Source organism: Alkalihalobacillus sp. R86527, from assembly GCF_042466185.1.
Classification (GTDB): domain Bacteria; phylum Bacillota; class Bacilli; order Bacillales; family Guptibacillaceae; genus Guptibacillus.
In genome coordinates, this window is record NZ_JAXHBW010000001.1 from 3,507,192 (window position 1) to 3,622,534 (window position 115,343).

At 40.0% G+C, this 115,343-nt stretch carries 120 protein-coding genes, 16 tRNA genes and 3 rRNA genes (2 of these 139 cut by a window edge); 40 read left to right on the forward strand and 99 right to left on the reverse strand.

Annotated features, from left to right (window positions below):
- The 7 genes from yhaM to SJY16_RS18315 all read right to left on the reverse strand — a co-directional run.
- Nucleotides 1–231, reverse strand: partial view of a 3'-5' exoribonuclease YhaM gene (yhaM, locus tag SJY16_RS18285; RefSeq protein ID WP_377891441.1) — the start only. It extends 747 nt beyond the left edge of the window; 231 of the gene's 978 nt are visible here — the first part of the coding sequence; its start codon is at nt 229–231; the stop codon falls past the left edge of the window.
- A gap of 69 nt (nt 232–300) precedes the next feature.
- Nucleotides 301–1,626 carry a sensor histidine kinase gene (locus SJY16_RS18290; RefSeq protein ID WP_377891443.1) on the reverse strand — a complete coding sequence of 442 codons (1,326 nt, stop codon included), beginning with the start codon at nt 1,624–1,626 and terminating at the stop codon, nt 301–303.
- A 44-nt stretch (nt 1,627–1,670) separates the two neighbouring features.
- Nucleotides 1,671–2,336 carry a response regulator transcription factor gene (locus SJY16_RS18295; RefSeq protein WP_377891445.1) on the reverse strand — a complete coding sequence of 222 codons (666 nt, stop codon included), beginning with the start codon at nt 2,334–2,336 and terminating at the stop codon, nt 1,671–1,673.
- A 16-nt stretch (nt 2,337–2,352) separates the two neighbouring features.
- Nucleotides 2,353–5,112 (reverse strand): ATP-binding protein, encoded by a 2,760-nt coding sequence (locus tag SJY16_RS18300; protein WP_377891447.1) that lies wholly within the window; start codon nt 5,110–5,112, stop codon nt 2,353–2,355.
- On the reverse strand, nt 5,112–6,353 hold the full coding sequence (locus SJY16_RS18305) for a metallophosphoesterase family protein (protein ID WP_377891449.1): 1,242 nt from the start codon (nt 6,351–6,353) through the stop codon (nt 5,112–5,114). Before SJY16_RS18305 ends, SJY16_RS18300 begins: the two co-directional genes overlap by 1 nt.
- Before the next feature lie 125 nt (nt 6,354–6,478).
- A complete protein-coding gene (locus SJY16_RS18310) occupies nt 6,479–7,732 on the reverse strand; it encodes an ABC transporter permease (protein ID WP_377891451.1) in 1,254 nt (417 codons plus the stop codon).
- Nucleotides 7,725–8,624 carry an ABC transporter ATP-binding protein gene (locus SJY16_RS18315; RefSeq protein ID WP_377891452.1) on the reverse strand — a complete coding sequence of 300 codons (900 nt, stop codon included), beginning with the start codon at nt 8,622–8,624 and terminating at the stop codon, nt 7,725–7,727. Before SJY16_RS18315 ends, SJY16_RS18310 begins: the two co-directional genes overlap by 8 nt.
- Nucleotides 8,625–8,759: 135 nt before the next feature.
- On the opposite strand from SJY16_RS18315, the gene SJY16_RS18320 reads away from it, so the two are divergent.
- Nucleotides 8,760–8,945 (forward strand): YhzD family protein, encoded by a 186-nt coding sequence (locus SJY16_RS18320; RefSeq protein ID WP_377891453.1) that lies wholly within the window; start codon nt 8,760–8,762, stop codon nt 8,943–8,945.
- 812 nt (nt 8,946–9,757) lie between these two features.
- Here SJY16_RS18320 and SJY16_RS18325 read toward each other — a convergent pair.
- Nucleotides 9,758–11,239 (reverse strand): aldehyde dehydrogenase family protein, encoded by a 1,482-nt coding sequence (locus SJY16_RS18325; RefSeq protein WP_377891454.1) that lies wholly within the window; start codon nt 11,237–11,239, stop codon nt 9,758–9,760.
- A 166-nt stretch (nt 11,240–11,405) separates the two neighbouring features.
- Complete coding sequence (locus SJY16_RS18330) at nt 11,406–12,257, reverse strand: Cof-type HAD-IIB family hydrolase (protein ID WP_377891456.1); 852 nt, start codon at nt 12,255–12,257, stop codon at nt 11,406–11,408.
- A 202-nt stretch (nt 12,258–12,459) separates the two neighbouring features.
- On the opposite strand from SJY16_RS18330, the gene SJY16_RS18335 reads away from it, so the two are divergent.
- Nucleotides 12,460–12,675, forward strand: a complete 216-nt coding sequence (locus SJY16_RS18335) for a hypothetical protein (RefSeq protein WP_377891457.1) — start codon at nt 12,460–12,462, stop codon at nt 12,673–12,675.
- 146 nt (nt 12,676–12,821) lie between these two features.
- Here the strand turns inward: SJY16_RS18335 and SJY16_RS18340 are convergent, their stop codons facing one another.
- Together SJY16_RS18340 and SJY16_RS18345 are read right to left on the reverse strand one after the other, a co-directional pair.
- A complete protein-coding gene (locus SJY16_RS18340; RefSeq protein ID WP_377891459.1) occupies nt 12,822–13,193 on the reverse strand; it encodes a YlbF/YmcA family competence regulator in 372 nt (123 codons plus the stop codon).
- Nucleotides 13,194–13,274: 81 nt separating this feature from the next.
- Nucleotides 13,275–14,417 carry a DUF445 domain-containing protein gene (locus tag SJY16_RS18345; RefSeq protein WP_377891461.1) on the reverse strand — a complete coding sequence of 381 codons (1,143 nt, stop codon included), beginning with the start codon at nt 14,415–14,417 and terminating at the stop codon, nt 13,275–13,277.
- A 128-nt stretch (nt 14,418–14,545) separates the two neighbouring features.
- Between SJY16_RS18345 and SJY16_RS18350 the strand changes: the two genes are divergently transcribed.
- From SJY16_RS18350 to SJY16_RS18395, 10 genes are all read left to right on the forward strand, one after another.
- Nucleotides 14,546–15,898, forward strand: a complete 1,353-nt coding sequence (locus SJY16_RS18350) for a YheC/YheD family endospore coat-associated protein (RefSeq protein WP_377891463.1) — start codon at nt 14,546–14,548, stop codon at nt 15,896–15,898.
- Between the two features lie 12 nt (nt 15,899–15,910).
- A complete protein-coding gene (locus tag SJY16_RS18355; protein ID WP_377891464.1) occupies nt 15,911–16,963 on the forward strand; it encodes a YheC/YheD family endospore coat-associated protein in 1,053 nt (350 codons plus the stop codon).
- On the forward strand, nt 16,960–18,339 hold the full coding sequence (locus SJY16_RS18360) for a YheC/YheD family endospore coat-associated protein (protein ID WP_377891465.1): 1,380 nt from the start codon (nt 16,960–16,962) through the stop codon (nt 18,337–18,339). The genes SJY16_RS18355 and SJY16_RS18360 overlap by 4 nt, the downstream gene beginning before the upstream one ends.
- Nucleotides 18,336–19,502 (forward strand): YheC/YheD family endospore coat-associated protein, encoded by a 1,167-nt coding sequence (locus SJY16_RS18365; protein WP_377891466.1) that lies wholly within the window; start codon nt 18,336–18,338, stop codon nt 19,500–19,502. The genes SJY16_RS18360 and SJY16_RS18365 overlap by 4 nt, the downstream gene beginning before the upstream one ends.
- 49 nt (nt 19,503–19,551) lie before the next feature.
- Complete coding sequence (locus SJY16_RS18370; RefSeq protein ID WP_377891467.1) at nt 19,552–19,764, forward strand: DUF5342 family protein; 213 nt, start codon at nt 19,552–19,554, stop codon at nt 19,762–19,764.
- A gap of 60 nt (nt 19,765–19,824) precedes the next feature.
- Entirely contained in the window at nt 19,825–20,007 is a 183-nt protein-coding gene (locus SJY16_RS18375; RefSeq protein WP_377891468.1) for a hypothetical protein, read from the forward strand.
- Nucleotides 20,008–20,086: 79 nt separating this feature from the next.
- Nucleotides 20,087–20,977, forward strand: a complete 891-nt coding sequence (locus tag SJY16_RS18380) for a PucR family transcriptional regulator (RefSeq protein WP_377891469.1) — start codon at nt 20,087–20,089, stop codon at nt 20,975–20,977.
- 141 nt (nt 20,978–21,118) lie between these two features.
- Nucleotides 21,119–22,216 carry an ABC transporter ATP-binding protein gene (locus tag SJY16_RS18385; RefSeq protein ID WP_377891470.1) on the forward strand — a complete coding sequence of 366 codons (1,098 nt, stop codon included), beginning with the start codon at nt 21,119–21,121 and terminating at the stop codon, nt 22,214–22,216.
- Nucleotides 22,217–22,385: 169 nt separating this feature from the next.
- On the forward strand, nt 22,386–23,174 hold the full coding sequence (locus SJY16_RS18390; protein WP_377891472.1) for a transporter substrate-binding domain-containing protein: 789 nt from the start codon (nt 22,386–22,388) through the stop codon (nt 23,172–23,174).
- Nucleotides 23,167–23,826, forward strand: coding sequence for an amino acid ABC transporter permease (locus SJY16_RS18395; protein ID WP_377891473.1), 660 nt, complete (start codon nt 23,167–23,169; stop codon nt 23,824–23,826). The genes SJY16_RS18390 and SJY16_RS18395 overlap by 8 nt, the downstream gene beginning before the upstream one ends.
- 30 nt (nt 23,827–23,856) lie before the next feature.
- Here SJY16_RS18395 and SJY16_RS18400 read toward each other — a convergent pair whose 3' ends face one another.
- The 9 genes from SJY16_RS18400 to SJY16_RS18445 form a co-directional block, all read right to left on the reverse strand.
- Complete coding sequence (locus tag SJY16_RS18400) at nt 23,857–24,111, reverse strand: hypothetical protein (protein WP_377891474.1); 255 nt, start codon at nt 24,109–24,111, stop codon at nt 23,857–23,859.
- 84 nt (nt 24,112–24,195) lie between these two features.
- Complete coding sequence (locus SJY16_RS18405; protein ID WP_377891475.1) at nt 24,196–24,402, reverse strand: alpha/beta-type small acid-soluble spore protein; 207 nt, start codon at nt 24,400–24,402, stop codon at nt 24,196–24,198.
- Between the two features lie 469 nt (nt 24,403–24,871).
- A complete protein-coding gene (locus SJY16_RS18410; protein WP_377891477.1) occupies nt 24,872–26,224 on the reverse strand; it encodes a TrkH family potassium uptake protein in 1,353 nt (450 codons plus the stop codon).
- A 204-nt stretch (nt 26,225–26,428) separates the two neighbouring features.
- On the reverse strand, nt 26,429–27,022 hold the full coding sequence (locus SJY16_RS18415; protein WP_377891478.1) for a hypothetical protein: 594 nt from the start codon (nt 27,020–27,022) through the stop codon (nt 26,429–26,431).
- Nucleotides 27,023–28,432 (reverse strand): SpoVR family protein, encoded by a 1,410-nt coding sequence (locus tag SJY16_RS18425; RefSeq protein WP_483860835.1) that lies wholly within the window; start codon nt 28,430–28,432, stop codon nt 27,023–27,025. It lies immediately after the preceding gene.
- Between the two features lie 144 nt (nt 28,433–28,576).
- Nucleotides 28,577–28,768: a hypothetical protein gene (locus SJY16_RS18430; protein ID WP_377891479.1), complete on the reverse strand. Its 192-nt coding sequence runs from the start codon at nt 28,766–28,768 to the stop codon at nt 28,577–28,579.
- Nucleotides 28,769–28,858: 90 nt separating this feature from the next.
- Complete coding sequence (locus SJY16_RS18435; protein ID WP_377891481.1) at nt 28,859–29,416, reverse strand: redoxin domain-containing protein; 558 nt, start codon at nt 29,414–29,416, stop codon at nt 28,859–28,861.
- Complete coding sequence (locus tag SJY16_RS18440; protein ID WP_377891483.1) at nt 29,413–30,039, reverse strand: hypothetical protein; 627 nt, start codon at nt 30,037–30,039, stop codon at nt 29,413–29,415. Before SJY16_RS18440 ends, SJY16_RS18435 begins: the two co-directional genes overlap by 4 nt.
- 51 nt (nt 30,040–30,090) lie before the next feature.
- Nucleotides 30,091–30,351 (reverse strand): metal-sensitive transcriptional regulator, encoded by a 261-nt coding sequence (locus SJY16_RS18445; RefSeq protein WP_377891485.1) that lies wholly within the window; start codon nt 30,349–30,351, stop codon nt 30,091–30,093.
- A 156-nt stretch (nt 30,352–30,507) separates the two neighbouring features.
- Between SJY16_RS18445 and SJY16_RS18450 the strand changes: the two genes are divergently transcribed.
- The gene (locus SJY16_RS18450; protein ID WP_377891486.1) at nt 30,508–30,696 is read left to right on the forward strand and encodes a hypothetical protein; all 189 of its coding nucleotides are present in this window, start codon (nt 30,508–30,510) and stop codon (nt 30,694–30,696) included.
- 87 nt (nt 30,697–30,783) lie between these two features.
- On the opposite strand, the gene SJY16_RS18455 is transcribed toward SJY16_RS18450, so the two are convergent.
- The 14 genes from SJY16_RS18455 to SJY16_RS18520 form a co-directional block, all read right to left on the reverse strand.
- A complete protein-coding gene (locus SJY16_RS18455) occupies nt 30,784–32,526 on the reverse strand; it encodes a phospho-sugar mutase (protein ID WP_377891488.1) in 1,743 nt (580 codons plus the stop codon).
- Nucleotides 32,527–32,708: 182 nt separating this feature from the next.
- The gene (locus SJY16_RS18460) at nt 32,709–34,244 is read right to left on the reverse strand and encodes a GNAT family N-acetyltransferase (RefSeq protein ID WP_377891490.1); all 1,536 of its coding nucleotides are present in this window, start codon (nt 34,242–34,244) and stop codon (nt 32,709–32,711) included.
- Between the two features lie 118 nt (nt 34,245–34,362).
- Nucleotides 34,363–34,800, reverse strand: coding sequence for a CBS domain-containing protein (locus tag SJY16_RS18465; RefSeq protein WP_377891492.1), 438 nt, complete (start codon nt 34,798–34,800; stop codon nt 34,363–34,365).
- A gap of 84 nt (nt 34,801–34,884) precedes the next feature.
- The gene (locus SJY16_RS18470) at nt 34,885–35,739 is read right to left on the reverse strand and encodes a ComEC/Rec2 family competence protein (RefSeq protein WP_377891494.1); all 855 of its coding nucleotides are present in this window, start codon (nt 35,737–35,739) and stop codon (nt 34,885–34,887) included.
- Nucleotides 35,740–35,839: 100 nt separating this feature from the next.
- Nucleotides 35,840–37,006: a sporulation protein YhbH gene (yhbH, locus tag SJY16_RS18475; RefSeq protein ID WP_377891495.1), complete on the reverse strand. Its 1,167-nt coding sequence runs from the start codon at nt 37,004–37,006 to the stop codon at nt 35,840–35,842.
- Nucleotides 37,007–37,376: 370 nt separating this feature from the next.
- Complete coding sequence (locus SJY16_RS18480; RefSeq protein WP_377891497.1) at nt 37,377–37,541, reverse strand: hypothetical protein; 165 nt, start codon at nt 37,539–37,541, stop codon at nt 37,377–37,379.
- Nucleotides 37,542–37,600: 59 nt separating this feature from the next.
- On the reverse strand, nt 37,601–38,158 hold the full coding sequence (lepB, locus tag SJY16_RS18485; RefSeq protein WP_377891498.1) for a signal peptidase I: 558 nt from the start codon (nt 38,156–38,158) through the stop codon (nt 37,601–37,603).
- Nucleotides 38,159–38,317: 159 nt separating this feature from the next.
- The gene (locus tag SJY16_RS18490; protein WP_377891500.1) at nt 38,318–40,213 is read right to left on the reverse strand and encodes a PrkA family serine protein kinase; all 1,896 of its coding nucleotides are present in this window, start codon (nt 40,211–40,213) and stop codon (nt 38,318–38,320) included.
- Nucleotides 40,214–40,729: 516 nt separating this feature from the next.
- Entirely contained in the window at nt 40,730–41,035 is a 306-nt protein-coding gene (locus SJY16_RS18495) for an antibiotic biosynthesis monooxygenase family protein (protein WP_224884839.1), read from the reverse strand.
- A 302-nt stretch (nt 41,036–41,337) separates the two neighbouring features.
- The gene (trmL, locus tag SJY16_RS18500) at nt 41,338–41,811 is read right to left on the reverse strand and encodes a tRNA (uridine(34)/cytosine(34)/5-carboxymethylaminomethyluridine(34)-2'-O)-methyltransferase TrmL (protein WP_377891501.1); all 474 of its coding nucleotides are present in this window, start codon (nt 41,809–41,811) and stop codon (nt 41,338–41,340) included.
- A gap of 65 nt (nt 41,812–41,876) precedes the next feature.
- A complete protein-coding gene (locus tag SJY16_RS18505) occupies nt 41,877–42,773 on the reverse strand; it encodes an amidase domain-containing protein (protein WP_377891503.1) in 897 nt (298 codons plus the stop codon).
- A 126-nt stretch (nt 42,774–42,899) separates the two neighbouring features.
- Nucleotides 42,900–43,439 carry a methylated-DNA--[protein]-cysteine S-methyltransferase gene (locus tag SJY16_RS18510; protein ID WP_377891505.1) on the reverse strand — a complete coding sequence of 180 codons (540 nt, stop codon included), beginning with the start codon at nt 43,437–43,439 and terminating at the stop codon, nt 42,900–42,902.
- A gap of 67 nt (nt 43,440–43,506) precedes the next feature.
- A complete protein-coding gene (gene queG, locus SJY16_RS18515; RefSeq protein WP_377891507.1) occupies nt 43,507–44,646 on the reverse strand; it encodes a tRNA epoxyqueuosine(34) reductase QueG in 1,140 nt (379 codons plus the stop codon).
- Nucleotides 44,647–44,682: 36 nt separating this feature from the next.
- A complete protein-coding gene (locus tag SJY16_RS18520; RefSeq protein WP_377891509.1) occupies nt 44,683–46,383 on the reverse strand; it encodes an ABC-ATPase domain-containing protein in 1,701 nt (566 codons plus the stop codon).
- 80 nt (nt 46,384–46,463) lie between these two features.
- Here SJY16_RS18520 and SJY16_RS18525 point away from each other — a divergent pair, with 80 nt between their 5' ends.
- Entirely contained in the window at nt 46,464–47,138 is a 675-nt protein-coding gene (locus tag SJY16_RS18525; protein ID WP_377891511.1) for a B3/B4 domain-containing protein, read from the forward strand.
- Between the two features lie 237 nt (nt 47,139–47,375).
- Nucleotides 47,376–47,597: a protein YvfG gene (gene yvfG / locus SJY16_RS18530; protein ID WP_377891512.1), complete on the forward strand. Its 222-nt coding sequence runs from the start codon at nt 47,376–47,378 to the stop codon at nt 47,595–47,597.
- A gap of 51 nt (nt 47,598–47,648) precedes the next feature.
- On the opposite strand, the gene SJY16_RS18535 is transcribed toward yvfG, so the two are convergent.
- The 21 genes from SJY16_RS18535 to SJY16_RS18635 form a co-directional block, all read right to left on the reverse strand.
- Nucleotides 47,649–48,344, reverse strand: a complete 696-nt coding sequence (locus SJY16_RS18535; protein ID WP_377891514.1) for a DsbA family oxidoreductase — start codon at nt 48,342–48,344, stop codon at nt 47,649–47,651.
- 280 nt (nt 48,345–48,624) lie between these two features.
- Nucleotides 48,625–48,709, reverse strand: a tRNA-Leu gene (locus SJY16_RS18540).
- Between the two features lie 31 nt (nt 48,710–48,740).
- Nucleotides 48,741–48,830, reverse strand: a tRNA-Leu gene (locus SJY16_RS18545).
- Nucleotides 48,831–48,857: 27 nt separating this feature from the next.
- Nucleotides 48,858–48,932 (reverse strand) — tRNA-Cys (locus tag SJY16_RS18550).
- Nucleotides 48,933–48,941: 9 nt separating this feature from the next.
- A tRNA-Gly gene (locus tag SJY16_RS18555) sits at nt 48,942–49,016 on the reverse strand.
- Nucleotides 49,017–49,024: 8 nt separating this feature from the next.
- Nucleotides 49,025–49,099, reverse strand: a tRNA-Gln gene (locus SJY16_RS18560).
- A 4-nt stretch (nt 49,100–49,103) separates the two neighbouring features.
- Nucleotides 49,104–49,179: transfer RNA gene (locus tag SJY16_RS18565), tRNA-His, on the reverse strand.
- Between the two features lie 24 nt (nt 49,180–49,203).
- Nucleotides 49,204–49,277, reverse strand: a tRNA-Trp gene (locus tag SJY16_RS18570).
- Nucleotides 49,278–49,282: 5 nt separating this feature from the next.
- Nucleotides 49,283–49,367: transfer RNA gene (locus tag SJY16_RS18575), tRNA-Tyr, on the reverse strand.
- 71 nt (nt 49,368–49,438) lie between these two features.
- Nucleotides 49,439–49,514 (reverse strand) — tRNA-Thr (locus tag SJY16_RS18580).
- Between the two features lie 4 nt (nt 49,515–49,518).
- Nucleotides 49,519–49,594 (reverse strand) — tRNA-Phe (locus SJY16_RS18585).
- A gap of 187 nt (nt 49,595–49,781) precedes the next feature.
- A tRNA-Met gene (locus tag SJY16_RS18590) sits at nt 49,782–49,858 on the reverse strand.
- Nucleotides 49,859–50,032: 174 nt separating this feature from the next.
- Nucleotides 50,033–50,108 (reverse strand) — tRNA-Asp (locus SJY16_RS18595).
- A gap of 7 nt (nt 50,109–50,115) precedes the next feature.
- A tRNA-Val gene (locus tag SJY16_RS18600) sits at nt 50,116–50,191 on the reverse strand.
- Nucleotides 50,192–50,218: 27 nt separating this feature from the next.
- Nucleotides 50,219–50,293 (reverse strand) — tRNA-Glu (locus SJY16_RS18605).
- Between the two features lie 15 nt (nt 50,294–50,308).
- Nucleotides 50,309–50,400 (reverse strand) — tRNA-Ser (locus tag SJY16_RS18610).
- Nucleotide 50,401: 1 nt separating this feature from the next.
- Nucleotides 50,402–50,476, reverse strand: a tRNA-Asn gene (locus SJY16_RS18615).
- Between the two features lie 10 nt (nt 50,477–50,486).
- Nucleotides 50,487–50,603 (reverse strand): 5S ribosomal RNA (rrf, locus tag SJY16_RS18620).
- 258 nt (nt 50,604–50,861) lie between these two features.
- Nucleotides 50,862–53,790: ribosomal RNA gene (locus tag SJY16_RS18625) — 23S ribosomal RNA — on the reverse strand.
- Between the two features lie 353 nt (nt 53,791–54,143).
- A 16S ribosomal RNA gene (locus tag SJY16_RS18630) occupies nt 54,144–55,694 on the reverse strand.
- The 16S, 23S and 5S rRNA genes sit together here with 16 tRNA genes alongside, the layout of an rRNA operon.
- 271 nt (nt 55,695–55,965) lie before the next feature.
- Entirely contained in the window at nt 55,966–56,832 is an 867-nt protein-coding gene (locus SJY16_RS18635) for a nucleotidyltransferase-like protein (protein ID WP_377891516.1), read from the reverse strand.
- 182 nt (nt 56,833–57,014) lie between these two features.
- Here SJY16_RS18635 and SJY16_RS18640 point away from each other — a divergent pair, with 182 nt between their 5' ends.
- On the forward strand, nt 57,015–57,371 hold the full coding sequence (locus tag SJY16_RS18640) for a YgzB family protein (protein ID WP_224885132.1): 357 nt from the start codon (nt 57,015–57,017) through the stop codon (nt 57,369–57,371).
- Nucleotides 57,372–57,448: 77 nt separating this feature from the next.
- On the opposite strand, the gene perR is transcribed toward SJY16_RS18640, so the two are convergent.
- The 8 genes from perR to SJY16_RS18680 all read right to left on the reverse strand — a co-directional run bounded on the left by perR (nt 57,449) and on the right by SJY16_RS18680 (nt 63,383).
- Nucleotides 57,449–57,883, reverse strand: coding sequence for a peroxide-responsive transcriptional repressor PerR (gene perR / locus SJY16_RS18645; protein ID WP_224885130.1), 435 nt, complete (start codon nt 57,881–57,883; stop codon nt 57,449–57,451).
- Between the two features lie 108 nt (nt 57,884–57,991).
- Nucleotides 57,992–58,546, reverse strand: a complete 555-nt coding sequence (locus tag SJY16_RS18650; RefSeq protein ID WP_377891517.1) for a cob(I)yrinic acid a,c-diamide adenosyltransferase — start codon at nt 58,544–58,546, stop codon at nt 57,992–57,994.
- Between the two features lie 2 nt (nt 58,547–58,548).
- The gene (locus tag SJY16_RS18655) at nt 58,549–59,499 is read right to left on the reverse strand and encodes a D-2-hydroxyacid dehydrogenase (RefSeq protein ID WP_377891519.1); all 951 of its coding nucleotides are present in this window, start codon (nt 59,497–59,499) and stop codon (nt 58,549–58,551) included.
- A 237-nt stretch (nt 59,500–59,736) separates the two neighbouring features.
- Nucleotides 59,737–60,207, reverse strand: coding sequence for a thioredoxin-dependent thiol peroxidase (gene bcp / locus SJY16_RS18660; RefSeq protein WP_377891520.1), 471 nt, complete (start codon nt 60,205–60,207; stop codon nt 59,737–59,739).
- A gap of 54 nt (nt 60,208–60,261) precedes the next feature.
- Nucleotides 60,262–60,696 carry an ion channel gene (locus SJY16_RS18665; protein ID WP_377891521.1) on the reverse strand — a complete coding sequence of 145 codons (435 nt, stop codon included), beginning with the start codon at nt 60,694–60,696 and terminating at the stop codon, nt 60,262–60,264.
- A gap of 96 nt (nt 60,697–60,792) precedes the next feature.
- Nucleotides 60,793–61,578 carry an ABC transporter permease gene (locus SJY16_RS18670; RefSeq protein ID WP_377891523.1) on the reverse strand — a complete coding sequence of 262 codons (786 nt, stop codon included), beginning with the start codon at nt 61,576–61,578 and terminating at the stop codon, nt 60,793–60,795.
- Between the two features lie 4 nt (nt 61,579–61,582).
- Nucleotides 61,583–62,374, reverse strand: coding sequence for an ABC transporter permease (locus SJY16_RS18675; RefSeq protein WP_377891524.1), 792 nt, complete (start codon nt 62,372–62,374; stop codon nt 61,583–61,585).
- Nucleotides 62,367–63,383, reverse strand: coding sequence for an ABC transporter ATP-binding protein (locus tag SJY16_RS18680; protein WP_377891525.1), 1,017 nt, complete (start codon nt 63,381–63,383; stop codon nt 62,367–62,369). The genes SJY16_RS18675 and SJY16_RS18680 overlap by 8 nt, the downstream gene beginning before the upstream one ends.
- Nucleotides 63,384–63,515: 132 nt before the next feature.
- Between SJY16_RS18680 and SJY16_RS18685 the strand changes: the two genes are divergently transcribed.
- Both SJY16_RS18685 and SJY16_RS18690 read left to right on the forward strand, forming a co-directional pair.
- Nucleotides 63,516–64,808, forward strand: coding sequence for a glutamate-1-semialdehyde 2,1-aminomutase (locus SJY16_RS18685; RefSeq protein ID WP_377891526.1), 1,293 nt, complete (start codon nt 63,516–63,518; stop codon nt 64,806–64,808).
- Between the two features lie 194 nt (nt 64,809–65,002).
- A complete protein-coding gene (locus tag SJY16_RS18690; protein WP_377891527.1) occupies nt 65,003–66,085 on the forward strand; it encodes an FUSC family protein in 1,083 nt (360 codons plus the stop codon).
- A 29-nt stretch (nt 66,086–66,114) separates the two neighbouring features.
- Here SJY16_RS18690 and nikC read toward each other — a convergent pair whose 3' ends face one another.
- From nikC to mutY, 12 genes are all read right to left on the reverse strand, one after another.
- Nucleotides 66,115–67,014 (reverse strand): nickel transporter permease, encoded by a 900-nt coding sequence (nikC, locus tag SJY16_RS18695; protein ID WP_377891528.1) that lies wholly within the window; start codon nt 67,012–67,014, stop codon nt 66,115–66,117.
- Nucleotides 67,015–67,026: 12 nt separating this feature from the next.
- Nucleotides 67,027–68,031 (reverse strand): ABC transporter permease, encoded by a 1,005-nt coding sequence (locus SJY16_RS18700; RefSeq protein WP_377891530.1) that lies wholly within the window; start codon nt 68,029–68,031, stop codon nt 67,027–67,029.
- A 122-nt stretch (nt 68,032–68,153) separates the two neighbouring features.
- On the reverse strand, nt 68,154–69,770 hold the full coding sequence (locus SJY16_RS18705) for an ABC transporter substrate-binding protein (protein WP_377891532.1): 1,617 nt from the start codon (nt 69,768–69,770) through the stop codon (nt 68,154–68,156).
- A gap of 27 nt (nt 69,771–69,797) precedes the next feature.
- Complete coding sequence (locus tag SJY16_RS18710) at nt 69,798–70,778, reverse strand: ABC transporter ATP-binding protein (protein WP_377891534.1); 981 nt, start codon at nt 70,776–70,778, stop codon at nt 69,798–69,800.
- A 14-nt stretch (nt 70,779–70,792) separates the two neighbouring features.
- Complete coding sequence (locus tag SJY16_RS18715) at nt 70,793–71,797, reverse strand: ABC transporter ATP-binding protein (RefSeq protein WP_377891535.1); 1,005 nt, start codon at nt 71,795–71,797, stop codon at nt 70,793–70,795.
- A 187-nt stretch (nt 71,798–71,984) separates the two neighbouring features.
- Entirely contained in the window at nt 71,985–73,706 is a 1,722-nt protein-coding gene (locus tag SJY16_RS18720; RefSeq protein ID WP_377891537.1) for an ABC transporter ATP-binding protein, read from the reverse strand.
- A 119-nt stretch (nt 73,707–73,825) separates the two neighbouring features.
- A complete protein-coding gene (ntdP, locus tag SJY16_RS18725; protein WP_377891539.1) occupies nt 73,826–74,353 on the reverse strand; it encodes a nucleoside tri-diphosphate phosphatase in 528 nt (175 codons plus the stop codon).
- Between the two features lie 198 nt (nt 74,354–74,551).
- Complete coding sequence (locus tag SJY16_RS18730) at nt 74,552–74,773, reverse strand: hypothetical protein (protein ID WP_377891541.1); 222 nt, start codon at nt 74,771–74,773, stop codon at nt 74,552–74,554.
- Between the two features lie 97 nt (nt 74,774–74,870).
- Nucleotides 74,871–75,545 (reverse strand): SOS response-associated peptidase, encoded by a 675-nt coding sequence (locus SJY16_RS18735; protein ID WP_377891542.1) that lies wholly within the window; start codon nt 75,543–75,545, stop codon nt 74,871–74,873.
- Nucleotides 75,546–75,671: 126 nt separating this feature from the next.
- Nucleotides 75,672–75,905 (reverse strand): gamma-type small acid-soluble spore protein, encoded by a 234-nt coding sequence (locus tag SJY16_RS18740; protein WP_377891543.1) that lies wholly within the window; start codon nt 75,903–75,905, stop codon nt 75,672–75,674.
- A 297-nt stretch (nt 75,906–76,202) separates the two neighbouring features.
- Nucleotides 76,203–76,964, reverse strand: coding sequence for an SDR family NAD(P)-dependent oxidoreductase (locus SJY16_RS18745; RefSeq protein ID WP_377891544.1), 762 nt, complete (start codon nt 76,962–76,964; stop codon nt 76,203–76,205).
- A gap of 4 nt (nt 76,965–76,968) precedes the next feature.
- Nucleotides 76,969–78,060, reverse strand: a complete 1,092-nt coding sequence (gene mutY, locus SJY16_RS18750) for an A/G-specific adenine glycosylase (RefSeq protein WP_377891545.1) — start codon at nt 78,058–78,060, stop codon at nt 76,969–76,971.
- Between the two features lie 211 nt (nt 78,061–78,271).
- Between mutY and SJY16_RS18755 the strand changes: the two genes are divergently transcribed.
- On the forward strand, nt 78,272–79,252 hold the full coding sequence (locus SJY16_RS18755; RefSeq protein ID WP_377891547.1) for a metal-dependent hydrolase: 981 nt from the start codon (nt 78,272–78,274) through the stop codon (nt 79,250–79,252).
- A 47-nt stretch (nt 79,253–79,299) separates the two neighbouring features.
- Here SJY16_RS18755 and SJY16_RS18760 read toward each other — a convergent pair whose 3' ends face one another.
- Nucleotides 79,300–79,569 carry a YfhJ family protein gene (locus SJY16_RS18760; protein ID WP_224885078.1) on the reverse strand — a complete coding sequence of 90 codons (270 nt, stop codon included), beginning with the start codon at nt 79,567–79,569 and terminating at the stop codon, nt 79,300–79,302.
- Between the two features lie 136 nt (nt 79,570–79,705).
- Here SJY16_RS18760 and sspK point away from each other — a divergent pair, with 136 nt between their 5' ends.
- The gene (sspK, locus tag SJY16_RS18765) at nt 79,706–79,861 is read left to right on the forward strand and encodes a small, acid-soluble spore protein K (RefSeq protein ID WP_377891550.1); all 156 of its coding nucleotides are present in this window, start codon (nt 79,706–79,708) and stop codon (nt 79,859–79,861) included.
- A 28-nt stretch (nt 79,862–79,889) separates the two neighbouring features.
- On the forward strand, nt 79,890–80,048 hold the full coding sequence (locus SJY16_RS18770; protein ID WP_224885074.1) for a YpzG family protein: 159 nt from the start codon (nt 79,890–79,892) through the stop codon (nt 80,046–80,048).
- 21 nt (nt 80,049–80,069) lie between these two features.
- Here the strand turns inward: SJY16_RS18770 and SJY16_RS18775 are convergent, their stop codons facing one another.
- Nucleotides 80,070–80,390 carry a YfhH family protein gene (locus SJY16_RS18775; RefSeq protein ID WP_377891552.1) on the reverse strand — a complete coding sequence of 107 codons (321 nt, stop codon included), beginning with the start codon at nt 80,388–80,390 and terminating at the stop codon, nt 80,070–80,072.
- A gap of 100 nt (nt 80,391–80,490) precedes the next feature.
- On the opposite strand from SJY16_RS18775, the gene SJY16_RS18780 reads away from it, so the two are divergent.
- Nucleotides 80,491–81,162 (forward strand): SDR family NAD(P)-dependent oxidoreductase, encoded by a 672-nt coding sequence (locus SJY16_RS18780; RefSeq protein ID WP_377891553.1) that lies wholly within the window; start codon nt 80,491–80,493, stop codon nt 81,160–81,162.
- On the opposite strand, the gene recX is transcribed toward SJY16_RS18780, so the two are convergent.
- Nucleotides 81,149–81,955, reverse strand: a complete 807-nt coding sequence (gene recX, locus SJY16_RS18785; protein ID WP_377891555.1) for a recombination regulator RecX — start codon at nt 81,953–81,955, stop codon at nt 81,149–81,151. The two genes, SJY16_RS18780 and recX, sit on opposite strands and share 14 nt — an antisense overlap.
- Nucleotides 81,956–82,096: 141 nt before the next feature.
- Here recX and SJY16_RS18790 point away from each other — a divergent pair, with 141 nt between their 5' ends.
- The 5 genes from SJY16_RS18790 (at nt 82,097) to SJY16_RS18810 (ending at nt 85,473) form a co-directional block, all read left to right on the forward strand.
- Complete coding sequence (locus SJY16_RS18790) at nt 82,097–82,999, forward strand: TIGR01777 family oxidoreductase (protein ID WP_377891557.1); 903 nt, start codon at nt 82,097–82,099, stop codon at nt 82,997–82,999.
- 101 nt (nt 83,000–83,100) lie between these two features.
- Nucleotides 83,101–84,225 carry an amidohydrolase gene (locus SJY16_RS18795; RefSeq protein WP_377891559.1) on the forward strand — a complete coding sequence of 375 codons (1,125 nt, stop codon included), beginning with the start codon at nt 83,101–83,103 and terminating at the stop codon, nt 84,223–84,225.
- Nucleotides 84,226–84,441: 216 nt separating this feature from the next.
- Complete coding sequence (locus tag SJY16_RS18800) at nt 84,442–84,996, forward strand: GNAT family N-acetyltransferase (RefSeq protein WP_377891560.1); 555 nt, start codon at nt 84,442–84,444, stop codon at nt 84,994–84,996.
- Nucleotides 84,997–85,089: 93 nt separating this feature from the next.
- Complete coding sequence (locus SJY16_RS18805; RefSeq protein ID WP_377891562.1) at nt 85,090–85,206, forward strand: YfhE family protein; 117 nt, start codon at nt 85,090–85,092, stop codon at nt 85,204–85,206.
- 84 nt (nt 85,207–85,290) lie between these two features.
- Entirely contained in the window at nt 85,291–85,473 is a 183-nt protein-coding gene (locus SJY16_RS18810) for a hypothetical protein (RefSeq protein ID WP_377891564.1), read from the forward strand.
- Between the two features lie 300 nt (nt 85,474–85,773).
- Here the strand turns inward: SJY16_RS18810 and rlmD are convergent, their stop codons facing one another.
- From rlmD to SJY16_RS18835, 5 genes are all read right to left on the reverse strand, one after another.
- Nucleotides 85,774–87,159, reverse strand: a complete 1,386-nt coding sequence (gene rlmD / locus SJY16_RS18815; protein WP_377891566.1) for a 23S rRNA (uracil(1939)-C(5))-methyltransferase RlmD — start codon at nt 87,157–87,159, stop codon at nt 85,774–85,776.
- Between the two features lie 18 nt (nt 87,160–87,177).
- Nucleotides 87,178–88,047, reverse strand: coding sequence for a DNA-3-methyladenine glycosylase family protein (locus SJY16_RS18820; RefSeq protein WP_377891568.1), 870 nt, complete (start codon nt 88,045–88,047; stop codon nt 87,178–87,180).
- A gap of 99 nt (nt 88,048–88,146) precedes the next feature.
- Nucleotides 88,147–88,935, reverse strand: a complete 789-nt coding sequence (gene pdaA / locus SJY16_RS18825; protein ID WP_377891570.1) for a delta-lactam-biosynthetic de-N-acetylase — start codon at nt 88,933–88,935, stop codon at nt 88,147–88,149.
- A 93-nt stretch (nt 88,936–89,028) separates the two neighbouring features.
- Nucleotides 89,029–89,823 carry a YfkD family protein gene (locus tag SJY16_RS18830; RefSeq protein ID WP_377891572.1) on the reverse strand — a complete coding sequence of 265 codons (795 nt, stop codon included), beginning with the start codon at nt 89,821–89,823 and terminating at the stop codon, nt 89,029–89,031.
- A 172-nt stretch (nt 89,824–89,995) separates the two neighbouring features.
- Nucleotides 89,996–91,351: an MATE family efflux transporter gene (locus SJY16_RS18835; RefSeq protein WP_377891574.1), complete on the reverse strand. Its 1,356-nt coding sequence runs from the start codon at nt 91,349–91,351 to the stop codon at nt 89,996–89,998.
- Between the two features lie 172 nt (nt 91,352–91,523).
- Here SJY16_RS18835 and SJY16_RS18840 point away from each other — a divergent pair, with 172 nt between their 5' ends.
- Nucleotides 91,524–91,946, forward strand: coding sequence for a pyridoxamine 5'-phosphate oxidase family protein (locus SJY16_RS18840; RefSeq protein ID WP_377892336.1), 423 nt, complete (start codon nt 91,524–91,526; stop codon nt 91,944–91,946).
- A gap of 27 nt (nt 91,947–91,973) precedes the next feature.
- On the opposite strand, the gene SJY16_RS18845 is transcribed toward SJY16_RS18840, so the two are convergent.
- Complete coding sequence (locus tag SJY16_RS18845) at nt 91,974–92,360, reverse strand: OsmC family protein (protein ID WP_377891576.1); 387 nt, start codon at nt 92,358–92,360, stop codon at nt 91,974–91,976.
- 134 nt (nt 92,361–92,494) lie between these two features.
- Here SJY16_RS18845 and SJY16_RS18850 point away from each other — a divergent pair, with 134 nt between their 5' ends.
- Both SJY16_RS18850 and SJY16_RS18855 read left to right on the forward strand, forming a co-directional pair.
- Nucleotides 92,495–93,667, forward strand: coding sequence for an MFS transporter (locus SJY16_RS18850; RefSeq protein ID WP_377892338.1), 1,173 nt, complete (start codon nt 92,495–92,497; stop codon nt 93,665–93,667).
- A 140-nt stretch (nt 93,668–93,807) separates the two neighbouring features.
- Nucleotides 93,808–94,266, forward strand: a complete 459-nt coding sequence (locus SJY16_RS18855; RefSeq protein WP_377891577.1) for a TlpA disulfide reductase family protein — start codon at nt 93,808–93,810, stop codon at nt 94,264–94,266.
- A 33-nt stretch (nt 94,267–94,299) separates the two neighbouring features.
- On the opposite strand, the gene SJY16_RS18860 is transcribed toward SJY16_RS18855, so the two are convergent.
- Nucleotides 94,300–94,761 (reverse strand): VanZ family protein, encoded by a 462-nt coding sequence (locus tag SJY16_RS18860; RefSeq protein ID WP_377891579.1) that lies wholly within the window; start codon nt 94,759–94,761, stop codon nt 94,300–94,302.
- A gap of 101 nt (nt 94,762–94,862) precedes the next feature.
- Here SJY16_RS18860 and SJY16_RS18865 point away from each other — a divergent pair, with 101 nt between their 5' ends.
- On the forward strand, nt 94,863–96,038 hold the full coding sequence (locus SJY16_RS18865; RefSeq protein WP_377891580.1) for a class I SAM-dependent methyltransferase: 1,176 nt from the start codon (nt 94,863–94,865) through the stop codon (nt 96,036–96,038).
- A 91-nt stretch (nt 96,039–96,129) separates the two neighbouring features.
- Here the strand turns inward: SJY16_RS18865 and SJY16_RS18870 are convergent, their stop codons facing one another.
- A complete protein-coding gene (locus SJY16_RS18870; protein ID WP_377891582.1) occupies nt 96,130–96,927 on the reverse strand; it encodes a VLRF1 family aeRF1-type release factor in 798 nt (265 codons plus the stop codon).
- 300 nt (nt 96,928–97,227) lie between these two features.
- On the opposite strand from SJY16_RS18870, the gene SJY16_RS18875 reads away from it, so the two are divergent.
- The gene (locus SJY16_RS18875) at nt 97,228–99,141 is read left to right on the forward strand and encodes a heavy metal translocating P-type ATPase (protein WP_377891583.1); all 1,914 of its coding nucleotides are present in this window, start codon (nt 97,228–97,230) and stop codon (nt 99,139–99,141) included.
- Between the two features lie 32 nt (nt 99,142–99,173).
- On the opposite strand, the gene SJY16_RS18880 is transcribed toward SJY16_RS18875, so the two are convergent.
- The 6 genes from SJY16_RS18880 to SJY16_RS18905 form a co-directional block, all read right to left on the reverse strand.
- Entirely contained in the window at nt 99,174–100,004 is an 831-nt protein-coding gene (locus tag SJY16_RS18880; RefSeq protein WP_377891585.1) for a YihY/virulence factor BrkB family protein, read from the reverse strand.
- Nucleotides 100,005–100,022: 18 nt separating this feature from the next.
- Nucleotides 100,023–100,424 carry a hypothetical protein gene (locus SJY16_RS18885; RefSeq protein WP_377891586.1) on the reverse strand — a complete coding sequence of 134 codons (402 nt, stop codon included), beginning with the start codon at nt 100,422–100,424 and terminating at the stop codon, nt 100,023–100,025.
- Nucleotides 100,425–100,497: 73 nt separating this feature from the next.
- A complete protein-coding gene (locus tag SJY16_RS18890; RefSeq protein ID WP_377891587.1) occupies nt 100,498–101,370 on the reverse strand; it encodes a fructosamine kinase family protein in 873 nt (290 codons plus the stop codon).
- Entirely contained in the window at nt 101,367–101,837 is a 471-nt protein-coding gene (locus tag SJY16_RS18895) for a low molecular weight protein-tyrosine-phosphatase (protein ID WP_377891589.1), read from the reverse strand. Before SJY16_RS18895 ends, SJY16_RS18890 begins: the two co-directional genes overlap by 4 nt.
- A 2-nt stretch (nt 101,838–101,839) precedes the next feature.
- The gene (locus SJY16_RS18900; protein ID WP_377891591.1) at nt 101,840–102,241 is read right to left on the reverse strand and encodes a secondary thiamine-phosphate synthase enzyme YjbQ; all 402 of its coding nucleotides are present in this window, start codon (nt 102,239–102,241) and stop codon (nt 101,840–101,842) included.
- A 19-nt stretch (nt 102,242–102,260) separates the two neighbouring features.
- On the reverse strand, nt 102,261–103,475 hold the full coding sequence (locus SJY16_RS18905) for an EAL domain-containing protein (RefSeq protein WP_377891593.1): 1,215 nt from the start codon (nt 103,473–103,475) through the stop codon (nt 102,261–102,263).
- A 237-nt stretch (nt 103,476–103,712) separates the two neighbouring features.
- On the opposite strand from SJY16_RS18905, the gene ytvA reads away from it, so the two are divergent.
- Nucleotides 103,713–104,501, forward strand: coding sequence for a YtvA family blue-light photoreceptor (ytvA, locus tag SJY16_RS18910; RefSeq protein ID WP_377891595.1), 789 nt, complete (start codon nt 103,713–103,715; stop codon nt 104,499–104,501).
- A 47-nt stretch (nt 104,502–104,548) separates the two neighbouring features.
- Here ytvA and SJY16_RS18915 read toward each other — a convergent pair whose 3' ends face one another.
- Complete coding sequence (locus SJY16_RS18915; protein WP_377891597.1) at nt 104,549–105,100, reverse strand: flavodoxin family protein; 552 nt, start codon at nt 105,098–105,100, stop codon at nt 104,549–104,551.
- Nucleotides 105,101–105,191: 91 nt separating this feature from the next.
- On the opposite strand from SJY16_RS18915, the gene SJY16_RS18920 reads away from it, so the two are divergent.
- The 3 genes from SJY16_RS18920 to SJY16_RS18930 all read left to right on the forward strand — a co-directional run bounded on the left by SJY16_RS18920 (nt 105,192) and on the right by SJY16_RS18930 (nt 107,112).
- A complete protein-coding gene (locus SJY16_RS18920; RefSeq protein ID WP_377891599.1) occupies nt 105,192–105,914 on the forward strand; it encodes a YwaF family protein in 723 nt (240 codons plus the stop codon).
- 55 nt (nt 105,915–105,969) lie between these two features.
- Nucleotides 105,970–106,242 (forward strand): acylphosphatase, encoded by a 273-nt coding sequence (locus SJY16_RS18925; RefSeq protein WP_377892341.1) that lies wholly within the window; start codon nt 105,970–105,972, stop codon nt 106,240–106,242.
- A 69-nt stretch (nt 106,243–106,311) separates the two neighbouring features.
- Nucleotides 106,312–107,112 (forward strand): STAS domain-containing protein, encoded by an 801-nt coding sequence (locus SJY16_RS18930; protein WP_377891601.1) that lies wholly within the window; start codon nt 106,312–106,314, stop codon nt 107,110–107,112.
- A 37-nt stretch (nt 107,113–107,149) separates the two neighbouring features.
- Here the strand turns inward: SJY16_RS18930 and SJY16_RS18935 are convergent, their stop codons facing one another.
- Nucleotides 107,150–108,454 (reverse strand): lysine N(6)-hydroxylase/L-ornithine N(5)-oxygenase family protein, encoded by a 1,305-nt coding sequence (locus tag SJY16_RS18935; protein WP_377891603.1) that lies wholly within the window; start codon nt 108,452–108,454, stop codon nt 107,150–107,152.
- A gap of 145 nt (nt 108,455–108,599) precedes the next feature.
- Between SJY16_RS18935 and SJY16_RS18940 the strand changes: the two genes are divergently transcribed.
- Nucleotides 108,600–109,355 (forward strand): class I SAM-dependent methyltransferase, encoded by a 756-nt coding sequence (locus SJY16_RS18940; RefSeq protein WP_377891605.1) that lies wholly within the window; start codon nt 108,600–108,602, stop codon nt 109,353–109,355.
- Nucleotides 109,356–109,704: 349 nt separating this feature from the next.
- On the opposite strand, the gene SJY16_RS18945 is transcribed toward SJY16_RS18940, so the two are convergent.
- The 3 genes from SJY16_RS18945 to SJY16_RS18955 are packed head-to-tail and all read right to left on the reverse strand — an operon-like array spanning nt 109,705 to nt 111,867.
- Nucleotides 109,705–110,493 (reverse strand): ABC transporter permease, encoded by a 789-nt coding sequence (locus SJY16_RS18945; RefSeq protein WP_377891607.1) that lies wholly within the window; start codon nt 110,491–110,493, stop codon nt 109,705–109,707.
- Nucleotides 110,494–110,497: 4 nt separating this feature from the next.
- Nucleotides 110,498–111,442, reverse strand: a complete 945-nt coding sequence (locus SJY16_RS18950) for an ABC transporter ATP-binding protein (protein WP_377891609.1) — start codon at nt 111,440–111,442, stop codon at nt 110,498–110,500.
- A 59-nt stretch (nt 111,443–111,501) separates the two neighbouring features.
- Nucleotides 111,502–111,867 carry a DnaJ family domain-containing protein gene (locus SJY16_RS18955; protein WP_377891611.1) on the reverse strand — a complete coding sequence of 122 codons (366 nt, stop codon included), beginning with the start codon at nt 111,865–111,867 and terminating at the stop codon, nt 111,502–111,504.
- Nucleotides 111,868–112,057: 190 nt separating this feature from the next.
- Between SJY16_RS18955 and SJY16_RS18960 the strand changes: the two genes are divergently transcribed.
- Entirely contained in the window at nt 112,058–112,183 is a 126-nt protein-coding gene (locus tag SJY16_RS18960; protein WP_377891612.1) for a DUF2639 domain-containing protein, read from the forward strand.
- A 32-nt stretch (nt 112,184–112,215) separates the two neighbouring features.
- Here the strand turns inward: SJY16_RS18960 and SJY16_RS18965 are convergent, their stop codons facing one another.
- Nucleotides 112,216–112,908: a VCBS repeat-containing protein gene (locus SJY16_RS18965; protein WP_377891614.1), complete on the reverse strand. Its 693-nt coding sequence runs from the start codon at nt 112,906–112,908 to the stop codon at nt 112,216–112,218.
- 123 nt (nt 112,909–113,031) lie between these two features.
- Between SJY16_RS18965 and rarD the strand changes: the two genes are divergently transcribed.
- On the forward strand, nt 113,032–113,979 hold the full coding sequence (gene rarD / locus SJY16_RS18970) for an EamA family transporter RarD (protein ID WP_377891616.1): 948 nt from the start codon (nt 113,032–113,034) through the stop codon (nt 113,977–113,979).
- A 33-nt stretch (nt 113,980–114,012) separates the two neighbouring features.
- Here the strand turns inward: rarD and SJY16_RS18975 are convergent, their stop codons facing one another.
- Complete coding sequence (locus SJY16_RS18975) at nt 114,013–114,717, reverse strand: YqjF family protein (RefSeq protein ID WP_377891618.1); 705 nt, start codon at nt 114,715–114,717, stop codon at nt 114,013–114,015.
- Nucleotides 114,718–114,887: 170 nt separating this feature from the next.
- Between SJY16_RS18975 and SJY16_RS18980 the strand changes: the two genes are divergently transcribed.
- Nucleotides 114,888–115,343, forward strand: the 5' end (the start) of a protein-coding gene (locus tag SJY16_RS18980) for an NADP-dependent oxidoreductase (protein ID WP_377891619.1). The gene runs 576 nt beyond the window's last position; the window shows 456 of its 1,032 coding nt (coding positions 1–456); the start codon lies at nt 114,888–114,890; the stop codon falls past the right edge of the window.

Below are 115,343 nucleotides of genomic sequence, written 5' to 3' on the forward strand. Positions count from 1 at the left end.
ACTATTCACGTCCCCAGTGACTTTAATAATTTGTTGAGCATCAAAGCTCTCTTCATCTTCTGGAGAAGCATCCCATAATTTGGCTTCAATATCTCCTGTTTTATCCTGTAGGATTAGCGTTAAAAATGGCTTACCGTTACTCGCTACTCCTTTTAATGATGATTTGATCAGCAAGTATTGATCGACAGGTTCACCTACTTTAGAGTGACCGATTCCCTTTGCTTCCTTCATCTTTCCACCTCCGAGTCAAAATCTATTTTCTTAGTATAGCATAGGAGCCTATCGATTCGATTCATTTTGTTATGAATTACGATTGGCTTTTCTTGGGATAACGATTGAGAAAGTTACACCGTTTTCCTTGTTCTCAACTTTCGCATACCCCTTATGGCGCTCTGCTACCTTCTTAACGATAGCAAGTCCAATCCCAAATTGGCCTTTGTCACCTTTTTGGAACGGTTCAAATAGTCTTTCCTTCTCACCCGCTTTGAACAAAATCGGTTCTCCGTCATTACTCACGCTAATGTGGACCGACTCTTTATCTTCTATTGCTTCCATCTGTATGTCGCTTTTAGCGTATCGAAGTGCATTCTGGACGAGGTTATCTAATGCAGTAAGCATTTGCTCTTGAACAGCTGATAACATGATGTTATCACCAGCGATCGAAATCGTAACATCATCACGTTGATACATGAATCGATCTCTAATCTCTTCAGCTAAACCTCCGAAACGAAACGTTTCATAGTTTCCTTCAGGTTCATCGATTGAATCTAACTTGATATAGGTGAGCATTGACTTCACTCTATGATCCATTCGGTCTGATTCGTTTAATATAACGTCCATCGTATTTTCCATTGAATCAGGCATGACGCCGTCCTTTATAGATTGGGCATAGCTTTTGATGATCATGATTGGTGTTTTTAACTCATGCGAAGCATGTTGAATGAACGTCTTTTGAGTTTTGTCATACCGCATTAAATTTTGTCTCATCGATTCAAATTGATTCGATAGCTTTTGAAATTCTTCATCACCCTCCCAAACAAAGGGTTCTTTCCAATTCCGGTTTGCGATTTGATCAAACCTCTCTCCTAGAACGGTAAGGGGTCTCCTTAAGTACCTTGCAATCCAAATCGCGGGTAACAAACTAAGAATCATCGCAAACACCAAGATAATGATGAGTCTCCACCACAATCGCTCGATCATCTGATTGCGATACGTATCCCACATATATGAAATAAAGTATGCTTCTTGCCGATTCACTTGAACTTTTGAAATCACATAAAAAAGTGACGCTTGATTGTTATAAGTCAGTTCATATCTAGCTTTAGGTGCCTTTTGGTCGAGAGCATTCTTGCGCATCTCTACGATCACCTCATTAGGAATTGGGTCTCCCTGAAGTGGTCCTCGATAGAGTCTCGTAATTAAGGTATGTCCAACAGAACGAGAAGCGTCCCTCCGTTCGATAAAGTCCTGATCCGTTTCAGGAGGAAGGGGAGCATCTCGATCAGGAAACGTATACCTCTGCTGTTCAGCTTCAATAATCTGATACGTTTCTTCCGTTAATGTTCCTTTGATCGACAAAGGATAAATAACCGCTATAACTACACCTACGAGTAAAACTAGTATCATAAACGAAAGCCATATGCGCTTTGTTAAGTTCAACCGGATGAGATTCATGTGATTAACCGATAACCTAGCCCATAAGAAGTTTCTAAGTTCATGCGAGGCATCTTTTTGCGAACGCGCCTAATAACATCATCCACGGCTCGATCTGAACCATAATAATCATCTCCCCAAACATGCGTGAGGATTTGCTCTCTAGATAACGTTTGATTCACGTGCTCAACTAAGTATAGGATCAAATCCATTTCCTTTGTCGTCAATTCGATCGCTTCGCCTCGATCGGTAACTTTACGAGCGATTGGATCTACCTGATACTCCGAGACTTCATACTTTTTCTGAGACGCTTGTGTATATACTCTATTCAATAGTTTTTTTGCTCTAATAATTAATTCTCTTGGCATAAATGGCTTCGCGATGTAGTCATCACTTCCAAGTTCTAATCCCACAATGCGATCAAGATCCTCGTCCCTTGCTGAAATGAAAATAACTGGAACATCCTTCTCCGCCTTGATTTTCTTGAGCAATTCATATCCATCTATACCCGGAAGCATGATATCAAGAATCCACAAGTGACAAGAATCATGTATATTGTCCAACGCCTCTTCACCACTTAAAAACGTCTTCACTTCAAATCCTTCTTTTTCCATATATGTTCTCAAAATTTGAACAAGGCTTTCTTCATCTTCTACGAGATTAATTTTATAGGTTTCTTCCAAATCCAATCACCTCATTTTAGTTTACCTTACCAGAAAAGGGAGTACGTTCAAGCTTAATGATATTTTCATCGAGCCCTGCTACTGTCGTTTGATGGCAAGTTAGTAACAAGACCTGATGTTCTTTCGAAAACTCTTTAATAAAATTCTTCGCGACTTCAGTGCGCTTTTCATCAAAGTTTACGAATATATCATCCAAAAATACGGGTAACTTTATGGATGTAACAGAGACAAGGGCGAGGCGAATGCAAAGGTATAACTGTTCGACTGTACCTCTACTTAATTGAGAAGGGAGATAGATGCTGCCATCTTGGTGATGAATTTGAAAACTACTTTTCTCTCTAGGAGCATAGATCGCAGTATACCTTCCTTCAGTAATGTTAGAAAAATAACGTTCAGCACTTTGAAGCACAGCTGGGAGACGCTCATCTTGATACTTTACTTTCGCTTTAAGTAAGAGGTCTGACGCCACCTTCAGTACCGCCCACTTTCTCCCAAAAGAGCGTAGTTCATCTTCCTTTTGTTGACTTTGCAATAGAAGATCTTCTAGTGTTCCATCTTCAGTGAGTGCTCGGAGTTGTTCCTGATGGTTAGCGATATCTCGGTATAGCTTTTGCTGTTCTTTCATCAAAATTCCTTCTTCTTTCTCAACTCTAGCCTTCTCCTCCTCGATCTCCGTTAGAGATGAGTGGACAACATCTTCTGCTCCCTCAAGTTGTGAATCAACGATTACTCTCTGTCTCAATAGTTCTCTTGCTTCACTTTGCGCGTTCCCTCTAATCCGAAACTCTTCTTCTGTTTTTACTTCTGCATCGAGGAGTAACTGATCGATTTGGTTCTTAAATGAACGGAGCTTCGCTTGTTCATCTTTTTCCTTACGTTGGAGTGTTGTAAGTCTATCTTTCAATCTTTCGATGTTTTGCATGATTTCTTTTTGTTCATCTGCAAGTGAAATTAGTTGTTGCATAGCCGTTTCAACATCGTAATACGAAACGTCAATCGCTTCACATAAATTCCTAATTCCATCTTCAACTACCCGCATCTCATAGTCAAGTTCCACAAGCTGCCTTTCAATCCCCTTATAATCCTGTTCCAATTGTTTTATCAATACAACTCGATCAAATAATTCGAGCAACCGTTCAGGTGTTACTTCAATATGAAACGAATAAGAAATTCTCCATTTCTCCAGTGACTCTTCCAACTGAAACCTATCTAGTTCCCATTGGTCGACTTTTTCAGCAGCTTTGGTGTACACCCTATTTAATCGATCAATATGTTCTTTCATGTTTTGTGATTGTCTTTTCAATTCCTGTTTTTCTGCAGTTTGCTGTTCTTCAGAACTCGTGTATTTCTCACTAGTCACCCTCATCACTAGTGCACCGATCACTACTATTCCTGCTGCACCTAATGCTAAAAACCAATTTTCAATAACACCGATTCCAAAAAACAGCACGATAGAAATGAAAAGCATAATAATAGAAGATTGAAGTTTCGGTTTCCTAGTCGTAACCTCGTTTGATTGCGGAGAACGTCTCCGATCCTGTAACCGCTGGTATTCATCTTCCTCTCTTTCTAGTTCATCACGTGCAGACCGTAGAGATTCATTTAAATAGTCATACTGCTGGTTTGACCTCTGATAGCGATCAACAAGGTCTTTAAGCTCTTCTTTCGCATTGAAAGAAGTAACCATTTTCTCTAATTGATGATCAGAGAGTTCTACTTCTTTTAACCTTGATTCTAGACTACTGAAAAGCTCCTGCTTCTCTCTCTCTAACCGCTTCTTTTCTTCGTTTTTTGTTCGATAGACAATTACTTGTTCGTTCCAATAATTCACCCTTCTAATAACATTGCGATGATCGTGAAGCTCCTGTTGGTTAATCTCCTTCTGTATATCAGCTTGTTCAATTTGAGCATGATCAATCTCTCCTGTCGAAAGGACCACCCGCTCTTTCCACTTATCTAGTTGAGACAACCCATCCTCCGGAAAAGGAGTAAAGGTAGGAAGAGATTGCAATTGTCTTTGTAGTTTTGTTTTTTCTTTTACGAGAGGGAAAATTGTCTTTTCATAATCTAGTTCACGACGTTTCTGTTGAAAGTTATTTAGTAGCACTTTATTGTCTTCATTCACTTTCTTTAGTGCCTCGACTTTTTCTACAGTGTCGTTGTATGTACGATTTATTTTCTCTAAGTCTCGAATGCTTTTCTTCGTGCCTTCCCATTCCTCAAGTTTCGCATTAATAATTGGCTTTCTCCCACCAGGCTTAAACAACTCACTTTGTCGTTTTTCCAATTCCTTTTCGATTGTTAGAAGAGAAGCGCCACCTGTCATCCCAGCTTCGTAAAGGATGCTGTTCCAGCTATCTTCGGTATGGTCCGTATGATCATATAACGTATTTAAATTACAAAAGAATAATTGCCGAAACGTTTTGCGATCCATTCCCTGCAAGATATGAGATAGATCATCTTCATCTCCAGTTGAACCGTCATTGTAATGCACAAGAACATCTCCAGAAGCTTTACCTCTCGTACGTTCGATAGTTACAAGACTTCCATCAATGTCAAAAAACAAACTTCCTCCAGTACGAGAGTGATTCTTCACAAAATAACTTTCTTCCTTCTTTACAGTAAATCCGAACAATATACTTTCAATAAAAGCGATTAATGTCGACTTACCCGCTTCGTTTTCTCCGTATATCGTTTGAAGCTGATCGGAGAGTGAGGATACTTTATAGTCCTCGAATTTCCCAAATCCATATATATGCCATCCAAGTAGCTTCATTAGGACTTCCCTCCTTTATCATCTAGAAGATAAGAGAGTAACATTTCTTCAGCCTCTTTGATGACAGTACTTGGTTCCTCAAGTGAAACTAGAGCTTTTTTCGCTCGTCGATGCTCAAAGAGTGGAGCTACCCCTTTCTCTACATTCTCCAAAGTGTAAGCATCCGAAACGGTAAGTAAATCTTGCAAAAATCCATCCTGTCCCTTTAGTTCCTCTCTATTCCAAGAAGGTCTTGAACGTAATGAAAGTTTATATGGCCAAACAAATCCGCTTACTTCCTCTTCTTTACCAATTTGAAGAGCTTGTAATAAGTCATCAAGCACATCATCTTGAAGTAATTGATTGTGAAGAGAAGTAATTCCCTGAAATTCAAATTCGACTAAATATCCACCAGTACTATACTTTTCATGATTAAGAAGATCTTCACATGTTCGGAGGAGATCTTGGATCGTTTCAACTTTCGTAATATCAATAGACTCTCTTTGCCAGATGACATCTGCTGTCGAGTGAAAAGAAGTCGTTACTTCTGTTTCGTCCATCGATACGAGATAACACCCTTTATTTCCAATTTCTTTTCTGTGTGCCCCTTGTATGTTACCTGGGTATACGATTGGAGGATCCTCTACTAATACATTTCGAACATGAATATGCCCAAGAGCCCAATAATCAAAGTTTTTATCGATTAAATTAGTTAAAGTAAAAGGTGCATAAGACGCATGATCTGTGTTTCCCTCTACGTTTCCGTGAAGCATTCCAATTTGGAAATTCTCATCGTCGATACGTTCAAAATGGAATGACATATTCTCTGTAACATGCCGATGAGGATAGCTAAACCCATGAATATCAGCAAGCTTTTGATCATCACGATAGAAAGGAACAGATTCTACTTCTGAACCGAAAAAATAGCTGCTTTTTGGCCAATCGATCGTAATCCAATCTCCATCGAGTGCATCGTGGTTGCCATGAGAAAGAAAGCTTTGTATCCCAGCTTTATCAAGACGTTGTAATTCTCGATATAAAAACATTTGCGATTGTAAACTTCTATAACTACTATCAAATAAGTCTCCTGTTATCAAAACAAAGTCGACGCTAGAATCGATTGCTAGGTCGATAATTTTACGAAATGAACGGTATGCACTGTCCTTTACAAAGTTATGTATATCTGGCGGCAAGCTTTGAGCCCCTGAAAAAGGTCTATCTAAGTGAAGGTCCGCACAGTGCAGGAAGGATAATTCTTTCATCACTCATCACTCCTTCTATGACTATCTATCTTTAAGTTTACCACAACAGACAGAGCGCACGTTCGCACTCTCTTTTTCTAGATAAAAAAACCCGTTCAAGTAGAAGTTACTTGAACGGGTTAAAATTATTTATCTTTACTAGATAATTTAAGTGCCTTTCCAATATCTTTAATAGAAGAAGATTTCCCGTACATCAGTACTCCACCTCTATAAACTTTTGCACCAAGTACTGCAAAAAATACCGTCGTTCCTATTAAGAGTACGAGACTAAGAGCAATCTCCCAAAACGGGACAGAAAGCATACCGATTCGTAGGAACATTACGACCGGGGTGAAGAATGGAACGTAAGATGTAACGGTTATGATTGTAGCGGAAGGTGTCGATAGTCCGAACATCGCAATAAAAAACGCAATGATAATTAAGAATTGTACAGGCAGTATGACTTGTTGAACTTCTTCAGCCCTACTCACTAGAGATCCAACCATAGCAAGGATCGTTGCGTAGAGAAGATACCCTAATATGAAAAACAGAACCGCGTAAATTACAAGAGACGGTGATAAGTTACTAAAGTCCAAGAATGACATAAACCCAGTTGTTGTTAAATCATCATCCTTAAACTGAAGGAATACATATCCACACAAGAAAATAACGGCATACTGTGTTAATCCTAACAGAGCTACTCCCAAAATCTTTCCAAACATTTGTTTAACTGGCGAAACACTCGAGATAAGAATTTCCATAACTCTAGAGGATTTTTCAGCAGCAACTTCTACTGCAACCATATTTCCATAAAAGATGACCGAGAAATAGATGACGAAGAGCAAGACATAAACAAACACCCGTGCCTGATCAAGCTCATCTTCCGTTTTTGCCCCTTTTTCAAGTGCAACTTTTTCAAAATTAACAGGTTGGTCAATCTTAAGAAGTTGCTCTTGCGTAACCCCAGCTTCTTCAGCTGCTATTGAACTTTTTATTTGTTGAAGTGCTGATTGTAACACTTGGGGTGTCTTTTGTTCAGCAACGGTTTCAGCCTTATAAACACCTTGAGGTTCTTCTTCAGCTGTATTCTCTAAAATAAGATAACTATCTATTTTTCCATCATCTATATCTTTTTGAGCCTCTTCCTCACTTCCCTCATAAGGCATAATCTCTATATCTGACTCCATCAGATCGAGCTGTTGCTCAAGAAGAGTATAGTACGAGTCTGATCCCATTACACCAACACGATCAGCTTCATCATTATCGAACGAATCGATGATACCTGGAAGGTTTGTAATTAAGAAAATAAATAGAACAGTAATCATCGTTGTAATGATAAATGGTTTCGATTTCAAACGGTTGAAATAAGTTTGAAAAAGGACGATAAACAACTTATTCATAAGAAGCACCTACCTTCTCAATAAAAATGTCATTCAGAGAGGGCTCTTCTAATGCAAAATGTCTAACAAACCCTTTTTTCAACAGCTCATTCAGTACTTCTTGTGAAACTGCTTCACTTTCAATCTGTATGATCGAATGATTCACACCGTTCTTAATCCGAAGTACCCCGGGGATATTCGCCAGAAAAGCGAGATCGAAATCGACATTCACAATTAGATTCTTCTTGCCATATGACTGCTTGATCTCTTTTAAATTACCGTTAACCACTGGCTTACCCTTATGTAAAATACACAAATGCTCACAGAGCTCTTCAACATGCTCCATCCTATGACTAGAGAACAAAATCGTCGTCCCTTTCGCCTTTAAATCGAGAACCGCGTCTTTCAATAGCTCTACATTAACTGGATCTAGTCCACTAAAGGGTTCATCGAGAATAAGCAATTCTGGCTTATGGATTACCGCAGCAATAAACTGTATTTTTTGTTGGTTTCCTTTTGAAAGGTCCTCTACTTTTTTATCAGCATTCTCCGGAACACCAAAACGTTCAAGCCACTTCTTAATCTCAATCTCGATATCTTCTTTCTTCATCCCTCTTAACTTACCAAGGTAAATTAATTGTTCCTTCACCTTCATCTTAGGATAAAGCCCTCTCTCCTCTGGTAAATAACCGATTAGATGACTTTTATTATATGAAATATCGTTATCTTTCCATGTAATCGTCCCATCAGTCTGATCGATCAAACGAAGCAACATACGAAACGTCGTTGTTTTACCCGCTCCGTTCCCACCGAGCAATCCGAACACTTCGTTTTCTGGAATCGATAAATTTAAATGATCGACAGCCGTAAACGCGCCAAACCTTTTCGTAACATTTTCTAATCGAAGCATCATTTTCCCCCTTATCTCAAACTATTGCCCACTCATACTACTATAACGCTTTTGAATATTAAAAGATTCGTCTTTTTTGAAAAAAGTGACAACAATCAATTGAATCGGTAGAATAATAACTAGTAGGAGGGACAAACCATGGAAAAATACATTATCACAGCATTCGAAAAAGACGGAACAACCATCCTAGACGACAGCTTCGAAGCCCAAAACGACAAAGATGCAAAGAAAATCGGCCAAGAAATGCTAAACGAAAAAGGCTTCGAATCCAAACCAGCAAGAGTGGTTTCGTCTACAGGTAAATTAATTGTATTGCAACGCTGAAAAGCGGAAGTAGCCGTTTAGGTCCGACAAGCGCTGGAACCTCTACGAATGAACACGCTCTTTGTGTTCAATCGTAGAGGTGAAGCGACCGAGGACCTGGCTACTGTAGCTGGACAATGAAAAGTGAAGGCGAGCGCTTAGAAACGGAGATATTGGAGCTCTTGAAATAGAACACGTTCTTTGTGTTCTGTTGAAAGAGTGAAATATCGCAGTTTCTGCGAGCCGCAACTGGACACCGAAAAGTGAAGGCGAGCGCTTAGAAACGGAGATATTGGAGCTCTTGAAATAGAACACGTTCTTTGTGTTCTGTTGAAAGAGTGAAATATCGTAGTTTCTGCAAGCCGCAGATGGACACCGAAAAGTGAAGGCGAGCGCTTAGAAACGGAGATATTGGAGCTCTTGAAATAGAACACGTTCTTTGTGTTCTGTTGAAAGAGTGAAATATCGTAGTTTCTGCAAGCCGCAGATGGACACCGAAAAGTGAAGGCGAGCGCTTAGAAACGGAGATATTGGAGCTCTTGAAATAGAACACGTTCTTTGTGTTCTGTTGAAAGAGTGAAATATCGCAGTTTCTGCGAGCCGCAGATGGACACCGAAAAGCGGAGGTGACCGTTTAGGCTCGACAAGCGTTGGAGGCGATTCAAAAGAACACGCTTTTTGTATTCATTTGGATTGGCGAAACGACTCGAAGAGCCTGGTCACCGCAGCTGGACTATGAAAAGCGGTAGTAGCCGTTTAGACCCCAAAAAAAAACAAAACTCCAAAAAAAAACGCTAGTCCAAAATCGGACTAGCGTTTTTTTTATAAGTAAATTATTTAAGGTTAATCCACACACTCTTAACTTCCGTATAGTTATTCAATGCATAGGATCCCATTTCTCTACCAATACCAGATTGCTTATATCCTCCAAATGGAGAAGCTGCATCGAATGCATTGTAACAGTTAACCCAAACTGTACCAGCTTTAAGTCGATTTGCTACATAGTGAGCGGACTTCAAGTTCTCAGTCCATAGCCCAGCTGCAAGTCCATAGTTCGAGTCATTAGCACGATCTACAACTTCGTCTAAGTCCTCAAATGGCATTGCTGCTACAACTGGTCCAAATATTTCTTCTTTAGCGATCGTCATTTTATCATCAACATCTGAGAAGATCGTCGGCTGAACATAGTATCCGTTCTCATAAGGAACTTGGCCGCCTGTTAGAAGCTCTGCTCCTTCATCTTGTCCTTTAGAAATATACTGAAGTACTTTTTGGTGTTGTTCTTTTGAAACAAGTGGTCCCATTTCAGTAGACGGATCAAGACCCGATCCTTGCTTAATCTTCTGACTGTGGCTTACGAGGTCAGCCATTACATTGTCATAAGCTTTCTTCTGAATAAAGAGCCTAGAACCTGCACAACAAACCTGACCCTGGTTGAACATAATACCACTTAGAGCACCAGGAATCGCTTTTGTCATATCTGCGTCTGGAAGGATGATATTTGGAGACTTACCACCGAGTTCAAGAGTAACTCTCTTAAGATCGTTAGAAGCCTGGTTCATAATGTATTTACCAACTTCAGTTGAACCAGTGAAGGCAATCTTATCAACCTCAGGGTGCTTTACAAGTGCGTCCCCTGCTGTTTCACCATAACCAGGAACGATATTAACAACACCTTCTGGGAATCCAGCTTCTTCCATCAGTTCTGCTAAGTAAAGAACTGAAAGTGGAGTTTGTTCAGCAGGCTTTAGAACGACCGTACAGCCTGTTGCAAGAGCAGCACCAAGCTTCCAGGCAGCCATTAGTAACGGGAAGTTCCAAGGAATGATTTGTCCTACAACTCCAAGAGCCTCATGGCGCGTATAGTTAAAGAAAGGACCGTTTACTGGGATAGTTTGTCCCATAATTTTCGTTGCCCATCCAGCATAGTAACGGAAATGCTCGATAGCAAGCGGCACATCGGCATTTTTTGTTTCACGAATCGGCTTACCATTATCTAGCGTATCGATCATCGCTAATTCTTCTTTGTTTTCTTCCATTAGATCAGCAAGTTTGTAAATGATTCTACTTCTCTTTGAAGCTGACATCTTAGACCATGGACCGCTATCAAATGCTTTTCTAGCCGCCATTACCGCTTCATCAATATCTTCTTTTACACCTTCACTTACTGTTGCAAGTACTTCACCTGTTGAGGGATTGAGCGTGTCAAAAGTTCTTCCGGATAAAGAATCCTTAAACTGACCATTGATATAAAGTTGTTTCTTACCTTTCAAGAATTCAGCTACCTTAGGATTCATGTCGAGAATTTTTTCCATTAATAACCCTCCATAATTTCAAAATTATCAAACATATACTAATTAGATATTTTTCCCTGAAAGCCTTTTCATTTCTAGAAAATGTGTCAAAAGTCTCATAAAAAAGCGCTTATCTCCTCGAATGGAAGGAGATAGCGCTAGTTTTTGACAGTAGATGTTGAACGAACTACCTTTTTAGCTGAAGACGCATTTGTTTTCTGAAGACTTCTTTTACCATATACGACACACCTTGCTGATCATTTGATCGTGTCACCCAATCAGCTAGTCTTCTTATTTCATTTGGAGCATTCCCCATAGCAACACCCAGCCCGGCCTGGTAAATCATCTCTCCATCACAATCTGCATCACCTATCACTACCATACTATCCACAGAAATACCGAGATGATCACCAAGAAGTTTAAGGCTCTTCGCTTTGGATACAGATTTCGGAACGATACCAAAGTTACATTTAGTAGAACGAACGATCGATATGTTAGGAATAAGATCTTCCAAAATTCTTTTTGCTTCCTCACGTTCTTCATCGTTAAAGAAATGAGCATCGATCTTTGGTGGTGACAACTCTTTCTTCTCTAAATACTCACTCAACGTTTCAACGAAATTCACAGGATAGAAAAGTGGATCTCCAATTCCGAGCGTCATCTTGGCTGACAGGTAATGATTTTGGTTCACGCGATTTCCAACAGCTAATCTCTCATGGATAATACGAATATGGCAATCAAATTTCTCAAGTATATGAATAATGTCCCGTACATCATCCTTGCTGATTCTTTGTTGATAAATCGGATCTTGTACGTTTTGGGCAATAAATGACCCACTATGTGTAACCAGAATGGAATCATCTAACTTAACTGACTTTGCGATCTTTTTCGCAGATGCGAAATTACGACTAGTGATCAATGTGACATAAACACCTTTTTCTTTCACATACTCAATGGCTTCCTTTGTCTCCTTATCGATCTTATGGTTAGACCGTAACAACGTACCATCAATATCTAGAGCTAAAAGTTTATATACCATGCCGTCCCCCCCTTATCACCTGAAAGTCGTCCCTCTATCATCTATCTTTATGAGAGGTGTAATTTGTCCTATCACACAATTTTCTCTAGGAAAAACTCTTCATAAAAATGCGTTTAAGTTTTTCATAAGGTGGGAACTTCTACTATAAATCCAATTACATTACAAAAACATTACAAACATAAACTTGAAAGGGGTAAGAACCATGACAAAAGGTAAAGAGAGAATTAGGTTTGATTGCGTAGGGACGATTACTCAGCCACACATATACAAATGCTCGACATGTGATCATGAATTTAGAGGTAAGGTTCAAGTTGGGAAACACGAGCTACAATGCCCTGAGTGCGAATTAGAAGAACAAATCATCACACAGCCAACACAATTTCAAGTTGTAGGAGTAATAGAGAACGTAGCTTCATAAACTTTTTGATCATGATAGTTTGCTCATTTACCATACCGAGTGACGTATACAAAAAATCCTCGCTCAAATAAGCAAGCTATTATGAAGCTCCTAAGAACAAAAAAAGAACTCTCGCAAATAATTGCGAGAGTTCTTTTTTTGTTCTTTTATTGTTCAACGTTTTCTTCGTCAGCTTTACCGTATAGATCTTCAAGCGGCTTTGTAACGATTTTGTTGATGTCTTGGATTACTTGGCTCATGCGTTGTTCTTGTTGCATAAGTTGAGAAATGACTTCGTGCTGCTGAACAAGTTCTACTTGTTGCTGAGCAGTTTGAGCTTCCTCTTCAGTAATTTGTTGACCAGTCATTTGCTTCTGTTGAAGCTCCATCTGCATGTTACGGAAGTTATCGAATAACTTCTTCGCAACTTCATCTTGGTTTACCTGATCGTATAGTTCTTTAAGTTTTGTGTAGTCCTCATGCTCGCGCATAGCACTTTCTAGCTCATTAGCTACATCGTAAAGATTTTTTTCAGCCATGATATATACCTCCTTAGATTAAAAGGATTATTTTCGCTCTCATAACCCCGTACTTACCCACTATAACAAAGACAGAACAAATCATCCAATAATCGTAATAATGATTCCTTGAACAACCCCTATTAATCCTCCAAGAACTGCTCCAAGGTACGTGATCATTTTGAACTCTCTCCTTGATATGGATAGAACCATATCTTCAATTCGTCCCACTGAGAAGCCTTCTACCTGGCTTTTCACGATTTCAGCCAGCTGTAGCTGCTCCATCAAAGGCTGTAGTTGGTGACTCAAATAATTTCCAGCCGCATCTACAATTCTAGGAACGAAGTCCTCAACAATTCGATCCTTGAATGGTTCGATCGCTTTGGACAGAGGAAGTTCCATAATCTGGTCGATAGGTAGTTCATTTACAATCGCTTCAGAAAGTTCATTTACTATTACGTCAACATCTACTTTATCTTCAAACGTATGCAATTCACTCTCTTTAATCGTATTCCACTCTTTTTCAAGCATGGTTGTGATGACGCCTTGAATGTCTTTTTGCTTCAACAGCCTTAAAAGTTCTGGCTGAACTTTATCAACAATCCTGGTGTTCGTGAAAAACATGTTGATCATGCTACCTAATGTGCCTCGTTCTGAAAGATAAAGGTCAATCATGACGGATAGCTTTTCTTTCCCTTCAGGAGAAGCAATATAATCACTTACTTTACTCAAGATCAGGTCAGAAAATGGTTCAATACCATTCTCTACTTTCGTAACCAATCTCTCAGGCAGTACTTCTCCAACTTCCTGCCTCTTCAATTCGTTAACCTTTGCATCAAGTTTTTCTCTAATATAAGCTTTTGCTTTCACTTTAGTCACGTTAGATGGTGACTCCATGTGAAGACCTTTTTTAATGAGTTCTTCGATTGTATCTTCTTTCTCAAGATACTTGATAACTTCTTTTTGAGCGTATTCTACCATCGTTAGTTTGAAAACAGGATCATGCATTTTTTTCTGTATACCTTCAGGTGTTAATAAATGTTCAACTACCATCTTCCCGAGCTGAACAGCTAACTCATCACGGCGCTTAGGGATGAGACCTGGTGTAAATGGGACCTTCCATTTTCCAATATAAAGTGCTTTATATGGCCTAAATAACATTTTGATAGCTAATGAATTCGTAAATCCACCTATGATCGCTCCGATAACGATCATAAACAGAATCGTAATAATAATCGATGACATATACAATCAACCTTTCTATCTTACGCTTTCACAAAGAAAACTCCATCTTCATAGTATACGTTATCCGCAATTGCCTATCCAGTTTAAGGAAGGCTATGGACCGAAAAAATATTGAACGAGGGTTTTCAATGAAACATTCACATAAAGTTATCTTACACCCTTTACTCGAAGAAACAGGACAAAACCGACTTCTTATTCCAGAATACCTTGCTTCTAAATGGCGCATTAAGAATACGAACGTGTTATTTAATTGCGGTTCACTACAATATCCTGTTCACCTTGAAAGCTACGAAACAAACACGGATCAAGCGGTTTATTGCTCTGCAGATATTCTATCGAGCCTCTACCTTCCTTCTGATGGCGTGCGTGTCCTCTTAACCTTTTGCAAAGATACGAACATGATTAAGTTAGGACCTATATTCTGCTTAGCTACTAATGCCAGTGGGAATGAGGAACTTCCGTTTTCGGCATACACTGACTTTTGTTTAGAGATCGCAAAATTTTGTGATGAACACCACATCTTTTTCTATGTGAATACCTTAAAAAACTGGGATGAAAACTCAGTAATCGGTATGAGATGGCATACTGATCAATGGATTGAAAGTAAACTTCCCTTACCTGCCATCATCTATAATCGTATTCATTCAAGACGCTTGGAGAACTCTAGTGAAATTAATAGCTTAAAGGAATTATGGCGAAAGCATAACATACCTTATTTTAATGAAGCATTCATAGATAAATGGGACGTTCATGAGATGCTCCTTTTATACGAAGAAATAGCTCCCTACCTCCCAGAATCAGCGCTACTTGATTCAATGGATAGCCTTGTACAGATGATGAATAGGCACGATACCATATACCTCAAACCAATCAATGGTAGTCAAGGAAGGCATATTTATCGCATTAGTAAGAGTCATGATTGTTATTTGCTTGGCTATTCCAGTTTTAGTGGAAACAAAACGTTAACATCTCATACCTTATCAGGTTTATATCCTGCCATTCGAGCAAGGAGTAAACGCGTCCCATACCTCATTCAACAAGGTATTCCTCTTTTTGAAGTGGATGATTGTCCAGTTGATTTTCGGATTCTTTGTTTGAAAGGTCCTGGAGATAAATGGAGGGTTGTTTCATCTGTAGCACGTGTATCTCACTCAAGAGAACAGTTCGTTTCGAATATCGCTCGTGGGGGGTTATTAAAGTCCGTCGATGAAGTTCTAGCACAATTTGATAAGGTTTCGCGTAAACAAACGAAACGAATCCTTCCAGAGTTAGCGCTAGAAATATCGAGAATTATCGATCGTGAAACAGAGGGGATGTATGGAGAGCTCGGGATTGATTTAACGATAGACAAAGAAGGACACCCGTGGATTATAGAGGTTAATACAAAGCCTTCTAAAACCCCTGACAACCCTTCAAATAATAATTGTCGTCCGTCCGTCAAAGCCTTGATTCAGTTCGTTTATTGGTTCACTTCTAACTAAGAGAGGTGAAGAATGGATACTATCGGAATTATGCAAACCTCGTTTCAACATGAGAAGAACTATGTACGTGAACTCGCAAGGGCTGGGGCGACCTTTGGCTTTACAGTATTACGCTTCCAACCAAGGGGAACGTTACAATCAACCATTCATGGACTAAAATACGACAGTTTACATGATTGTTGGAGAAAAACAACTTTTCATATTCCAAGTTTTATCTATGACCGTTGTTTTCATAACGCTCCAACTAAACAAACCCTTACTTTTATTAAAGAACTCAAAAAACAATCGAATACCACTTTTCTTGGTTATGGATTACCGGGAAAATGGGCCGTTTATAACAAATTGAAAAACGATACTGTTCTAGGTCCTCACCTTCCAAGAACGTATCACCTCAACACACATACCGGATTAACGAACATACGCAACTTACTAAAGGATAAAACAGAATTGCTATTAAAACCTCTCAATGGATCTCAAGGTAATGGCCTAGTTCATATTAAGATGCACAATCATGGTTTTCATTTGCAAATCAATCATAAAGGAGACATTCTCCATCATAATTATGATACAACTAGATCTTTTCATAACTTTATTGAGACATTAATCTCACAAAAAAACTACATGGCTCAGGAGATGCTTAATCTTAGAGATAAACACAACAATCCATTTGACCGAAGAGTGGTGATGAAAAAACAAGCTGATTCATGGAAGGAACTTGGTCGGGCCACCCGTGTAGGTATGCCCCATTCATTCGTTTCCAACCTTCATAGTGGCGGTGTGATTAAATCAGGTGATGACATTGGTCTACCTAACGAGGTGTTACGGAAATCAAATGAACAAATCTCTAATCTTTCAGTACGGACAGCGCGATTATTAGAGCTCTATTTCCCACCTAAATTTGAGCTTGGTCTCGACTTTGGTATTGATCAAACAGGACATGTTTGGCTACTAGAAGCAAATTCAAAACCAGGCCACACAATTATTCAGGATAAACAAGAGCTTCATTTCCTTCCTTTCCAATACTGTCGATACCTTCAGTCTCAAAAGAAAGGGGTTAACAAATGATGACAGAACCATGTTTATTAAAGAAAGACCCGACATCCTCTGGTTGCCTTTACGTTCCCCCTTCAACATTTAAATCCTATGTTGACAGGGTATCTTTTCCTAACAAGCTTTGTTTTGGATCGAGAACATCATTTTGTTCTGTTTCTCCACATCCTGATAACAAAGAAGAATATTTGATGTCAGAAGACATGTGGAAAATCCTTGGCATTCCTGAGAAAACAGCTGTTCACCTTTTTGAACACGGAGACTCTCTTCATATCGGTCCACTCATTGGCGTATTCACAGCCGGATTCACAAAAGATAGTATGCGACCTATTGGAGAACGCAGCATGTACTTTGCGAAATTATTGACTGCTGCAAGAAAATGCGGGGCGTTTGCCTTTGTTTTTGGCGCTCATCAGGTTGATTTTAAAGAACAGACCATAAAAGGACTGACGTATAACAAAAAGGGATGGAAACAGATTAAAGTGCCTCTTCCTGACGTCGTTTATGATCGTCTTCCAAATAGAAGCTCTGAATCGTTGGAACAAGTGTCTAAAACAAGGCACCTCCTACAATCTCAATACCTCATTCCTTGGTTCAACCCAAGCTTCTTCGATAAATGGAAGGTTTTTGAAAAATTACAAGAAGATGATGCAATTCGTCACTACTTACCAGGAACGATTCTAAATCCAAAACAAGAAACCCTGTCGAAAATGCTAGAAGAGTATGAACAAATCTACATTAAGCCGGCTAATGGAAGTCTCGGCTTAGGAATCCAACAAATTCTTAAACCTGAAAACGAAAAATATTACTATTGTCGCTTTCGCACTGGTAAAGAGAATAGGCTCAGGAGCTATAGCTCTTTATCTAGATTAATCAAGCAACAATATCCTTCAGGTAAGTTAGATGGATTTATTGTTCAACAAGGAATTGACCTTCACCGAATTAATCAGCGACCTATGGATTACCGCGTTCACACAAACAAGAATAAAGAAGGGAAATGGGAAGTTAGCGCAATCGCCGCAAAAATTGCGGGCGAAGGAAGCTTAACCACCCACACTTCTTCTGAAGGTACAGTGAAAACATTAAATGAACTTGTTACCGATTATGGTTTCAGCAAGGATTATGAAAATTTATTGAGCGAAGCTGCTCTTAAAATTAGTCATTCACTCGATCATAAAATACCTGGCTTCATCGGTGAGTTTGGTTTTGATCTCGGGATTACAAAGAACGGAGAAATCTATTTATTTGAAGCAAACTCAAAGCCTGGCAGGAGTATTTTTGAGCATAAGCGCCTCAAGGCAGAAGAAGTTAAGACACGTGTTTTGCCGATGGAATATGCGATTCATCTTGCTAAATCTGCAATTGAAAAAGCACTGGTCAACCAGCGATGATTCAGCTCTTCTATGACGATGAGAGCAAAAAATGGTCACAAAGAAGTACTTATCAAACATTATATTGGGGGAAAGAGCAACTTTCGCTCCCTCCCCCTTCAACTAGATCATTCAAACCGATTATCAAAGTCAACTCGAGTAAAAATGCCCTCCGTCCTTTAGTCGGCATTCTTGCTGGTGATAATTCGAATTATCATTTCAGTGGTAACACCGCTATCTTTACTTCAATTCAAAACGAAATCACAAAACAGGGTGGATTATCCTTTGTCTTCACTCCAAGTAGTATTCGGAAGGCCTATATTACCGGTTATATCTTTGATGAAATAACGAATAGATGGACAGGTTATCGTTTTCCATATCCAAACATCGTTTATAACCGGATCCCAACTCGCAAGGAAGAAAATTCAAGGTTAGTGAAAAACATTTTGAATTACTTAGATAAAAGGGAAATACCATACTTCAATAAACGCTTTTTGAATAAAGCCGATCTCTATCAACTTCTCACTAGTCATGATGAGCTCAAACCATACTTACCAGACACAGAGCTTCTCACGCCAGAAATTCTTGAACCGTTTCTACAGCAGCACCCCTCAGCATACTGTAAACCGTCAACGGGGAGCAAAGGACACGGTATTTTTAAACTTGAAGCAATTTCAAATGGTTACAAATATAGCGATCATGAAAAGACGCTCTGTTTCGATACGATTGATGAACTTTCTTATTATCTTCAACCAAAACTTAAAGAAGTTTACCTCATTCAAAAAGCTGTAAGATTATGTACTCATGGCAACTATCGATACGACTTCAGGGTCTTGCTTCAAAAACCTTATAATTTTTGGCAAGTAACTGGGATTGGAATAAGAGCAACTGAAAAAAACCTCTTAACGACTCACGTTCCACGAGGTGGACGTATTCTTTCGTTCAATAAACTTGCGGATCATAGTGATGAAATTAAAATTAACCAATTAGCCCTTTCAACTGCCTCACTTATTGAAAAAGAAGGCTTGTTTGTAGAGCTTTCAATGGATATTGGAAAAGATGTGAATGGAGACTTGTGGATTTTTGAAGCGAACGCCAAACCTATGCGTTTTGATGAACCCTTAATCCACCAGGCATCAATAACTTCCCTTATATCTGCTTTTCGAACATTTTCAGCGTATTAACCTGATGTGTTATGATATAAAAAAGCGTTTTCACCCAGGGGGAATATAGATGTTATCGCATTTTCAATATAAACAGATAGGACCTAAAGTACGAAAAACAAAATGGGAAGTTTCTTTTTTCTATCAAGGCGCTTATTACCGCTCACTCTATCTTCATACCGGAGAGTTTGACTGGTTCGAACCATCTCCGAAAGAAGAAGACAAATCACAACTACAATCCCAAATTCATGAACTGATGCTCTTTCATGTTTATGAAAAATAATAATTAACTCCCTACCTTCGCATACTAACTCTATACAACGTTATAGGGAGTTGAAGAATAATGCCCAAAAAGAAGGTAGACGAGTCACAATACGAAGGACGAGACAAGTTTGACATGGATATCGACCGTATGGTGAATGAAGGTATGGCTGGCGGAGCAGTACATCAAAGCTATAGACAAGCTCAGATAGAAGAAGCCATTCCAGTTATGAAACAAGAGCCACCTCATCGATGTGACGGGTAACTGTATAATGGTATAATAATGAGAACCTCTGACATAGACAGAGGTTCTTTCTTTTTAGACGCTCAAAGGGGGTTCAGGAATGATTAACAATTTATCCGAACTATACGGCAAAGATTATACAGTAGCTTCTGAAGAGCCTGAACGATACTATTGGTACGAAACGGCAGATGGAGATCGGTTCGGTATTCGTAAATCCCGCTTGTCACATGATGAACAAGCGCTACTCGATGCCCTCTTCCCTTCTCATTGTCTTAAAGATAGCTTTGAAAATACGGTGCAACAAAAGTGGGCATCGCTTCTCTTTCATGAAAACCTTGAGCTTCCTCCTATAAAAACAAAGCCAGTAAGATACATACATTTTCATCTGAAAGAGGTCCCATCAGACTTCCGTGAATTCCAGGAGGCGATGATCGGTCTATTTTCAACAGACGTTGTTTTCCTTTTTAAGAATGATAAGGAAGGTGTCATGATACAAGAAAATACTGAAGACGAAAACCTTATTGAAGAGCTAGAACAAATGGCAGCTGCTTTAACGGCTGATTTTTTTATCGAGATGTCTCTTTTCGTTGGACAGACCATTCATGATACTGATCCATCGAATTTACTTAACACGTATCAGACTGAGAAAAGATGGTTCGTATCCGGGATAAACTTGATGCCTACTCAATTGGTATTCACACAAACGGCAATTGTACCAGCAATCTTATTTAGTGAAGCTAGTCAGGAAACAATTCACTATTTAAAGACATTGATCGAGCCAGTGAATGATGATGCTGAGTTATTGAAAAGCATACGAGCTTATTTGGAATCGAACTTAAACATTACGCTAGCCTCTAAACAGTTATACATACATAGAAACAGCTTACAATACCGAGTAGATAAATTCATCGAACGAACAGGAATCGATGTGAAATCATTTAAAGGAGCCGTCATGGTATACCTGGCTCTCCTTACTTTTGAACTGCGTTGATCAACGCAGTTTTTTTATATCATTCGTTCATTATGCACAAAACACCTCTCGATTTTTGTGCACGCCTCCAATTTACGACAGCGTTTTCATAACGTAAACTTAGAACTAGTTAAAGGCAGTTAATTATTAGGAGGCATAACAATGGCTGATATTAAGTTGAATCACATTTACAAACGATATGATAACAAATTTGAGGCTGTAAAAGATTTTAACCTAGACATAAAAGATAAAGAGTTCATCGTATTTGTTGGTCCATCAGGCTGTGGTAAATCAACAACATTACGTATGATCGCTGGACTTGAAGATATCTCTGATGGAGACCTCGTAATCGGTGAAAGACGAGTAAATGACGTAGCTCCTAAAGACCGCGATATCGCAATGGTATTCCAGAACTATGCTCTTTATCCTCATATGAACGTCTATGACAATATGGCTTTTGGTTTAAAACTTCGTAAATTTGATAAAAAAGAAATCGAGCGACGCGTAATGGATGCTGCTCGTATCCTCGGTCTTGAGAATTTGCTTGATCGTAAGCCTAAAGCACTCTCGGGTGGTCAGCGTCAGCGCGTTGCTTTAGGACGAGCTATCGTAAGAGATCCTCAAGTATTCTTGATGGATGAGCCTTTATCTAACCTTGATGCAAAGTTGAGAGTACAAATGCGTGCTGAAATCTCAAAACTTCACCAGCGTCTTCAAACGACCACCATCTATGTAACACATGACCAAACCGAAGCGATGACGATGGCAACTCGTATTGTTATTATGAAAGACGGTGTCATCCAACAAGTCGGCTCACCTAAAGAAGTATATGATGCTCCTGATAACGTATTTGTAGGTGGATTCATCGGTTCCCCTGCCATGAACTTCCTTCGTGGGCAATTAGAAGATGGGTACTTCAAGATGAACAATGTTAAAGTTAAAGTACCTGAAGGAAAAATGAAAACACTACGTGACAATGGTTATACCAATCAAGAAATTCTTCTCGGTATCCGCCCAGAAGATATCCATGATGAGCCAGTTTTCATCGAATCTTCTCAGGATACAAAGATTGAAGCTGCAATCGATGTAGCAGAATTAATGGGTGCTGAAACTTACCTTTACTCAAAAGTAGCTGACCAAGATTTCATCGCTCGTGTCGACTCCCGCTCTGACGTTCATAGTGGACAAAACATCGAGCTTGCATTGAATATGAATAAATGCCATTTCTTTGATACAGATACAGAACAGCGTATCTATTAATTTCAAACGATTGAAAACACCCTTTTTAGGGTGTTTTTTCTTTATTATCACCTGCATGAACAGATGGGGATAAGTTAATAATGGTTGATGATTGACTTTAGAGCGAATGCTCACTAAAATTAAACCTGTAATTCATATCAACTTTGTAGGGATTTAAGGAGGAATTAGTTTGAAAAAGAATTGGATGTTAGGTATTGTTCTGGTTTTAACCCTAGGAGTACTTGCAGCATGCGGTACAAATAGTGAGGATAAAGAAACTGCTGAAGACAGCGATTCGAAAGAGACGCTATTAATAGGTACAGAGGCTACTTACCCACCCTTCAGCTACCGTGATGATAGCAATGAAATCACTGGCTATGATGTAGAAGTCGCTCGTGAAGTTGCTCAGCGCATTGGCATGAAAGCAGAATTCAAAGCGATCGAATGGAAAGGACTACTCTCTTCTCTTGAAACGGAACGAATCGATATGGTCGCAAATCAAGTAACGATTACTGACGACCGCAAAGAGAAATTCGCTTTTACTGACCCTTACACAATCTCAGGTGGACAGGTAATCGTTCATAAAGATAACGCTGACATTAAGAGTATCGATGACCTAGAAGGCAAAACGGTAGGTACCACGCAAGGAAGTAACTACCAAAAAGCTGCCAAAGATGCTGGAGCAGAAACTAAGATTTACAAAGGTGCGAATCAAGCATTGACTGACTTAAGCAATCAACGTGGAATCGATGCAGCAATGAATGATCGTCTATTTATCCTTACCGAACTTCCCAAAACCGAGTTCAATGTAAAAGGCGTAGGCGAACCGTTTAATAAGACAGAAATGGCGTTTGCATTACCAAAAGGAAAAGAAGACTTAGTTAAAAAGATTAATGACGCTATGAACGAAATGAAAGAAGATGGAACACTTGAAGAATTATCCGCAAAATATTTTGACGGAGAGAATGTAAGTGAGTGAAATAGGTAAAGTATTGTGGGATGCTTTGCCCTTTCTTTTAGAAGGGGCAAAGAACACGCTACTTTTAAGTTTCTTTTCCATCTTCGGTGCACTTATCGTGGGACTAATTATCGCACTGCTCCGAATTTCAAAAATAAAAGTTGCAATCGGTTTTGCTAAACTCTATGTATCTTTCTTCAGAGGCACACCCTTACTTATCCAATTATTCATCTTGTATTTCGGGCTAGTCTCTGTCGAAATCCAGCTCACAGCCTGGCAAGCAGCTTATACTGGACTCATCTTACACTTTGGTGCTTATATCTCTGAATCATTGCGTGCCGCTATTCTATCTCTATCTAAAGGGCAATGGGAAGCAGCGATGTCGCTTGGGATGAATAAATCATTAATCTATAGAGAAATTATCATTCCACAGGCCTGGAGAAGAGCCATACCACCTGTCTGGAACTCATTGATCGACATCGTAAAGGCTTCTTCCCTTGCTTCTGTTATTACAATTTCAGAGCTTACGTATAACTCTGATCAGATAGCAGCATCAAGTTATGAAGTTTTGCCAATCATGCTAACAGCCGCTTGTATCTATTGGCTCTTTACAACCGTACTCAATATCATACAAGGCATTCTTGAAAAGCGTTTATCGATTCCATCCTCATAAAAGGAGCTGTCCTCATCGACAGCTCCTTTTTCATATCATCCACTCTTCAACTAAGTACACATCAGACGTCATACAAGATGGACATGCTAGAACATGAGGACACTCATGCTCTTTAGCACCTATAGAATAGCCGTCTATCACCTTCACAGACTCAATCGATTCGTACGGACTATAATCATCATAATAATCCGCTTCTCTTCCTTGATCTAAAAGGTTCATGCCACACGCTGAACAAGCCAACTGAATTGATATAAAACTATTACAAAGAGGACACTCGAAAGTCACTTGATCACTCCTCTTACAGATTCCTTATGTAGCAACCAAAAGAAGGGATGGACTCGTCCACCCCTTCACAGCCATGGTATACAATTATTTTTGGTATCCACCAAGTTGTTGTTCAGCCATCTGAACTAGACGCTTAGTGATTTCTCCACCAACTGAACCGTTAGCGCGAGAAGTTGAATCTGGACCAAGTTGCACTCCAAATTCAGAAGCGATTTCATACTTCATCTGGTCGATAGCTTGAGCTACACCAGGTACTACAAGATTGTTTGTGCTTTGTTGTTGTTGAGCCATGTCAATCACCTCCTTTGTACAACTAGTTTGTGAAATCTCGATTTTTATATACCATATTTTTTTGGTAAATGTTTCTAAGAAAAGCGGAGGTGGGCGTTTAGAAACAGAGATATTGGAACTCTTGAACTGGAACACGCTTTTTGTGTTCTAGTGAAAGAGTGAAATATCGCAGTTTCTGCCCACCGCAGCTGGACATCGCGAAAGCGGAAGTGACCGTTTAGGTCCGAAAAGTGCTGGAACCTTTAGGAAAGAACACGCTTTTTGTGTTCATTCCTAAAGGTGAAGCAATCGAGGACCTGGTCACTGCAGCTAGACATTGAAAAGCGGAGGTGGGCGTTTAGAAACAGAGATATTGGAACTCTTGAACTATTGTAGCGTTCTATCACTTGAACACGACTCTTACGTTCTTACAAGTACTATTCATCAAAAAACTCAAACACAAAAAAAGCACGAGGAAGCCCTCGCGCTTTTAACCAATAATAACTCTTTCTGTTGGATAGTGATATCGCTCTCGCAATACCGTACCTCTAAGTAGGAATAGAAATGATAATATACCGATACGCCCAATAAACATTAAGCATATCGTAACGATCTTACCGAACGTACTTAATCCAGGAGTTATCCCCATCGATAGACCTGTAGTCCCGAAGGCAGATGAAACCTCAAATATGATAGCCACAAGTGGATAAGGTTCTGAGAACGAAAGCATCACGATCCCAGTGCTCCAAACCACCACGGCAACTGCAAATACAACAAATGCTTTATGAACATCTTCAGGGTGTAGCTCTCGCCCAAATACTTTGATTGAGCTTCCACCTTTTGCGAAAAAGAAAATAGCAATAAGAACAATTGCAAATGTGGTGGTACGCACACCACCACCCACACTACTCGGTGAAGCACCGATAAACATAAGGGCAGACATTAATAATTGAGTTGGTTCTTGAAACTCGTTTACATCCATTGTAGACAACCCACCACTACGAGTCGTTACAGATTGAAACATCGCATAAAAGAATGATTCATGCCATGACTTGTCAGCAAAAAATGTGGTAGCCTCAAAAGCCCAGATCATAATTGCACCTACAACAACGAGTACGAAGAATGTCATAGTCGTTAGCTTTGTGAACAATGAAAATTTATAACGATACGTGTTTTGACGAGAAAACAAGAAATTCTTGACCTCAATTAAGACAGGAAAACCAATGGCTCCTGTAACGATCAAGAGAATGTGAATGAATTGAACAAAGTAATCTTTTGCAAAGGGTTGTAGAGATTTACCAGTAATATCGAAACCTCCGTTAGTAGTCGCACTAACTGAGGCAAAGAATCCTTGCAAATACGCCTCTTGCCATGTTTCAAAGAAACGAAGATAGTAAGTACCGAGCACAACTGCTCCAACTAATTCAATAATGAAAATCAATGCTAATATTTGTTTCATCAACTGTACTAGCCCCGATAACGTCGATTGGTTTTGATCGGTCATAATAAGCTGCCTCTCTTTCAAACCAATCTTCTTACCCATTACAAGCCATACGAATGTTCCAAGGGTCATAATTCCAATTCCACCGATTTGTAGAACAAATGCAATGATGATGATGCCAGGAACACTAAACGTATCAGCTGTACTGACTACCGTAAGACCGGTTACGCTAACAGCACTAACTGCTGTAAATAGCGCATCAATAAAAGAAAGTTCTTTCCCTGGCTGATGAGCGACGGGCAAACTTATCAATATCGTGGATATAGTCACTGCTAGTAAATAAAACAAAACGATTAATTGTACTGATGTTAATCGAATGCGTCTAAAACGAGATCTTAACAAAGCACCCACAGCCTTTTCATATAATTACATTCCCTATCATAAACCAAATGAATTATCTGTCAACGTCTTACACATTTATCCTCATTATTGAGAATCTTCATTCGTTCTATTCCTTATACCTTTTTGTTCTTTAAGCGCGTCCAAACAAATCTGTTTGACACAACATAAAAAAGGACCGTAATGATACGGCCCTATCCCTTCTTTCTAAAAAGCTCGCTGTTTCCCTCTATTAATTAACGCTTTCATTTCAAACTGATAGACCTTTGCTTCTTTATGGCTGATCGCATCGCCCAATCTTGACTGCAACGCTAACAACCGTTGCATTTCGTCCTTTGTTAAATAAACCGGTAGCGGTCCATTTGTCGTCATTATCCCTTTAACACCTGTATCACCTGTACTATTACTTTCTTCATAGTACTGCAAGTTTTCTGTTTGTAAAAGGGCTGTGCTTTGCTGTTGAATCAAATCGATCTTGCCATCGATGTAGCGCTTCAGAAAAGCACTGCTTCCAAACCCAGTAAGAATAGAAAGGTATAAGACATTTTCTACATTCTTGTACGTCTCGAAGAACATGAGCGTTACTAATAAAGCACCGATACCACCTATTAATGGTTCCTTTAAGGAACCAATACTATAGTAAACGCCCTGATGATCTTCGCTTTTCACTTTACGCCATAATCTAAATTCACCTGACAAGAGAATATTTCCTAAACCTCCTAACACACCCGCAGAGACCACGAACAATACATATGTCCAGAAGTCTGGAAAATGTGCTCCTAAGGAAATATTACCGGTCATCTATAAATACCTACGGTGCATCTTCTTTCCGTCATAAGAAAATACAACTTCTTTTTCTTCTACCCTTGTTTCCATATGAACAGGACGACCCCACACTTGATGAATGTAAGGAAGAACGCGTTCCAAATATTGAAGATCAAGCTCAGTATCTTCAAAAGAGTGCTTCACATACATTTCTCCAGCCCTCATATAATCCCCATCGACGACTGTTAAGTATGGAAACCCACCGTTTACTCTCATCGTCACGAGCTGGTCACGAATCATTTCCCATTCCTTATCAACAATTTTATAATCTCGACCCTTTTTCTGAAATAAGTATAAGTCTTCTCTATAAACGAGATCTTTGGTCAAGTAATTTCTGATAAAAGAAATATCTGCCTCTACTTCTCGAACTTCAAACATCTTCTCTCTTCCACTACCCGGTTTCACGCCTCTTCTTATCATATCCTCAGTCGGATTATCATGAACTTCTTCAATATTTTCAAAAATCTTCAATCCTAAATAATATGGATTTATTCTTGTTCTTGAAGGCTGAACAACATTCGCATTTAGTGAAGCAAATTCAATTGATTCTTCTGTTGTTAAGTCCATCTCTCGTAAAATTCGCTGATGCCAGTAACTCGCCCAACCTTCATTCATAATTTTCGTTTCAAGCTGTGGCCAGAAATATAGCATTTCTTCTCTCATCATTGTCATAATGTCACGTTGCCAATCCTCAAGCTCGTTACTGTATTCTTGAATGAACAATAATAAGTCTTTTTCAGGGTGTGGTGGAAACTGTTTTCTTTGTTTTGGCCGCGGCTCGTCCTTTGTATCGTTTTCATCTAAGGACCATAAATCGTTATATGGTGAATCATCTCTTCGGACTTTTTCTACTTCCTCTTCTTCGTTCAAATTATAAGATAATTTCGGACGCATAATAGACGGGTCGATATGCTCTTGTATCGAAAGCACAGCATCGAGGAAATTCTCCACTTCCTCTTTTCCATACTGATGTTCATAATTAGCGATTCGTTCTGCCGTCGCGGTCATGCTTTCAACCATATCGCGTCGGGTATTGGAAAAGCGAATGTTGTTTTTAAAGAAATCACAGTGTGCAAGAACGTGAGCAATAATCAACTTATTTTGAATAAGAGTATTTGTATCTAACAGAAACGCATAGCAGGGATCTGAATTAATAACTAACTCATAAATTTTGCTTAATCCTAAATCATACTGCAGCTTCATCTTATGAAACTGTTTCCCAAAACTCCAGTGGGAAAATCTTGTTGGCATCCCATATGCCCCGAACGTATAAATAATATCTGCCGGGCAGATTTCATAACGCATTGGATAGAAATCAAGGCCGAACCCCTTGGCTATTTCAGTAATTTCTTCGATAGCATTAAAAATCTCTTTCTCAGCGCTCATTTCCTTCCCTCCTAAAATATTGCTTATTAATATGTATGTGAGGACAAACCAGTTCATGATTAGAGGCAAGGAAATCCAAGACTAAGTGGTCAAAAATCACAAAAAGCTGCTGGATGCTCAGCAGCTTTTCGCTTTTTATAGTATTCAATTATATAACTGCGTGAGGCCACTAGTTACAAGATAGCCAACTAGTAACCCTAAAAGGATCGACGTACCGATATAAGACCACTTTGAATTAAATTCAATCACTGGTCCATGTGCGGGTTCGTAGAACCAACTGTACTGAATCATCCCTAAAATAATGAACAATATCATTCCAAATAGAAAATTCGTCACCTGATCTCCCCCTATTGCTACAATGAAAATCACCATTCAATAAAACGAACACTCCAACGAACGATTTGCCTAAAAATAAGCTGGTACCTTTTATTTCACTGAGGATACCAGCTCTTCCATACTGTCTTTACTCATAGGTCCTACCAATCTTTGCTTAATTATACCATTTTTGTCAATGATATAGGTGGTCGGAATGGTAATTGTTGCAAATTTTTCTGATTGTTCTCCTTCGAGATCTAAAAGAACAGGAAAGGTAAGATGATATTGCTTCACGAACTCTTCAACAGATGCAACGGAATCATTCGAAGTAATATTGACCGCTACAATCTCTACTTGATCAGAATTTTCTTCATAGAAGTCTTGCATATGAGGCATTTCAGCCTTACAAGGAGGACACCATGTAGCCCAGAAGTTCAAAAATACAACTTTACCTCTATAATCAGAAAGCTTCACTTTATCACCAGAAAGGGTTTCTAACGAAAAGTCTGGGGCGAGGTTACCGTTTTGAATGCCTTCCTCAACTTGTGCTGACACCTCTTGGCTAGTATCCTTTTGGGGTTTCGTCACTGGATGATCTATGAAGATTGATACAACAGCATAAATAGCTAAGCAAGCTACTACGACCATACCTGGAATCAAACGCTTCATCTCATTCTCCTCCTATAGACACCATATTGAATCCAAACAATGTAGATTGCTACAAATAAATATAGCCATTGTAGCTTAGACGTTTCCAGCATATATTCTTGTCGCATCATACCGATAATGAATAACAAGATACTGCCCCCCAACAGTACATCGAGGAATCGCCAATTATAGGATTTCCAATACACCATTAAAAGAAGCATCGCTAGTAATAAAAGCAGGATTCCCAATGACCCTTCTTCAGCAAACTGCACGATCTCATAAAAAAATGTTCCGATTACTAGTCCAAAACTAAGTAGAAAGATTTGATTCTTATGATTTTGATAGTTGCTTAGCTTCCAATGGAAATAGATTATAGTAAAAAGAAGAGCGAGAATAAAGCCAGGATGCCCACCTGTAAAATACAACAGTGACAGTGGAGAATTGAAAACGAGCAGCGGACTCAATATGAGGAGACTACCTTTCCAAAATAGGATAAAGGCAACGACTGTTTCAAACGCTAAATCAGCGGCATTGGTTGATAACTTCAGAAACTTACCAACCAAATAAATAGAAAGCAGTGCAATCGCTACGCATATCCCCACCCAAACGAGTTGTTCTGAAAGATTTATTTTTCCTATTTGCACTGAGAATCTAGCTCCTTAGTGTAGTGAAAATATAAGATGCGATTAATATGACTAACGGCTTTTCACTAGAAGATTCACAGCTTCTTTCACGACTTCTTCAGTAGATTCACCTTTATCGAGCTGGGTTCGAATGCACTCCTCAAGGTTAGAACCTACAATAAGACCGATCGTACGATCAATTGCCGTTCTGCTAGCAGATAGTTGGGTTATAACATCTTTACAATCTTTTTCTTCCTCCAACATCCGTAAAACTCCTCGAATTTGCCCTTCAACTCTTTTAAGACGATTTTTCATCTCGTTCGTATATTCCATACTCCGCACCCCTTTCCATTTATTATCATATATTATTAAAGCTTATACTTTTTCATAAAAGATTAAACACTTGCGCCTTCTCTTCATATATTGTAAAATAAATCTTAATTTAAGGATAGGAAAAAGGGTTATTTAATTAAAAGGAGGCAGGACCTTTTGGAGTTATCCGAAGATGATAAACGATTATCTAAGATTTACAGAAGAATTGTTACTTCAAATGAGTACAAAGCAGGTAAAATTCTGGAGAAATTGGATAATGACACGAAAGATAAAGTATTTAAGCTTATTCGAATGAACAAAGCTGAATACGAGGCACAACTAAACAAACAACACCTTCATCAATAATAGAAAACCGGCTATCATAGCCGGTTTTCTTTTGTTTTTCAAGGATCTACATGGGAAAACCAGGACTTAATTAGTCCTGGTTTTATGTTACGCTTCAACGCGTTCTTTAACTTTTGACATTACTGACTCCCTGAGCAGATCAAGCTTCTTCTGACTATCTTCGAGACTTGAACTATTCACTCCGAAATAAAATTTAACTTTTGGTTCAGTTCCTGATGGACGTAAACAGAACCAAGAACCATCCTCAAGCTTGTATTTCAACACATTTGATTGCGGTAGTTCAATTGTTTCGTTATGATTATCCTTCATATAAGTTCTTGTACTCGTTTGATAATCTTCAACAATTGTAACTTTTAATTCTGCAGCTTCTACTGGTGGCTCTTCACGGAATTGAGTGAGGAGTGCTTCAATTTTCTCCGCACCTTCCTTACCTTTCAATGTTAGTGACTCAAGTCCTTCCTGATAGTAACCATACTGTTCAAAAACTTCTAATAATCCTTCATATAGCGTCATACCTTTTGATTTGTAATAAGCCGCTACTTCAGCTGCGACAAGACATGCTTGTACAGCATCTTTATCACGGACAAAGTCTCCGATCAAATAGCCGTAACTTTCTTCATACCCAAACAAGAATGTGTGTTGTCCAGTTGTTTCAAATTCTTTAATTCTCTCACCTATAAATTTAAAGCCTGTAAGAGTGTCATAGGATGTAAGACCGTTATCTTCTGCAATTCTGCGACCAATTTCAGAAGTTACGATTGTCTTAAGAACTGCACCGTTTTCAGGAAGTTCACCTTTTTCCTTCATCTGAGTAATGATGTAATCCAACAGGAGTGCACCGGTTTGATTTCCTGTAAGGACGACATATTGACCTTCTTGATTTTTAACCGCAACCCCAACTCGGTCTGCATCTGGATCCGTAGCAAGTAGAACGTCAGCATCTTCCTTCTCTCCATATTGTATAGCAAGTTCAAATGCAGCATGCTCTTCAGGATTTGGGGATGAAACTGTAGAGAAGTTTGGATCAGGAAGTTCTTGCTCCTCTACTACTGTTACATGCTTAAACCCATAAGCTTTTAGTCCTTCTCGAACAGGATGGTTAGCCGTTCCATGAAGCGGGGTGAATACGATTTTTAATTGATCTCCCATCTCTTCTAAGAGAGGCTTATTAACGCGAAGTGTCTTCAGCTGTTCAATGTATTGTGCGTCAATATCAGAACCAATCATCTTGATGAGCCCCTGGCTTTTCAGTTCTTCTTCTGAAGAAACATTAACTTCTAACTCGTTCTCCACACCGTTTACGTAAGAGATTACTTCTGCAGCTACTTTAGGAGGTAGTTGTCCGCCGTCTTCTCCATACACTTTGTACCCGTTATACTCAGGAGGGTTATGACTTGCTGTAATAACGATTCCTGCATAAGCATTCAATTTCCTTACAGCGAATGAAAGCTCTGGTGTAGGTCTTAGTTCTTCAAACACATACGTTTGAATACCATGACTAGCCAAAGCTTTTGCAGATTCCATAGCAAACTCTGGAGACTTATGACGAGAATCGTAAGCGATTGCTACCCCGTGCTTCTTTGCATCTTCGCCATTGGCTAATATGTATTGTGCGAGACCTTCTGAAGCTTTCCTTACAGTGTAAATATTCATTCTGTTAACACCGGGACCGATTTCTCCACGCATTCCACCTGTACCGAATTCTAGGTTCTTATAAAATGCATCTTCAAGTGATTTCTCATCACCTTCAAGCATTGTAAGGTCGCGTTTTAATTCCTCATCAAGTTCAGTTGCTGATGTCCATCGTTTGTATTCGTTTTTCCAGTTCATTTCTGCCTCCTGTGTTGTGTCTAGCTTGTTTTGCATATATGTGTCTTTCTATGTTTAGAGCAAAATCCCTTCCATGCACAAGAAGAATTCAATGCTCTTAGTGCTAATCTTAATATGAATTCCAACGAATTCCAATAAAAATATGAATGGCACACAAAAAAAAGAAGAAAGCCACGAATGGCCTACTTCTTATAATGGATTTCATATAAATCTTTTCTTCTATCTCGTAATTGACGTACCGTTCCAGATTGTCGTTGCCTTCTTAATATTTCAAGGTCAACATCTCCAACAACAACTGTTTCAATGTTAGGATGGCATTCTCCAACGATTCCATCTCTTGAGAATGCGAAATCAGAAGGTGTAAAGATGCCTGATTGTGCATATTGAACATCCATATTCTCAACCTGCGAAAGGTTTCCAATTGTTCCAGCAATAACGGTATAGATTTGATTTTCTACTGCTCTTGCCTGAGCACAATAACGTACTCTTAAGTAACCTTGACGATCATCTGTACAGAATGGTGTAAAAATGATGTTAGCACCTTTGTCAGTCGCAATACGACCTAGCTCCGGGAATTCAATATCATAACAAATTTGGATCGCTATCTTCCCACAATCCGTATCGAATACTTCGATTCCATCCGAACCATGTATCCCCCACCAGCGTCGTTCGTTTGGCGTAACATGTATTTTATATTGTTTCTCAATCGTTCCATCTCTTCTGAAAAGATATGCAATATTATAGATCTTCTCATCTTCTAATACAAAATGAGAACCACCGATAATATTAACGTTGTACTTAACTGCAAGATCTGTAAATAGCTCGATGTATGGTTCCGTATATTCCGTTAGACGCCTTACAGCCTTACTCGGAATATCTTCATCCATAAATGACATGAGCTGAGTGGTAAAGATCTCAGGAAAAACAGCGAAATCAGATCCAAAATCAGCCGCTACATCTACGTAATACTCAACCTGGTTTGCAAATTCTTCAAAAGAAGTGATCTTCTTCATAGCATATTGAATCGCACAGATCCGTACAGGGAAAGACGACCTGAAATGTCTCCTTGTTTTCGCTTTGTACTCGACGTTATTCCATTCCATCAATGTTGCATACCTTCTAGAAGCTTTATCATCAGGTAAGTAATTTGGGTTGATACGCATCACATTAAACCCATTCATTAATTGAAATGTCAGCACTGGATCATAAATATTTTGGAATTTAACTTCCTCAACGTATTCTGTTGGTTTCATTTGATCAGCATATTTATGATAATTCGGAATGCGTCCGCCAATGATAATACTTTTCACATTTAATTCTCGTGCTAGATCTTTCCTAGCATCATAAAGACGCTTACCGATTTTCATACGTCTATACTCTGGGTGAACCATAACCTCTATCCCATACAAGTTATAACCATCGGGATTATGGTTTGTGATATACCCTTCGTCAGTAATGTCATCCCATGTATGTTGGTCATCGTACTCATCGAAGTTCACCATCAAACTTGAGCACGTTCCAATTATTTTCCCTTCATACTCAACACAGAATTGACCTTCAGGAAAAACATCTAGATGGCTTTCTAAGTGCTCTCGTTTCCATGGGTCCATCCCTGGAAAACATACGTTTTGTAACGCAAGTATTTCGTCGATATCTTGTCGTGTGATCCCTCTTAATTCCATCTTCTTCTCGAATTTGGAAACATCTAATTCAGACATCTTATCTACCTCCACTTAACTGCCTATCTTACTATGTACCCTACTTTGTTATTATTTTATCATAGAGGTAAGTATTTTCAGTATAAGAAGAGACTGACATTTGTCAGCCTCTTTACCTTTACGCTCGAGTTGTACCGTTTTGAGAAATACTGGATAGTGCAGGTCCAGCTTCCTGCTTGTCCGGCGTTTTTGTTACGAAATCTCCAAGCGAAACCATTCCGACTACCTGATTGTTTTCTACTACCGGTAGTCGACGAACTTGATTTTGTGCCATTAATACTGCTGCTTCATCTGCTGTCATGTTTGGAGTTGCCGACACACAGTTGTTAGACATACATTGTCCAACCTGTGAAGTGCTAGCTCTACCGCTAGCAGTTGAACGCGTCGTTATATCTCTATCGGTAATGATTCCACACAGTTGCCCATTCTTCATTACTGGAAGGGCACCGATATTATGCTGACTCATCAATGCTGCTGCTTCCTGAACGGATTGTTCTGGTGTAACAGATACGACATTTCTGGACATGACGCCTTGCAGGTTATTATGCACAAACATTCCTCCCGGCTAGAAATGGTAGAGACTCTAAAGACAAGGTCTTACAAAGAGTAGTGTGAGCTCATTTTGAGTAATTTATTTTTCCTATTTTTGTTTTGCTGCATCTGTATGAAAAACGATTTTATCACCATCACTCTTAGCGATAACTGTGCCAAGCTGATCCGTTCGGAATATTGGGATCTTCATTGTACTTAATGTTTTCAAAACCGATTTGTCTGGATAATGGTACGGATTGTTTTTCCCTACAGAGATAACAGCAGCTTGAGGAGCTACAGCTTGGATAAACAGTTTATTCGAAGCAGAATCAGCGCCATGGTGTCCAATTTTTATGACATCCGAAGCCAAGCTTTTCTTCGCATCTGCAAGAATTTCCTTTTCTGCCTGCTCCCCTGCGTCCCCCATGAGTAAAAACGTATTATTACGATGCTTTAACTGAACGACTGCACTGTAATCATTAAAGTCTTCATATTCTGCATGTCGTAATGGCGATAAAAAGTGAAGCGTAATCTCTTTTCCAAACCTCGCTTTCTTACCGCTTTCAGCGATGGTTACATGAATATCTTTCTTTTTGATAGCTTTCATTAAAGAGCGATAATGACGAGTGGGATATGAAACATCTGGCATAATGATTTTACCTATTTCGAACTCATTTACTACTTGATCCATCCCCCCAATATGATCATGGTGGGGATGCGTCGCAATAAGATAATCCAGCCTTTTAATACCGAGGCTTTTTAAATAGCTTGAAACTTTTTCCCCATCCTTATTATCTCCTGCATCGATAAGCATCGCTTTGTTCTCTTGAAGTACAAGAATACTGTCAGCCTGTCCGACATCAATGAAATGAAGCTCCGCACCATTTACTTCAGCAGTTACAACAATTGAAGGTTGGAATAGGATAAGGATGAAGGAAAGAAATGCTATGGAAGTCCTCTTCATAAGCAATCCTCCATTTTTCATTTGTTATTTTTAGTATGAAGCTTCATTCTTTTTTCATGCTTACAAAACAAAAAAATGGTCCCCTCTAAGAGGGGAACCATTATGAATGGATTTCTTCTTTCTTAAAAAAGCTTTTCATCGCGTGATAGACATCTTTCTTCTCTTTCAATATATAATGCCTGAACATTGGATCATGAATATTCTTATATGCACTCATCAACGTTGAATGGCGGTTATAGGCATTTACTTCTCCATAACCAAACATATTCGATACTTTCATGATCTGATTAACAAGTTTCACACAGCGGGCGTTATCAGAAGTAAGGTTATCTCCGTCTGAGAAATGAAATGGATAAATATTATAGCGAGCTGGTGAGTACTTTTCATCTATTAGTTCTAAAGCTTTACGGTATGCAGATGAACAAATGGTTCCACCGCTTTCACCTTTTGAAAAAAAATCGTCTTCAGAGACGACTTTCGCTTCGGTATGATGAGCAATAAACTCAATTTCAACTGTTTCGTATTTGGATCGTAAAAATCGCGACATCCAGAAGAAAAAGCTTCTCGCCATATATTTTTCCCATTTCCCCATCGATCCACTCGTATCCATCATAGCGAGTACAACTGCTTTTGATTCTCGTTTCACTTCCTCATTCCACGTTTTAAACCGAAGGTCATCTTGATAAATTGGTGCGATTCCAGGTCTTCCTTCAATTGCATTTCGTTTGTATGCAGATAATATTGTTCGTTTCTTATCGATGTTACCCATCAAACCTGTTTTACGAATATCATTAAACTCAACTTTTTTCTTCACGACTTCTGCTGTCTCTTTTTCACGAAGATTCGGCAGCTCTAATTCTTTGAAGAGAATTTCCTGTAACTCCATTAGAGATACTTCGGCTTCATAATAATCGTCACCAGGTTTATCTCCAGCTCCTTCACCGGTACCGGCACCAGGTTTTTTCTCACCTGAGCCATCACGAGCTACAACATCCCCAACTTGACTATCCCCATCACCCTGGCCAACATGCTTCGATTTGTCATAGTTATACCGAATTTTATATTCATCAAGAGAGCGAATTGGAATTTTAATTACATCACGACCGTTAGATAGTATAATGTTCTCCTCACTGATAAGATCTGGTAAATTATTTTTGATAGCATCTTGAACCTTCTCGGAATGTCGCACTTGATCCTGATAGCCTTTTCGGTGGAGGGACCAATTCTCCTGAGAGACAACAAAGTTTTTGGTGTTCCTGTCTTTCATGCCATATTCCCCTCCTTAAAAAAAATAAGATTTCTATCGCATATTTATTCAATGATCGATGATCGCTCATGATGATTGTTCAAAAGCAGAGTACTAATTTTGACTCCCTGAAACTAAAAGGTAGTATACTTTATCCTATGCAAATACAAGCGATAATTGACAATTAATTCTGACAAATCAAGGTCGGAACCGACTATTTGTAAAACTATTGATAGATTGTATATTAAATTCATCCTAAATAACCTTTTATCATCCATTGCCTAAAGAAAAAGCTACTCATGATCCGTTTATCTGTAAGAATCAATTGGAACAAAAAAATAAGACTGGCGAGATGTTCTCGACAGTCTGTCAACTCTTTCATGAAGCTTTTCTACTCTTTCTTACGCTTTTCACTTTGTACAGGATCTGGACGGCGCCCGTTCTCCTTTAATTCCTGATTCGTTTCAAGTTCTTCCATTTCTTTACCGAGCTCTTTCATTTCTTTTTCATCCATTGCCATTGAACTGTTTTCTGGCTTATCTTTTCGTTCTGACACAATGAATTACCTCCTTAAGAAGACTTTACCCATGCTTTAACATTTTGGAACCTGAAAATTCATTTCTTAAAAGTGAAATCAAATTCTTCAATTGGCCAGTAACGAAGGTTCACTTTACCGACTACTTGATCGATTGGGACGAGACCTATATGTCTACTATCGTAGCTATGACGCCTATTGTCACCCATCAAGAACAAATATCCCTCCGGAACCACTGTTTCTTCAGTTTTATCTTCAAGTTTGAAGTTCTCAGTCAAATTGCCGTTAAAGACTTCCCCTTTGAAAGGTGTAAGGTACGGTTCTTTCATCTTCTTTCCATTTATATAAAGTTGGTCATCTTTATACTCAAGTGTATCACCTGGAAGCCCGATCACTCTTTTTATATAGTCTTCAGTCTCGTTAGCATGAAACACTACGAGATCAAATCGATGTGGTTCTGAAACCTCATAGCCTATTTTATTAATAATCAACCGGTTCCCATCTTGGATTGTAGGCATCATGGATTCTCCGTGAACAACATAGTTCGTTATGATAAATTCACGAATAACAATCGCTAGGACAACGGCTATGGAAAATGCTTTTAGCCACTCCCAAAGCGGACTGCGTTCCTTTTTCATGTTAGACCTCTTTTCAATACGTCTTTACGTCTAATCTATCACTCATCCTAAAAAGGCACAAGCACTCGGTTTTCTTCACTATAGGATATACAATCCTTTCATGAATTAGACTCTCTTCATAAAAAAAAGCACACCAGAGAGGCATGCTTCCTTCACTACTTATCGATTCAATAAGCTTCCAACGTATCGCAATAGTTCATTAGCAGAGATGGAATTGTACCCATGCTCATCAATTAAACGAGCGATTACATCATTGATTTTCTTTAATTGATTTTCATTTGGTGTTTTAGAAGAAGTCGTGATTTTGACAACATCTTTAAGATCGGCAAACAATTTCTTCTGAATCGCTTCTCTCAAGCGCTCATGCGAATTGTAATCGAACTTCTTACCTTTCCTTGCGTATGCAGAAATTCGTATCAATATTTCTTCACGGAAAGCTTTCTTCGCATTCTCGGAAATACCAATCTGTTCTTCAATCGAACGCATTAACTTATCATCTGGGCTCATCTCTTCACCAGTAAGAGGATCACGCAGCTTGTTCTTATTACAATATGCTTCAACGTTATCGAGATAATTATCCATTAGCGTCTTCGCGCTCTCTTCATATGAGTACACAAATGCCTTCTGAACTTCTTTCTTTGCAATTTCATCGTATTCTTTTCGTGCAACTGAGATAAAGTTCATATACCGCTCTTTGTCTTCTTTCGAGATGGAAGCATGCTGATCCAGACCGTCCTTTAAAGAGCGAAGGACATCGAGTGCATTGATAGAAGGCACTTCTTTTCGAATAATCGTAGAAGATATTCTATTAATAACATAACGTGGGTCAATTCCGCTCATACCTTCATCAGAATGCTCTTTCTGCATCTCATCCACATCTACTTGGTTAAACCCTTCTACTATTTCACCGTCATATAGACGCATCTTCTTAACAAGATCTACTCCCTGACGTTTGGAATCCTTTAACCTTGTAAGGATAGAGAAAATAGCTGCTACACGAAGTGCATGTGGTGCGATATGAACATCAGCAACATCACTTTCACGAATCATTTTCTCGTAAATACGCTCTTCCTGACTTACCTTTAAGTTATATGGTACAGGCATAACGATAATACGAGAATGAAGGGCTTCGTTCTTTTTATTTGAAATAAACGATCGATACTCGGCTTCGTTTGTATGGGCTACAACTAATTCATCTGCTGAAATTAAAGCAAAACGACCAGCTTTGAAGTTTCCTTCTTGAGTTAACGAAAGCAAATGCCATAAGAACTTCTCATCACACTTCAACATTTCCTGGAACTCCATCATACCTCGGTTAGCTTTGTTTAATTCACCGTCAAAACGATATGCTCTTGGATCAGATTCAGATCCGAATTCAGCGATCGTGGAGAAATCAATGCTACCTGTTAAATCCGCAATATCCTGAGACTTAGGATCCGAAGGGCTGAATGTTCCAATTCCCGTACGTTTGTCTTCATTGAAGAAGATTCTCTCAATCATGACTTCTTCAATTCTTCCACCGTATTCTTCTTCTAAACGCATGAGGTTTAATGGCGATAAACTTCCTTCGATTCTAATTCCATATTCCCTATAAAATTCATCTCGTAAATGATGAGGGATTAAATGTAACGGGTCTTCATGCATCGGACAACCTTTGATTGCGTATACCGCTCCAGAATCTTCATGAGAGTATTTCTCCAAACCACGTTTTAAGATTGTAACGAGTGTTGATTTACCTCCACTAACTGGACCCATCAACAACAAGATTCGTTTTCTAACATCTAAGCGCTTCGCAGCAGGGTGAAAGTATTCTTCAACTAACCTTTCGATTGCTTCTTCTAAACCATATAGTTCTTCAGCGAAGAAGTTGTAGCTTTTCTTGCCGTCTACATCGTGGATACCCGCATCTTTTATCATATTATAAACGCGTGAATGTGCTGACTGCGCTACTTCAGGTCGTTCTCTGATAATTTCTAAGTACTCGCCAAAGGTTCCTTCCCACTTCAGCCGCCTCTCGTCGTCTCGATGCTGCTGGATTTTACGTAAGATATCCATTACGAGCCCCCTCCAAATTTGATTCATCGGATTTAATACATGGTATGCGGGGATGTCCTATAACATTCTGTTTTCTTTCTTACGTAAAAAAGGCACATCAATTCTCCTTACAACACTCTGTTTTCCAAACAAAAAACCGGCATAGCCGGTTTTCAGATTGTCGAGAAAGTCTTCATCCCATTCGGTATGGATATGGTAGTGATTTCTGCTCCAATCAACGTTCATATGTCGTTTTGAAAATAAGACAAAAACAACTTCTACAGAAATAAAGCCAAGAACAACTTCATAATAATCAGTCGGAAAGTTTGCTTGGATTGATTACAACCTAGTAGGAGTGACTACCACTTGACTCCCGTGGAAAACGGGCGTTCGAGACTCAGAGTGGACGTCTTTTTGTCCGCGAGGAGGCTCGGGCGTTCGTCCACAGGAAAGCAAGTGGTATTCAAACTCCTACGGTATAGGGAACACATTCATCAGGTTTCTCTTCAAACAAAAAACCGGCATAGCCGGTTTTCTTTAAGTATGGTAGACAACTGTGAATTCGCTTAGTTCATTTCCTGATGCTGGAGATTTTTCTTTTGATTCGCGCTTTTCTTTATGAGCATTTTTGAAGGAATCAGAATGAATCCAATTTTGGTATGCTTCTTCATTCTCCCATTTTGTAAACACGATTAACTTTCCATTCTCAGAAGACTGTTCAAGAAATAGGAATTCAAGACACCCTTCAACCTTCTTCATGCTTTCGGCACTTTTCCCGAAACGCTCTTTCATTACATCTTTGTGTTCATCAGGTACTTTAAGTTCGTTCATCACAACATACATAAATAAAAGCCTCCTTTTCATCTCCTTCTATCGTATAGGAATGTAGCAATTTTTCCAACTCATACATTCTTCGCTATAGAATTACCCTCAAAACATTCACAACAACTTCTCTATCGTTTATAATCAGAGATAGACTTGGACATAATTTTACCTGAGGAGGATGAAACCATGAGTTTCCTGGGTATTTTAGTAGTAATTATTGCTTTTCTAGCAGCTATCTTTACGGCTGGCTACAATGATCGACCTCAAAAAACCAAAAAAGGTAGTCGATAAAAAAGAACGACCTCTAAGGTCGTTCTTTTTTATTTCATATTAGGATATCCTTGTTGCCTAAGAGCTTCATACACCATGATTGCCGCTGTATTTGAAAGGTTAAGAGCACGCACGTGGTCTGTCATAGGCAAACGTAGACAGCGCTCCTTATTATTTTCAATCAACTCATCTGGCAAACCGTCTGTTTCTCTTCCAAAAACAAAGAACGTATTTTGACTAACATCCGAATAATCGAAGTCAGTATGAGTATTCGTACCATACTTCGTAATATAATAAAATTCTCCACCCTCATTCTGATTAAAGAATACTTCTAGAGAATCGTAATAATGAACGTCAGCATATTTCCAGTAATCTAGACCTGCACGTTTAAGCATCTTATCATCTGTAGAGAACCCTAAAGGACGGATAAGATGAAGACTTACATTCGTAGCAGCACAAGTACGAGCAATATTCCCTGTATTTGCAGGAATCTCCGGCTGAAATAGAACGATATTTAATGACATAATGATTCACCTCCGCTTCAAAACATATCTATTATAGCATGTTTTCCACGGAGAGAAAGAATATGCTAGTCATCTTCAATATGAAAAAATTTATACTGTATATTAGGTGTCCATGCAGTAGAGTCTTCATAATCCCAATATCGCATCCTGCAGTTCGTATTATGCCCATTAACAAGTGGCTGTCCCTTACCATCTTGATCTACGACAATTGTTGTGTGCTGCCAATTTCCGTCGCCTGTAAAATCATAGCTAATCACATCACCAGGAACTAAATCATCTGGTTGATAAACCTCTCTCGCTTTGAGACCATTCTTTGAACCACTTAAATACCACCGTAATGCATGAGCAACTGTCCATGAATAGCTCCAGCTGTTTTTCTTGACCCACCATCCCCTCGTCCGATCAGGATAGCCTCTCATAGGGGCTTTTCCAGCATGTAAGCATTGGGACACATAGTTCGTGCAATCCCCTTCAAATATAGGGTAAGCAGGATTATAATCATCCCACCAGCTCTCGGCGTACTTAACTGCAGATAAACGATCATAATACGAGCCTTTTAGCCGCTCACTTCCCCTACCTGCCCGTGTTGCATTATCACAGTGTACTCCCTCTTGCTCGATTGAACGATCGTGAATTAACTCACCTTCGATTAACTCAGCGAGTCTTTTTTCAAAACGTTCCTCTTGATAAAGCTTTTTCCCATGTTTGATCACATATTGCTGATGAAGGTAATAATCATAAATACGTGTTCTGGCAAGCTTCTTTTTACCAAGAAGCACACCTTTATTGAGCACTCTAACAACAGTGGCATCTCTGGAATCACATTTGTTAATAAACCTTGTCACAGCTTCTTCCTCGGTAGCTGGACGTTTTCCTTTACTTCTAAATGATCGTGATGACCCATTCATTAAGTATGAAGCCTGTTCCTCCCAAAAGGGCTTAAGCTGCTCTTCCCACCCCATCTGCGTTCCCCCCTCTTCGCACTTTATGATAGTGAGTCGGAACACATGCCACTTTGTGCATAGGGAAAGGATCGAATCCAAATAAAAAGCCCGGAAGTTCATATTGAACTCCGAGCTAGTAAATGATTATGATGATATCGCTGGGTGAAGTGCCTTCTGTTGTTCTAAGGACAGCAGATATTCTTTCTTATCCATGCCCCCACCATACCCAACGAGAGCACCATTACTTCCAATCACACGATGACATGGAATAATTATAGGCAGTGGATTCCGGTTATTAGCAGAACCAATCGCACGCACGGCCCTTGGAGCAGAAATATCTACGGCGACGTCTTTATATGAGCGTGTCTCTCCGTACGGAATAGCATTGAGACTTTTCCAAACTTTCTTCTGAAACGGTGTTCCTATCATACAGAGTTGAAGATCAAATAACCTTCTTTTCCCATTGAAATACTCTTCTAATTGAACAATAATCGGGTCAATGATTTCGTAATTCAAAATGAAATCTGGTTTCACATGATTTTTCTTGAACCATGCTTCAGCTGCGGGTAGCACATCTTCAGAAATTCCAAAATCAAGCCTGTAGATTCCTTCAGAACCTGCCAATAATGTCAGTGTTCCAATTGGTGATTGAAACTCCCCATAACTGATCACTTGTTTATCCATGCTATCCCTTCTTTTATTCAACATTTTTCATTATCTTACAAGACATTATATTATTTGACCACCAGCATTAAGACTTATTTTGGAGCATAGACAGCCCTTTTTCAATCTCATTTGCTGCTTCCTGGTCGTTTTCTTTCATTTGCTCATTAATGAGAGCATCATACGCCTTACTTCCACCAATCTTCCCAAGGGCCCAAGCAGACGTCCCTCTAATCACTGGTCTTGGGTCATTTTGCATCAATTCGATCAATGTATCGACAGCAGTTTCATCTTTGTAGTGTGCTAAAGCCAAGATGGCATTGCGTTGAATTGGCTTCTTTCCTCTCCATGAGCCCGCCGCTTTTCCAAACTTTTCTTTAAAATCCCTATTACTCATCGTTAGGAGTGGAATCAACTTCGGTTTAACTACTTCTGGATCCGGCTCAAGCTCAGGGTGGTTATGAAAATCAATTCCTTTATTTTTAGGGCATACGAGCTGACAAGTATCGCAACCATAAAGCCGGTTTCCGAGTTTCGATCGATATTGATCGGGTAGAAAACCTTTCGTTTGTGTTAAGAAAGCAATGCATTTACTAGCATTTAGCTGACCACCTTCAATTAAAGCTCCTGTAGGACAAGCATCAACGCAAATATTGCAATCTCCGCACCCTTCTTCTACCGGTTCATCGGGCTCTAGAAACACATTGGTAATCATCTCTCCGAGGTAAACCCATGAACCGTACTCTTCCGTGATTGTCATCGTGTTCTTACCACTAAAGCCAATCCCCGCTCGCTCTGCTACAGCTCTGTCAGATAATTCTCCTGTATCAACCATCGAACTAGTTTCTGCACTTGGAACTTTCGCTTTGATAAATGATTCAAGAAGGGAGAGTTTTTCTCGTAGAACATGATGATAATCTACGCCCCAGGAAGCTCTGCAAAATAGACCTCTACGTTCTCCTCGCTTACTTCTAGGGCTATCCTTCAACTTTGAAGGATAAGCAATAGCGATTGAGACAATCGTAGTCGCACCACTTAACAGTAACTCAGGCTCTGTCCGTTTCTCAAGGTCAGGTTCTTCAAATCCTGATTGATAACCTAGCTGCTGTTGTTGCTTTAACCGTTCTTTGAGCGATTTGAATGGATCAGCTGCAGCAAAACCAATTTTATCTATTCCAATTGATTTACTGTATGCAACAATCTCTTCCTTTAACTGGGCGTTTGCCATCGTAACCCCCTCCCTTCTAAATTAAATTTATTCTTATTAAATGATTTTCAACGTTCTAAGTCTATTCATCACTGCAGCCAATTCTGTTCTTCGAATGCGAGCAAAATCACCTGGGTGTTGATCGACAAACACTGAGAATGAACCTAATCCTTCCTCATTTATTTGCTTTTCTACAACATCCAATAGCTCAGAAACTGAGGCATCTCCCAGTTTGTTCTTTCTTTCAAAAAAGTGAAGAATTTCTGCTGCTAAACGGGTTTGACTTGGATCGATCAGTTGCTCAACTTGTAGAAGTGAGATATCAGTATTGCCATATAGAATATGGTGGAGTCCTTTTGCAGAAACCTTCGACTTTTTCCCCTTTTGACTATTTAAACTCGATCGATGCGGAAGTCGTCTGTCCACATCACCGAACAGCTCTCCACCTTCTTTACTTCGAGAAGAAGGGGATTGCTCAGATATTCCCTTTGCTTCACTTGTTACATCGTAGGGGAGATAGTTCTCCATCAAAATCACCGAATCGGCCACGTCGAAATAATCTCCGGATCCTCCCATAACAAGCACTGTTGAAATACCATGTTGGTTATATAATTGTTGAACGCGATCGATAAATGGGGTGATCGGTTCTTTATCTTTTGAAACAAGTTGTTGCATCCGTTCATCTCGAATCATAAAGTTTGTAGCACTTGTATCTTCATCGATTAATAACGCATGTGAGCCAGCTTCAACTGCTTCAATTATATTCGCTGCTTGAGATGTACTTCCACTAGCATTTTCTGTAGAAAATGATCGGGTATCTTTCCCAAACGGTAAGTTCTCTATAAACGGGGAGATATTAACTCCCGTAACTTTTCTTCCATCTTCAGAACGGATCTTCATAGCTAGTTCATCCGTTATGACATATTCCCTGCCATCGTCTGCAATATGATCATAAACGCCATGCTCCATCGCATGCAACAGGGTACTTTTCCCATGGTACCCGCCCCCTACAATAAGAGAGATTCCTTTCTCAATCGCCATTCCAGTAATCGGTTCTTCTCTATGGGGAATAGCTATAGATACTTCTTTATTTGATGGAGATTTAAAAGGAACAGCTTTATTCTGTAAGGGGCGATCGCTTATACCGCTTTCTCGTGGCAAGATAGCTCCGTTTGCAATAAAAGCTACATACCCTTTATTTCTCAAATACTCTCTGATGGATTCTTGTTGATCCGCTAAGTGAATGACTTTTATAACTTCTTCTTCTTTTAAAGAGAAGATTGAACCACTAAGAATCTCAGGTAGATAGTGAGCTAACATTTGCTCTGCTTGTCTCCCGAGCACCCGTCTCCCTTGTGCTGGTAACCCTAGTGATAAACATATCGTGATACCTTTATCATTAACTGACACTGCTGTACGCTCTAATACCTTTTGTTTAGGTGCATCTATCATAAATGCGCCGCTTTTACCTGAGCCTTTAATATTACCTTTGTGTCGATAGATGGATTCCGCAACTTTTCTTGCGATAAGATCCTCTAAACGCACCCTTCTTTGATCTCCCTCAAACCAATCGCCTTTCACATTTGTTTTATCACGAGGGATAACCACTCTCATTCTAGAGGGGCTTGCAAAAGGGTCTCCTTGCACATAATCAATCGAAAGAGTATAACTTTGAAAATCATAGCTCCCTCTTATGTCTTTATAGGCTTTATAACTTTTCCCATCTATACGTTGTAAATGCTTGATCAGATTCTTCATATGAGGTGAGCCTCCTTTTGAGCTTCAAATTATCGCATATGGTAAAATGAACGGAAATAAACACGAAGGAGAGATGTACCATGGATACCCTTTTTCTCTCTACATCTATTACCGAAACAATCCCCGACTTTAAAATCGGATATATTACTTACCATGATATCGTGGTTGAAAACTCACCGCAAATGGTGCGAGGCCGATATCAATTTTACCTTGAAACTATGATGATGGATCTAGAAGACACAGAATTAACATCTTTCCCAGCAGTGAAAGAGTGGAGATCAGTCTTCAAAACCCTTGGTGCCGATCCTTCTCGGTATCGCCCTTCATCAGAAGCATTGTTACGAAGGTTAAAGAAAGGATCAGATCTCCCATCTATTCACTCTGCAGCTGATATTAACAATCTACTCTCGTTACAATATAAAATCCCTATTGGAATCTATGACCTTGATCTGCTAGTGGGACCGATTACGGTGGGTATTGGTGACGAATCGATTTCATATCAGGGATTGAATGGCAGAGAAGTAAACTTCAATAACAAACTTGTAGCCTTGGATCAAAAAGGTCCCTTTGGTAGTCCTATCGTAGACTCAATGCGTACTGCAGTAACTGAGAAAACACAAAATGCTATTCAGATATATTATATTCAACCTTCCCTTTCTTCCGAGGAAGCCAAAAAGCTTTTGAAGGCCTCAGGTGAAATGTTTAACCAAGTACACGGGGGCAACTTCGATTACGGATTAACAATGATCAAATAATAGGAGTAAACATAAAAAAACGCAACGCTTCGTTAATAATAACGAAACACTGCGTTGGGTAAATGGTGATAATTCGAGGTTTTTCTACAAACCTCGCTGATGTAGTTAGAATAACACAGAGTTGATTAATAAAACAACAGTAAATTATTAATTTCTTTAGATTTGGTCTACAATATATTAATATAGAATCTACAATGATATGATAATCAATCTAATCTAGTAGGAAGGAGCAAACATATGGAACCTTTTTCAACACCATTTTTTGAAGAGAATTTTAGACAATACATAAAGAAAAATAATGATGTCTTCTCAAAACTAGAAGCGATGAACAGTTATTATCGTTCAGTTGTCTCTTCAATGATCTACGACAATCTTAATAAGAATTCCGAAATCATTCGGAGAATTCGAAATCTCGACGCTGCTTATAAGACGATTAAAGAAGAAAAGACAGAAGAATAATAAGAAGCTCTCTTACACGTTTAGTAAGAGAGCTTTTTTGCTATCATTCAATTAGATATCACAGGAATCAGTCGCACATGAATCTCCATCACTACTGAGTACTTCAAGCCCTTTACTCTCATCCCATGCTTTATTTAGCGCCTGTTGGAACATCTCAGGAGATTGCGCACCAGAAACAGCAAACTTCTCATCAAAGACGTAGAACGGAACTCCTTGAATGCCTAATTGGCTTCCAAGTGACTCATCATAACGAACTTCTTTTGCATACTCTTCAGAATGGAGCATAGCGCTAACTTCAGTGGTGTTAAGCCCTACCTCTTCAGCAAGCTCACAAAGTGTCTCATGATCCGAGATGTCTTTCGTTTCTGTAAAATAAGCATAGAAGAGTCTCTCAGTCATTTGCTCCATTACATTCTGTTTTGCGGCATACTGGAGAAGGCGATGAGCATCGAAAGAATTAGTAGGCTTCATATTCTTGAAATCAAACGTTAACTTTTCATTTTCTGCCTGTTGTCTCATGTTCTCACACATACCCTCGGCTTGTTCAAGACTAACGTTATACTTACTAGCTAACAACTCAGCCTTACTTTTCCCACTAGATTTCTCAGCATTTGGATCAAGCTCAAAATTTCTATAGGTTATTGTAACTTGATCACGATGTGGAAATGTTTGAAGAGCATTCTCTAAGCGTCGTTTCCCAATATAACAAAAAGGACACACAAAATCAGACCATATTTCTACTCTCATTATTATCACTCTTTCATAGTAAACGATTTACTTTCAGTGTATCATCATTTAGTGAACGAGGATAATCTTAAGCTCATTGTAGATTGGTCGATTGATCAGTAGCTGAGGGAAACTATACCAGGTTGAACGGCATACCATCAAATGGATAATCCCATACGCCCTTTCCTCGTTCTTACCATCATTAAAAGGATATCTCATAATAATGTACAAATGATTTTAGACAATAAAAAAAGACTTCTACCCTGTAGAAATCCTGAACGTTCTTGTATAAAGTATGTAATGGTACCGGTGGTCGGGTTCGAACCGACACTCCTCGCGGAACACGATTTTGAGTCGTGCGCGTCTGCCAATTCCGCCACACCGGCATAAAGACAATTTTAAATTTCGGAAAGAAAATGGTGCCGGAGGCCGGGCTCGAACCGGCACGGAGGTACACCCTCCGCAGGATTTTAAGTCCTGTGCGTCTGCCAATTCCGCCACTCCGGCAGGACTTTTAAGTGAAAATATAAAATTTGGAGGCGGCACCCGGATTTGAACCGGGGCGTAAGGGTTTTGCAGACCCGTGCCTTACCACTTGGCTATGCCGCCTTAAAAAAATGGAGCGGAAGACGGGATTCGAACCCGCGACCCCCACCTTGGCAAGGTGGTGTTCTACCACTGAACTACTTCCGCAACAAAAATGGCTGGGCTAGCTGGATTCGAACCAGCGCATGACGGAATCAAAATCCGTTGCCTTACCGCTTGGCTATAGCCCAAGAATGGGGCGGCTGATGGGAATTGAACCCACGAATGCCGGAATCACAATCCGGTGCGTTAACCACTTCGCCACAACCGCCACAAAGAAAATTTTTAAATAAATTGGCAGGGGTAGTAGGAATCGAACCCACACCGGAGGTTTTGGAGACCTCTGTTCTACCTTTAAACTATACCCCTATAAATGGTGGAGGGGGACGGATTCGAACCGCCGAACCCTGAGGGAGCGGATTTACAGTCCGCCGCGTTTAGCCACTTCGCTACCCCTCCAAATAGACAATTATCATTGTAATATATAATATATATAAAAACAATAGAAATTGATACCTTTTTAGGAAAAATGGTGCCGGCCAGAGGACTTGAACCCCCAACCTACTGATTACAAGTCAGTTGCTCTACCAATTGAGCTAGACCGGCGACATGGTGGCTCCGGACGGAATCGAACCGCCGACACGTGGATTTTCAGTCCACTGCTCTACCGACTGAGCTACAGAGCCATTCTTTTAAATTTATTTTAACGGTCGATCTAAGAAAAGAGAATAGGTTGCCCCTAAAGGGACTCCGATTAAATTTTAGCTTAGAAGATAAATCGACGTAGTTAAAATTTTATTTTGGTTGCACCCTAGCGGGTACCCCTTTTGAATTCTATCACGAACTTTATTCGACGTAGTAAGAATTCTTTATTGGTTGCGGGGGCAGGATTTGAACCTGCGACCTTCGGGTTATGAGCCCGACGAGCTACCGAACTGCTCCACCCCGCGACGATAATATAAAATTAATGCTGATCCTGCTTCTATATGCAGTGATCTGTTTCTTTCTCTACAAGGTTATGCTTCGATGCGTATCCGTCGAAACAACTCGAAGTTGATTCATTGAAGTAACGCTCGTTGCTCCACCCCGCGACGATAATAATGATATAAATGTTGAAATAAAAATGGCGGTCCCGACGGGAATCGAACCCGCGATCTCCTGCGTGACAGGCAGGCATGTTAACCGCTACACCACGGGACCTTTGTAATGGTGGAGGATGACGGGCTCGAACCGCCGACCCTCTGCTTGTAAGGCAGATGCTCTCCCAGCTGAGCTAATCCTCCACAGATTGAAAATGTTACTTATTAAAATGGTGACCCGTACGGGATTCGAACCCGTGTTACCGCCGTGAAAGGGCGGTGTCTTAACCGCTTGACCAACGGGCCATTCTATTATGTATCTGGCGGAGAGCGAGGGATTCGAACCCTCGAGACGGCGTTGACCGTCTACACGATTTCCAATCGTGCTCCTTCGGCCACTCGGACAGCTCTCCATGGCTCCACAGGTAGGATTCGAACCTACGACCGATCGGTTAACAGCCGATAGCTCTACCACTGAGCTACTGTGGAATAATGATTAGCCTGGCGACGTCCTACTCTTGCAGGGGGAGATCCCCCAACTACCATCGGCGCTGAAGAGCTTAACTTCCGTGTTCGGCATGGGAACGGGTGTGACCTCTTCGCCTTCATCACCAGACTACTAACAGCTCTCACTTTCGTGGGATTGCTAGCGACAAAATATATATTACAATATATTTCATCATATTTCAAGAGAAAATTCATTCCCTGAAAACTAGATAGCATGCAACAACGTATTCCAATATTTTTTCGCGATGTCTAGTGCCGCAGGCTATATTCTTGCCCATTTCACTCTTTCACTTCAGGCGAAAAACGCCTTCTGTTCAAGAGCTCCAATGGTCTGCGAATATGACCAAGCCTGCTTTACTTTTCGTTTTAGGTTAAGCCCTCGATCGATTAGTATTCGTCAGCTCCACGTGTCGCCACGCTTCCACCCCGAACCTATCAACCTCATCATCTCTGAGGGATCTTACCAGCTTGACGCTGTGGGAAATCTCATCTCGAGGGGGGCTTCATGCTTAGATGCTTTCAGCACTTATCCCTTCCACACGTAGCTACCCAGCTATGCTCCTGGCGGAACAACTGGTACACCAGCGGTGTGTCCATCCCGGTCCTCTCGTACTAAGGACAGCTCCTCTCAAATTTCCTGCGCCCGCGACGGATAGGGACCGAACTGTCTCACGACGTTCTGAACCCAGCTCGCGTACCGCTTTAATGGGCGAACAGCCCAACCCTTGGGACCTACTTCAGCCCCAGGATGCGATGAGCCGACATCGAGGTGCCAAACCTCCCCGTCGATGTGGACTCTTGGGGGAGATAAGCCTGTTATCCCCAGGGTAGCTTTTATCCGTTGAGCGATGGCCCTTCCATGCGGAACCACCGGATCACTAAGCCCGACTTTCGTCCCTGCTCGACTTGTAGGTCTCGCAGTCAAGCTCCCTTGTGCCTTTACACTCTGCGAATGATTTCCAACCATTCTGAGGGAACCTTTGGGCGCCTCCGTTACTCTTTAGGAGGCGACCGCCCCAGTCAAACTGCCCACCTGACACTGTCTCCGCACCGGATCACGGTGCTGGGTTAGAATGTCAGTACAGCCAGGGTAGTATCCCACCGACGCCTCCACCGAACCTAGCGGTCCGGCTTCTATGGCTCCTACCTATCCTGTACAAGCTGTACCAAAATCCAATATCAGGCTACAGTAAAGCTCCATGGGGTCTTTCCGTCCTGTCGCGGGTAACCTGCATCTTCACAGGTACTATAATTTCACCGGGTCTCTCGTTGAGACAGTATCCAAGTCGTTGCACCTTTCGTGCGGGTCGGAACTTACCCGACAAGGAATTTCGCTACCTTAGGACCGTTATAGTTACGGCCGCCGTTTACTGGGGCTTCGATTCAGAGCTTCTCCCGTAAGGGATAACCCCTCCTCTTAACCTTCCAGCACCGGGCAGGTGTCAGCCCCTATACATCGCCTTGCGGCTTGGCAGAGACCTGTGTTTTTGCTAAACAGTCGCTTGGATCTTTTCACTGCGGCTCCCCTGGGCTATTCACCCGAGGAAGCACCCCTTCTCCCGAAGTTACGGGGTCATTTTGCCGAGTTCCTTAACGAGAGTTCTCCCGATCGTCTTAGGATTCTCTCCTCGCCTACCTGTGTCGGTTTGCGGTACGGGCACCTCTTTCCTCACTAGAGGCTTTTCTTGGCAGTGTAGAATCAGGGACTTCGGTACTTAATTCCCTCGCCATCACGACTCAGCCTTCGCGGTGAACGGATTTGCCTATTCACCAGCCTAATCGCTTGGACGCGCATTTCCAGCAGCGCGCTCTCCCTATCTTTCTGCGTCCCCCCGTCGTTCAAACGGAAAGGAGGTGGTACAGGAATATCAACCTGTTATCCATCGCCTACGCCTTTCGGCCTCGGCTTAGGTCCCGACTAACCCTGAGCGGACGAGCCTTCCTCAGGAAACCTTGGGCTTTCGACGGACAAGATTCTCACTTGTCTTTCGCTACTCATACCGGCATTCTCACTTCTAAGCGCTCCACCAGTCCTTTCGGTCTGACTTCGCAGCCCTTAGAACGCTCTCCTACCATTGTCGTAAGACAATCCACAGCTTCGGTGATACGTTTAGCCCCGGTACATTTTCGGCGCAGCGTCACTCGACCAGTGAGCTATTACGCACTCTTTAAATGATGGCTGCTTCTAAGCCAACATCCTGGTTGTCTAAGCAACGCCACATCCTTTTCCACTTAACGTATACTTTGGGACCTTAGCTGGTGGTCTGGGCTGTTTCCCTCTCGACTACGGATCTTATCACTCGCAGTCTGACTCCCGCGGATAAATCGTTGGCATTCGGAGTTTGACTGGATTCGGTAATCCGGTAGGGACCCCTAGTCCAATCAGTGCTCTACCTCCAAGATTCTTGCCGCGAGGCTAGCCCTAAAGCTATTTCGGAGAGAACCAGCTATCTCCGGGTTCGATTGGCATTTCACCGCTACCCACACCTCATCCCCGCATTTTTCAACATGCGTGGGTTCGGGCCTCCATTCAGTGTTACCTGAACTTCACCCTGGACATGGGTAGATCACCCGGTTTCGGGTCTACGACCACGTACTATTTCGCCCTATTCAGACTCGCTTTCGCTGCGGCTCCGCCTTCTCGGCTTAACCTTGCACGGGATCGTAACTCGCCGGTTCATTCTACAAAAGGCACGCTGTCACCCATTAACGGGCTCCAACTAGTTGTAGGCACACGGTTTCAGGTTCTCTTTCACTCCCCTTCCGGGGTGCTTTTCACCTTTCCCTCACGGTACTGGTTCACTATCGGTCACTAGAGAGTATTTAGCCTTGGGAGATGGTCCTCCCGGATTCCGACGGGGTTTCACGTGTCCCGCCGTACTCAGGATCCGTCTCGGAGGGCAGCGGATTTTGACTACAGGATTGTTACCTTCTCTGATGGACCTTTCCAGGTCGCTTCGTCTATCCGTGCCTTTGTAACTCCAATGAGACGTCCTACAACCCCAGAGGGCAAGCCCTCTGGTTTGGGCTGATTCCGTTTCGCTCGCCGCTACTCAGGAAATCGCGATTGCTTTCTCTTCCTCCGGGTACTGAGATGTTTCAGTTCCCCGGGTATGCCTTCTATTCCCTATGTATTCAGAAATAGATACCATCCCATTACGGATGGTGGGTTCCCCCATTCGGAAATCTCCGGATCAAAGCGTACTTACTGCTCCCCGAAGCATATCGGTGTTCGTCCCGTCCTTCATCGGCTTCTAGTGCCAAGGCATCCACCGTGCGCCCTTAGTAGCTTAACCTTATGACTTCGTTATTAGCTTCGAACTTCTTCGTTGGCTTCATTCCTCCGGTGCTCACGTATTCAAATACGCTCCGCTCCTCCGGAATTTCGCCGCCTCGAATTTCTCGCTTCTAACTCGTCATTGATGTTGCACATCGTAAGATGTGACTAACTAAGAAATAACGCAAAAAATAATTCTTTATTGGATGTCGTTGTTTATGCTATCTAGTTTTCAAGGAACAAGGCTACTTCTTGAATCCGCTAATGCTTCATCAAATTAGCCTGTTTTGAAAGAATACAATCATTCTTTCAAAACTAAACGAAACGCTCATGCAAGTTTGGCAACCAATGTTGCCTCGTAATTCTCCATAGAAAGGAGGTGATCCAGCCGCACCTTCCGATACGGCTACCTTGTTACGACTTCACCCCAATCATTTGTCCCACCTTCGGCGGCTGGCTCCAAAAGGTTACCTCACCGACTTCGGGTGTTACAAACTCTCGTGGTGTGACGGGCGGTGTGTACAAGGCCCGGGAACGTATTCACCGCGGCATGCTGATCCGCGATTACTAGCAATTCCGGCTTCATGTAGGCGAGTTGCAGCCTACAATCCGAACTGAGAACGGCTTTATGGGATTCGCTTCACCTCGCGGTGTCGCAGCCCTTTGTACCGTCCATTGTAGCACGTGTGTAGCCCAGGTCATAAGGGGCATGATGATTTGACGTCGTCCCCACCTTCCTCCGGTTTGTCACCGGCAGTCACCTTAGAGTGCCCAACTGAATGCTGGCAACTAAGATCAAGGGTTGCGCTCGTTGCGGGACTTAACCCAACATCTCACGACACGAGCTGACGACAACCATGCACCACCTGTCACTCTGTCCCCCGAAGGGGAACGTCCTATCTCTAGGAGTGGCAGAGGATGTCAAGACCTGGTAAGGTTCTTCGCGTTGCTTCGAATTAAACCACATGCTCCACTGCTTGTGCGGGCCCCCGTCAATTCCTTTGAGTTTCAACCTTGCGGTCGTACTCCCCAGGCGGAGTGCTTAATGTGTTAACTTCAGCACTGAGGGTGGAACCCCCCAACACCTAGCACTCATCGTTTACGGCGTGGACTACCAGGGTATCTAATCCTGTTCGCTCCCCACGCTTTCGCGCCTCAGCGTCAGTTACAGACCAGAGAGCCGCCTTCGCCACTGGTGTTCCTCCACATATCTACGCATTTCACCGCTACACGTGGAATTCCACTCTCCTCTTCTGCACTCAAGTCCCCCAGTTTCCAATGGCCCTCCACGGTTGAGCCGTGGGCTTTCACATCAGACTTAAGAGACCGCCTGCGCGCGCTTTACGCCCAATAATTCCGGACAACGCTTGCCACCTACGTATTACCGCGGCTGCTGGCACGTAGTTAGCCGTGGCTTTCTGGTTAGGTACCGTCAAGGTACCGCCCTATTCGAACGGTACTTGTTCTTCCCTAACAACAGAGCTTTACGACCCGAAAGCCTTCGTCACTCACGCGGCGTTGCTCCGTCAGACTTTCGTCCATTGCGGAAGATTCCCTACTGCTGCCTCCCGTAGGAGTCTGGGCCGTGTCTCAGTCCCAGTGTGGCCGATCACCCTCTCAGGTCGGCTACGCATCGTTGCCTTGGTAAGCCATTACCTTACCAACTAGCTAATGCGCCGCGGGCCCATCCTACAGTGTTAGCTCGAAAGCCAACTTTCAACGTTGCATCATGCGATGCTATGTATTACCCGGTATTAGCTCCGGTTTCCCGGAGTTATCCCAGTCTGTAGGGCAGGTTGCCCACGTGTTACTCACCCGTCCGCCGCTGAGAAATAGGAGCAAGCTCCTATTTCTCCGCTCGACTTGCATGTATTAGGCACGCCGCCAGCGTTCGTCCTGAGCCAGGATCAAACTCTCCGATAGAAAGTCTAATCTAGCTTTAAAACTTGTTGTTTCCGTAGAAACAATTTCTTGCATGGCGTTTCGTTCAGTTTTCAAAGATCGATTTGTTTCTTCCAATGTCGTTTTCAGCGACTTTATTAATGTAACACATTAACTCATCAGAAGTCAACAACGTTTTTTAAAAAGTTTTTGTTTGCCGCGTTGCTCTCTTGCGGCGACAAGTAATAATATAGCACGGGGGAAAAATATGGTCAACCCTTTTTATAATATTTTTCCTCCGCTTTTAAAAACATTATTTTGCTCGATACTGGCGACTGTATATTCCCTCACCTTTTGTTTCAGCAAGTAGAACTTCGATCAATTCTTTCTCAACCATATATTCTAGAAGAGCACCTAAATCTATTCCGTACTCTTTAAGCTGGTCGTCCTCCAAAAGCTCTTGGTACGTCCAAACTCCTTTGCGCTCATTCATCACCTTTCTTATATGAAGAGTAGCGTTAAAGGATTTAGATGAAAGTGAAAAGTCATTAGCAAGTAGAAGCAGTTCAAGGCGTTTATCAAGAGGATCCTCACCTGTTAGAAGTTCTGTATACAATTTAAAGATCTCTGGTTCAATATGCTTCACTTGATTCCAAACTGTGATCTCAGGATGAAAACCATGTTCGATTACAGATAGACGCGCCAAGTGATGCAATGCATGCAAAATGAAATTGTACGCATCCATATATTGCTTTGAAGCAAACAATTCTTTTCCGTCCATATACCTTCTAATAAGTTTTGCAAATTCAACACCAATCTTACGAGTACGTTCCTCCGCGGGGAAATCACGGATACGTTCTTTCAATCCGGATATGTACTCATTTCGATCAAAGATGATTTTTCCATTCACAAGCCATGCAACCAAACGTCGATGACTTCCTGTAAGAAGCCAATCTTGAACTTGTTGCTCAGATACGACATGCATCGCTGCTCTCTTCTCCTCAAACTCATAATGCTTAACAAGCCATGGCTTTTGATTATTGCTTACAATAATCAATAGAACAACATCAAAATTATCAGTCAAAGGATGATGTGGTTTTGTTTTCTCTATTACAATAACTCCAAGAGTTTCAGGGTGACTCGCTCTTTCTTGGTAAATCGGCCTTAAAAGATTTTCCATCTGACTTTCCTCCAGCAGTACTTTTATTCTTGGAACCGTACTTGTCTAAACAATTCAACATTCAATATTATAAATCCTGTTATAAATTAAGCAATGCTAATTTTGAACTTTTTATGGAAGATCTAAAGGAAAGTGCTTACAGATAATGCATATGCTATACTTGGTTGCAGGAGGGACAAGCGATGCAATTAAAGTATACAAACAAAATAAATAGAATTCGTACGTTCGCACTGAGCTTAGTATTTATTGGCATTGGTATTATGTATATAGGTATTTTCTTCAAAACATCTGTTTTCTTAATGACAGCATTCATGATCATCGGATTTCTAGCAACGATCGCAAGTGCAGTCGTATATTTCTGGATTGGTATGTTATCGACGAAAGCTGTACAAGTCACCTGCCCTAATTGTGAGAGAACCACAAAGGTGCTTGGACGAGTAGATGCCTGTATGTATTGCAAACAACCACTTACAATGGACCCTAACTTAGAAGGTGTAGAGTTCGACGAAAAATATAATAGTAAGAAACAAGATAAGTAAAAAAACAAGGAGCTACCGCTAGCTCCTTGTTTTTTCTTACCAACTAAAAAAGCTCGCCAGTTAAGGCGAGCTTTTTGTTAGTGTTTATTCTTTTGACAATCAGGACATGAGCCGTATATTTCCATCCTGTGGTCGCCAACTTGGAAGCCAGTGACTTGTTCAGCTAGCGTTTCAACTTCATCTAATCCTGGATAATGAAAGTCTACAATTTTACCACAATCATCACAGATAATATGGTAGTGATCAGTTGTTACACAATCGAACCTACTTGAAGAATCACCATAAGTTAGCTCTTTCACGAGTCCAATCTCTTTAAAGACTCTCAAGTTATTATAAACTGTTGCTACACTCATATTAGGAAATTTACCTTCAAGCGACTTATATATTTCATCTGCTGTAGGATGGGCCATAGATTGGATCAAATGTTCCAAAATGGCATGACGTTGAGGGGTTATACGCACGCCCGAGCTTTTCATTGCTTCTATTGCTCCATGCAGTTTTTCTTCAGCCATTCGTCATGCACCTCTCTTCCAACAAGCATTCTTACATTGTAATGTTTATAAATAGTGTACATGGTAGACCCATCTATTGTCAATGATCTACTATGCTCACTAGGATGATCATTTCTTTTCTTCATGCAAAACAGATTCTTTCTCACCCATATGATAATTAATATATCGCGCAGCTACGAATAGAAAATCTGAGAGACGGTTTAAGAATGAAAGAACAAGTGGATTGACGTCTTCTACCATAATTGCATTTCGTTCAGCACGTCGAACAATGGTTCTCGCAACATGAAGACCCGCTCCCGCTGGATGTCCTCCTGGTAAGATAAAGTTTTTCAAAGGCTCCAGTTGTTTCTCCCATACGTCTATTTGAGTTTCCATTTCTACAATATGTGAAGCTTCTACCTTCCAACTAACATTTTTCCCATGAGGAGTAGCAAGCTCTGCCCCGATATGAAACAACCATGTTTGGACTTTATGAAAGATTGCTTCCCAGCTCTCTTTCCCTTCGAACCGAGTGTTAGAGACGTAGCTTAGCGCTAGTCCAATCTGAGAGTTCGCTTCATCACAAGTTCCATAAGCTTCCACTCTAATATCATTTTTGGGCACGCGCTTTCCATATATTAACGACGTTTCACCCTTATCACCTGTTTTTGTATAAATTTTCACCTTTAATACCCCCTATCAGGATTAATAACATTTTGAAAATCATTGGTACCGTTTATATACTCGTTGAAATTCCGTTTAAAAATCTCGATAGCTCTAGGCTGGTAATTCGGAGACACCCCAGAGTGATGAGGAGTTACCGTAACATTAGCCATCTTCCAAAAAGGATGTGATTCTTCAAGGGGTTCTTCTTCAAACACATCAAGCACAGCATGGTGGATTTCTTCATTATTTAGTGCATCAATTAAAGCATGCTCGTCTACAGCATCGCCTCTTCCAATATTAATGAACACAGAGCTTTCTTTCATGGCATGGAAGTGAGGACTTGTAAAGAAGTGAAAAGTATCAGCAGTACTCGGGAGTACGCTTACGATATAATCACACTTAGGAAGCATCTCCATCACATTGTCGTTTGAATAAATGGAATCGAAATAATCTACAGCATGTCCTTTACGATTAACCCCGATCGTCGCCATATTGAAGGTCTTTGCGATGCGAGCAATTTCACACCCAATAGCCCCAGTGCCTATAACGCCAACAGTCGCTCCAGTTATTTCATTTAAAGGCATCCTCTTGTGCCACGTTTTAGAAGCTTCATTTACGAAGAGTTCTTTCGTATTGCGTGCTGTGATAAGCATAGCCCAAAGCGTATATTCTGCCATTTGGATGCTATGAATTCCCCTCGCATTTGTAACGACTATGCCTCTCTCTTTAATTTCTTTAAAAGGTAACATCTCCACGCCAGCAGACAAAACCATAATCCATTTTAGTTGCTTTGCCTTTTGGATATGATTCTCAGTAACGTCTTCGCCATATGTAATTAATACTTCAGCTTCATCTAAATGCTCTTCCGCCACACTCATAGATGGATAAAATTGAAACGACACTTCTGGGTATTTTTGTACTAGGTCACTCTTGATGTTGGACTTAAGTTTTGACGTACAGACAATATTCATAGTTTCACCTCAAGAAATCAGTATTATGACTTAAGTATAGCTGATTTATGGAATCCCTTTAAATGAAAACCCTTCTCTCATCTAAACGAAACAATACACGTCACATTCCCCTATAGAAAAAAAGAAAGCTCTTATCTAAAAAAAAGAGCGCTTATTGCGCTCTCACCTGAAGATATGATCTACTAACACACTATGCGTACTTACTAAATCTGTATAGCCTTTCGCCCTTATAACAGCTTAACCAAGGTTTTCTTTTATATAATTCAGTGCTGTTTCCACATGTTCTTTCACTCTAACTTTGCGCCATTCCTTAACAAGCTCGCCTTCTTTATTAATAACAAAAGTAGAGCGAACAATACCCATATATTCTTTACCGAAATTCTTCTTCAATTGCCATACATCATAAGCTTCCGCTACTTTGTGATCTTCATCAGCAAGGAGGAGGAAAGGCAACTCGTATTTATCAATGAATTTCTTATGTTTCTCTACGGGATCTGGGCTAACACCTAATATAACTGTATCTAGCTCTTCAAACCCTTCGATATGATCACGAAAATCACATGCTTCTGTTGTACAACCCGGAGTCATGTCCTTAGGATAAAAATAAAGCACAACATTCTTTCCTTTGTAGTCTGATAGAGAAACCGTTTCTCCAGTACTTGCTTCAAGTTTAAAATCCGGTGCTTTTTGGCCAATTTCAATACTCATCGTTACGCCTCCTTTTATTACTTCTTAGATAAGCGTACCGAAATACAATGAAACTTACAACTCAGAGCCTTCTTTATAATGGACGATCGTTGTCACAAAGAATGCTGCAGGCATCAAATATCCAATCAAAGCTTCGATAATAGCAATCCAGCGTCCAACACCGATCGGAGTAACGTCCCCATAACCTACTGATAAAAGTGTAACGGCACTAAAATAAAGAACTGATTGAATCCTAGTAATACCTTCCATAGGAATCGTTGCAATATCGATACTGCCTTCTCTAAGAACCGGAATATCCAGGATGACGAGACATAAATAAATACAAGCAAAAGCTGTAATCATCGTAAAATAAACAACGAATAAAAGCACAAGCTTGTAAACTGAAAGCAGGCTCCCCGGTATGCGCGTTCTCTTCATTAGAGAGACCATGCTTCTTCCTATTCCGACCATAGAAATGATTATTGATATGATTATGACTCCGATCAGCATCGAACCACCTCAACTTAATGGTATGAAATAGCTCCTAAGATTAGGACAATCTCATTTAATGACACTAAAAAACCAGAGGGTCTCCCCTCTGGTCGATCAGTTACCTGCACCTCGATATTTAGTTACACCGATATTCCACATAAATATTGCAAATGCAAAGAATGCGAATCCGATAACGGGTGTCAGAAAAGCATACCCATACCATTCTTCACGTCCTAAGAAATAAGCTGAAGGATATACACCCACAAACGCAAATGGAAGGATCCAAGTGAGTATGAAACGAATCACCTTATTATAGATATCAACTGGATACCTACCATAGTTTCCAATGTTGTACATCATTGGCATAATACTTGTTCGACTATCTGACCAAAAGCTTATGCTCGCAAGAAGAACAAAAATACCCGCGTATACGAACGCGCCTCCGATGACCATTACTAGAAAAACAAATGGATCATACCAGGAGAGACTTAAATCCAACCTACTCCCTGCATATACCATGACAGCGATCCCCGTAACCATTCCAAACAGTGATTCTAATTCCATTCGCTCCAGAATGATCTGAAACAAACTATGAACAGGTCTAGTAAGGATTCGATCCATTTCTCCTTTTACAATATACCGTTCATTGAAATCCCAAATATTAAAGAAAGCACCAAAGATGGCAAACGGCACAAGGAAAAAGCCATAAATGAAAATAATTTCATCCTTCGACCACCCGCTGAGCATGTTAGTATGACCAAATACCACGAGGATAAAGATTAAATTCACAGCCTGAAACAATAGATCAGACATAATTTCCATCGCCATATCAACACGATACGTTAGCCTCGTTTTCATATACTGTGACACATATAATAAGAAAATAGTTGTGTGCTTCATATGCTTAGCCCCCCTGTACGACCAGTTGTTTTTTTGCGATGATCCAGAGAGCTTGAATAGGAATAATTAAGATAGCTGCCCATACAACTTGGAAAAGAAGAGCTTCGTAAACGGCAGAACCCGTAAACCCTTCTGTAAATATCATACTTGGGATATAGCTAATTGCCTGAAATGGTAGAAAATCCATAACCTGTTGAGCCCAGCCAGGATAAAAGCTTATCGGTAGCAAAAGACCCGAGAATAGATCGATAACCACACGCTTTGCTCGTATAAGACCATCGTTATTAAAGAAGAAGAATGTCAGTACGCCTGTGAGCAAATTAATCTGTGTATTTACGATAAAACTAAGTATAATGGCTACCATGAAGAACAACCACGTTGAAGCAGCTGCGGAAAACTCAATTGGAAATATCAAGCTAACGATAAACATTCCCGGTATGGAAAAGAAACTTAAACGGAAGATACCTTCTCCCAATCCTTGCATCGTTTTCATCATTAAATAATGGTACGGGCGGATAAACTCTACCGCTACCTTACCTTCTTTAATTTCCTGAGCGATTTCTCTATCAATATTGTTGAAATAAAAGGCTCGAGCCATCCAAGCAACCGCAATGTAAGTTGTCATTTGTATGACAGAAAGACCTTCTATTTCTCCTTTGTTTCCATAGATCGCACTCCACAAGAAATAATAAGCCCCAATATTAATACTATAAATCAATATGCCACTATAATAATTTGTTCGATAAGCAAGCATCATTAGGAAACGAATTCGGATCATCTCAATGTACTTACCCATTGATAATTCCCTCTTCATAGATATTCCGGATGATTTCTTCAGTTGAGATTTCATGAATCTTTATATCCGTAATTCGATGAGCTGCAACAACTCTCCCTATTACCTCAGATATAACGTGCTCTTCATTTACTACGTTTGCAATGTACACATTCGGTCGATCACCTGGAGTCCATTCTGCTTCAAGCTCTTTCAATAATGGGTGAAGCTGTTCACCGTTAACATTCTCGCCAAACTGAAATTCGATCTGTTTTCCTTCTCCCCAATTTGAACGAAGCTTCGCAAGCTTACCATCATAGATGATCTGTCCCTCATCAAGCATGACTACTCGATCGCATAGTGCTTCAATATCAGTTAAGTCATGCGTTGTAAGCAAAATCGTCGTTTTGTATTTTTCATTTATTTCTTTAAGGAAATTTCGAATCTTAAGTTTTACGAGGACGTCAAGTCCAATCGTAGGCTCATCAAGAAACAAAAGCTTCGGGTTATGGAGCAACGCAGCCGCAAGTTCGCATCTCATCCGCTGCCCTAGTGACAATTTTCTAACCGGCTTATCTAGTAGGGGGCCGATGTCGAGCGATTCAATCACGTGATTCATATGTTCGTTATATACATCATCAGGCACATTGTAGACTTTCTTCAATAGACGAAATGACTCCTGAACAGCAATATCCCACCATAGTTGAGAGCGCTGTCCAAACACGACACCGATCGAGCGAACGAATTTCTCCCGTTCTTTATGAGGATCCATTCCATTCACACGAACGGTTCCTGATGTGGGAGTCAAAATCCCAGTTAACATCTTGATGCTCGTAGATTTACCAGCACCATTCTCACCGATATATCCGACCATTTCACCTTCATTGACAGTGAAAGAAATATCTTTAACAGCTGAAATCACCTTGTAGTTTCTTGTAAATAAATCTCGAAAAGCTCCTTTAAGTCCAGAGCGACTCGAGTGTGATTTAAAGTCTTTACGTAAAGACTGTACCTCGATGACTTCTTTTCCCATTTGTCTTCCTCCTTTTTACACACACCAATTCAGTTTACAAGAGCCTCTATGAAGATACAATGTATGAGCTTGTTTCTATCTCTCTATATCATGCTACAATGAAACAGGAATTAGTTTTAGAAGGAGGCAATTATGAATATTACAAAATCAGAACAACATCATAAAGAATCACTCGATATCATGTTAGGTGGGGTTAATAGCCCTTCACGATCTTATAAAGGAGTAGGCGGAGGCACGCCAATCTTTATGGAGAAAGCACGGGGGCCATATTTCTGGGATGTTGATGGAAATAAGTACATAGATTATTTAGCAGCATACGGACCAATCATTACTGGCCACGCTCACCCTCATATCACCCAAGCCATTACACATGCAGCTGAGAACGGTGTACTATACGGTACTCCTACCGTACTTGAAAACCGATTTGGGAAGATGCTACAAGATGCCATGCCATCACTTGAACGAGTACGGTTCGTCAATTCTGGTACAGAAGCTGTTATGACAACGATTCGAGTAGCAAGAGCGTATACAGCTCGCAACAAAATAGTGAAATTTGCTGGCTGTTACCATGGTCATTCTGATCTCGTTCTTGTAGCTGCTGGTTCTGGTCCTGCTACTCTAGGTAGCCCAGATTCTGCCGGTGTACCTAAGAGTATCGCAAAAGAAGTAATCACTGTTCCTTTCAATGACATCGAAGCTTATAAAGAGGCAATGGACAAATGGGGAGATGAGGTTGCTGGTGTTCTTGTTGAACCGATCGTAGGTAACTTCGGAATCGTGGAACCAAAAGAAGGTTTCCTTGAAGAAGTTAATAAGATTACTCATGAACACGGCGCTTTAGTGATCTACGATGAAGTGATTACGGCATTCCGCTTCATGTATGGTGGCGCTCAAAACATGATTGGGGTGGAACCTGATATGACAGCTCTAGGTAAAATCATCGGTGGTGGTTTACCGATCGGAGCATACGGTGGTAAGCGAGAAATCATGGAAAGTGTCGCACCGCTTGGACCAGCTTATCAAGCAGGTACGATGGCAGGAAATCCTGCTTCAATCTCTGCTGGGATAGCATGTCTAGAAGTACTTCAAGAAGAAGGCGTATATGATCATCTCGATCAGCTTGGAGCAAGGCTTGAGAATGGAATACACAAGTTGGCAAAAGAGAACGGCATCCCGATTACAATCAACCGTTTAAAAGGTGCCCTAACTGTCTACTTTACAGAAGAAGAAGTTGTAAACTATGAGCATGCAGAAAATACGGACGGGGAGAAATTTTCCACGTTCTTCAAACTTATGCTTAACGAAGGAATCAACCTGGCACCTTCTAAATATGAAGCGTGGTTCCTCACAACAGAACACACCATCCAGGATATTGACGACACGCTTAAAGCCGTTCAAAATGTATTCAAACAAATGGCTGAATAACCCTCTTTACACATGAATAGTTTTAGAAAGACAGAATAAGCGTAAGGTTTATTCTGTCTTTCTTTTAGTAAAAATAGGGCTTGCTATCTTTGTCATTCCATTGTATAACTAGTACATTCTCTAATGTTTAAAAGTGGTAATACAGGATAATCTCTATAATAAATAAAAGCTTTTCATGAAAGGATCTATTAAAAATGAAGTTTGGTGCCCGGATTTTTAAAACAGGGCTTGCGATTACAATCGCTCTTTATATAGCTACTTGGCTTGAACTTGACCCACCCTCCTTTGCGGGAGTTGCAGCGCTATTTGCCATTCAACCGTCTATCTATCGTTCTTATCAATCAATAATCGAACAGTTTCAGGCGAATATTATCGGCGCTGTCCTTGCAGTGATTCTAGTACTGATATTCGGTAATCAGCCTATCGTCATAGGCCTTGGAGCAATCTTTCTCATTGCAATCAACATTAAACTCAAGATCGAAAGCACGATTCCACTTGCGATCGTAACGTTGATCTTGATAATGAATGCACCGCAGGAAGAGTTTATCTCCTTTGCATCCAACCGCTTCCTTGTCATTATGGTTGGGGTAACCAGTTCATTTTTCGTTAACTTAATATTCCTTCCTCCAAAATACGAAACAAAGTTATTCCATAAAATCGTCCGCAACACGGAATACATTTCTCAATGGGTTAGACTCGCCACGAGAAATGACGCTGAACATAAGGTGTTGAAAGAGAATTTAATTAAATTAAAAGAGGATACAGTGAAAAGCGATCAATACTTCTTACTGTTTAAAGAGGAACGAACGTATTTTAAGAAAAGAGATTACGTGAAAGCACGTAAGTTGGTTCTCTTTCGACAAATGATCGCGACAACTGAAAAGTCCCTTGCCATCTTAAAAATACTAGACCAGCTTGATGTAAAAATATTAATCATGCCAGATGAAGTAAGAAAGCTCATTCAAACTCACTTAGATCAGCTAACAAACTACCATGAACGGATACACTTGAAATACATTGGTAAGGTTAGACATCAATCACCAGAAGAAATGTTGAACAGCGTAGATTCTGGAGAGTCATCTTTAACAGAAATGTACGTGGACTTATATGAAAGCGGAGAATGTAATCGGGATTTATGGATGACGATCTTCCCATTAATCGGAATGATCATCGATTATCATGATCACCTCGAACATTTAGATCTCCTCGTAGATAGCTTCCATTCCTATCATCAGGAAGATAATGCAGTCGACATCCAAGAGTTACACGCAAAATAACAAAAAAATCAGCCCAGCGGCTGATTTTTTTATTTCTTCATTTTTGGATCAAGTGCATCCCTTAGCCCATCACCTAACAAGTTGAAACCTAAAACAGTTAGCATGATCGCAAGTCCAGGGAAAAACACGGTCCATGGTGCTTGAATAATATATTGTCTAGAGTCAGCGAGCATTTTCCCCCACTCTGGCTGAGGTGCTTGAGCCCCGAGACCCAAGAAACTAAGCGCCGCTGCTTCTAGAATTGCTGTAGCGATCGCAAGCGTTCCTTGCACAATAATAGGCGCTAAAGAGTTTGGAAGAACATGAGAAAAGATAATTCGCGTATCCCTCATCCCTACAGCTCTTGCCGCCATCACATATTCTTCTTGTTTCACACTCAAAACCCTCGATCGCACCAACCGTCCAAAGTTCGGAATGTTGATAATCGCGATCGCGATTAGCGCATTACGAAGAGATGGTCCAAGCACTGCTACCACAGCGATTGCTAGTAGGATACTAGGGAACGCTAGCATAATATCGAAAATACGTGAAATGATTGTATCTACCAATCGCCCATAATAGCCAGCGATCATTCCGAGTAGACTTCCAATTGCAGCAGAACCTAGTACAGCAAAGAATCCTACCCATAGCGAGATTCTTGCTCCATAAATAATTCTAGATAAGATGTCTCTACCAAAATCATCTGTTCCGAACCAGTGACTAGCTGACGGCGATTGTAATCGCTCGGATAATTTTTGATCATTAATTCCTTCCGGAGCAATAACTCCGGCAAAAATGGCAAGAAGAATGAAGAAGAGAACAATGCCCATGCCGACCATTGCCAGCTTATTTCTCCTGAACCCTTTCCAGGCTTCGCGCCATGGTGAGATTACTTCTTCGTCTGGTTGTTTTGATACATTTGTTTGCTTCTGCGGAGCAATATCAGCCATCTTGAAGCCCCCTTAGTTGTATTTGATTCGAGGATCAATTGCAGCATAGAGCAGATCGACAATTAAGTTAATAAATACGAAAATGACAGCGACGATCAAGATACCTGATTGAATAACAGGATAATCTCTAAAGTTAATCGCATCGTAAATATATCTTCCTATTCCTGGCCAACCAAAGATTGTTTCCGTCAGTATCGCGCCTCCAAGTAGAAGACCCATCTGTAAACCAATAACTGTTAGTACGGGAATAAATGCATTTTTCAATGAATGCTTGTAAACCACCCAGAACATTCTTGTTCCTTTTGCACGTGCAGTACGAACAAAATCAGAACGCATCACTTCAAGCATACTTGAACGCGTCATACGTGCAATGATTGCCATCGGAATTGTTCCAAGTGCAATTCCAGGTAAAACCAAATGTTTTACTACTTCAACGAATTGATCCATACGTCCTTGAATGAGCGTATCGATGAGATACAAATGTGTAATCGCATCTACTGGATTCCTTACATTCTCACGACCTGTAGATGGGAGCCATCCTAATTCAAGAGAAAATGCCCACTGCTCCATAAGTCCAAGCCAAAACACTGGCATCGAAACACCTACTAGAGCAAATACCATTGCCGTATAGTCAAACCAAGAGTTCTGGAACCATGCACTGATAATCCCAGCATTCACTCCTATGAAGATTGCAATGACTATAGCTACAAGTGACAACTCTAGTGTCGCAGCGAGATATGGCCATATTTCACCACTAATATCTGAGCTTGTCCGTAAAGATGTTCCAAGATCACCTGTAAACAAGCCTTTAATGTAATCAACATACTGTATATACCATGGCTGATCGAGCCCTAATCGTTTGGTCAAACTCTTAATCGCTTCCTCTGTTGCCTGTTGACCAAGTATAACTTGAGCTGGGTCACCAGGAATCGCTCTTATCATAAAAAACACGATCAAGGTCATTCCAAATAGAACAGGTATAAGCATTAACAGCCGTCTAATTGTATATGCAAGCATATACTCACCTCTTCTTCCTTATGTACGATTCATGATTGTATGTTCACAACTGATTTTCGTAGTAAAAATTCCACTAATCGAATAGTAAGGGGGAGTGCAACACTCCCCCTGTTTTTCACTTATTAATCTTCAAGAGTAACTTTAGTCAACGTATCAGAGCCAGTAGGATGTGGGGAGAAGCCCTTCACTCGCTCAGAACCACCAAGTGCTGGTTTAGAGTGCACGAGAGGAATCCAAGGAGCATCTTCATGGATGATTTCCTGAGCTTCTTTGTAAAGCTCGTTACGCTTTTCTTCATCAGGTGTAGATTGAGCTTCAATTAAGATGTCGTGTACCTCATCATTTGAATAGTAAGAGTAGTTATTGCTTCCGATATTGTCTTTATCAAGAAGAACATAAAGGAAGTTGTCAGCATCACCATTATCACCAGTCCAACCTAGTAGGAAGCTATCTGCTTCACCATTACGAGCTTTTTCTAGATAAGTTGCCCACTCGTAAGATTTGATTTCAGCATTTACACCAATTTCAGCAAAGCTCTTCTGAATAACTTCAGCTACTTTTTGACCATCTGGCATATAAGGACGAGGTACCGGCATTGCCCATAGCTCCATATCGAATCCATCTTCATATCCAGCTTCTTTTAGAAGTGCTTTCGCTTTCTCAAGATCATACTCATATGGTTCGATGTCATCGTTATACCCGCCGATTACAGACGGCATTGGATTTTTCGCTGGTTCTGCTTGGCCAGCATAGAAAGCATCGATAATTGACTGCTTATCAACTGCATGGTTTAACGCTTGACGTACCTTCTTGTTATTAAGAGGTTCGCGGTTAGACGTTAGTCCAAGGTACCCAACATTCATAGAAGGACGGAAGAATGTTTGAAGGTTAGCATCGTCTTCAACTTGTTGCACATCAGAAGGATTTAACCCATCCATCAAATCGATTTCTCCAGCCATTAATGCATTCAATCTAGCAGAGTTATCAGGAATCGCTCTGAAAATAACACGCTCAAGTTTTGGATAGCCATCCATCCAGTAATCTTCGTTTTTCGTTACTACAATTTTGTCATTACGACTCCACTGATCGAATACGAAAGGACCAGTACCTACAGGGTTTTCACCAAACTTATCGCCATGCTTTTCAATCGCATCAGGACTTGCAATCGCAAATGGAGACATTGCAAGGTTCTTCAAGAAAGGAGCTTGAGGTCTTTTCAGTTTAATTTCAACTGTGTAATCATCTTTTGCAGTTACACTCTCGATTACGTGACCTTCATCACCTTTAAATCCACCAAACATAGATTTATAGTAATAAAATGATTCCTCACTACCATTCATCCAACGTTCGAAGTTAAACACAACAGAGTCAGCATTGAAATCTGTACCATCGTGGAATTTCACGCCTTCACGAAGCATAAATGTATACGTTTTACCGTCTTCAGAAACTTCCCATTTCTCTGCAAGACCTGGATTAATTTCTGTATCCTGCTCACCATAAGTTAGCAACGTGTCAAAAATATTCTTCGTTACTTTGAAAGACTCACCATCAGTAACAGCTGCTGGGTCTAGTGCAACTGAGTCACCCCCACGTCCGAAGATTAGCGTGTTTCCATCAGCAGATCCACCATCGGAGTCTCCCCCTTCATCTCCGTTGCTTTCATTTGAACCGCCACAACCGGCTAGTCCTATTGAAAGCAACATGACAAAAATCAATGATAAAATGTACTTTTTCTTCATCGTTTTCCCCCTAAAACTTAATTTTATTTATACCTGGTCTTCTTCATATAAATGGCACGCAGTATAATGTCCCTGTTCAACTTCCCTAAATTCGGGAACGACTGAACTACACATATCCATTGCTTTCGGACATCGTGTATGGAATGGACATCCTGAAGGCGGTTTCGCTGGGCTTGGAACATCGCCACTTAAAATAACGCGATCCTTTCCATATTCAGGGTCAGGTACTGGCACCGCCGAAAGAAGAGCCTGAGTATACGGATGTTTTGGTTCTAAATAGAGCTTTTCACTATCGGCCATTTCAACAACCCGGCCTAAGTACATAACTCCAACCCTGTCACTGATGTGACGAACAACACCAAGGTCATGGGCTATAAATAAATATGTTAGACCAAGCTCTTTCTGTAAATCTTCAAGTAGATTTAAGACTTGAGCTTGAATAGACACATCAAGAGCCGATACTGGTTCATCCGCGATAATTAGTTTGGGATTAACGGCAAGTGCGCGCGCTATTCCAATACGCTGCCTCTGTCCTCCACTAAATTGATGCGGATACCTTCTCGCATGATAGGGACTAAGCCCTACTATGTCTAACAATTCTTTCACGCGTTTTTTTCGTTCAGATTTATTACCGAGTCCGTGAACAATGAGTGGTTCTTCAATTATCTTCTCAACAGTGTGACGAGGATTAAGTGAAGCGAACGGATCCTGGAAAACCATCTGAATATCTTTTCGTAACTGTCGCATCTTACTCTTATTTAAAGCTAGGATATTCTCCCCATTAAAAAGGACTTCTCCTTCGCTTGGTTCAAGAAGCCTCATGAGCATTCTTCCAGTTGTCGATTTCCCACAACCACTTTCTCCAACAAGTCCAAACGTTTCTCCCTTATGTAGCTTGAACGATACACCGTCAACGGCTTTTACTGTACCTACCTGCTGTTTAAGCACGCCACCTTCTATGGGGAAATGCTTCTTAAGCTGTTTTACTTCGAGCAATGCTTCCTGCAAATTAGGTGCCCCCCTTAGCTTTCTACTCTCTCTAATAAGGCTGCTTTTTCTTTATCTTCATGCAGCCAACATCTTGCCAACTGTCCATCACCTGCATCCAACAATTCCGGTGTTTCCTCGAAACATTTGTCAAAAGCAAACTTACAACGAGGGGCAAAGTGACATCCGGTTTTGATTGAACCTGGTTTTGGTACGTTGCCCGGAATCGAATACAGTCTTTCCTTTCTAGACCGAACGTCAGGGACAGATTCAATGAGACCAATCGTATATGGATGTTTTGGAGATTCAAAAATCTCTTTCGTCGTACCTTGTTCGACGATTTTCCCAGAATACATAACTACGATGCGATCACACATTTCTGCAACCACGCCCAGGTCGTGCGTAATCATGATGATGGATGTATTCGTTTCGTTATTGAGCTTTTTCATCAATTCAAGAATCTGTGCCTGAATGGTTACATCAAGTGCTGTTGTTGGTTCATCAGCAATAAGGACGTCAGGTTCGCAAGCCATCGCCATCGCGATCATAACCCTTTGCCTCATACCACCCGATAGCTGATGGGGATATTCATTCATAAGTTCTTCAGCTCTTGGTAAACCAACTAGCTTCAGAAACTTAATCGCATGAGCCCAAGATTCCTTTTTGTTCCACTTCTTATGTATGCGGATTCCTTCAACGAGCTGATTACCAATTTTAAAAACGGGATTCAGTGATGTCATCGGCTCTTGAAAGATCATGCCAATTTCATTCCCTCGAATTTTCCTCATTTGCTTCTCAGATTTTAATAGGAGATTCTCGCCCTTATAGGAAATCTCACCACCTACTACTTTTCCCGGTGCTGAAATGAGCTGCATGATGGATAAGGAAGTAACGCTTTTTCCTGATCCAGACTCTCCTACAATACCTAGCACTTCGCCTTTGTTTACATGAAAGTCAACAGAATCGACAGCTGGAATTTCACCATCATCGGTAAAAAAGTGAGTTTCTAACCCGCTGACATTTAACACTGGTTGTTCCACTCTCTCACCCCTTTCACCTAATTCAGAATTTTTTAATTAAACTAAAATCTGTTTATAATTATTACATTAATTCGAATACTTGGCAATGAGAGATAAAAAATTTTCTGTCATCTTTTGACGCTTTTACGCAAATATGTGCAATAAAACACAAAAAAGCACCCAATCTGGGTGCTTTTTTGTGTTGAAACTACAAGTTTTGTACTTGGAATAGCTGATGATATGAGCCTTTCCTTTCCATTAACTCACTATGTTTTCCAATTTCTGAGATCTGTCCATTCTCTACAACAACGATACGATCAGCATGCGTAATTGTAGCTAATCGGTGTGCAACGATGAAAGTCGTTCGATCTTTTGCAAGATCTCCTAATGCTTCTTGAATAAGGTGCTCACTTTCCAAGTCAAGTGCTGATGTTGCTTCATCAAGAATAAGGATAGGTGGGTTCTTCAAGAAAACTCTTGCAATTGCTACCCTTTGTTTCTGTCCTCCAGAAAGCTTAACGCCCCGTTCACCAACAGGTGTATCATAGCCTTGAGGAAGAGAATTAATAAATTCATGAGCATTTGCTGCTTTAGCCGCAGCAATCACTTCTTCTTCTGTAGCATCAGGATTACCCATCTTAATGTTCATACGAACGGATTCGCTAAATAAGATGTTGTCCTGGAGTACCATACCGATGTTATTTCTAAGACTTCTGGCATGATAGTCACGAATATCAGTGCCATCGATCTCTATTTTACCGCCAGTCACGTCGTAGAAACGTGGGATTAAGCTTACGAGAGAAGATTTCCCTCCCCCACTCATTCCAACTAGGGCAATCGTTTCACCAGCTTTAACGTGAAGATCGATTCCTTTTAACACCGGAAGATCCTCGTCATTATATTTGAAGAAGACATTACTAAAGTTCACATCGCCTCGAACATTTTCTAACACACGTGCATTTTCACGATCTACGATATCGTATTTCTCATCAACGAACTCAAACACTCGATCCATTGAAGCGATGGACTGGGTAAGTGTTGTAGAAGAGTTGACCAATCTCCTTAGAGGGTTATATAACCGATCCATATAGGTTACAAATGCAACCATCTCACCAATCTTGAGGTCCCCAGAAATAACGAGATACGCTGAAAATGCAATAACAATCAGTGGCGCCACATCTGTTATCGTATTAACAGTTGCAAACGTTTTGGCATTCCATTTCGTATGATCAATTGCACGAGTAAGGAAATTTTTATTTCTTTTATCAAACTGTTCTTGTTCATAATCTTCAAGAGCAAAGCTTCTAATTACCGGCATTCCCTGTACGCGCTCATGAAGGTGACCCTGAACTTCAGCAAGAGCCTGAGACCTGTTTTTCGTTAAGTCGCGTAATCGTTTATAAAAGTATTTAACCGCAAATCCATAGAACGGTAAAAGAATAATTGCTGCAAGCGTTAACCATACGTTCATAAATGACAAAATCACAATAATGATAACGATTGTGATCATATCGAGCCAGACATTCATCAATCCAGTAATCACGAACGTTTTTGTTTGCTCAACGTCATGAATCACTCTGGAAATAATTTCTCCAGCTTTATTGTTTGAATAAAACTTTAAACTGAGCTGCTGAATATGAGCAAAAAGTTTATCTCGAATATCGTACAGGATTTTACTTCCGATCCATTGTGCAAAATACTGCCTAAAATACTCAACGGGTGGTCTTACGACTACAAATAGGAAGAACGCTCCTCCCATTAACCAGAGTAACTGTTCATATTTCTCTCCGCTTGTCATTCCATCGGCGTTAATAATATCATCGATGACATACTTAAGAATTAGCGGAAGTAATAGTGGAATTCCAAATTTAAATATCCCTATACCGATCGTTATCCCAATCTGCTTTCGGTACGGTTTGACAAATCGCATATACCTTTTAATACTACCCAGATGACATCACCCTTTGTTTCATTACCTCTTGCACTGTTGTGCCAACAGGTTCATTTCTATCATGCAAAAACCTGTTGAAAATGATTCAACAGGTTTTCTTACCTATATTGTAAAAATTGTTCATACCATTGATCTACAAACCCTGGTGCGAATGGACCTTTTCTTTGATGAATCCAATTCATCAACTCTTTTACGTTTTCTTTCACGACATGGTCGATCGCATCTGGATAATTCATTTCGTTCTTATGAGCTTCATACTCATCCTCATCCAAAAGTTTATAAGTCATATCGGGATATATTTTTATATCGAGATCGTAATCAATATATTTTAATGCTTCCTCATCGTATGTAAACGGTGTACCGAGGTTGCAATAATAATAAATTCCGTCGGTTCTTAGCATTCCGATAACATTGAACCAGTGATTTGCACTAAAATAACATATGGCTGGCTCACGAGTTCTCCACTGCCTACCATCTGATTCAGTGACGAGAATACGATCGTTTCCCCCAATGATTTCTTTTGATGTCCCTTTAAGTACAATGCTTTCTTCCCATGTTCTGTGTAACGTTCCACGGTGTTTATAACTTTGAATTTGAATTCTCGTTCCGGTCGTTGGGAAACTCATCTCCTTCTCCTTTCTAAGAAATTCCGGAAAACGATGAATGCCTTTCATAAGGCAGACTCACAGCATCCTTCTTTCCTTCCGATCACTACATAGATTTTCATGCTTCTTTTCTTGTCAATTCCCTTCTATTATAACGCTTAACTTCCGAAAGTTAAAACAAAAGCGCCATTCAGAAGAATGGCACTCCACCTATTGCCCTTAAACTGACGTCTTTTCAAACGTTGAAATGACTTCGGTGATTAAGTTGTTAAAGTCTTCTTCCATCCTAACGAGTTCTTGTTTCCTGTTCATTAGCGCGCCAGACTCTTCTACACTAAGCGAATGGAACGTTTCTTCAAAGTCGTTTATTTCATTTCTTTTATGAATCATTTTGTCGGCAAGTTCAAGCTGCAATTGAATAAGTTCATCGAATCGATTCATTCAATTTCTCCTTCCCATTCATACTATCTAAAACAAAGAATTCAATAGGAAAAAGAAATCTCCTTTCTCAATATCTGTTGAGAAATAAGAAGTTTTGTCAAATCTCTTCTATCGGAACGATACAAGATGGGTCCTCATTCTTTGGCGAATTAACAAGCTTTGAAACTTCGTAAGCATTCATTTGATCAGCAGGATATGGCTGCATGATGTTTTTTAGTATGTTGAAATCTTCTAGCGATGGATCAAGCCAGTCATGTTCCATATCTTTAGGTAAGATGACCGGCATACGGTTATGTATGTCTTTCATCATTTCGTTTGCCTCTGTGGTCAAAATCGTACACGTATAGATTGGTTGGTCACCGTCTTTCCACTGTTCCCATAACCCAGCCATCGCAAACGGTTCACCATTATTAACTTGGATTCTCATGGGGGTTTTTCTATCTTTATCTTTTTTCCATTCGTAGAACCCATCAGAGAGGATGACACATCTGCGTTTTTTTAATGCATGTTTAAAACTAGCCTTTTCCTCTGCTGTTTCACTGCGAGCATTGATCAGTTTATTCGAAATAGATGCATCTTTTGCCCAAAACGGTATTAATCCCCACCTCAGCGTTCCTAACCGATTTTCATGATTTGCTCGAATTATAGTAGGAACTTGCTGCGAAGGGGCGATATTATAGCGTGCAGAATATTGATCAATCGTTACTTGATCGATTTGAAATCTTTCGATCAAGGCATCAAGCTCTGCAGTTAATGAAAAACGTCCACACATTACGATCTCCTCCCATCATGAGAATTTCTTCGTCATCTACTTATATTCCTTTATTGTTTTTTCATTATATTAATATAACGAAACCAGAAAACGAGGCTGACTTAGTCAGCCCCGTTAGGGAAGTAATTATTGTTGCTGGTTTGGTTTTTGAGCAGGCTTAGCTTGACGAGCTTTTGCTTGCTGCTGAGCTTGTTGTTGTTGTGCTTGCTGTTGCGCTTGCTGAGCTCCCATTTCTTGACCAAATTCAGCACCGTATTGTTGCTGATTAGCTTTACCAGCAGAACCTTTACTCTGTTGGTTTTGCTGTTTCACTTGTTGAATGTTTGTACCAGCTTGTGTTTGACCTGGTTTCTTTTCCATGGCTTATCACCTCCCACAAACAATAGAATATCCAGATATAAATAAGTTATGTATGTAATTATATAAATTTTTTAGTATAGTTTTCTGATGTTTCCACTCTCTTTATTGATTTCACAACCATCGTAGCTCCAACCTAACGATAGAAAAGATGTTCATCGATGAAAGATAAACGAGAAATGACTGAACTATCCATGATACCTAAAGGGGGATTGGGAAAGGAGGGTTATCATTTTTAGGTAATGAGAAGCTTTAAGATACAAAAAAACTTCCTGTACCACTTACAGGAAGTTTTTTTCTCTAGAAGTTAGATTTAGACTGGCCTCCATCTACATTTAATGTAGCTCCAGAAATCCAGGAAGCTCTTTCAGACGCTAGAAAAACGACAGCATCAGCGACTTCTTCTGGTCTACCAAACCTTCCGCCTGGGATTTCATTTTCAATAAAGGCATTAATTTTCTCTGGGTTTTCATCCAACCTCTTTTGCCAGTTTCCTGTTGGATGAAGGATAGCTCCTGGAGCAACACCATTCACACGTACACCTGATTGAATGACCTCATCAGCCATCGCCTTTGTGAAACTGATCATTGCTGCTTTGGCGTTATTATAGGTTGGCTTACCTCCTGACTCTCTACCAAATATAGAAGAGATATTAACGATTGAGCCAGAGCCTTTTTCCTGCATTTCTTTTGCTGCAAGCTGACTTAAATGAACTGCTGAATAAAAGTTAAGCTCCATAGCTTTTTGGAATTGTGAAACTTCCGTTTCCATTATCGTGGTGCCACTACTTCCCCCTGCATTGTTCACAAGAATATCGATTGAACCAAACTCTAATAAGAAGGAATCGATAAGCTGTACGCGTTTTCTTTCATCCGTTATATCTGCTTCGAATATTGCAATGTTATTATCTAATGAAGCTTTTGTTTCCTCAAGCTCTTCACGACTTCTGGCACAAATTCCGACATTAGCACCTTCATTATAAAAAGCAGATGCAATAGCCTTTCCTATCCCTTTTGATCCTCCGGTAACCAAAACATTACGATCTTTCAAATTTAATTCCATTCATCTAATCTCCCTTCTTGACTTCTTTCACGATTTTTTGATGTGCAACAGGAAATGCAAATTGCTCAAGTTCACTTTCTTTTACAAAACGCACTGTCTCCGTTTCCTTCATTCCATCAACAGTACCTTTATAAACCGTCAAATACCACTTAATATGACTAAATACATGTGTGAAGGTTGATATTTCATCTTTTATACTAGCTTTCACACCATATTCTCTACTGACATATTCGGTCAACTGGTGTTCTTTTAACCCACCATCTGTTAACTCAAGATTTACGAACTCCCATAATCCGGCCAATAATCCTTCTTCTGGACGCTTCCTGATCAAGTACCTTCCTTGCTCATCTTGAAGAACCGCTACCGCTATCGGTACTGGTCTTGGGGCTTTTTTCTTGGATTTTATCGGTAGTTCTTCTTGAGAACCCTCCTGAAATGCCCTGCAATGGGATTGCACTGGGCATAATAAGCAAGAAGGAGATTTAGGTGTACAGATAATGGCACCAAGCTCCATCAATCCCTGGTTGAAAGAAGAAGGGTCGTTTGTAGAAATGATTTCCCTTATTAATTCTTCGAAAATTTTTCGTGTTGAAGGCTTTGCAATATCTTCCCATATTCCGAGCACCCTCGATAATACCCTCATCACATTGCCGTCGACGGCAGGTTCAGGAACACCATAAGCAATGCTTAAAATTGCTCCAGCAGTATATGGACCGACACCTTTCAGTTTCGCAATTTCTCGAGGTTGATCGGGGACTACACCTCCGTAATTTTCAGCAACGTCTTTCACCGCACTTTGTAAGTTTCTTGCTCTAGAATAATACCCTAAGCCTTCCCACGCTTTTAAAACCTCTTCTTGAGGGGCATCAGCCAGTGCATCAATCGTCGGATATTTCTCTACAAAATTATTGAAGTACGGGATAACAGTATCAACTCTCGTTTGTTGAAGCATAATTTCAGAAACCCATACACGATATGGATCTTTATTTTCTCGCCAAGGTAAAATTCTTTGCTCATCTTTGAACCAATTAATAAGATCCTTTTGAAATTCATCTTCTTCAAATGACTGAAGAATATCTGTCACATTGTAATTCATCAAACAACTCTCCGATACGCTTTAATAGTGCTTTGTACTTCCTCATTGATTTATTAATACATATAATAACGTAACTTAACTTTTCCAAACAGCATTTAACTTTTCACACAATCGATTATTGGGTATAACTAAGTATAGGAGTATATAGAACCATTACATCTCTTTCAAGAAGATAAGACATAAGCGCTTTACTAAGGAGGATCTTTACCCTATGGATACTGGGACACACGTGGTCATGGGACTGGGGCTAGGAGCTCTCGCAACGTTAGATCCAGCAATTGCGCAAGATCCCATCACCGCTCAGAGCGTTTTAATAGGAACGCTGATTGGATCTCAGGCACCAGACTTTGATACCGTGCTCAAGTTAAAAAATAATGCTGTATATATTCGACATCACAGAGGAATAACTCACTCGATTCCAGCCATATTACTGTGGCCAATAGTGATCAGTAGTGGAATTATGCTCTTCTACCCAGAATCAAATTTGCTCCACCTCTGGTTATGGACATTTTTAGCAGTGTTTATTCATGTTTTTGTGGATATCTTTAATGCGTATGGCACTCAAGCTTTAAGACCCTTTTCCAATCGATGGGTAGCTCTTGGTGTTATCAACATTTTCGATCCATTTATCTTTCTAAGTCATATCGTTGGGTTAGTATTATGGTATATAGGCGCAAATCCTGGATATACCTTTTTGACCATCTATGGGATATTAGTGCTTTATTATTTCTGGCGAATATTTGAACAACGAAAGCTTATCAATGCAGTAAAAGAAAGAATTCCAGATGCTGTAGAAGTCATCGTCTCACCAACGATCCGATGGAGTAGATGGCACATTGCAATCAAGTCTGAAACGCAGTTCTACGTTGCAAGAGGCGAAGGAACAACTATTCACATACAGGATGTATTCGACAGGGTTCCGGTGCCTCAAACACCAGTACTTGAAACTGCAAAAGAAGACCCAAACTTAAGTGCATTTCTGTCCTTCTCCCCTGTTTATAGGTGGGAAATTGAAGAAACTGATGAAGGATATGAAGTAAGATTTATCGATCTTAGATATCGTAGTAAAGGTCATTATCCATTTGTAGCAGTTGTCCAATTGGAAGACCAATTAGAAATTACAAGCTCCTATACCGGATGGGTCTATAGTGAAGATACTTTAAGAAAGAAGCTAGATCCCGCTTTAGACTAAATCCCATATGAAAACCGGCTGAACAATCAGCCGGTTTTTTTTATCGATTAATGCTTTATACTTCGATCGTCCCCAAAGTAACCTCTGTATTTCGGGTTATTCTCCATGAAATCGTGTAGAACTGGACCGTAATAATCAATCCATTGTTTAACGATTTTTTCTGTAACATCAATGCCTTTATATTCTCTTCCAGCCTTCGCTCTAGACGATTCGAAATCTTCCCAAAGCAGTTCAACCATCGTCCTCGCTTGACCATAAGACAGTTGGTCATTCTTTTCGAGTAAGTTATGAGCAAGCCTTTCGAATAAATCTTCCATCAGGCATCCTCCTTTCATGCTGTGTTTCCATCGGTTTCCGTTCATTCTTCTTTTCCTTCTCACATAACGCATCTAACCTCTTCACATACTAACATTGTGCCTGTTCAGATAAAACTGTCGAAAGGGAGGCGTTGATATGCGAAAGAAGGTCTCTAAGTTTCCAGATCTTAAATTCTCAGGCGAACCTCGCGCGAAAGAAGAATTTTCTTCAAAGCGCGCAGACGGAACGACCAACACTCATCCTCAGGAGCGAATGAAAGCTTCTAATCAAACCAACCATCGACAAGGTTAACTCTCACATACGATAGGAGGCGCAAATTATGGGTAAAGATAATCGTGATAGACTTCATCCCAAATATAAAGATCCGTTTCAATCACCCAGTGCTAATCCGAAGCATGCTCACCATCAAGTGAATGGAGAAACGCAACAGGCATACAATGATATCGTTTTGCAGATTCAAACCCGCAAACGATCATAAAAGATTTAATCAGGAGCAGCATTACTGCTGCTCTTTCTTCATTAACATCGAAATCGGAAATGCTTCGATCGTTTCGTTTCCATTACGAAAGCCCCATGCAAAAGTTCCGTTCATATAATCGATAACGAATGAAGACCCCGGATCTCCTTCAATTTCATATAACGTTCCAGGTGAATAATCTTCTGGGTTCAATAAATATGATTTAGCTAATGCAATTCTTCTTTCATGCACTGCAAATTCATTTACCATTCCCATTTGCTCAGCCCTTCTCGCTTTTTCACTGAGCTGTGCAATAGCTGTTCGTAATTCTTCTTTATTCATTTCGCTAAACCGTTTATCCATGACAACCTCCATACATCCTGTTCCTAATGTCTTCAGTATAGTTCATTTCACAAGGTATGACAAAGATATGCTACGCTTACATAACAGGAGGTAATCAATTATGAAAACAATCGTCATTACTGGCGGAGGCTCTGGTCTCGGCGCTGAGTTAGCAAAAATATGGGCAAGCTTAGGAAATCATATTATCTTAGTAGGTCGCACGAAAGAGAAGCTTCAGAACGTGTGTAACACAATCCAAAACGATGGAGGTTCTTGTGCTTACTATACGTGCGATGTATCGAATTTCAACGACACGAAGCGGTTGTCCACACTGTTACATAACGATGGTCAATCGATCGACATGCTTGTTAACAATGCTGGTACAGGAGCATTCGGCCAATTAGAGTACATAGAAGAAGATGCAATCCATAACATGATCGATACGAATGTTAAAGGTACAATCTTTCTATCCAAGTTACTTCTACCATTATTAAAACAAGTAGAGGGACGAATTATGAACATTATTTCGACAGCTGGGCTTAAAGGAAAGAAGCATGAAACCGTCTATGTTGCATCAAAATATGCGGTCAGAGGATTCACGGAAAGTCTTTGGAAGGAACTCGAAGGAACTGGAGCTAGTGCAACTGCTGTGTATATGGGAGGAATGGATACACCGTTCTGGTCCTCTACAAACCACATAGAGGACACTTCGAGATTAAAGTCTCCTGCAGAAAAAGCGAAACAAATCATTGATCAAGATGATGGCCAACCTGAGATCTTTATTGATCGATAAAGTCGTCTAAATACTGATTGATTAATGAAAAAGGGAAGCCTTTACGATATAAAAATTGCTTCATCTTATATTTGTAATCTTTCATATCTAATTTTGAAAAGCGGCGTTCCGCTTTCTTAGCTTGAAGTAGGAGTGCCTCCCACTCCTCTTCATTATCCTTCTTAATTTCGAGCGAATTCATTACTTCCTGTATAACTTCTCTTTCAAACCCTTTACCCGTAAGTGTTTGTCCTACCTTTTGTCTTAGTTCAGTCGAAGATACGCTTTTGAGCTTATTCATTTTCTTCTCAGCTAACTCATGAGCGATTTCGAATTGACTCTCAAACGGATATTCTTCAAGTGCTTTTTCAATCATGTCAGGAGATACGCCTTTTTGAAACAACTCTTGATTAATGATGAACGGCCCTTTATTTCTTCCGTTCATTTTTGTTCGAACAAATGCTTGCGCAAATTCAAGATCATTCACATACCCATAGCGCTTCAGCTTGTTAAATATAGAAGGAAAAGCTTCCTCTTCAATTTCTTTTGTAATGAGATATTCCTTTATTTCTTTCTCTGAGCGCATGCGGTAAGACAAATAGTGCAACGCCAAATTAAACCCTTTTTTTATATGATCTTCAAATTGAATGTCATCTAGCGTCTCTGGATCTAATTCCATCCCTTTTCTAAGTTCAAAACGAATCAAAACATCTTGATCTACTCCGAACCCGAATTCTTCCCCATTTCCTTTATCTATAAAAATCGAAAACCGTTCATTATTTTTCTTTTGCGTTGTGATACGTGTAATTTTCACCAATACGATCACCTCTCTTGTCCATATTGTATCATTTTCAAAAATATTGTATGAGCATAGCGCATTAGATTAAAGGATTCTCTTTACGGGTAAAGAAATAACTACTATAAGAAATGGATTAACCTTAGGAGGAACAACGTTATGAACATAGCGATTGCTGGCGGTACCGGTTTCGTTGGGAATGCCCTTACAGAATCATTTGTGAACGATGGACACAAAGTGTTTATCCTAACCAGAAATCCTGAAAATAAGCCCGCTCAAGAAGGTGTCACTTATGTTAAATGGCTGAAAGATGATGCACACCCTGAGAAAGAATTACAAAATCTCAATGCCATTATTAATCTTGCCGGTGAGTCAATCAATAGCGGACGATGGACGGAAGATAAGAAGCAAAGGATATTAAACAGCCGGATCTCTGCAACACGAGAGATCGTTTCTATTATAGAAAAACTGGACCATAAACCACGTGTGCTCGTGAATGCTTCTGCAACAGGCTTTTATGGATCTTCGCTAGACAAATCCTTCACGGAGAACGACACAGATCCAGGATCTGACTTCCTGGCCGAAGTATCCTATAAGTGGGAAAAGGAAGCCATGCGTGCTCAGAATTTTGGTGTCCGCACTGTACTATCTAGATTTGGACTCATCCTTGGTGAGGAAGGCGCCCTCCCACTTATGACACTTCCTTATAAGTTTTATGTTGGTGGTAAATTAGGTGATGGGAAGCAATGGTACTCCTGGGTTCATATTAAAGATGTTGTTGGCATGATACGTTTTGCTGTAGATCATGATTCCGTTCAAGGACCACTGAACGTCACTGCACCAGAGCCAAAACGAATGAACGAATTTGGAAGAACATTAGCCGATGTCCTTAAGAAACCACACTGGGTTCCTGTTCCTGAAGCTCCTGTCCAACTAGCCCTTGGTGAAAAAAGTGGAGTGGTCTTGAAAGGGCAATGTGTTCTGCCCCAAAAAGCGAAAGAACTTGGCTATCCTTTCCGATATTTCAAACTAAAAGATGCCTTAGAGAATCTGCTGGGTTAATGCCAGCAGATTTTTTGAAATCCGTATTAATTCATGTTTTTGGTACCTATACTATAATAGCTACGATTACATTGTTCCTAACTAACGATAATAGGTGATGAATGGTGACAATACTAATTAAAAACGCACGCGTTTACCCAATAAGCAGCCCTGTTCTTGATCAGGCAGATGTCCTTGTACAAGATGGATTGATTAAAAGAGTGGCTCTTTCTATTGAAGAAGAACCTGAAATGACGGTCGTTGACGGAAGCGGATCACATCTACTTCCTGGATTAATCGACGCACACACCCATGTTGGCCTCTATGACGAAGGAACGGGTTGGGCTGGCAATGATGCGAATGAAACTGTAGAAGCTCTCACCCCACATGTTCGCGCATTAGATGGAGTAAACCCTCTCGACATTGCGTTTAAGGACGCGATTTCGTTCGGAGTAACGTCTGTTCAAGTTATGCCAGGAAGTTCTAATATTATTGGTGGGACTACAACAGTATTGAAAACATACGGGAAAAACGTGGAAAAGATGATTGTTCGAAAAACTGCCGGACTCAAAGTAGCATTAGGAGAAAACCCCAAGAGAGTGCACAGTCAGTCTAATAATGAGTCGATCACAAGGATGGGAATAACCGGACTTTTGAGAGAAGCGTTTTACAATGCTAGTAAATCTCAACCATCTGAGCACCCAAGAGTTGCTCCAATCATCGCAGCTTTAAAGAGAGAAATTCCAGTACGAATTCATGCCCATAGAGCCGATGATATCTTAACTGCATTACGCTTTGCACGGGAATTCGATTTAGATGTAAGGATCGAACATTGTACAGAAGGACACCTCATCGCAGATGAACTAAGTGGACAGAATTTACGTGTTACTGTAGGTCCATCAATGACAAGACGTTCAAAAATCGAACTGAAAAATAAAACGTGGGCAACCTATGGGATATTAAACAACCATGGAATTGAAGTCTCCATTACAACAGACCACCCCTATGTCCCCATTCAATATTTAAATATATGTGCTGCTTTAGCAGTAAGAGAAGGTTTAAGTGAAGAAAAAGCTCTGGAAGGGATCACACTCAACCCCGCTAAAAGCTTAGGAGTTGATGATCGTATCGGGAGTATTGAAGAAGGAAAAGATGCAGACTTAGTCTTATGGTCACATCACCCATTTCACTTTGAAGCTCGTCCTCATTGGACGATGATAAATGGGGAAATTATTCATAAAAATTAATGAAGATTCCAGTATCAATTTACAAACAAATCGAGTATGATACTTTTGAAGCTAAAATAAACTATATAAAACTTCATAATTAGATATGGGAAGGCAATTGGTGCGCCACCAGCAAAGTGACTGGTCCTAGTGGGTTCGATTCCCACCCCGAATAATAATTCAACATACTATTATTCGAGGGTGGGGTGAAATCTGCCCTCGACAGGAGGGAAACTCATGATTAAAAATCGTGACCTGTCGGAATGTCATGTTCTCTTTGACTTGATGGTTGACCCAGCTGTCTTCCCATTCGTACGTCATAAAGCAGATTCCTATGAAGAATACTTGTTTTTAACAAAACAAACTATCGAAGCTGAGGAACAAGGAGAACTCATCTCAAGAACAATTCTTGATGAATGGGGAACTCCGATTGGAACAATCAATTTGTTTGATATTCAAAACGATGCAGGTTTTTTGGGAACCTGGATAGGAAGTCCCTATCACGGAAAAGGCTACAATCAGATTGCAAAAGATGCGTTTTTTAAAGAACTGTTTTTCGAAAAACAGATTCAAACCATCTTCCTTCGTATAAACAAAGCCAACGTCAGGTCACAGAAAGCAGCTGAAAAAATCCCTTATGTTGCGCTGGCAAACGACAAATGGCCAAATGTACTCCAACAGATCAATAGTGGGGAAAAATCCTACCACCTTTATGAGATTGAACGCGATAATTATCTATTGCACACGATGCGTGATCGCTCAGATACAATTGAAGTTCAGCTTGAAGCTTAGTTCCTTTTTAGGAACTTTTTTTGTTTTCACTTCTGTATAGATGTAAACCTGATGGCAATGCTAGTACCATCCTATAGGAAATGAGTGATGAGGTTGGATAAGAAAAAAGGCAGAGAAAACAAGGAATCAAAAATGTCGCTTACGAAAACACAAGACGTATTGTTTGGAAGAGAATTTAAAAGAGCAGATCGTGCTGGACAAAAACCATAATTGATGAATAATTATATCGGTTTTAAACCATTATAATGAGTGGAGAAACCATTCTCCAAACTTACTCACAGGAGCTGATTTCAAATGGCAAAACGTCCAAACAAAGCAGAAAACAAGCAACAACGTCAAACTCAGAACAACCCTGCACAAGCTCAAAACCAAGATGCAGAATTCGCTAACGAATTTGCTGCTGGCCAAAAAGCTGACCAAAAAGCAGCTGAAAGAGCTAGACAAGCTAACCAACGCGAAAAAAGAGACCAGCAGTAAATGATAAAAGGGACCTCAACAGGTCCCTTTTTATCTTTTGTGGAAATATATTATCCACAGGTTGTTAACAATGTGTATAACTTCAAAAAAGCTTACTGTGCTCAATAAAATTTATAAACAATTAACAAAGTAATACAAACCACTACAATCTGTGGATAATGTGCATAAACATGTGTATAAGGCGTAAAATAACCTTTTATCATGTGTATAACTTTGTGGAAAGTGTTGATTACTTATTTTGAACTCTCTCACAAAATGAAAACGATTCCGCTATAAAGTATGGAATCGCTTAAAAAAGAATTATTTCTTTTTTTTATGAAAAACAGCTACAACCTCGACGTGAGCAGTTTGTGGGAACATATCTACCGGCTGTAGAGAACTGACGGTATAACCCTTTCGCTCCAAAAAATCTGCATTTTTAGCTAATGTGGATGGATTACAAGAAACATAAACAATTCGCTTCGGCTTTGCTGCTATCATTGTGGATAACAATCTATCGTCACAGCCTGTACGAGGTGGATCCACAACGATAACATCAGGTTTGAATCCATTTTTGATCCATGTCGGTACTAGGTCTTCTGCTTTTCCTACTTCATACTCCATCTTATCTTCATACCCATGCTTCTTTGCATTCTCTCTGGCATCCACAATAGATTCTTCAATTATGTCCATTCCTCTGACTTCTTTCGCATGATCAACAAGCCATAATCCAATCGTTCCTACACCACAATAAGCATCGATAACATTTTCACGTCCTGACAACTTCGCAGCTTTTTTCACTTCATCATATAATTTCACTGTTTGTATAGGATTTAATTGAAAAAATGCTCGAGCTGACAGTTCGAAATTTAAATCACCGAGGGATTCTTGAATAACCTCTTCACCATCAAGAACGGTCGTTTGATCTCCAAAGATAAGCGACGTCTTTTTACCATTTACGTTCTGCATGATTGATACGACATCTGGAAGTCTTTTCTTAATTTCCTTAACTAACAAAGACTGTCTCGGTATCTTCTCTTCAGATGTTACGAGAACTAGTTGTATTTGTCCCGTTTCAAAACCAACTCTTGTCACAATTGTTCGGATGAGGCCTTTCTTTCCATTATGTATTGAAAGATTGAGATCGTCTAAAACCTTAACAACCTGTTTTGTTACACGGTTTGTGTCAGGGTGCTGCACAAGACAGTTCGTAAGCTCAACAAGTTCATGCGATCCTGCCCCATATAGTCCAGCGATTACTTTTCCTTTTTGTTTTCTTACTTGAAGCTGACTTTTATTTCTGTAGTTCCAGGGATCTTCCATTCCTATCACGGGATTGACAGTGACCTTTGTATTATTTTTCGAATAGCGCTCGAACGCTTGAACCACTACATCCCTTTTCTCTTTCAATTGTCCTTCGTAACTTAAATGCTGAAGCTGACATCCACCACATTCTTCATATACAGGACATGGAGGTGTTACGCGTTCAGGTGACTTCTTTCTTAGCCGTTTTATTTTTGCCTCTGCACGGTTAGGAAAAACCCGCGTAATTTCTGCAGTAATCTCTTCATTCGGCAAAGCACCTGGAACAAATACAACCGTACGCTTAAAAAAGCCGACTCCTTCCCCATTAATGCCTAAACGTTTTATTGTGAGAGGAACAGTCTGCCCTTGAGCAAGAGCCGTTCCTTCTGTTTTTTTCTTCAATAGAATCTCTCCTTATATCTAGCCACTCAAACTCTCCCATAAATACATTGAAATATAACTCGAATACGGGGACCATTTCTTATTATACGCATAAACCTCTTCTTTTGAAGGTTTTGAAGAAAGATCAAACAGTTTCTTCACAGCATTTTGGACCCCAACATCACCTGCAGGAAGGATATCTTTTCTTCCTAGTCCGAATAATAGAACACATTCGATCGTCCAGGGTCCTACCCCCCTGAGAGGCAAGAGCTTATCGTACACCTCCTTATTTGTGAGCTCGGTCAATTGCTGTAAATCAAGGTCCCCCTCATTGACTTTATTTGCAATATCAATGATATACTCTGCTTTTCTATTACTGAATTGGAGCTCACGAAAATCTTCTACGCTAAGCTTACTTACGACATCTGGGGTAGGATAATACCAAACACCGTTTTTGTGTTCTCCATACTTGGTAACGAACCTATAAGTTAAGGTATATGCAAACTTCATATTTAACTGTTGATGAACGATATTTTTCATTAACGCGCTATACGTATCAGGCTCACAAATAATAGGCATACCAATATAATTAGCCACGAGCTCTTGAAGTTCTGTACCGTCAAAATGCTTCATGATACCATTGGTATCCATATCCAAATCAAACATGTCTTTCACTTTTTGTATCGATATGGACTTATGCTCCTCTAATTCACCGCTCAAGTGAAAAGAAGGATCTTTTTCATCTCCATATGCGTTTATGGTGATCACTTCTTTTGTATGATTGATTACTAAAGGTATCTTTATTTCTTTATCCGCAGTGTTAATCGCTTGCAGTGGATCCATACTTAACCGACTGAACAAACGATGAATCGAGTAAGGTGCTTCTGGACGTACTATCTCTGACCACATGTAATTCCCCCAGTCTTTTATTAGTGTTATTATCGCAAACTACAGACATCAATACTAGATATCGCAGCTAAACTAAAAAGGCTGCCATTTCTGGCAGCTCTATGGTGCTAATAATTTTGGGAGTGTACGCTTAAAGACGATTTCATCCAGGCTTTTGAACGTGTACCCTTCTTTTTTGAGGTCTTTTATGACTCTCTCCAATGCCTCTGCATTGTCTTTTGAAACAGAATGTAAAAGGAGGATTGCACCAGGGTGCACTTGCTTCATGATGGAATCATAAGCATACTGACTACCTTTTTGATTGTTTGTTTCCCAGTCTTTATACGCAAGCGACCAGAATACATTGATATAGCCTTCATCTTGAGATATTGCGAGCGATCTTTCACTAAACACGCCGCGTGGTGGTCTTAAGTAAAGCATCGTTTTATCTCCAGTGATACGAGTATATTCTTCCTTCACCCGCTTTAATTCTTTCTTCATTCTTTCATCTGAAATCGCCGTCATGTCTGGATGGTTCCACGAGTGATTTCCTATAATATGGCCTTCTTTGACCATCCTCTTAATTAGGTCAGGCTGATCTTCTAAATAGTACCCTGTTACGAAAAATGCAGCAGGTACTTTTTCTTTCTTTAATACATCTAACACCTTAGGGGTATATCCATTTTCGTAACCATTATCAAATGTGACATAAAGTTCTTTCTTATCTGTATCTCCTATATAATACCCCCCATACTTTTTCAGCATTTGTTCAAATTCTGGCTCTGTAGTTGCTGGGGCATGGTCTTTACTTCGTTTAAAATACCAATCATGTGAACGATTATCGACTGCTTGTACCTCAATCGAAACGAATACGATAACCAGTGCTAAGATAGCTGCAATATATTTCATTTTACCCTCCTTATTGTGCGCCTTCCTTTAGTTTGCTTGGTCAGAAAGATTCTATTCTTTGTTCTTTCTTAAAAAAACCAGCATCTCTGCTGGTTATTTTTGTGTATTAAATTCGAAGCTCAAATAGTCTTGTACAGGAATCCAAGCACCGATACCTTGTTGCGTTACATTTCTTACCTCAATGCCTTTTTTACTTCCTTTTAAAACGAGATAAACTTCTCCATACGTGACTTTTCCTTTTTCATTTACAGCTGGTACATAACTTGAAAGGGTACCATAATGAAGAGGAGCTATGTTATAAACATTCGTTTTTCTAGTACCTTTTCCAATAATCGTTTGAAATGACAGTGATAACTTCGTTTTTTCTGAAGCCTTCATGATCATCATTTTCTTCACATCATCACTTGAAGGAATCGATGCGGTTAAACCACCACTAACACTTTTCTCGTCTTCTTGACGATATGACATCTTAGCAGTCCCATTCCCACCTCTATTATCATAGCGATTCACATTTGCTTGCTTATACTGCCAATTTACATTCGTTTCATGTGATTCGTACATCAATGGCCATTTACCAAGATAAATACTTGCTCGATAACCGATTGCTATTTTGGATGGAGAGATATGAGAATCATTTAAAATTTGGATAAGCTGAGGATTCTCGATTCTAATGTCAGTGGAATCGATTAATTCTCTTGTTAACTCACTTGGCTGAAGAGTCGGCTGATCTTGGGTTGGATTTGGATATGTGTTTTCTTTTGAGATATTCACTACCGAATCAGGTATTTGTATAGCCTGCTTTTTAGCGACTTGCGTTGCTTCCTTTGCCATCGTATTGATTGGTAGGATGACTGTCAGAAGAATAATCATAAGAGCTATTTTCTTCATTTCTAGATTCTCCTTTTGTCTGCATCTTTTTTCCAAAAGTAAAAGTACAGTAAACTCTTATGAGTATTTTTTTCAAGTTGGTGTGCTTTTATCCAACATCCATCAAATCTCCTATCCATCAATTGATTTCCTTACAACCAAAAAGCCACCGAGCTATGCTCGGTAGCTTACGTTATTTTTCTACTGCTTCCTCTTGTTCAAATATCTCAATATCTCTCCACTTTCCATACCTGTAATACGCAACAGCAAAGATGCTCGATAAGATAAAGCTAATGCCAATACCATAAGCGATTCCATTTGCGCCAAGCCACTCTGATAATAAGTAGGTCAATGGCACTCGTAATATCCAGAACGAAATGATATTCAGAATTAGCACTTGTACCATCGCCCCTGCTGCTTTTACGACACCATTCAATACAAAATTAATTCCTAGAAACGGATAAAAGAAAGCAATCGTCTTCAAATATGTCGTCCCAAAGGCGATTGTTTCAGCATCATTAATGAATAGGGACACAAGTGATTCAGCACTAAAGAAAATGATAGCACTGATCGTAAACGACACACTCAGAATAAGAATAATGCCATCTTTCGAAATGGCGGCAACACGGTCCCACTTACCAGAACCGATATTTTGACCGGCCATACTGTTAACCGCTGCTCCAAGCGTAAACGCGGGCAGCATAATAACGCGATCCAATCGCTGTGCCGCGCCAAACCCTGCTACAACTTGGGTACCAAAACTCGCTACGATTGCCATGATAGCAGTTACACCAGCTGAGATCGTCATCATTTGTAGACCTGCTGGGACCCCTAGCTTCGTGATTCGTTTTGTTTCTTTTGCGTCAGGCCAATGTGGCATTGTAAACGGCACTTTTGATTTCCAAACTGAGTAGATGATCCCATAAAGCAGAGCTGCTCCTTGTGCGATGATGGTCGCATATGCTGCCCCTTCGATTCCCCAATCAAAATAAGCAATAAACAAAGGATCTAATCCTGCATTCAGAATAACTGCAGCTAATACGAAACGAATCGGCGTTTTACTATCTCCTAATGCACGTAATACTGTCCCGATAAAATTGTATCCAAATAAAAAAAGTATCCCTAGAAAATTGATTCGCAAATAAACCTTCGTGCTTTCAAATATATCGTCAGGAGTTCCTAGAAATTTCAATATCGGATCTGTAAATATGAAACCAATAATTCCAAACGTGACAGATAAGACTGTGAGCACAACAACAAAAGCATTTAATGATTCGATTAATCCATTCTCATCATTAGAACCTTTTCTCTGAGATAGCACGGTCAGTGTCGCGCTGTTCACACCAATAATAAAAGACAAGACCGTGAATATGACTGGTGCGGCGAGAGAAATCGCTCCAAGTGCACCTGAACCAAGTAAATTCCCCACCCAGAGACTGTCAATAAATTGATAGGATGTTTGAAGCAAATTGGTGAAAAATATGGGAAGTGAGAAAAAGATCATCTGCTTGGAAATGTTCCCCTTAGTAAAATCATAGGTGTTATTCATTTTTATTACCTTCTTTGATTTGTATTAAGTCTTTATATGGTATACCCATGCAGCGAGCTTGAAAAACAGAAAGGTACACTTTGCAAATAATGGCACATTATCTTGTTTTAGAATTGCTCAATAAAGGAAGATTAAGATTAGCGTCGATATTGAAAGGAGAATTATTATGTCAATGTCTCAAACAGAAGTGAAGAACAAAGTATTGGATATTCTAGAATCTAATTATGTAGGTACACTCAGTACGATAAAGGATAATAAACCACACTCACGCTTCATGACTTTCTTCCATGAAGATCTTACTTTGATGACGCCTACTAGTAGAGAAACTCATAAAGTTGAAGATATTGAGCAAAACCATAACGTCCATGTTCTACTCGGATATGATGGAGAAGGCTGGCATGATCGCTATGTTGAAGTACAAGGCACAGTTGAAATCGATGATTCCAAAGAAACGAAAGAGAAACTTTGGGGAGATACGTTAAGCAAGTGGTTTGAGTCTCCTGAAGATCCTAACTACATCGTATTGAGAATTACACCTGAAACGATTCGATTAATGAACGAAGGGGAAAACACTCCTGAAACCCTGGAACTATAGAAAGAAAAGTGACACCAGAGTCTGGTGTCACTTCTTAATTTCAAACGTTTCTTTAAGATCGATACTCCCTAGTACAGATTGAGCCATCGAACAGTGTTTTTTTGTTAATTCAAGTGCTTTTTCGATCTTTTGTTCATCCAGATCACCTTCTAAAGTGAAATGAAGGTGAATCGCTTCTACTCGATTTGCTTCTTCTTTATTACGGGTTACATCAGCACTAATTTGGATGTCTTCATACTTCATCCTTTTTTTATCTAAGATTTGACGAAGAACACCTCCACTACATACTGCAATTGAAGAAACCAGAAGTTGATAAGGTCTGAAGCCGTATTGTTCATCACCTGAAATATGTAAAGTGCCATATTCAAAGTTAGCCGTAAAGCCTGTCTCTTCCTTTTTCATACTGAATTCCATAAATTCCACTCCCTTTTGCATTCAATACCTTTATTTTAAATCAGAGAACGATGAAATGCGAATGGTGGTTCTTTTCAACCTTTTCCATTATAATGGCACTCATATGATTGTCTTGACGGAGCGTGAAGAAGTTGATGGAACAATATCGTTATCGCTTTATAACACTCATTACCATTGTCTTTATTTCTGGTTATTCTCAAGGTATGCTCTTACCGCTCTTATCTATTTTACTTGAAGAAGCTGGTGTTTCATCAAGCATGAACGGTCTTAATGCATCCGCTCTCTATATAGGAATACTATTTGCTTCACCGTTTATTGAGAAACCTGTAAGGAAATATGGCTATAAACCAGCTATTTCGGTTGGTTTGTTGCTAGTGGCCATCTCAATCGCATTGATTCCAATCTGGCAAGCTTTCTGGTTCTGGTTCATCCTACGCGTGATCGTTGGGATAGGAGATAATCTGCTCCACTTTGCCACACAATTATGGATAACAACAAGTACTCCGAAAGAAAAGCGTGGGAGAAACATCGCTATTTACGGCTCTTCTTTTGGGCTAGGATTTGCCGCTGGTCCTCTTTCAACAAGGATAGTGGATTTATCGATTTACCTACCATTTCTTATAGCGTCGGGACTTGCGCTTCTAACGTGGGTACTATTAGTCAACATACGTAACGAATACCCAGATTCAATCAATACTGGCTCGGAAAGAGTGATTATTAAATATTGGAGTGTGCTGAAAACCGGTTGGGCAGCTTTACTCCCTTCATTCGGATATGGCTTCCTAGAAGCATCGTTGCATGGGAATTTCCCCGTATATGCATTGAGGATAGGAATGGATGTGAAGGCTGTTTCCATCCTTCTCCCTTCATTCGTTGTTGGGAGCCTGATCTTTCAAATGCCGCTTGGAATCTTAAGCGATAAGTTTGGACGCAAGAGTGTACTTCTAGTAAGCATCCTATGTGGATGGATTTGCTTATCAAGTGCTATATTCACAACTTCATTACCAATACTCTTTGTATTACTATTTATTTCAGGGATGACAGTAGGATCACTGTTTTCTTTAAGTATTACGTACCTAGCTGACCTTCTTCCTACTGACCTATTGCCAACAGGAAATATTCTAGCAGGAATCTTCTTTGGGATCGGTAGTATACTCGGTCCATTTCTTGGCGGTATGTTCATTGATATTTTTGAAAAAGGCAGTATCTTTTATGTCATTAGTGGAATGCTAATCATCTTGTTCTTAGGAATTGCTTTCCATAGCGCGTCAGAACGTTCAGAACCGCGTTATTCGACTAATTTATGAGTAAGCTGAAACTTTTCAAGCCACTTTAATAGTATATAGGAAGCGTCCTTATTGACTTATGATATGAATATACTATAATAATAATTGTGATTAACTAATAATTATTATAAACAAACCACAATAAAAGGAGTCGATACCTAATGAAACTACGCGAAGAATTGCCAGAACTCGAAGGTGCAAAAACCTGGTTTAATGGAGAGGTTTCTAAAAGTGACTTAGTAGGAGACAAGCCTCTTACACTTATTCATTTCTGGTCCATCAGCTGTGGTCTTTGTAAAGAAGCAATGCCAATGGTAAATGAATTCCGCGATGAATATAGTGACGACTTAAACGTCATTGCTGTTCACATGCCTCGATCTGAAAAAGACTTAGATTTAGATGAAATCAAACAAGTAGCTGATCAGCATGATATCTCTCAACCGATCTTTGTTGATAGTGATCATAAATTAACAGATGCTTTCGATAATCAATATGTGCCTGCATACTATGTATTTGATTCAGAAGGTAAGCTTCGCCATTTCCAAGCTGGGGGAGAAGGTCGCAAGATGCTAACGAAACGAATTACAAAGCTTTTAGACAAAGCGAAAAAAGCAGAATAAATTACAAAAGGCAGCTTATGCAAGCTGCCTTTTTCATTTTCTCTTTACTTTTTTATAAATCCATAAACTAACACGATACACACCATACCCAACAACAGCTCCAAGGCCGTTTAACAAGATATCATCAATATCAAATATACGGTGTGCAGCAAGGTATTGAAGCAGTTCGATCATCGTACTGATCGTGAAGCCAATCAATGCAATAACGAAAAAAGATCTGCATTTCCTATGAACAAGAGGCACCAAAAAACCAAGCGGCATAAATAGAAGAATGTTGCCAATAATGTTCTTGATAATTAACCAGTAGCTTCCACTCTCCCACATTAACTTAATGCTATCAAATAGGACGAGATTGACGGATTTCCCGTATGGATAGTAATTATAAATAAATAGAGTACTGTACACGAGAGCGCCCAGATAAATAAAGAGCGCAAGTGTACTTCCTCTCCTCATCCATTTATTTTCTGTTTGAATGTCTTCTTTTTTGGTCTGCATGGTTCCTATATCTCTCCCTATCCTCCATATGCTTATGAGCAAGCGTTATGCTATAGTATTCTATACAAACTAAGTTCATGTAACTAAATTGAGGTGGTAAGATGCCCGATAAATTAACCAACACGGTGCTTAAGCTTTCTTCAGCACTAGACGATCAATCAATTCCCTATTTCTATATTGACCAAACAGCTCTATGGCTGCAAGGTGTTATCAATGAGTGTAATTCTATAAGTGTTTCGATACAGTGGGATGGCTTTGAGTCCGTTATTTCACATTTCAATACCCATTATGGTCAAGCTATCCTCGAACATACGGATGAGAAATCCATTGCAACATACAAAATAGATAGTTACCCAGTTAGCATTGAATGTGAATACAATACAGTGATCCGTACGAATCCATATATGATCCAAGTCCCTTTGGAAAATTACAACACTCCTAGTGTATCTATTTATCATTATCAACGTAGCTCAGAATGGGCATCTCTTGTTAATGACTATTTAAGAAATATGCAAGATAGAATAACTGAGCAGAATGAACAAGCTTGGAACCAGCAAAACTATGAAGCATTAGTAAACAGGCACGGGACGCCTGACGACGCAGCCGACAAACTTTTAAGCAACCCTTCAGGAAAACTAAGGTCTCTTCTTCCTTATCTACCCAACCTAGAAGGCAAACGCATCGCTAACTTAATGGGATCTCATGGAATGAAAGCAACGGCTATGGGACTACTAGGTGCCAATGTAACTGTGATCGACTTCTCTTATGAGAATGAACGTTATGCAAAAGAACTATCGCAGGCAGCATCCGTTGATCTAACCTATTATATTTCGGATATTCTAAAGCTAGGACCAGAACATCATAAACAATATGACATCGTTGTAATGGAACTAGGCATTCTCCACTACTTCCTTGATTTACATCCACTCTTCCAAATCGTAAATCAAATACTCAAACCTGGTGGTCATTTTATACTCCAAGAGTTTCATCCTATCTCTACAAAACTTATCACCTCAAAGGGGAAAAAGCATAAAGTAGATGGGAATTATTTCGATCCAACGATCCAAAGAACGAATGTAGCATATTCAAAACATCTTACGACTGATAATGAGAATGCCAACGCAGTTCTCCAACGAAAGTGGACACTTGGCGAGGTATTGACGAGCCTAGCAGATGAAAAGCTCATCATAAAACAAGTAGTCGAAGAACCTAATATCAAGATGAACGATCGGGGTATCCCTAAGCTTTTCACGGTAAAAGCAGAACGTTCAAACTAGAAAAAGCACCTAAAAAGGTGCTTTTTCTTTAGATTGTCATGGAAAGTCCAGACATCCCAAAATACGTCATTCTTTTTATTGCTTTTTCCTATTATGAAACGAGTAATTCAAGTACTTCGTCATCTCGTTTGTCAGCATAGTTTTTCCCAACTATTTCTGTTTCTTTGTTCATAAGTTTGGAAAGTTCTTCTGCTTCTTCTTTTTCACCAGCGACGTATATTTTCTCCCAATCACGATTCTTGGACTTCTTATCGAGCTTAGATGCCATCGATTTATACCATCTTTCTCGATTCGCTTTAACTCTGTCCTCGAAAAGTTCACGTTGAGCAGTGCTTCCGTTGCCAGGTGTATTTTCACTTCCTGTAGTACCTTCGTAAATTCTCCAATTATCCTCATCTGGGTCCCATGCATATTCTTCACTCTTCGTAAGGAAACCAAGTTCCGTTTCAAGAATACGTACATAATCATAATGCACGAGAATGATTCCTGTGTTTGGATAATCGTTACTCAATTGTTCAAGCTGGTCGAGCTGCGGCTCTTCTTCCCAATATAGATTTGTTGTTACTGGGACCTGCGTTCTTTCAACGAACCAGATTTGATCATCTGAAGATGCGATAATCACGAGACCTCGTTTTAAGTCTTTTTCAATCGTATCGATCTCATCCTGTACTTTTTCTTTTACTTTCTCGAAGTTTTCTTGCTCCTCTTTATTACCACTTTCTTTTAAGTAATCTTCAAAGTTTCGGAAGCCATTTTTTAATTGAATTTTCCATTCGCCATGCTGACGATCTGGATCACGGCGGTCTGTATTTAAGTATAGAGTAAACACTTTATCTGGCTTTTGTACTTGCGCACGTTTGATTTGATTCAATTTCTCAGTTAATAACATATCAATGATCCTCCTTCACATTTTACTTACTTATAAAATGGTTTCCCTGATTTTTGCCAGTTTTAAACATGAAAATAAGTAGCTCAATCCCTTTACCTTTTGATAGTAAATTTGAACACTATGTGATAGAATAAAATCATTAAAAGATAATAATTATTCTAATCTAGTGAAAAGCATTCTCATTTAAATAGACAAGAAAACAGTCTCGATTACCTAAAAACTTCAAAATGATTAACAACTAAAGCCATTTCGAAGTATTGAATATGACTATCTTTCTCAATTAGAAAGGTTTAGGGAGGCATGAAGATGCAACAAGTGAATGTTCAAACCAATACTTATCCGTCCCACACTTCTTATTGGTGGGATACCCTCAAACAACATAGCGAACTTATTGCTGCTTTATTTAGTGGCTGTCTTATTGCCTTAACCTGGTTACTGGAAAGCGACCTTTCTTCATTCACAGAAGCCGGTCTCTATATCATTGCTTTTATAATAGGTGGATTTGCTAAAGCAAAAGAAGGACTTGAAGATTCAATCGCCGATAAAGACGTTAATGTCGAATTACTTATGATTATTGCCGCTATAGGAGCTGCATCGATCGGTTACTGGACAGAAGGTGCCATTCTAATTTTTATATTTGCAATAAGTGGTGCCCTCGAAACATATACGTTGAACAAGAGTGAACGTGAACTACAGTCCCTTATGGACATACAACCAGAAACGGCTACGATCATCGAGAATGGCGTGGAGAAAGTTATTCAAGCGTCAGACCTAACAATCGCTAGCACCATATTGATTAAACCCGGGGAACGTGTGCCCGCTGACGGAATGATTATCAAGGGGCAAACGTCACTTGATCAGTCAGCTATTACAGGCGAATCGATCCCTGTTATCAAGCGAATTGATGATGAAGTGTTCGCAGGAACATTAAATATTTCTGGTCATTTAACAATTAAGATGACAAAAAGAAACGAAGATACGGTTTTCCAAAAGATAATCGCCCTCGTACAAGAAGCACAAGAACAAAAAGCCCCATCGCAATTGTTCATTGAAAGAATAGAAGGTTGGTACGTGAAGATCGTTCTACTTATCGGAGCTCTTCTTATGGTCCTTCCTCATTATTTAGTTGGCTGGTCGTGGGATGAAACAATTTATCGAGCTATGGTCTTCCTTGTAGTAGCCTCTCCCTGTGCTCTAGTTGCAGCAATAATGCCTGCTACTCTTTCAGCAATATCATCAGGAGCAAGGAATGGTATATTGTTCAAAGGTGGCGTCCACCTCGAACAGCTTAGTACCATTCGAGCTGTTGCACTTGATAAAACAGGGACACTAACAGAAGGCAACCCTGTTGTGACAGATATCATCACTAGAGAAGATATTGATGAAGCTACCTTTATTCAAACTGTTGCCTCGATTGAGAGACAGTCAACACATCCGCTAGCGAAAGCCATCGTTCAATCTGCAGGTAATTTTGCTTGGATTGAACCTGAAGATATGGAAGACCATTCCGGTTGGGGTGTACAAGCGAATGTTTCAGGAATGCAATGGAAAGTTGGTAAGCGAGAATTTTTCTCGGAATCGGTCGGCTTTTCTTTGTTCGACCACCAATATAGACAGCTTCAAGAAGAGGGTAAGACTCTTGTACTTGCAGCTGATGAACAAGGTATAGCTGGTATCATCGCTCTTAAAGATCAAGTGAGAGAAGCGTCAATCAAAATGGTAAAAGATCTGAAGAAACAAGGTATTGAACCTGTCATGATTACCGGAGATAGTGAGGAAACTGCAAAAGCGATCGCTCAAGAAGTAGGGATCGAGAAATATTATGCAAACTGTTTACCTGAAGATAAAGTTTCGAGAATCAAACAACTCAAAGAAGAATTTGGTTCTGTTGGCATGATTGGGGATGGGATTAATGATGCTCCAGCACTCGCATCCTCTGATGTAGGGATTGCCATGGGCCAAGGAACTGATGTCGCACTCGACACTGCTGATGTTGTGTTAATGAAAAACGACTTAGCCAAATTAATACGGGCCGTTAGCTTATCGAATCGATTAAACTCGATCGTAAAACAAAATGTTGCCTTTTCCATCATAGTCATACTTGTGTTGATCGCATCAAATTTCTTTCAATTCTTGACCCTCCCCCTCGGAGTTCTCGGTCATGAAGGCAGCACGATTCTTGTCATACTAAATGGATTACGTCTATTGAAATAATAGAAAACAGCAGCCCTAGAGAGGCTGCTGTTTTACGTTGGTTTATTCCTTCTGAAGTAATTGGAGGTTGCATTGATTTCTCCCCCTACTACAATAACGAGGCCAGTTAAATAAAACCATAACATTAAGGCGATGACCCCACCTAAACTGCCATACGTTGCAGAGTAATTTCCAAAGTTATTTATGTAATATGAAAACACAAAAGAAACAAACTGCCAAAGCACTGAAGCGGTAATCGACCCTATCAGAACGTCTTTATAATGCAATCGTTTATTAGGAGCGTAATAATAAATGAACATAAACACGATGATCATGATGGAAAGACTTAAAAACCATCGGATCAGTCCAAACATAAAACTAAATGACTCTGGGATTGAAAAAAACTCCACGAAAAACCGCCAGAGCATTTCTCCAAATACGGGCAATAGTAATGCAACGACAATAGCGAAAATCATAGCGAGCGACAACAAGACCGAAAGTCCTCTTGCGAGAAAGAAATTCCGGTTTTCATCTACGTTATATGCTCGATTCAGGGACTTAATGATGGCATTGATGGCATTAGACGCCGACCATATCGTTGCGATGATTCCAAATGAAAGTAATCCTTTCCGTGCACCATCTTCGAGAATAAGGTTCTCTTGAATCGCGACAAAAGATTCCGAAGGTGCGTATTGAGCAATTAATTCAAGAATTTGATCCTTCGAGAAATCGAAATGAGCCAGAAGGGTTATGGCGAAAATGAGGAATGGAAATAGAGACAACAAAAAATAGTACGCAAGCTGCGCAGCCAAATCTGTAACCTGATGTTCCTTTATCCTCAAGAAAAGCTGCTTACTAAAACTGAGTACTGATAAATTCACCATATACCCTCCTGAAGTTATCTAGTGCGTAATTTGGTCATTATGGTCTTTCGTTAGTTCTTCACCTGCTTCAACTACCCTAGATCCTATTTCTTTAATGTCTTTCTGAGTTTCTTTAACGATGTTTAGAGCTTCGACTGAGCTATCTTTTAATCCGCTGAATTTCTTTGAAAGAGTATTAATATCATCCTGGACCTCTTTCATTAGATCACCAGCGTCTTCAACCGTTTGCTTTACCTTATTCGAATAATAAGAAGGATTGTTCTTCACTTCTCGTAGCACCTCACCTGTACGCTTTGACCCTTCTTTTAGTGATTGTCGTGTTCCACGATCCAAAAGAGAGATAAAGGCTCCTGCTAGGCCACCGATTAGGACAGCTTTAAAAAGTTTATTTTCGTTTTTTGTCTGATATGTCTGATTCATTTAATATTACCTCCTTTAATTTCACAAAGTTGCGATTATTTTCCCTGAAATGGTGCCGATTAAACTTCGCATACTAAAGGTGAGTAGTGGTGTAGCGCCTAAGGATACGGTCTACCGCACTTCCATAGCTTTCCCCAAATATCACAAGATGAACAAGAAGATAATACAGTTGATAGATCGGAAAACGGTCCTCAGAACCTTTTTCCAATGGATATTCTTCTTCATATTGACGATAAAAAGCATGAGAATACCCACCAAATAAATATGTAAAGGCTATATCAACTTCCCTATCCCCATAATAGACTGCCGGGTCGACTAAGAAACTCTTCCCTTGTTTTCCACTTAACCAGTTTCCACCCCAGAGATCGCCATGCAATAACGATTTGGGTGGGTTGTGATTCAGGATAGTATGGAGATTCTCTCTCAGCTTTATCAAACGAGACTGCCGTTCTTTCGTTAACAACCCTTTTTCATCGGCTACGCACTGTAAGTAACCTAACCGGAGATCGCGATAAAATTCAACCCAATCATCTTTTGAGTCGTTAAGTTGTGGCAATTCGCCTATAAAGTTAGAATGTGCCAACCCTGCTTTTTTACTATGGTTGGCGTGCATATTTGCAACCACACTTCCAAGCTTATCATCAGATTTAACGGTGTGGGATGGAGAAAGCCATTCTAATAGAAGAACGTTATGACCTACTCCACCTTTATTATTAAAAAGAGGCTTAGGTACAGGAACACCGTTATGTTCTAAAAGGGTAAGGCCCTCCACTTCAGCCTGAAAAAAATCGTTCTCAGCCGATGGATTGAACTTAACGAAATACTCTCTGTCTTTCGTTTCTAAATAAAATGTATCATTGATGGAGCCTCCCGATACGGGTTTCCATCGTTTGACTTCACTCCCATCACCGTACGCTTCTAGAGCAGCTTGAACAGGTCTTATCATAGACCGCTTTCTTCTCTAATGTGTTTAAATAATTGATCGCAGCCCTTTTCAACCATCTCATACACTTCATCAAAATTACCCGTGAAGTATGGATCAGGAACATCTTCGATCTCAAACTCTTCAACATAGTCCATTAGTCTAGAGATGGAACTTGTGTTTGTGAGACCTGCCAATTTGTGCAGCTCACCAAGGTTGCCAGCATCCATCGCCACGATATATTGAAATGTTTCCAATTCTTCCTTTTTCACTTGACGTGCCTTCATCCCGTCGACACTGATCTTTTTCTTAGAAAGAAGGTCTGTAGTCCCCTCATGCGGTGGTTCACCGATATGCCAATCACCAGTTCCTGCAGAATCGACTGTTATCACATCAGAAAGACCTGCCTGAGCGACCTTATCTCGTAAGATCGCTTCAGCCATTGGGGATCTACAAATATTACCGAGACATACAAACAATACTCGAATCATGCTTATCCCTCCATCGTTTTGATATAAACAGTCCGGTTACGAGGTCCATCAAATTCACAAAAGTATATTCCTTGCCATGTACCCAGAATCATTTTTCCATCTGCAATCAAAATAGTTTGAGAAGGACCAACTGTACTTGTTTTCAAATGGGAAGCAGAGTTCCCTTCTGCATGCTTATAGTTAGGATGCTCCCACGGATACACTTCATCCAGCCTCATCAACATATCATGCTTTACGTCTGGATCTGCGTTTTCATTGATTGTTATACCAGCAGTTGTATGTGCTGAATACACCACAACAAGCCCATCTCTAATACCTTCATCTTGGATTGCATTTCTAACAATTGACGTAATGTCAATCATTTCATCTCGCTTAGTAGTTTTGACAGTCGTTTTTTTAAGCATCTTACATCCCTCCAAATTACTAGTGGTGATCGCGATCATACAAATACAAATAAGGTATATCAAGAAACAAATAATGTGTTTCGTTGATTGGGTAAGAATAGGTCCTTATCAATTCATTGGTTTCGATATCACTGTACATATCAGAGAGATTCCCTATTCCTTCATGTTTCATTCGGATAATATTTTCTAAAAAATACGGTCTCCAACTCCAATTGTTGCCAGCATACTCTGGCTGCAGTTCCCAGCTCCCATCATCATTCCGATAATAGTTTGAGGAAACCTGATTTCCATCTTCGTTGCAAATATATCCTCTGAAACAAGCATCCTTCAACGATTTTGAAGCTTGCGTAACGATATCATCCCAATCGTTCTGCTTTATCAATTTGATTTGTTTTTGCAAATGGTCATTAAACCTTCTGGATAAGTGATACAGCGCTAGTAGCCGAGTTCGCTCATGGCTTATAAATTGATGAAACTCTTTAGAAAGTAGGGCCTTAAATTGATCCCTGTCCAAAAATACTGGGCCCGGCTCTTTGATGTAATTACCTTGATAGTACCGACCACCATTTTCCCAGGCATATTTCATTTGCCCATGACCATCGATACCTTCAAACAATAAAGTAGCTCCAATCTTACGGCCTAACATAGACAATGTGTAGAGCACATCTCGATATTCTTTGGGAATCCCCTTGTCTTTAAGGCTAAATAGGTTCACTTTGATTAAATTCGGATTTAATATTGCGATTTTTTCAATATTGCTCATCTTATTTCCAGAGTGACTAACCGCGATTTGTACACCTAGACTGCTATAGTATGCTAAGAGGTGCTGAAGCTTATTTAAATTATCCTCTTCCACATCGTATCCTGATACTTCCAACACAATGCGATTGTAAGGAATCCCCAGATTGGCATATTCCTCTAATGACTGTGTAATCGCTTCTCCATGATCATATAGCAAATGACTAGCATTGCAGTTAAAAAACAAACATTCCCCTGTTCCATGATTCTTGTAATGTTCGATTGCTAAATCTCGGATACGTGTATCGATCTCTAATATATACTCCTCTGGAATGGTTGTATCTTCAAAGAAGAAACTAAGATCTTCAATTCCTTCTTCTGTTTGAATTCTTCCCAGTACTTCATAGCCAATAATTTGTTTTTTATCTGCGCTAATAATCGGTTGAAAATGCGGAAACGCTTTCTCTTTATTTCCCATGACATCTAGTGCATCCAACGCTGATCCCCCTCTCACATATAGATATAAATACAGCTATTATATCATGAACATATAGACTTTTTAGAGCCTAACGATCACCCGATTCATCCCATAAGGTTATTCCTTCCTCTCAGAAATCAAATGAATAATTGGTTATTTATTGGTTTTTATCTAGATGAGATTTATACTAGTACTAACAATCAGTTTAAAAGGTGATGATTTGAATGAGGACAAAACACACACGGGGCTTACAAAATGAGAGCAAATAAAGAGCAAATCAAACGTATGAAGAAAAATGAATTTATCAGAACTGCTATTGAATATGTAGATACCGGAGTCGTGATTACAGATCCAGAACTACCTGACAACCCGATCATCTACACAAATAAAGGCTTTGAAAAATTAAGCGGTTATTCTACATATGAAGTTGTCGGCTATAACTGTCGTTTTCTTCAAGGAGAAGATACTGACCATGAAGTATTAAATCAAATTCGACATGCGATTAAGAATAAAGAAAAGCTAAAAGTAGAAGTGAAGAATTATCGAAAAAGCGGTGAGCCATTTTGGAATGAGCTTCAGATCTTCCCAGTTTACATGGAAAGTGAAAACCAATCTTATTTCGTGGGTGTCCAACAGGACGTAACGAAGCGCCGATATGCAGAAGATCGTTCTAATCATTACTTACAACAAGTAAAAGACCTGTCTACTCCTATCGTACCTATAGACAGAGATGTTTCGATCGTTCCTCTTGTAGGTGAGATTGACGATGAACGCCTGGAATTATTGCATCACAATGTTAGTAAGCACATCCAGAAAAGTGGAGACCAATTTCTAATCTTAGACCTTTCCGGTGTAAGTCACTTTACTAGTCAACTCCACAATGGCATTTACCAGCTTGATCAACTTATCAAATTAATGGGAGCTACTCTCATGATTTCTGGCATTCGTCCAGAGTTTGTTCTCGAAAGTGTTCGCTCGGATTTGACTCTTTCATCAATTCAAAGCTTCCCATCAGTTAAGCAAGCCTTGACTACAATTCAATAAATAAAAAAAGCTTTCGAGATTGTCATCTCGAAAGCTTTTTAGCAGAATCACTTCATACTTTCTTTAATTTTCGTATTTAATGATTGGGCCTCCTGGAGCGCACGGACATCGTCCTGAATTTCTCCGGGTTTAACCGCTTGTCCGATTAAATAGTCCACCATGTTCATCCCTAGAAAATCACATATGTATTGGAATTGCTGTATAAGGGGTAATCCTTTTAACCTCGGGTTATCACCACCGCAAGCTACTACATAAACTTCTTTGCCTGCTAATTTATTCTTCAAATCAAAACGTTCATCACGCAAGGCCTGTGAAAAGCGATCGACCATATTTTTCATTACCCCTGACATACCGTACCAGTAAATAGGTGTTGAGAACACGATAATATCACTGCTGATGATTTCTTCTATTAAGTTATCATGTTCATCACGTACGGGAGTGAAACCACCTTCTGTATGACGTTGGTCTTTAATAGGACGAATGCCTAACTCCCTCAAATAAACCTTTGCGTGGTCAATCTCATCTAACACATGACTTGTTAACATCTCCGTATTCCCGTTGGACCTTTGACTACCGTCTAGTACAAGTATTCTTTTCATACCATTCTCCTTTCTTTCGTACACCTTTATTTTAACGATTTCACTCTCCCTTTTACACTGTTATGCTTACCTGATTTAAGGAGGTGTCAATGTGAACCCTTATCTTACTTGGACAATAGATGAGACCTTCTCCCTTTTCTCTAAATCCCATCTACTTGTTCTCATCGGACTATCAATTCTATTCGTATTCACTTATCTATTTAGAAGATCTCTTAGAAAGAGGCGCTATAACGTATCATTTCGCATTATAGTAATTCTCTTATTACTACTATCTGAAGCAAGCTTTCACTTATGGTTTATTTATCACGGGGAATGGAGAATAACAACCACATTGCCATTACAATTAAGTAGCATATCGCTTTTTCTTGCCGTAATCTTATTAGCTTCTAAGAATCAGTTACTATTTGACATCACCTTTTTCGTAGGTTCCAGTAGTGCGCTTCTCGCAATGATCACTCCAGAGCTGACCTATCCATTTCCGCATTATCGCTTCTTTCATTTCTTCATCGCTCATGGGGCCATTGTTGTCACAGCCTGGTTTATGATTGTTGTTGAAAGTTACTACCCTACTTATAAATCCATTTGGAAAGCGTTCTTTGTTCTAAACCTATATACAACGCTCATCTTTATTGTAAATGGTCTTCTCAGTTCAAATTATATGTTTTTAATGGAAAAGCCTATGAGCAATACAATCTATTCGTATCTTGGGAATTGGCCATGGTATTTATTATCTTTAGAAGTGATCGCCATTACCTTATTTCACCTTCTATACCTTCCATTTGCCTTTATCAACCGGAAAGAACGAACGGTTTAAACCGAATGCAAACAGGAAAAAGAAAATGAAAAAGATAAATGAAAGGATGATCATGATGAGACGATACCACCTTATCGTTAGCGGTCGCGTGCAAGGTGTTGGATTCCGAGCTTTTACTCAGCAAAAAGCAGCTGAATTCAATTTAAGTGGCTATGTAAGAAATACGATGGACGGTTCCGTAGAAATTGCGGCCCAGGGGGAAGAAGAGCAAATTAATCAATTCATTTCATCGGTCAAGAAAGGCAGCCCTTTTTCGTCTGTTGATGATGTAGAAACAAAGGAAGAGGAAGTAAAGCCACAAGAAGGAACTTTTTCCATTCGTTATTAATGTTCATTCTACATTTATTATTCTATAATATTATTAGAATGGAAAATTAAATATGTCGGAGGAAGCGAATTGGCTAAAACCTCGTTTTTTGAAAACAATGAAACGGTAAGAGTTTTGAATAGTATTGGTGATAGTATTTTTATTTGTGACACAAGTTTCACTATCGCTTGGTTTAATGAACAAGCTGGCATTCTTTTAGAATCGATCATCGATTATTTACCTGTCGATTCACCTTCCGAGTTAATAGGGAAAAGCATTCATGATTTTCACAAAAACCCTACGCATCAGACAACGATCCTGCTGCATCATTTGCCCTACCAGAGTACGATCACATTGTTTGATAAGTTCGCAGCGAACATCGTTATTACGGAATATAGAGATGAGTATGAAGAAAAACAAGGCTATATACTTGTTTGGAGAGATGTAACTGAAAAGCAAAAAGAAATTGATGAGAATAGAAAACTGATCGACGAATACTCGAATGCAATACTTCCAACCGTACTTGATCATGCAATCTTAATCCCTTTGATTGGAACCCTAACTGTAAACCGTTCTGAGAAACTAATCCGCAACGTACTAGACTACTGTGCAAAAACAAATACCGATTACGTATTGATCGATTTTTCAGGCTTAACGAATCTCACAGATCGTTCTGCTAATACGGTCTTTGAAACGATGACAAAATCACTCAAATTGATGGGGATTCATGTTGTCTATGTTGGGATTACATCAAGAATAGTAAAATGGATTATTAATCTTGACCTGGATTCCTCGATACCTACCTTCGCAACGTTTAGACAAGGAATCAATGATGTTATGAAAAGTGAAGGATTCGTCCTTCAGAAAGTCGACGATATACCAAAAAGCTGAAGAGCGCGCTCTTCAGCTTTTTTATGTTCCACATATATCACATCTTATTACTTGAAAACTGTTGAAAGACTGTATTTGTTTTAATCGGGAAAATTTCTTCCCCCGCTACCGTATTCAAAATTCGTTTATTTCTTTCAACGGATAGTGCAAGGTTCGTCGCACCTGCCCCGTGGGAATGTTCGATATTTGTGAGCGTAAAGAAATGATTCTCTCTCTTATCTTTAAAAACCAGTTGCTGATTTAATGTGACTTTGTACCTTTGTTCATCTTCCCATTCGATATCATCATGAATTTTCGTAAACCATTCCGGAAAATGGGGCTTGTAACCTGTAGCCAACAATACTTTATCAGTATCTACTGTAAATGAATGATCTTCCTGCCACTGCCTACATTCTAAACGGTAGGTCTTTCCATTCTTCTCAATTCCGTTCACCTCTGTCAGAGGCTGAATGATAACATCGGGGTAGCTTGACTCAGATGACCGATGATAAAGCAAATCATAAATGGCTTTCAGCGTTTCTGGATCAATTCCTTTTCTCAGTGGTCCTAAAGTCGATAGAGCGTCTTTACGCTCTTCGAAAGAAAGACGATGGAAATACGAAACATAGTCCGGTGAGAAGACTTCCTGACCTAGCTTCGCTGATTCAAGCTGAAAGAAACCTGCTGACCTTGTAAACCAATTCAGCTTGTAATGATAATGCTTCTGATCCATAAGTAAATCATAGAAAAGTTCAGCGGCGCTTTGACCTGAGCCTATAACAGAAACGGAATCAGCTTGCTTTAGCTCCTTCTCATGGTGAAGGTAATGATTTGTATGTAGCACATCTTCTATTGGATACTGATCAAACCCCTTAGGGATATTCGGAATACTTCCTGTTCCTAATACAACATGCTTTGTTTTAATCGTCTCAACTTCAGAGGTTTTCGTATCTTCAACAACAACTTCATAGTATTGTTCTTCTTTATGGTAAGTTACATCAATAACTCTTTTTCCGAAACGACAGTTCGAGAGTTTCGAAGCGACCCATCGTGTATAAGCATTATATTCTTTTCTCGGAATATCAAGTTTATTAAAGAAGTAGAATTGATAAAGCCTATCGTTTTCATGCAAATAATTAATAAATGTATATGGACTTTTGGGATCCGCGATTGTGACAAGGTCAGCAAGAAATGGCACTTGCAAATCTGCTCCTTCGATCAACATGCCTGGATGCCAATTAAACTCTTCTTTTTGATCAAAATAGATTGCCTCGATATCCAACTCTTCGGCAAGCGCAGCCATTCCAAGGTTAAATGGTCCAATTCCTATTCCAACTAAGTCATACGTTTGTGCATTATCCAATATCGTCACGTCCTTTTCTTCCACTTAAACACTTCTATATCTTGTTTTACCCTAATCATGACAATTTTAACTCTATGAACTTTCTTCCTTTTCATTCGTAATACTCTGCTACAATGAAACAGAGGAAAAAAATAGGAGGTTAAGGATGGCTATCGATTTATTTGACTTTTATTTAACTGAAAGTGAAAAACCTTTCTCCGGTTGGGATTTTTCTTATATAGCAGATACGGGACGAATTCATACTGATTCTCTTCCATGGTGCTATACATCAGAAATTCTCGCCTTATTTAAGTCTTCAGCAAGTGTGCTCGATATGGGGACAGGTGGGGGAGAATTCTTAGAGAAGCTCCAACCCTATCCAGAAAAACTAGCTGCAACAGAGGGGTACCCGCCTAACGTTCCAATTGCTAAAGAACGCTTAGAACCACTCGGCGTACCTGTTTATTCTTTTGAAGATGATTGTAGTCTTCCCTTTTCAGATGATCAGTTTGATTTTGTTATGAATAAGCATGAGTCCTACTCACCGGCTGAGCTCAAAAGAATTTTAGGTGCTAATGGGGAGTTCATAACCCAGCAGGTTGGAGGGACTGACATGCTTGAGCTCAACCGAATTCTTGGCGCATCGATGGAAACTGAATTTCAACATTGGAATCTTGCTTATGCGGTGAACGAATTAGAAGAAGCCGGTTTCCAAGTGACCGATAAGAAAGAAGCATATCCAACTACACGCTTTTATGACATTGGTGCACTCGTCTATTATCTCAAAGCCATTCCATGGCAAATTCCTGATTTCTCAATAGAACGCTATCGTGACGCTCTTCATAACCTACATCAAAAGATAAATGATGATGGCTATTTAGCTATTCCTTCTCACAGATTCATCATCAAAGCTAAAGTCTAAAAAAATCGAACCCGCTACATGCGGGTTCTTAGATTGTCCAGAAAGTCTTAAGGACCATCTGCCACGGTTATAGTAGGGATTTCCGCTCCAATCTACCTATTCGTGTATGATTACGAGAAAAAAACAAAGCTACTAAAACATCGGATAGAGATTGAAAGTAAATGTCTTCTTAATCATAATCGGTCGGAAAGTTTGCTGCGATTGATTGCAATCCGTAGGAGTGAATACCGCATGAATCCCGTGGAAACGGGCGGAAAGAAAGCAGTATTCAAACTCCTACGGCATAAGGAACAACGAACCAAGGTTTCCCAACAAGCTGCGAACCCGCGACATGCGGGTTCTTAATCAATTAATCTGCACTAACCGCTTTTGAAGCACTGATCGCCGAGAATGTAATTGTCACTGCGCATAGTAGACCAATAACAAGAAAACCTTTTGCAAGTGGCCAGAATTCCCAACCGTCTATAAAAACAGAACGCATCGCTTCAAATAAGTACGTTGTAGGATTGATGACTGTCGCAACTTTTAACCATCCCGCTTCAATCAACTCATATGGAACGAACGTCGTACTTAGGAAAATAAGTGGAAAGAATATGAACGTCCCTGCCTGCGCTGACTGAGCATTCTTCGTTCGTAAAGCTATCCCTACGGAGTACCCAGCGAATGCAAGCCCCCAACCAAGCGTTAGTAATAACACGACGAGAATACCGCCAAACCCTGCTGCCACTTTGAGTCCAAGGAAATATGCGATGATTAGAATGAGAATCGTTTGAATCAATAATTGAAGCATCCCTGCTATGATCGGACCAAGTACGATCGCAAGACGAGAAGAAGGAGTTAACAATAGCCTAGAGAAATACCCCGTTTCAAGGTCATTCACTAATGCCTGACCTGCGCCTCCAGCACCTCCAATCGCTGCTGAAACGATCGACACAGGTAGTATAAAAGCTAAGTAGTTCGCTCCCTCAAATGCTGGAAGCTGTGAGATCCCACTCAATCCCCCCTCATACACTAATAAGAAAAAAAGACTGATAAACAGATTTGGTATTAAAATAAAAGGATTCCTAAGAATCGTAATGATACTTCTTTTCGAGTGAATCACTGTATCCACAAGGAAAGAACTCTTTTTATCGCCCATTACTTCACACCCTTTCCTTTTCCTCATTCGTAACATTAATGAATACGTCATCGAGGGTAGGAGGCTTTACATTTATCGTTTTAGGAGAGAGAGCTTGTTCATCTAAGTTCCTTACAAGTTCAGAGAGAAGCTTCGTACCATTCTCTGTATAAATCGTCACTTCTTCTTTGGAATGCTCTATATTCTCACCAATTCCATATAGAACCTTACTAGCATGCTCTGCTTCTTCTATGCTCTCAAAGGTCAGCTGAATGGCATCAAAACCGAGCGTTCTTTTCAATTCTTCAACACTACCTGCCGCAACGATTCTTCCTTGATTGATAATACTGATGCGATCTGCTAACTGATCAGCTTCTTCGAGGTACTGTGTTGTGAGAAAAATCGTTGTCCCTTCTTCTTTATTCAATCGCTTAATCTCTTTCCAAATCGCTTTTCTATTCATAGGATCTAATCCCGTTGTAGGTTCATCTAAGAATAGGATCTTCGGGTTATGCACTAATGTCATGGCAAGATCTAACCTTCTCCTCATACCTCCTGAATACTTTCCGGAAGGTCGGTCTGCATCGTCCGGTAAATCCACTAGTCTCAAAAGTTCAACTGCTCTCGCCTTCGCTTCTTTTTTCGAAAAACCAAATAACCTTGCTTGCATCTCGATCAATTCACGTCCAGTCAGAACAGAATCAATCCCCGTTTCTTGAAGGGCCACTCCAATGTTTCTTCTCACACTTTCTGGGTTTTCTTTAACATTGATCCCACCAACAAGAATTTCTCCCTCTGTTGGTTTGACTAACGTTGTAAGGATTTGAACAGTCGTGGATTTTCCAGCACCGTTCGGTCCAAGAAAGGCAAAGAACTCACCCTCTTCTACTTCAAAACTAACTCCTTGTACTGCCTTGACATCCCCTTTATATGTTTTTACTAGATTATGCACTCTGATCGAACCATCCATCTCTCAATCCTCCTTCTCTAGATAAAAAAATACACTTATCAATCAAGTATGATAAGTGTTCATCTAGTTAGTCTTGTTTTTACTTGTTCGTGATATTCAGGCGCTTGCTTTGATAACCTTTCATTCATGAGCTGGTCGTACTTAAGTTGGTTTGCAGATATTTTCCTTTTAATATGAACCTTGTCTTCTTCATCGCTGCAACTTTCTAGAAGTTCTTCTAGAGTGGAAAGCTCTTTTTTCAATTGCGATTCTTCAGGAAGATAACCGCTGTTTTTTAATACCTTGTATGCGATTCGCAATTCTTCAGGAATGCTAGACATATCCTCAAGTTTCTGTGGCTTTCCTTTTCCGGGGAGATCATTGAACTCTCCGTTTTTAATAGCAGTTTTTATTTTGTCCTCCGCTATCAGCCAGGCTATATCCAAGACTCATTCCTCCTTTCATTTATTATCCAATTTTCGCGTTGGTTTGTCATGAAATATGCGCAAAGAAATTTCTCTTAGTGAATTTGCAAATAACCCTTTTCAGATAAAAGGCATGATGTTACCATAGTCAACGGTTGGGATTTAAAGAATACTCCTTATACGAATACGATATAGAGAAAGGATGTTTCAAATGCATTACGATAGCAAAGGTTGGTACGTAGAAGAACTTAAAAAGCAAGATGTACGTTACATCGAAGGACGTAAGATTGAGAAATACAAAAAACACGTTCTTAGAAGTCTTCTAGAGCAACAATAAGACAAAAACGGGGGCTTCCCCCGTTTTACATATCAATAAATACAAAGGGTTTGATACATAGGCACAAAACCATCACTCCGCCATTGGAGCGGGGTGGACAGAACCCCTAATCCATCCGCATTATACCTTCCAACAACTCGTTGATACACGAGCAACTCATTGATTCCATCACGCTGATAATCAATTGGATACACACCACCCGGTGCATTGACATATCCGCTGATCGGTTCTATTAATTTTCCGTCGGTATTATAAATCTCTGATAAATACTCCTTCCCTTTATACAATAAATTCACAATATACGTTTTATTAAGCGTTTCATTCCTTATTTCTGCCTGATAGTAGTCTAAATATTTCACAGTATAGGTGAAAGCATTCGTGAAACTCTCATTATCAAAAAGCAACCTTAAATTCTGCTGATCATAGGAATATAGAAAATCATACGTAATGCCCCCACTCCCACCAGAATCAGTCCTTATGAGAATTTCGTTCACATTCTGTGACGTAAAGTGCCCAAGGTATAGTGTTGGGTTATACCCACTACTACCTGGTAAAGCAAATGAAACTTCCTGATGATCCTTCCCATCTTTAATAGTAAGCACAACCTGATCGACTAGCGGTGTATCTGGAAAAGGATTCGCCCCCGTCAAACTCACCACATCTGGAAAGCCATCTCCTGTTACGTCACCAATTTGCTGATCAATTAATTTTCGTTCCCTATACACTCTTTCCCACCCCCCTTTTATCCACTCAATATATATATGTTGAAAACTCAGTTTCTTTTCGTTGTAATCGGATGGAAATAGATATAAACTTAATCAGATAAATAAGGGGAAATGAGGGGAACTATGAAGTCCGATTTTCATAAAGAACATGCAATAGGGATTGCAAGTGGTGCAGGAGCATACCTTCTTTGGGGAATTCTTCCTTTATACTGGAAGCTTGTTTCAGAAGTGCCCTCTGAAGCTGTACTCGCCCATCGTATCATCTGGTCATTTGTATTTATGATGGGGATTTTGCTGGTTTTAGGAAAGGGCTCTTCCTTTTGGAAAGAACTTATCCAACTATCAAAACAACCCAAAAAAATCGCATCGATCACCTTTGCATCCCTCTTTATAACAATAAATTGGTTCGCATTCATTTGGGCTGTTAATAACGATCACGTGATTCAAACGAGCCTTGGATACTATATAAATCCTCTGATCAGTGTACTTCTTGGTATTCTTTTTCTAAAAGAACGACTATCATTCTGGCAGTTCATTTCTGTACTTCTTGCTACTATGGGAGTTTTAAACCTTGTGTTTCAGTTCGGAGAGATCCCTTGGGTATCTTTAATACTTGCAATGAGCTTCGGCCTCTATGGACTATTAAAGAAAACAGCTAAATTAGGAGCAATGATCGGACTCGCAATTGAAACAATGTTAATTACACCTTTTGCGATTTTCTATCTCACTGCTACAACGAACAGCATGTCTGAAGCGATTTATGCAAGTGATGCAACAATAATGCTCTTACTGTTTGGTGCCGGTGTCGTTACTGCCATACCGTTATTATTGTTTGCGACAGGGGCAAACCGCATTTCTCTTTCACTAATTGGTTTTCTTCAGTACATCGCGCCAACTCTTATGCTTATTCAAGGCGTTTTTCTATATGGGGAATCCTTTACAACTGCTCATGCAATCAGTTTTTCACTCATATGGATCGCACTTCTAATCTTTACACTTTCAAAAACGAAACTATTGCGAAGGTTTGAGCCAGGTCGACTGCACCAAAAACATTCCTACGAATCCTCATAAAGAAACCCCCGGTAAGCTAAGCTTTCGGGGGTTTTAAGGTTCAGATACCCGTTTAAATGGCCAGAGGTGAGTCGTAACTGAGCTTGAGAAATGAGCAATCGCTTTCTCTTTCGTAAAGAAATAGCCATCAGACAGAGTATCTTCTACGATGTTGAACGTCGCTTTTTGTATCGGCCATCTCTCATGCTTTATATCCCCTTGATACACCTTTCCTTTATGAACGACAAATAAGCATTCTCGTTCAGTTAACCAGAAATCAAGATTCTCTCTTATGGTTTCATAAGGGGCACCTATCGGTTTATATCTAATTTGAAAATGACTTTGCTTTGCACCTCGGTGAGTACGAATACTCCTAAAGTGAAACTCACCATTTTGTTCAGACTTAGACTGTGTAGCGCGATAATAAGGAAGATGAAAGATAGACCGCGCCATCCAAACCCCTAGATCATGGCTAGCATCCAGGCTAAAAAAATAAACGCCTCTTTTATTTCCGTATTTAACATACGTTCTAACATTTAATTCTAATAAATTCGATGCAAATGGTACAGATGGAAAGCCTCTGAATCTGATTCCACTCATTTCAAACGGTACGATTCCAATCCATGCTTCACCATCGAATGGATCTACCTCCAACTCTTTAGGGAGTAGGTTCTTTAGCCATGATCGATCAACAGGCCAATGCAGAAAGAGTAAGTCGCGCCAAGTTTGCTTCATTATCCAACCCTTACGGTTATTCATGTGGACCCCTCCTATTATCTACTAGCTTATCCCATGTCTACTTAGCACTTCCATTAACAATAGGCGAGAATGGATACAGAGCAAAAACTTTGTATAACGATCCGTGAATGTGATAACGTTCAATTAGAAATAATGAATGACCATTCAATCAATACTTGGAGGGATTATTAATGGCAAAACAACAACAAATCCAACTCGCTAAACGTCCTGAGGGAATGCCATCTGATGAGCATTTTAACTTTGTAGAAACAGCTATACCATCACCGGAGAATGGAGAAGTTCTTCTTAAAACCCTTTACCTTTCAGTAGACCCTTACATGAGAGGAAGAATGACAGATGCAAAATCCTATGTTGCACCGTTTCAGCTTGATGAGGCGATTAATGGCGGTGTAATCGCAGAAGTAATTCAATCTAAATCAGAGAGCTTCAAAGAAGGCGACGTCGTAATCGGACATTTGGGCTGGCAAGAGTATTCAGTCGCAGCAGAAGACAATGTTCGTAAAGTAGACCCAGAAGCAGCTCCTGTAAGTACCCATCTAGGTGTTCTAGGGATGCCTGGTCTTACAGCTTACTTCGGCTTACTAGACATTGGTCAGCCACAAGAAGGGGAAACAGTCGTTGTTTCT

Bases quoted from the DNA above. Each gene is read 5' to 3' on its own strand.
- SJY16_RS18315 (WP_377891452.1), bottom strand. From the start codon at position 8,624: ATGATGCTTCGATTAGAAAATGTTACGAAAAGGTTTGGCGCGTTTACG.
- SJY16_RS18895 (WP_377891589.1), bottom strand. From the start codon at position 101,837: ATGATTCGAGTATTGTTTGTATGTCTCGGTAATATTTGTAGATCCCCA.
- SJY16_RS18780 (WP_377891553.1), top strand. From the start codon at position 80,491: ATGAAAACAATCGTCATTACTGGCGGAGGCTCTGGTCTCGGCGCTGAG.
- SJY16_RS18535 (WP_377891514.1), bottom strand. From the start codon at position 48,344: ATGAGAGTAGAAATATGGTCTGATTTTGTGTGTCCTTTTTGTTATATT.
- SJY16_RS18495 (WP_224884839.1), bottom strand. From the start codon at position 41,035: ATGTATGTTGTGATGAACGAACTTAAAGTACCTGATGAACACAAAGAT.
- SJY16_RS18510 (WP_377891505.1), bottom strand. From the start codon at position 43,439: ATGGATAAACAAGTGATCAGTTATGGGGAGTTTCAATCACCAATTGGA.
- SJY16_RS18670 (WP_377891523.1), bottom strand. From the start codon at position 61,578: ATGAAGCACACAACTATTTTCTTATTATATGTGTCACAGTATATGAAA.
- SJY16_RS18635 (WP_377891516.1), bottom strand. From the start codon at position 56,832: ATGGAAAATCTTTTAAGGCCGATTTACCAAGAAAGAGCGAGTCACCCT.
- SJY16_RS18685 (WP_377891526.1), top strand. From the start codon at position 63,516: ATGAATATTACAAAATCAGAACAACATCATAAAGAATCACTCGATATC.
- SJY16_RS18860 (WP_377891579.1), bottom strand. From the start codon at position 94,761: ATGCAGACCAAAAAAGAAGACATTCAAACAGAAAATAAATGGATGAGG.
- SJY16_RS18655 (WP_377891519.1), bottom strand. From the start codon at position 59,499: ATGAATATTGTCTGTACGTCAAAACTTAAGTCCAACATCAAGAGTGAC.
- SJY16_RS18675 (WP_377891524.1), bottom strand. From the start codon at position 62,374: ATGGGTAAGTACATTGAGATGATCCGAATTCGTTTCCTAATGATGCTT.
- SJY16_RS18720 (WP_377891537.1), bottom strand. From the start codon at position 73,706: ATGCGATTTGTCAAACCGTACCGAAAGCAGATTGGGATAACGATCGGT.
- SJY16_RS18790 (WP_377891557.1), top strand. From the start codon at position 82,097: ATGAACATAGCGATTGCTGGCGGTACCGGTTTCGTTGGGAATGCCCTT.
- SJY16_RS18375 (WP_377891468.1), top strand. From the start codon at position 19,825: ATGCCCAAAAAGAAGGTAGACGAGTCACAATACGAAGGACGAGACAAG.
- SJY16_RS18520 (WP_377891509.1), bottom strand. From the start codon at position 46,383: ATGAAGAATCTGATCAAGCATTTACAACGTATAGATGGGAAAAGTTAT.
- SJY16_RS18940 (WP_377891605.1), top strand. From the start codon at position 108,600: ATGGCTATCGATTTATTTGACTTTTATTTAACTGAAAGTGAAAAACCT.
- mutY (WP_377891545.1), bottom strand. From the start codon at position 78,060: ATGAATTACAATGTGACAGATATTCTTCAGTCATTTGAAGAAGATGAA.
- SJY16_RS18290 (WP_377891443.1), bottom strand. From the start codon at position 1,626: ATGATACTAGTTTTACTCGTAGGTGTAGTTATAGCGGTTATTTATCCT.
- trmL (WP_377891501.1), bottom strand. From the start codon at position 41,811: ATGTCATTAAATATCGTTCTATTTCAGCCGGAGATTCCTGCAAATACA.
- SJY16_RS18445 (WP_377891485.1), bottom strand. From the start codon at position 30,351: ATGGAATATACGAACGAGATGAAAAATCGTCTTAAAAGAGTTGAAGGG.
- perR (WP_224885130.1), bottom strand. From the start codon at position 57,883: ATGGCTGAAGAAAAACTGCATGGAGCAATAGAAGCAATGAAAAGCTCG.
- ntdP (WP_377891539.1), bottom strand. From the start codon at position 74,353: ATGAGTTTCCCAACGACCGGAACGAGAATTCAAATTCAAAGTTATAAA.
- SJY16_RS18355 (WP_377891464.1), top strand. From the start codon at position 15,911: ATGGATACTATCGGAATTATGCAAACCTCGTTTCAACATGAGAAGAAC.
- SJY16_RS18460 (WP_377891490.1), bottom strand. From the start codon at position 34,244: ATGTCTGAATTAGATGTTTCCAAATTCGAGAAGAAGATGGAATTAAGA.
- SJY16_RS18665 (WP_377891521.1), bottom strand. From the start codon at position 60,696: ATGCTGATCGGAGTCATAATCATATCAATAATCATTTCTATGGTCGGA.
- SJY16_RS18455 (WP_377891488.1), bottom strand. From the start codon at position 32,526: ATGAACTGGAAAAACGAATACAAACGATGGACATCAGCAACTGAACTT.
- SJY16_RS18740 (WP_377891543.1), bottom strand. From the start codon at position 75,905: ATGGAAAAGAAACCAGGTCAAACACAAGCTGGTACAAACATTCAACAA.
- nikC (WP_377891528.1), bottom strand. From the start codon at position 67,014: ATGGCTGATATTGCTCCGCAGAAGCAAACAAATGTATCAAAACAACCA.
- SJY16_RS18640 (WP_224885132.1), top strand. From the start codon at position 57,015: ATGCAATTAAAGTATACAAACAAAATAAATAGAATTCGTACGTTCGCA.
- SJY16_RS18700 (WP_377891530.1), bottom strand. From the start codon at position 68,031: ATGCTTGCATATACAATTAGACGGCTGTTAATGCTTATACCTGTTCTA.
- bcp (WP_377891520.1), bottom strand. From the start codon at position 60,207: ATGAGTATTGAAATTGGCCAAAAAGCACCGGATTTTAAACTTGAAGCA.
- SJY16_RS18820 (WP_377891568.1), bottom strand. From the start codon at position 88,047: ATGTGGTCAGAGATAGTACGTCCAGAAGCACCTTACTCGATTCATCGT.
- SJY16_RS18505 (WP_377891503.1), bottom strand. From the start codon at position 42,773: ATGGGGTGGGAAGAGCAGCTTAAGCCCTTTTGGGAGGAACAGGCTTCA.
- SJY16_RS18690 (WP_377891527.1), top strand. From the start codon at position 65,003: ATGAAGTTTGGTGCCCGGATTTTTAAAACAGGGCTTGCGATTACAATC.
- SJY16_RS18465 (WP_377891492.1), bottom strand. From the start codon at position 34,800: ATGTTTGTGCATAATAACCTGCAAGGCGTCATGTCCAGAAATGTCGTA.
- SJY16_RS18945 (WP_377891607.1), bottom strand. From the start codon at position 110,493: ATGGGCGATAAAAAGAGTTCTTTCCTTGTGGATACAGTGATTCACTCG.
- SJY16_RS18880 (WP_377891585.1), bottom strand. From the start codon at position 100,004: ATGGTGAATTTATCAGTACTCAGTTTTAGTAAGCAGCTTTTCTTGAGG.
- SJY16_RS18745 (WP_377891544.1), bottom strand. From the start codon at position 76,964: ATGGAATTAAATTTGAAAGATCGTAATGTTTTGGTTACCGGAGGATCA.
- SJY16_RS18885 (WP_377891586.1), bottom strand. From the start codon at position 100,424: ATGAATCAGACATATCAGACAAAAAACGAAAATAAACTTTTTAAAGCT.
- rarD (WP_377891616.1), top strand. From the start codon at position 113,032: ATGAAGTCCGATTTTCATAAAGAACATGCAATAGGGATTGCAAGTGGT.
- SJY16_RS18770 (WP_224885074.1), top strand. From the start codon at position 79,890: ATGGGTAAAGATAATCGTGATAGACTTCATCCCAAATATAAAGATCCG.
- SJY16_RS18875 (WP_377891583.1), top strand. From the start codon at position 97,228: ATGAAGATGCAACAAGTGAATGTTCAAACCAATACTTATCCGTCCCAC.
- SJY16_RS18345 (WP_377891461.1), bottom strand. From the start codon at position 14,417: ATGTCATCGATTATTATTACGATTCTGTTTATGATCGTTATCGGAGCG.
- pdaA (WP_377891570.1), bottom strand. From the start codon at position 88,935: ATGAAATATATTGCAGCTATCTTAGCACTGGTTATCGTATTCGTTTCG.
- SJY16_RS18915 (WP_377891597.1), bottom strand. From the start codon at position 105,100: ATGAAAAGAATACTTGTACTAGACGGTAGTCAAAGGTCCAACGGGAAT.
- SJY16_RS18900 (WP_377891591.1), bottom strand. From the start codon at position 102,241: ATGCTTAAAAAAACGACTGTCAAAACTACTAAGCGAGATGAAATGATT.
- SJY16_RS18405 (WP_377891475.1), bottom strand. From the start codon at position 24,402: ATGGCTCAACAACAACAAAGCACAAACAATCTTGTAGTACCTGGTGTA.
- SJY16_RS18865 (WP_377891580.1), top strand. From the start codon at position 94,863: ATGCCCGATAAATTAACCAACACGGTGCTTAAGCTTTCTTCAGCACTA.
- lepB (WP_377891498.1), bottom strand. From the start codon at position 38,158: ATGAAAAAGGAACGCAGTCCGCTTTGGGAGTGGCTAAAAGCATTTTCC.
- SJY16_RS18830 (WP_377891572.1), bottom strand. From the start codon at position 89,823: ATGAAGAAAATAGCTCTTATGATTATTCTTCTGACAGTCATCCTACCA.
- SJY16_RS18795 (WP_377891559.1), top strand. From the start codon at position 83,101: ATGGTGACAATACTAATTAAAAACGCACGCGTTTACCCAATAAGCAGC.
- SJY16_RS18310 (WP_377891451.1), bottom strand. From the start codon at position 7,732: ATGAATAAGTTGTTTATCGTCCTTTTTCAAACTTATTTCAACCGTTTG.
- SJY16_RS18340 (WP_377891459.1), bottom strand. From the start codon at position 13,193: ATGGCTGAAAAAAATCTTTACGATGTAGCTAATGAGCTAGAAAGTGCT.
- SJY16_RS18840 (WP_377892336.1), top strand. From the start codon at position 91,524: ATGTCTCAAACAGAAGTGAAGAACAAAGTATTGGATATTCTAGAATCT.
- queG (WP_377891507.1), bottom strand. From the start codon at position 44,646: ATGGCAAACGCCCAGTTAAAGGAAGAGATTGTTGCATACAGTAAATCA.
- SJY16_RS18975 (WP_377891618.1), bottom strand. From the start codon at position 114,717: ATGAATAACCGTAAGGGTTGGATAATGAAGCAAACTTGGCGCGACTTA.
- SJY16_RS18300 (WP_377891447.1), bottom strand. From the start codon at position 5,112: ATGAAGCTACTTGGATGGCATATATATGGATTTGGGAAATTCGAGGAC.
- ytvA (WP_377891595.1), top strand. From the start codon at position 103,713: ATGAGAGCAAATAAAGAGCAAATCAAACGTATGAAGAAAAATGAATTT.
- SJY16_RS18415 (WP_377891478.1), bottom strand. From the start codon at position 27,022: ATGACCGGTAATATTTCCTTAGGAGCACATTTTCCAGACTTCTGGACA.
- SJY16_RS18335 (WP_377891457.1), top strand. From the start codon at position 12,460: ATGACAAAAGGTAAAGAGAGAATTAGGTTTGATTGCGTAGGGACGATT.
- SJY16_RS18855 (WP_377891577.1), top strand. From the start codon at position 93,808: ATGAAACTACGCGAAGAATTGCCAGAACTCGAAGGTGCAAAAACCTGG.
- SJY16_RS18370 (WP_377891467.1), top strand. From the start codon at position 19,552: ATGTTATCGCATTTTCAATATAAACAGATAGGACCTAAAGTACGAAAA.
- SJY16_RS18360 (WP_377891465.1), top strand. From the start codon at position 16,960: ATGATGACAGAACCATGTTTATTAAAGAAAGACCCGACATCCTCTGGT.
- SJY16_RS18680 (WP_377891525.1), bottom strand. From the start codon at position 63,383: ATGGGAAAAGAAGTCATCGAGGTACAGTCTTTACGTAAAGACTTTAAA.
- SJY16_RS18870 (WP_377891582.1), bottom strand. From the start codon at position 96,927: ATGTTATTAACTGAGAAATTGAATCAAATCAAACGTGCGCAAGTACAA.
- SJY16_RS18960 (WP_377891612.1), top strand. From the start codon at position 112,058: ATGCATTACGATAGCAAAGGTTGGTACGTAGAAGAACTTAAAAAGCAA.
- SJY16_RS18305 (WP_377891449.1), bottom strand. From the start codon at position 6,353: ATGAAAGAATTATCCTTCCTGCACTGTGCGGACCTTCACTTAGATAGA.
- sspK (WP_377891550.1), top strand. From the start codon at position 79,706: ATGCGAAAGAAGGTCTCTAAGTTTCCAGATCTTAAATTCTCAGGCGAA.
- SJY16_RS18735 (WP_377891542.1), bottom strand. From the start codon at position 75,545: ATGTGTGGACGTTTTTCATTAACTGCAGAGCTTGATGCCTTGATCGAA.
- SJY16_RS18760 (WP_224885078.1), bottom strand. From the start codon at position 79,569: ATGGAAGATTTATTCGAAAGGCTTGCTCATAACTTACTCGAAAAGAAT.
- SJY16_RS18730 (WP_377891541.1), bottom strand. From the start codon at position 74,773: ATGAATCGATTCGATGAACTTATTCAATTGCAGCTTGAACTTGCCGAC.
- SJY16_RS18800 (WP_377891560.1), top strand. From the start codon at position 84,442: ATGATTAAAAATCGTGACCTGTCGGAATGTCATGTTCTCTTTGACTTG.
- SJY16_RS18470 (WP_377891494.1), bottom strand. From the start codon at position 35,739: ATGAAGAGGACTTCCATAGCATTTCTTTCCTTCATCCTTATCCTATTC.
- SJY16_RS18425 (WP_483860835.1), bottom strand. From the start codon at position 28,432: ATGAGCGCTGAGAAAGAGATTTTTAATGCTATCGAAGAAATTACTGAA.
- SJY16_RS18850 (WP_377892338.1), top strand. From the start codon at position 92,495: ATGGAACAATATCGTTATCGCTTTATAACACTCATTACCATTGTCTTT.
- SJY16_RS18435 (WP_377891481.1), bottom strand. From the start codon at position 29,416: ATGAAGCGTTTGATTCCAGGTATGGTCGTAGTAGCTTGCTTAGCTATT.
- SJY16_RS18385 (WP_377891470.1), top strand. From the start codon at position 21,119: ATGGCTGATATTAAGTTGAATCACATTTACAAACGATATGATAACAAA.
- SJY16_RS18705 (WP_377891532.1), bottom strand. From the start codon at position 69,770: ATGAAGAAAAAGTACATTTTATCATTGATTTTTGTCATGTTGCTTTCA.
- SJY16_RS18950 (WP_377891609.1), bottom strand. From the start codon at position 111,442: ATGGATGGTTCGATCAGAGTGCATAATCTAGTAAAAACATATAAAGGG.
- SJY16_RS18810 (WP_377891564.1), top strand. From the start codon at position 85,291: ATGGCAAAACGTCCAAACAAAGCAGAAAACAAGCAACAACGTCAAACT.
- SJY16_RS18835 (WP_377891574.1), bottom strand. From the start codon at position 91,351: ATGAATAACACCTATGATTTTACTAAGGGGAACATTTCCAAGCAGATG.
- SJY16_RS18845 (WP_377891576.1), bottom strand. From the start codon at position 92,360: ATGGAATTCAGTATGAAAAAGGAAGAGACAGGCTTTACGGCTAACTTT.
- SJY16_RS18525 (WP_377891511.1), top strand. From the start codon at position 46,464: ATGGATACCCTTTTTCTCTCTACATCTATTACCGAAACAATCCCCGAC.
- SJY16_RS18320 (WP_377891453.1), top strand. From the start codon at position 8,760: ATGGAAAAATACATTATCACAGCATTCGAAAAAGACGGAACAACCATC.
- SJY16_RS18490 (WP_377891500.1), bottom strand. From the start codon at position 40,213: ATGGATATCTTACGTAAAATCCAGCAGCATCGAGACGACGAGAGGCGG.
- SJY16_RS18755 (WP_377891547.1), top strand. From the start codon at position 78,272: ATGGATACTGGGACACACGTGGTCATGGGACTGGGGCTAGGAGCTCTC.
- SJY16_RS18380 (WP_377891469.1), top strand. From the start codon at position 20,087: ATGATTAACAATTTATCCGAACTATACGGCAAAGATTATACAGTAGCT.
- yhbH (WP_377891495.1), bottom strand. From the start codon at position 37,006: ATGAAAGACAGGAACACCAAAAACTTTGTTGTCTCTCAGGAGAATTGG.
- SJY16_RS18890 (WP_377891587.1), bottom strand. From the start codon at position 101,370: ATGATAAGACCTGTTCAAGCTGCTCTAGAAGCGTACGGTGATGGGAGT.
- SJY16_RS18775 (WP_377891552.1), bottom strand. From the start codon at position 80,390: ATGGATAAACGGTTTAGCGAAATGAATAAAGAAGAATTACGAACAGCT.
- SJY16_RS18330 (WP_377891456.1), bottom strand. From the start codon at position 12,257: ATGGTATATAAACTTTTAGCTCTAGATATTGATGGTACGTTGTTACGG.
- SJY16_RS18925 (WP_377892341.1), top strand. From the start codon at position 105,970: ATGAGACGATACCACCTTATCGTTAGCGGTCGCGTGCAAGGTGTTGGA.
- yvfG (WP_377891512.1), top strand. From the start codon at position 47,376: ATGGAACCTTTTTCAACACCATTTTTTGAAGAGAATTTTAGACAATAC.
- SJY16_RS18325 (WP_377891454.1), bottom strand. From the start codon at position 11,239: ATGGAAAAAATTCTCGACATGAATCCTAAGGTAGCTGAATTCTTGAAA.
- SJY16_RS18350 (WP_377891463.1), top strand. From the start codon at position 14,546: ATGAAACATTCACATAAAGTTATCTTACACCCTTTACTCGAAGAAACA.
- SJY16_RS18365 (WP_377891466.1), top strand. From the start codon at position 18,336: ATGATTCAGCTCTTCTATGACGATGAGAGCAAAAAATGGTCACAAAGA.